Genomic DNA, 115,343 nt, shown 5'->3' with positions numbered 1-115,343 from the left:
GCGCCCACGATCAGGATCGCGTTGTCCAGGACCACGCCACAGGCGGCGATCATGGTGGCGAGCGTGATGAAGGCGAGGTAGGTGACGGAGAGCGTCGACTCCTCGTGCGTCGCCTCGGTCAGCTGCTCCCACAGCACCGCGTCCGCGCCCTCACCCGGTGCGTCGGCCTCCGCCTTGTCGGCCCGCTCGGACAGGGACAGGTCGATGGACTCGACGGCGATGGAACCGGTGGTGTCGATGCCCAGTTCCCGGAGCCCGTTGAGCAGTTCGTCGCCCGCCTCGCGGGCCACGTCGCACATCACCACGTCCCCGGCGGGGTCGCGGGAGACGCCCGGCATCACGACGAGGTGGGTGGTGCCGACCGTCTTCTCGATCAGGAGGACCACCTCGTCGGTCCGGTCGGCCGGTGTGATCAGACGCAGATGGAGCATGGCGCCCATCTAACCGGTCTTTCCGCCGGCGTCACAGCTTGCGCAGGCTCAGCCGCTGCACCTTGTGGTCCGGGCCCTTGCGCACGACCAGGGTGGCGCGGCCGCGGGTGGGCGCGATGTTCTCCACCAGGTTGGGCCGGTTGATCGTGCGCCACATCGTCCGGGCGTAGTCCAGGGCCTCCTCCTCGGAGACCTGGGTGTACTTGCGGAAGTACGAGGACGGGTCCTGGAAGGCGGTCGCGCGCAGTTTGCGGAAGCGCTTGAGGTACCAGGTCTCGATGTCCTCGACGCGGGCGTCGACGTACACGCTGAAGTCGAAGTAGTCGGCGAGGCCGACGCGGGTGCGGCCGTCCTTGCCGGGCAGGGCCGGCTGGAGGACGTTCAGGCCCTCGACGATGAGGATGTCGGGGCGGCGGACCGTGAGCCGCTTGTCGGGGACGATGTCGTAGATCAGGTGGGAGTAGACGGGCGCGGTGACCTCGTTCTTGCCCGCCTTGATGCCGGCGACGAAACGGGTCAGGGCCCGGCGGTCGTAGGACTCCGGGAAACCCTTGCGGGACATCAGGCCGCGGGCCTGGAGGTCCTTCGTGGGCAGCAGGAAGCCGTCGGTGGTGACCAGCTCGACGCGCGGGTGCTCGGGCCAGCGCGAGAGCAGGGCCTGCAGGAGGCGGGCGACCGTCGACTTTCCCACGGCGACCGAACCGGCGACCCCTATGACGAACGGGGTGCCCGACTGGGAGCCCTGCTCGCCCAGGAACGTGTTCAGCGCGCCTCTGAGGCCGTCGGTGGCACCGACGTAGAGGTTGAGAAGTCTGGACAGCGGGAGGTAGATGTCCCGCACCTCGTCGAGGTCGATCACGTCGCCGAGACCGCGCAGCTTCTCGACCTCCTCGGCCGTCAGCGGAAGCGGCGTCTTGTCACGCAGCGCGCTCCACTCGGCTCGGGTGAGGTCGACGTAGGGAGTCGCCTCCGGGCGGGGCCGGTGGGCGCTCCGGGGCATCGAGGAGACCGGAGAGATCACAGTCCATTGTTACGGGCTTACGAACGGATGGTGAGGTGGGATCCGTCACGCGACCCCTTCGCCCGTCTTCACCCTGCTTCGGGCTGAGAAAAGCTGATCCAGGAGGAATGTCAGTGGCGTGCGTCACAGTTGTGAAAAGGGTGGGCCCGGTCCGGGGCCCACGAACGCCTGGGGGTACCCATGACGTACGCGATAGAGGCGGAAGGCCTGGTCAAGCGGTTCAAGGAGACCGAGGCGCTGGCCGGCGTCGACCTGGCGGCCCGCAAGGGCACGGTGCTCGGGCTGCTGGGCCCCAACGGTGCGGGGAAGACGACCGCGGTGCGGATCTTCGCGACACTGCTGCGCCCGGACCGGGGGAGGGCCCGGGTGGCCGGTCACGACGTGGTCGGGGAGGCCGGGGTCGTACGCTCCCTCGTCGGGCTGACCGGACAGTACGCGGCGGTCGACGAGAACCTGACCGGAACGGAGAACCTGCTGCTCATCGGGCGGCTGCTGGGTCTGTCGAGGCGGGAGGCGAAGGCGCGGGCCGGTGAACTGCTGGAGCGGTTCCAGCTGACCCACGCGGCCGGGCGGGCCGCGAAGACCTTCTCGGGCGGCATGCGCAGACGCCTGGATCTCGCCGCCAGCCTCGTGGGACGGCCCAGCATCCTCTTCCTCGACGAGCCGACCACCGGCCTGGATCCGCACAGCCGCGGTGAGCTGTGGGACCTGCTGCGCGGCCTGGTCGCGGACGGTGCGACCGCGCTGCTGACCACGCAGTACCTGAACGAGGCCGATGTCCTCGCGGACGACATCGTGGTGATCGACAAGGGCCGTGTGATCGCCGAGGGCACGCCTGACCAGTTGAAGGCGCAGGTCGGCGGCCAGGTGCTGGAGCTCAGGCCGATCGTCGGGCGGGACCTGGCACGGGCGCACGCGCTGGTGGCCGGGGCCGCCGGGCCGGCGGCCCGGATCGAGGGGGAGACGGTCACCGCTCCGGTGAAGGACCCCGAACTGATGCCGGCCGTGGTGCGTGCGCTGGACCGGGAGGGCATCGCGGTCGGAGAGCTGGCCCTGCGCCGCTCCTCGCTCGACGAGGTCTTCCTCTCCCTGACCGGCCACCACGCCGAGCCGGGCGGGGCCGAGGGGAACGGTGGCGCGGCCGCCCACGACGGTGACGGCACCGATCGTGACGGCGCCGAGCGTGGCCACACCGGCCGTGACGACGCAGGCCGTGACGGCACTGATCGTGACGGCACCGTCCGGGACGACGACGGGCGCGAGAAGGCGGTGAGCCGGTCATGACCGCCACCGCCACCACCCTCACCGCACCGGTCACCGCGTCGGGCCGGGTGCCGCCCCTCGCCGGGCTGCGGCAGACCTTCACGATGGCCTGGCGGAGCCTGGTCGCCGTCAAGCACAACCCGCTCGAACTGGTCGACTACAGCATCACGCCGATCATGTTCGTCTTCCTGTTCACCTACGTGCTGGGCGGACAGATGGCCGGCTCGCCCGAGGCATACCTGAAGTACGCGCTGCCCGGGATCATCGTGCAGAACACCCTGTTCATGACGATGTACACGGCGATGGCGCTCAACACCGACCTCACCAAGGGCGTCTTCGACCGGCTGCGCAGCCTGCCCATCGCCCGCTCCGCCCCGCTCGTCGGCCGGATCACCGCCGACCTCGCGAAGCACCTGTGGGCGCTGCTGCTGATGATCGGCCTCGGCCTGGCCCTCGGCTTCCGCATCACCGGCGGGTTCGGCGGATTCCTCCTCGGCACCCTGCTGGTGGTCGTGTTCGCGGCGGCCGTGTCCTGGGGCGCGGTGCTGATCGGGATGCTGGCCGGCGACGCCGAGAAGGTCCAGGCGTTCGCCTTCACGCTCATCTTCCCGATCACCTTCACCAGCAGCGCGTTCGTCGTCGTCGACACCATGCCCGGCTGGCTCCAGGCGTGGAGCGACGTCAATCCGGTGACCCACCTGTCGGACGCGTTCCGGGGGCTGCTGCTGGGCGGGGCGGTGGCGGAGCCGGTGCTGTGGTCGCTGGTGTGGGCGGCGGGCATCGCGCTGGTGTTCTATCCGCTGGCCATGCGGGCCTACCGGGCGAAGGTCTGAGGCGCTCGGGCGCCCCCGCGCATGCTGGTCGCGCTGCCGGGCGACCCCGGTGAATGAGGTGGATCCGCCGAAGCGGACCACCGGCCGCGTCTTCGCGCTGCACCGCGGAGCACAAAGTCGCCGTTGCGGGGTCGCGAACGGCGGGATCATTTCCGATTCCGGGCACGCTGAAGGGGTTTTCGGAGAGCATCGGCCCGTAGGCTGCGCGTCATGTGTGGAATCGTGGGTTACGTGGGGCCGCAGTCCGCGCTCGAGGTCGTGATGGCCGGGCTGAAGCGGCTGGAGTACCGGGGGTACGACTCGGCGGGCGTCGCCGTCCTGGCCGACGGGGGGCTCGCGACGGCGAAGAAGGCCGGCAAGCTGCTCAACCTGGAGAAGGAACTGGACGGCAGACCGCTGCCGACCGGCGCGACGGGCATCGGGCACACCCGCTGGGCCACGCACGGCGGGCCGACGGACACCAACGCCCACCCGCACATCGACAACGCGGGCCGGGTCGCCGTGGTGCACAACGGCATCATCGAGAACTTCGCCCCGCTGCGCGCCGAGCTCGCGGAGCGCGGTCACGACCTGACCTCCGAGACGGACACCGAGGTCGTCGCCCATCTGCTCGCCGAGGAGTTCTCCTCCTGCGCGGATCTCGCCGAGGCGATGCGGCTGGTGTGCCGGCGGCTGGAGGGCGCGTTCACGCTGGTCGCCGTGCACGCCGACGAGCCGGACGTGGTCGTGGGCGCGCGGCGCAACTCGCCGCTGGTGGTCGGTGTCGGGGAGGGCGAGGCCTTCCTCGCGTCCGACGTCGCCGCGTTCATCGCCCACACGCGCTCGGCGATCGAGCTCGGCCAGGACCAGGTGGTGGAGCTGCGCCGGGACGGCGTGACGGTGACGGGCTTCGACGGCCGCCCGGCCGACGTGCGGTCGTACCACGTCGACTGGGACGCCTCGGCCGCCGAGAAGGGCGGCTACGACTACTTCATGCTCAAGGAGATCGCCGAGCAGCCCAAGGCGGTCGCCGACACGCTGCTGGGCCGCATCGACGGTTCCGGATCGCTGACGCTGGACGAGGTGCGGATCCCGCAGGGGGTGCTGCGGGAGGTCGGCAAGGTCGTCATCGTCGCCTGTGGCACGGCCTTCCACGCAGGGATGATCGCCAAGTACGCCATCGAGCACTGGACGCGGCTGCCCTGCGAGGTGGAGCTGGCGAGCGAGTTCCGCTACCGGGACCCGATCCTCGACGCGCAGACGCTGGTGATCGCCATCTCCCAGTCGGGCGAGACCATGGACACGCTGATGGCGCTGCGGCACGCCCGTGAGCAGGGGGCCAGGGTGCTGGCGATCTGCAACACCAACGGTTCGACGATCCCGCGCGAGTCGGACGCGGTGCTGTACACGCACGCCGGGCCGGAGGTGGCCGTCGCCTCGACCAAGGCGTTCCTGACGCAGCTCGTGGCGTGCTACCTGGTCGCCCTGTACCTGGGCCAGGTGCGCGGCACGAAGTGGGGCGACGAGATCCGGGCGGTGATCCGCGACCTGTCCTCGATCGCCGGTGCGGTGGATCAGGTGCTGGGCACGATGGAGCCGGTGCGGGAGCTGGCACGCACGCTGGCCACCAAGAAGACGGTGCTGTTCCTCGGGCGGCACGTGGGCTATCCGGTGGCGCTCGAAGGCGCGCTGAAGCTCAAGGAACTCGCCTACATGCACGCGGAGGGGTTCGCGGCCGGGGAGCTGAAGCACGGGCCGATCGCCCTGATCGAGGAGGACCTGCCGGTGGTCGTGGTGGTGCCCTCGCCGCGCGGCCGGTCGGTGCTGCACGACAAGATCGTGTCCAACATCCAGGAGATCCGGGCGCGCGGCGCGCGGACGATCGTGATCGCGGAGGAGGGCGACGAGGCGGTCGTGCCGTACGCGGACCACCTGGTCCGGATTCCCGCCACGCCGACCCTGCTGCAGCCGCTCGTCGCGACCGTGCCGCTGCAGGTGTTCGCCTGTGAGCTGGCGACGGCCCGCGGCAACGAGGTCGACCAGCCCCGGAACCTGGCGAAGTCGGTCACGGTGGAGTAGCGGGAAGCCGGAACGAGCGCCGAGGGGCGAAGGGCCGGATGCCCTTCGCCCCTCGGATCGGCCCGTCAGGTGCTCGGCCCGGGTGGGCAGCCGGTCGGGCCGTCAGGTGCTCGGCCGGACAGGCAGCGGGCCGGGCCGTCAGGTGTTCAGACGGACAGGCAGCGGGCCGGGCCGTCAGGTGCTCGGCCCGGGTGGGCAGCGGGCCGGGCCGTCAGGTGCTCAGATGGGCAGGCAGGTCGCCGGGACCCAGCCTTCCACGCTGGTGCTGTTGGGGCCGCCGAAGTACCACTTGTTGCTCGTCTTGCCGCAGGCCGTGTAGCTGCCGCCGGTGACGGGCTTGCTGCCGCCGAAGCAGATGCCGCCGTTCTGGCCCTTGTTCCAGGTGCCGAGAGCGGTCGAGCTCGTCTTGGGCTGGCTGCGGAGGTTGACGGTCGCCTTGGGCTTCACGTTGGTCAGCGCGCTGCTGCAGTCCGGCGTCGCCGCGGCGGCGGTGCCGGCGGTGGCGACGGTGCCGGTGAGGGCGGTGCCTATCAGGGCCACGGTGGTCAGTGCGGTGCCCAGCGACTTGAACTTCATCGAGTCGATGTCCTCCCGTTCGGTGCGATGCCGTTTGCTCATCGCGATCAGCGCGAACTCTACAACGGGAAAGGGAAGTTGAAGATCCAGGGGGGCGCGGGCGGTGCCTCGGGGGCCTTTCCCGCAGTATCCGGCCCGTCACCGTAGGGTGCTGCCCATGAGCATCATCGGGGTCGGTATCGACGTTGCCGAGATCGACCGGTTCGCGGCTTCACTGGAGCGTACGCCCGCGCTGGCCGGACGGCTTTTCGTGGAGCGGGAGTTGCTGCTGCCCAGCGGGGAGCGGCGGGGGGCCGCGTCGCTCGCCGCGCGGTTCGCGGCCAAGGAGGCGTTGGCCAAGGCGCTCGGTGCTCCGCCCGGGCTGCTGTGGACCGACGCAGAGGTGTGTGTCGAGAACACCGGGCGGCCCTGGCTGCGGGTGACCGGGACGGTGGCCGCCCGGGCCGCCGAGCTCGGCGTGCGGAGCTGGCACGTGTCGCTGAGTCACGATGCGGGCGTCGCCTCCGCGGTGGTCATCGCCGAGGGGTGAGTGCACCTCGGCGTGCGGAGCCGGGCGGCAGTGCGCCGAGGACGGCCGCGAGGCCGTGCGGGTCGCGGCGGGCGATGTTGTGGCCGACGGGAATCTCGTGCACCCGCCAGGCCGAGTCGTCGCGCAGTCGTTCGGTCAGGTCCACGAACGGGCTGCCCGTCCACGCCCCGCCGCTGATGAACGTCCGGCCGAGCGCACGGCCGCGTTTGTCTCCCAGTCTGATCGACTGGACGAAGCTCGCCATCGGGTGCGGTCGTGCGCGCGGGTCGAGCCCCTCGGGCACCGCGACCCATCGGCCGTCGGCGCGGGCGCCGTCGATGAACAACTCCCGGAAGCGGTCGCTGGTCAGGGACCAGCACGAATCCCCGTCGGCCGGGACGTAGGCGTCGATGAAGACGAGCTGGTCGAGGCGGTCGCCGAGCCGATCCGCGACTCCGGCGATCACCATCCCGCCGTAGCTGTGCCCGCACAGCGCGACGGGTGCTTCGTCGCCGCGGTCGATGATGCCGGCCACCTGGTCGATGTGGGTGTCGAGGTTGGGCGGGCGGTCCACGTCGACCGGACCGTCCGGCTCCAGCCCCGACAGGGTCACCGCCTCGACCCGGTGGCCGTTTCGGTGCAACTCGGCGGCCACCGAATCGAACGCCCAGCCACCCTGCCAACCGCCGGGCACCATCACGAATTTCACCGCGTCATGGTAGGTGAGGCGGCACCCGCGGCCCCTGCCGGCGATGACCTGTCGGCACAGGCTCGGGCCGGTGATGGTGACCCGTTGTCCGGCAGGAGGGTCCGGTCAGCAGATCGACTGGCTGCTGTTCACCCGGGTGATGTTGCGGAACGTCGTGTTCTCGCCGCACGGGCTCTCCCTGACGGCCGAGTCGGTGACCGTCAGGTTCTGGATGGTGATGTCCCTGTTGTTGGGGAACTCCGAGCGGGCGGCCAGGCGCAGTTCGCCGCCGCCCGTGATCGTGCCGCTTTGCGCCGCGAGGCTGACGTTGTAGCAGTTCTCGATCAGGACCGAGTTGTTGCCGGTCTGCGAGAGCGTCACCTTGTCGATGACGGCCCCGCCGCTTTCCGAGACGCAGAACACGCCGCGTCCACCGCCGCGCGCGACGACCTCGCCGACGCGGATGTTGGTGGGGTAGCCGCTGCCGATCCGGCCGTTGCGGTTGGCCATGCGGAAGGCAGCGTAGCCGGTGCCCGTGCCCGCGTTCTCGGCGTCCACCTTGGTGACACTGGCGTTGACGGTCTGGTTGAGCAGCAGGCCCGACTCGCCGACGTTGCGGGCCGTCACCGTGCCGATGGTGAGGCCGTCGACGCCGTAGGTCTCGACCGCGTGGCTGGACGCGCCGGAGACGTGGACGTTGTCGATGCGGACGTTGCGCGTCCACTGGCTGGTGTCGCCGCGGTTGTCGATGCGGACGCCCAGGCCGCGGGTCAGGCGCATGTCGATCTGGCCGAGCACCACGTTCTGGACGTTGCGCAGGAAGATGCCGTACAGCGGGGTGCCGGTGAGCTTGAGATTCTGGACCTCGACGTCACGGGTGCCGCGCGAGTAGACCGGCGCCTGGTCGCCCGAGCCGCTGCCGGTGACGTCGATCGTGCCGCAGACGTCGAGGACGGTGTAGCTCGGCAGGGAGATGCGGGAGCCCGCCGAGACCGAGCCCGAGCCGCGGACCACGACGCGTTCCTTCGACGTGCGCCCGGAGGTGAGGCTGTTGACCGCGGCTTGGACGGCCGCGCGCATGTCGGTGCCGGTGTAGACCGTGCTGCCGCCGCGCCGGGCGGTCCAGTTGCTGCCGCTCTTTACGGCCTCGGCCTGGTAGGCACCGTCTCCGCAGGCCAGTGCGCGCTGGGGGGCGGCCGTGGCGGGCTCGGTCAGGGTGCCGGCGGCGGTGAGGAGGGCGGTGGCGGCGACGGCGGCGAGTAATGCGGCGGCTCTGCGTCCCATGGGGGCCTCGGATTCTTCGGATGTGGGGGAGTGCGCAGGTTCTGCAAGCGCTTTCTGCGCGGCCGGGAGTCTGGCAAAGGGGCGGCAAAGCGTCAATGGCCGCGGCACGGATCGCAGAGGGCGGGGATGCGGGAGGTGCGTGTGAGGGGGAGTGGCCCGGCGGTCCTGCGGGAAACTCGACCGCATGCGTACTGCCTACAGCGTGGAGACGGTCCGGAACGCCGAACGGGAGCTGATGGCGCGGCTGCCGGAGGGGGCGCTGATGCAACGCGCCGCCGCGGGGCTCGCCGCGGCCTGCGCCGACCTGCTGGGGCGGGTGTACGGGAGCAGGGTCGTGCTGCTGGTCGGCAGCGGCGACAACGGGGGTGACGCCCTGTACGCCGGTGCCCGGCTGGCGCGTCGTGGGGCCGGGGTCACCGCGGTGCTGCTCGCGCCGGAGCGGGCGCACGCGGCGGGGCTCGCGGCGTTGCGGCGGGCCGGGGGGCGGGTCGCGGGGGCCGGTCGGGGTGAGGCGCTCGTCGAGGGCGCGGACCTCGTCCTCGACGGGATCGTCGGGATCGGGGGGAAGGGGGGGCTGCGGCCGGACGCGGTGCCGTTGGCCGTCGCCGCCGGACGGTCGCGGGGGGCCGTGGTCGCCGTCGACCTGCCCAGCGGTGTCGACGCCGACACCGGGGAGGTGCACGGGGAGGCCGTGCGGGCCGATCTGACCGTGACGTTCGGGACGCACAAGCCCGGGCTCCTGATCGATCCGGCCCGGGAGTACACGGGGTCGGTGCGGCTGGTCGACATCGGGCTGGAGCTGCCGGCCGAGCCGGAGCTGGAGGCGTTGCAGCACGACGACGTGGCCCGGCTGCTGCCTCTGCCGCGGGCGGAGAGCGACAAGTACCGACGGGGCGTGGTCGGCATCGCCGCCGGGTCGGCGCGGTACCCCGGGGCCGCCGTACTCGCCGTCTCCGGGGCGCTGCGGGGCGGGGCCGGGGCCGTGCGGTACGTCGGACCGGCCGGGGACGCGGTCATCGCGCGGTTTCCCGAGACGCTCGTGTCGGACCAGGGGCCCGAGCGTGCCGGGCGGGTACAGGCGTGGGTCGTCGGACCGGGGGCCGGGGACGACGCCGCCACGGTGGCGGAGGTGCTGGCGGCGGACGTGCCGGTGCTGATCGACGCGGACGGGCTGCGACTGGCGGATGCCGGGGTCGTGCGGGGGCGGCGGGCGCCGACGCTGATGACACCGCACGCGGGGGAGGCGGCGGCTCTGCTGGGGGTGGACCGGGCGGACGTCGAGGGCGGCCGGCTGGCGGCGGTCCGGGAGCTGGCCCGGCGCTACGGGGCGACCGTGCTGCTGAAGGGATCCACGACGCTGGTGGCCGACCCGGGAGGCAGGACGGTGCGGGTGAACCCGACGGGGACGGGGTGGCTGGCCACGGCCGGGAGCGGCGACGTGCTGTCGGGCCTCGGCGGATCGCTGCTGGCGGCCGGGCTGTCCGCGCTGGACGCGGGAAGCACCGGGGCGTACCTGCACGGGCTGGCCGGCCGGCTGGCGGCGGACGGGGCGCCGGTGGGGGCGCATGACGTGGCAGAGGCGGTGCCGGTGGCTTGGCGGAATGTGCTGGGGTGACGGCCTGGGCTGTCTGCGCGGGGTGGGCGCGCGTCTGGCGGTGGGTGGGGTTTGCGGTGGCTCGGGCGTCTGAGGGTGGGTGGGGGTGTGTGTCGTGGCCCGGGTGTCTGAGGGCGGGTGGGGTGTGTGGCGTGGCCGGGGCGGTGCCGGTGGCTTGGCGGAATGTGCTGGGGTGATGGCCTGGGCTGTCTGCGCGGGGTGGGCGGGCGTCTGGCGGTGGGTGGGGTGTGGTGTGGTGGCCCGGGCGTCTGAAGGCGGGTGTGGCGTGGCCCGGGCGTCTGAGGGCGGGTGGGGTGTGGCCGGGGCGGTGCCGGTGGCTGGGTGAATGTGCTGGGGTGACGGCCCGGGTGCGGGGGAAACCACTCCGATGGCGGCACGGGAACCGCGGGCCGGCGCCGGTCGAGCCGCCCGGGGCGTCGTCCCGGTACGGATCGCCGCACACCGCCGTCGGCTCGATGCCGTGTCGGCCTGCCCCTGGGCGACGCACAGGGGCATGTAGCCGACCCGCCGTCGGGGCCCTCTGAGACACTGGGCGCGATGAGCGAGAGAACAGCCCCGACCGCGCCCCTGCGGGCCCGCGCCGAGATCGACCTGGCGGCCCTGCGGGCCAATGTGCGGGCCCTGCGCGCCCACGCGCCGGGTGCGGCCCTGATGGCCGTGGTGAAGTCCGAGGCGTACGGACACGGGGCTGTGCCGTGTGCCCGCGCGGCGCTCGCCGCCGGGGCGAGCTGGCTGGGCACGGCCACGCCGGAGGAGGCCCTCGCCCTCCGGGCCGCCGGGCTGCCGGGCCGCATCATGTGCTGGCTGTGGACGCCCGGAGGGCCGTGGCGCGAGGCGATCGACGCCGAGCTGGACGTGTCGGTCAGCGGCATGTGGGCCCTGGAGGAGGTCGTCGAGGCGGCCGGGGGAGCCGGCCGGCCGGCCAGGGTGCAGCTGAAGGCCGACACGGGGCTCGGCCGCAACGGGTGCCAGCCCGGGGACGACTGGGCCGCGCTCGTCGACGCGGCGCTGCGGGCCGAGGCCGAGGGGCTGCTGCGCGTCACCGGGCTGTGGTCGCACTTCGCCTGCGCCGACGAGCCCGGGCACCCCTCCATCGCCGCCCAGCTCGAGGTGTTCCGCGACATGGTCGCGTACGCCGAGGGGCGGGGCGTGCGCCCCGAGGTCCGGCACATCGCCAACTCCCCGGCCACGCTCACGCTCCCCGAGAGCCACTTCGACCTGGTCCGCACCGGCATCGCCACCTACGGCATCTCGCCCAGCCCCGAGCTCGGCACCCCGGCCGACTTCGGGCTGCGGCCGGTGATGACGCTGTCCGCCTCGCTGGCCCTGGTCAAACACGTACCGGGCGGGCACGGCGTCAGTTACGGCCACCGGTACGTGACACCCGGCCCGACGACTCTCGGCCTGGTTCCCCTGGGATACGCGGACGGCATCCCCAGGCACGCCTCCTCGGCCGGGCCGGTGCTGGTCGAGGGCAAGTGGCGCACGATCGCCGGGCGGGTCGCCATGGACCAGTTCGTGCTGGATCTGGGCGGTGACGAACCCGCGGCCGGTGCCCGGGCTGTCCTCTTCGGGCCCGGCGACCGTGGTGAGCCCACCGCGGAGGACTGGGCCCAGGCGGCCGGAACCATCGCCTACGAGATCGTGACCCGGATCGGAACGCGTGTTCCTCGCGTCTATGTGAATGAGGAACAGGACGGGTAACTCGCACAGAGAACCGGTCACGCGAGAAACGACAGTCACAAGGGCAACATCAGCATCACCCGACCCGGCGAGTCACCCGATCGGACCCCGGCGAAGAGGAGCGGTACGTGAGCGAGAGCAGTGCGGAGGTCGTCGCGGACGTCGCCTCCGCGGCCGTCGCGGCCTCCGCCGCGGGGGCGGCGGGAGGCTGGCGCCGGGCGACCGGTATCGCCGGTGTGGCGATAGGCGTGGTGGCCGCGGGCGCGGCCGCCGGTGTCGCCCTGGAGCGGATGACGGTCGGCCGCGGCATGCGCCAGAAGGCCCGGCTCGCCCTGGACTCGGCGGGGCCGTACGGCTCGCTGCGGGGCATGCCCGGCAAGGCGTTCGCCGACGACGGCACGGAGCTGTACTACGAGGTCGACGACCTCGACGAGGAGGCCGCCCCGGCCGCCATCGGCCCGCGCCGCCGCCGGCTGTTCGGCCGCAAGTCACCCGCTCCCGTCACCGTCGTCTTCAGCCACGGCTACTGCCTCAACCAGGATTCCTGGCACTTCCAGCGGGCTGCCCTGCGGGGCGTCGTACGGACCGTGCACTGGGACCAGCGCAGCCACGGCCGGTCCGGGCGGGGCGTGGCCCAGACGCGCGACGACGAGCCGGTCACCATCGAGCAGCTGGGCCGTGACCTGAAAGCCGTCATCGACGCGGCGGCGCCCGAGGGGCCGCTGGTGCTCGTCGGGCACTCCATGGGCGGCATGACCGTGATGGCGCTGGCCGACCGGTACCCGGAGCTGATCCGCGAGCGGGTCGTCGGGGTCGCCTTCGTGGGTACGTCCTCGGGGCGGCTCGGCGAGGTCAACTACGGCCTGCCCGTCGCCGGGGTCAACGCGGTGCGGCGGGTGCTGCCCGGGGTGCTGAAGGCGCTGGGGCAGCGGGCCGAGCTGGTGGAGAAGGGGCGCCGGGCGACCGCGGACCTGTTCGCCGGGATCATCAAGCGGTACTCGTTCGCGTCCCGGGACGTCGACCCGGCCGTCGCCCGGTTCGCCGAGCGGATGATCGAGAGCACGCCGATCGACGTGGTCGCCGAGTACTACCCGGCGTTCAACGACCACGACAAGACCGAGGCGCTCACCCACTTCGCCGACCAGCCGGTCCTCGTCCTGGCCGGGACGCAGGACCTGGTCACGCCGAGTGAGCACAGCGAGGCCATCGCCGATCTGCTCCCCGACGCCGAGCTGGTGCTGGTGCCGGACGCGGGGCACCTGGTGATGCTGGAACACCCGGAGGTGGTCACCGACCGCCTCGCCGACCTGCTCACCCGCACGGGTGCCGTGCCCGCAGGGGCTACCGTGAAGGGCTATGGAAGCACCAGCACCGCACAGCCCGGCTGAGCCCGGTTCCGTCCAGATCGTCGTCACGTCCCCCGAGCAGATGCGGGAGCTGGGCCGCCGGCTCGCGAAACTGCTCCGCGCGGGTGACCTGGTGATGCTCAGCGGGGAGCTCGGCGCGGGCAAGACGACGCTGACCCGTGGGCTGGGCGAGGGGCTCGGCGTGCGCGGGGCCGTCACCTCGCCGACGTTCGTGATCGCCCGGGTGCACCCCTCGCTGGGCGAGGGACCGCCCCTGGTCCACGTCGACGCCTACCGGCTCTCCGGCGGGCTCGACGAGATGGAGGACCTCGACCTCGACGTCTCGCTGCCCGATTCCGTGGTCGTCGTGGAATGGGGCGAGGGCAAGGTCGAGGAGCTGACCGAGGACCGGCTCCAGGTCGTGATCCACCGGGCGGTCGGCGACACGACCGACGAGGTCCGGCAGATGACGGTCACCGGTGTGGGGGAACGCTGGGCCACGGCGGACCTGAGCGTGCTCGCCGCCTGAGTCCCGGTGTGCGGGCATTTGATGGACGTTCCGACAAGACGTCGGCAAGATGTTGCATCCGGCGTCTTGTGCGTGGTCACATGGTATCCAGTCAGTGGTTAGGTGTACCTAACCACGTTGCCCCGGCCCTTCGGGAGGCGTCCATGTCGGCTACAGAGAGCAAGGGGCAACCGCAGTGGTTCGCGGCCTCCGGGGTGTCCATGCGCGACCTGCTGGCGGCCGGCGAGGCGGCGGCGCTGCTCTCGACCCCACCGCGCGCACCCGACCCGGATCTCTCCCATCGCACCCCTGAGCGGCGCGAGGCGGCCTAGGCAGCGTCCGCGGCGCTCCGCCCGCCCGGCGTGACGGAGGGCTCTTCGGCCCGTCCCGCACCGAGGGCCTAGCGGACCACCACGACCGTGCGGCCGATCGTCGCGAACGTCCACATCGCGTCGCCGTCCAGGCGGGACTCGCGGATACCGCCCGTGCGGACGTTCGGGGCCGGAGTGACGGCGGGGGCCGGGGTGCCCGACTCGTCCACGGCCGCGCTGAAGCCGATCACCACGCCGTCCACGCCGGCGAAGCGCACCACGTGCTCGACCTGGATGCCGTCGGAGCCGGTCGCCGAGTTGGAGCGGGACGTCACCGCATAGGTGCCGGGGGCCGGGTCCACCGCGCTCGGGTCGACCTCGAACGTACGGCTGATCGCCTCGTCCCCGGCGACCAGCCACACCCGGTCGCCGCGCAGCGAATAGACGACCCGGGCGCCCTTGCCGGAATCGCCGGGCAGTGCCCTGGGATCCCTCTTGACCTGGGGCGCCTTCGACGTACCGGCCGCAGGGGTGACACCCGCCTTCGCCACCCTGCCCAGACCGGCCGGGACGGTCTCGGCGGCCTGGTGGGCTAGGTAGCCGACCGCCGTGAGGGCCGCGGCGGTGAGCCCGGCGACGATTCCCGAGCTGCTGGCTGACACCGGAGTCCACCTCACGTCGTATCGCTGTCGTGACGGTAGGTGACGGTAGCAGCAGGTGACGACCCGACAGGCGCGGCCGTGCCGGGCCCCGGGGAGCCGTAGGCTGTTTGCGTGCTCTTGCTCGCTCTGGATACCGCCACGCCCGCTGTCACCGTCGCGCTGCACGACGGACGCGATGTCATCGCCTCGTCGAGTCAGGTGGACGCGCGGCGGCACGGGGAACTGCTGCTGCCGGCGATCGACCGGGTGTTCGCCGAGGCCGGTCTGCGGCTCGACGCCGTCACCGGCATCGTCGCCGGGACCGGTCCGGGACCGTACACCGGGCTGCGCGTCGGCCTGATGACCGCCGACACCTTCGGGCTCGCGCTCGGCGTCCCGGTGCACGGTGTGTGCACGCTGGACGGCCTCGCCTACGCCGCCGACCTGCAGGGCCCGTTCGTCGTCGCCACCGACGCCCGCCGCAAGGAGGTGTACTGGGCCCGCTACACCGACTCCCGCACCCGGGTGACCGACCCGGCCGTGGACCGGCCCGCCGACATCGCCGAGCAGGTCGCGGGGCTGCCCGCGGTCGGCGCGGGCGCGCTGCTGTACCCGGACACCTTCCCCAAGGCGCACGAACCGGAGCACGTCTCCGCCGCCGCCCTCGCCCGGCTGGCCGCCGAGAAGCTGGCGGCCGGCGAGGAACTCCCCGCGCCCCGGCCGCTGTACCTGCGCCGCCCCGACGCCCAGGTCCCCAAGAACTACAAGGTGGTCACCCCCAAGTGACCGAACCCGTGACGTGCACGCTGCGCGAGATGCGCTGGTGGGACATCGACCCCGTGCTGGAGCTGGAACGCAACCTGTTCCCCGAGGACGCCTGGTCCCGGGGCATGTTCTGGTCCGAGCTCGCCCACGCGCGCGGGCCCGAGGCCAACCGGCGGTACGTGGTCGCCGAGTCCGGCTCCGGTATCGCCGGGTACGCCGGCCTCGTCGCCACCGGCGAGCAGGCCGACGTCCAGACCATCGCCGTGGCCCGCGACCTGTGGGGCACCGGCCTCGGCGGACGGCTGCTGGCCGAACTGCTGCGGGCGGCCACCACCTTCGAGTGCGCCGAGGTGATGCTGGAGTGCCGGGTCGACAACGTCCGCGCACAGAAGCTCTACGAGCGCTTCGGCTTCGAGCCCATCGGTTTCCGGCGCGGCTACTACCAGCCGGGGAACGTGGACGCCCTGGTGATGCGCCTGACCTCCCCCGAGAACTCCGTACAAGGAACCGAGATCAATGGCTGACGAACCCCTCGTACTGGGAATCGAGACGTCCTGCGACGAGACCGGCGTCGGCATCGTCCGGGGCACCACCCTGCTGGCCGACGCCGTCGCCTCCAGCGTCGACGAGCACGCCCGCTTCGGCGGTGTCGTCCCGGAGGTGGCGAGCCGCGCCCACCTGGAGGCGATGGTCCCCACCATCGACCGCGCCCTGAAGGAGGCGGGTGTCACCGCCCGCGACCTCGACGGCGTCGCCGTCACCGCAGGTCCCGGTCTCGCCGGTGCGCTCCTGGTCGGCGTCTCCGCGGCGAAGGCCTACGCCTACGCGCTCGGCAAGCCCCTCTACGGCGTGAACCACCTCGCCTCGCACATCTGCGTGGACCAGCTGGAGCACGGCGCGCTGCCCGAGCCGACCATGGCCCTGCTGGTCTCCGGCGGCCACTCCTCGCTGCTGCTGTCCTCGGACATCACCTCCGACGTCCGCCCGATGGGCGCCACCATCGACGACGCGGCGGGCGAGGCCTTCGACAAGATCGCCCGCGTGCTGAACCTGGGCTTCCCGGGCGGCCCGGTCATCGACCGGTACGCGAAGGAGGGCGACCCGACCGCCATCGCCTTCCCCCGCGGCCTGACCGGCCCGCGCGACGCGGCCTACGACTTCTCCTTCTCGGGGCTGAAGACCGCCGTGGCGCGCTGGATCGAGGCCAAGCGGGCGGCGGGGGAGGAGGTGCCGGTGCGGGACGTGGCGGCGTCCTTCCAGGAGGCGGTCGTCGACGTGCTGACCCGCAAGGCCGTCCGGGCCTGCAAGGACGAGGGCGTCGACCACCTGATGATCGGCGGCGGCGTGGCCGCCAACTCCCGGCTGCGGGTCCTCGCCCAGGAACGCTGCGAGGCCGCCGGGATCCGGCTGCGCGTGCCCCGTCCCAAGCTGTGCACGGACAACGGCGCGATGGTCGCCGCCCTCGGCGCGGAGATGGTCGCCCGGGGCCGGGCGGCGTCGAGCTGGGACCTGTCGGCCGACTCCTCGCTGCCGGTGACGGAGCCTCACGTCCCGGGCGGCCACGACCATGTCCACGAGGTCAGCAAGGAGAACCTGTACTCGTGACGGTCGCGTTGATGTGGGAGGCCCGGGCGTCCGAAGGGCGGGGCGAGGACCTGCTGGCCTGGGCGCGCGCCCAGGAGCTCCCCCGTGAGCCCCTGCGCCGGGAGACCTTCCGGGCCCCCCAGGACCGGGTCCTCGTCCTGACCTGGTGGGACGCGCCCTACGACGCCGAGCTGCCCGAACTGCCCGAGCCGGACGGTGAGCTGACCACCCGGGCGGTGCATCGCTGGCGGTTCGAGTCGGTGGCGGTCGGCTGACCGGGCCGGTCAGCCGAGGACCGGGGACACCTCCGTCTCGCACCGCAGCCGCCGCTCGGTGCCGAGCGCCCGCACCGGGCCCGTGAGGGTGAGGTGCGCGGTGTGCCGTACGTCCGCGCTGGAGGCGGCCAGCCGCAGTTCCAGAGCGCCCGGTTCGACCACCCGCCGGCCCGAGCGGTCGGTGAACGCCGACAGGTCCGCGTGGAAACGGAACGTGACCCGGGCCGCCTCGCCCGGGGCCAGTTCCACCCGCCGGTAGCCGATCAGCCGGACGTCGGGGCGGGTCACCGAGGCCACCGGGTCGTGCAGGTACAGCTGCACGACCTCGGCACCCTCGCGCCCGCCGGTGTTCCGGACGGTCACCCACACGTCGTGGGAGCCGTCCGTGCCGACCTCGGCCGGTGCCGTCGCCGAGCAGTCCTCCCAGGCGAACGCCGTGTACGAGCGGCCGTGGCCGAAGGCGTACAGCGGGGTCGGGTCGAGGTTGCTGACCTCGCCCGCCAGGCCCAGCGGCGGCTGGAGATAGGTCCAGGGCTGCCCTCCCGGGACCCGCGGGACGCTGACGGGCAGGCGGCCCGAGGGGTTCACCCGGCCCGACAGGACGCCCGCGACCGCCGGGCCGCCCTCCTCCCCCGGGAAGAACGCCTGGACGACCGCGCCGAGGCGGCCGTGCCAGCGGCCCAGGGCGTAGGGGCGGCCGGTCAGCAGCACCAGCACCACGGGCACGCCGGTGGCGACCAGCGCGTCCAGCAGTTCGCCCTGGGCGCCCGGCAGGCCGAGGTCCGTGGCGTCGCAGCCCTCGCCCGAGGTGCCGCGGCCGAACAGGCCGGCCCGGTCGCCGAGGACCGCCACGCACACGTCCGCCTCGGCGGTGCGGGCGACGGCCTCCTCGAAGCCCCCGGTGTCCGGGTCCGTCACGTCGCAGCCCTGCGCGAACGTCACCTTGGCGTCGGGGAGTTCGGAGCGCAGGGCGTCCAGGGCGGTCGGGATCTCGATGCCGATCGGCACGTCGGGGTGGTGGGGCAGGACGTGGGACGGGAACGAGTAGCAGCCCAGCATGGCCAGGGCGTCGGCCGCCCGGGGGCCGACCACCGCGATACGGGTGTCGGGGGCCAGCGGGAGCAGGCCGTCGGGATTGTCGAGCAGGACCACCGACTCCTCGGCCAGGCGGCGGGCGAGGATGCGGTTGCCCGTCGAGTCGAGGTTGATCGCCGTGGTGGGCTCCGGGGCCCAGTCCTCGTCCAGCAGGCCCAGTTCGCACTTCTGGAGCAGGACGCGACGGGCCGCCCGGTCCACGAGTTCCTCGGGGACCGCGCCCGAGCGGACCGCCTCCAGCAGCGGCCGGCCGTAGCACTTCACGGTCGGCAGTTCGACGTCGATGCCGGCGGTGAGGGCCGTGTGGGCCGCCCCGGCCGGGGTCGCGGCGACGCGGTGCAGGGTCTGGAGGAAGCCGATGCCGAAGTAGTCGGCGACGACCGTGCCGGTGAAGCCCCACTCCTCGCGCAGGAGACGGGTCAGCAGCCCGGGGTCCGCGGAGGCCGGGACCCCGTCGGTCTCGGTGTAGGCGGCCATCACCGAGCGGGCGCCGCCCTCGCGCAGGGCCATCTCGAAGGGCGGCAGGGTGACGTCGGCGAACTCGCGGACGCCGGCCCGTACCGGGGCGAGATTGCGGGCACCGGCCGAGGAGGCGTACCCGGCGAAGTGCTTGAGCGTGGCGACGACACCGGCCGACTCCAGGCCCCGCACGTAGGCCGCCCCGACCGTGCCCACCAGGTACGGGTCCTCGCCGATCGTCTCCTCCACACGGCCCCAGCGCGGATCGCGCACGACGTCCAGCACGGGCGCCAGGCCCTGGTGGACGCCGGCCGAGCGCAGGTCGTCGCCGATGCGCCGGGCCATCTCCTCGACCAGCGGCGGATCCCAGGTCGCGCCCCAGGCCAGCGGGACCGGGTAGGCCGTGGCCTGCCAGGCGGTGAAGCCGGCCAGGCACTCCTCGTGCGCGATCGCCGGGATACCGAAGCGCCCGGCCCCGGCGATCCGGCGCTGTGCGCGGGCCAGGGCCTGCGCGCCCAGCGCCGGGCCGACGGGGGCGGTGCCGAACGAGCGGGTGAGCTGGCCCAGGCCGTGGGTGATCAGCTCGGCCCATTCCTCGTCGGAGGAAGCGACGGTCATGTCGTGCTGATGCGGAGCGACCCCGTCGCCGTCCGTCGCGGCGCCCACCCACACGCCGTACAGCTGGGCGGTCTTCTCCTCCAGGGTCATCCGGGAGAGCAGGTCGTCGACGCGGGCGGCGGCGGGCAGCGCGGAATCACGCCAGGGCGCGGTGGTCATGAAGCTCCTGTCGGGGGGACGGACGGCCCTCTCACGAACGTTTCTACGAATGTTTCGTTATGAACTTCGAATGTTCCGGGAACCTATGGCGGTGCGAGGACTTCGTCAAGGGGGCCCGCAGGGTTACGATCGCCGCCATGACATCCCCGGAGCCCGTTGAAAGCCGGACGCAGAACCGGACGCAGGGGCGTACCGCGCAGACCGCGACGCTCGCCGAGATCGCCCGTGAGGCCGGTGTGTCGGCACCGACTGTTTCGAAGGTCCTGAACGGCCGGGCCGACGTGGCCCCGGCCACTCGGGCCCGCGTCGAGGACCTGCTGCGCGTCCACGGCTACCGGCGACGCCGTGCCGAGGCGACCCGGTCGCCCCTGATCGACCTGGTCTTCCACGAGCTGGAGAGCGCCTGGGCCATGGAGGTCATCCGGGGTGTGGAGAACGTGGCCCGGGACGCCGGCCTCAGCGTGGTGCTGTCCGAGAGCGCGGGGCGGCTCACCCCGGGGCGGACCTGGGCCGACCAGGTCGCCGCGCGCCGGCCGCACGGCGTGATCCTGGTCCTGTCCGGGCTCGACGAGTCGCAGCGGGCGCTGCTGACCAGCCGGTCCATCCCGTTCGTGGTGATGGACCCGGCCGGCGACCCCGGCGCCGACGTGCCGTCCATCGGCGCGACCAACTGGCAGGGCGGTCTCGCGGCCACCCGGCATCTGGTCGAGCTGGGGCACCGCAGGATCGGCGCGATCAGCGGACCCTCGCAGATGATGTGCAGCCGGGCCCGGATCGACGGCTACCGGGCCGCGCTGGAGACGGCCGGACTGCCGGTCGATCCTGCCCTGATCGCGACCGGCGACTTCCATCACGAGGCCGGCTACCGGCTGGGCCTGGAGCTGCTGCGCCGCCCGGACCGGCCGACCGCGGTCTTCGCCGGGAACGACCTGCAGGCGCTCGGGCTGTACGAGGCCGCGCGTGAGCTGGGGCTGCGCATCCCCGAGGACCTGAGTGTCGTCGGGTTCGACGACCTGCCCGTGGCGCCCTGGGTCGGGCCGCCGCTGACGACCGTGCGGCAGCCCCTGACCGAGATGGCCGAGGCGGCGGCGAAGCTGCTCCTCGATCTCGGGCGGGACGAGGAGGCGCCGGCGGCGACCCGCGTGGAGCTGGCGACGAGCCTGGTGGTGCGCAGCAGTACGGCGGGTCCGGCGCAGCCTTAGGGGCGGAAAGGGGGGACGTGTTTCGGACACTTCGCATCCGAGCCGAAGTCAGTCGGCTGCGCTGTCGAAACTTTCGACGGGTTCGCGTCCCGAATCTGAGAATTTCCGAAGAAAGGCTGCCCTGAGCTCCCTGCCCGTAACAATTCGGACTTACGTTCCTGCTCGTGACGGGACATCACGGGGACCAGGACACAGAAGCCGGCCGGCGGTCGAGAGCGTTGAGGATCGCCGCCCTCACCCTGGCGGGGACGCTGGTGCTGGGTGCCGGAGCGGCCGGCTGGGCCTACTGGCATCTCAGCGACAACATCACCGGCGTCGACATCGACAGTGCGCTGGGCGACAACCGGCCGCCGAAGCCGGTGACCACACCCTCGCCCTCGGCCCCGGCCGTACCGAGCGGGGCCCTCAACATCCTGGTCCTGGGCTCGGACTCGCGCAGCGGCAAGGAGAACCGCAGGCTCGGCGGCGGTGACAGCTCGGGCGCCCGTTCCGACACGGCGATGGTCGTCCATCTGGACGCCGGGCGGGCCGGCGCGACGGTGGTGAGCATCCCGCGCGACACGCTGGTCACCCGCCCGTCCTGCCCGCGCCCCTCCGGGGGCTCGACGCAGGTCGCCCACCGGTCCATGTTCAACAGCGCGTACGAAGTGGGCGGCCCGGTCTGCGCGGTGAAGACGGTCGAGGCGATGACGCACGTCCGCATGGACCACTACCTCGAAATCGACTTCTCCGGCTTCGCCCGGCTGGTCGACGCGCTCGGCGGCGTCACCGTCACCACGGACGAGGACATCGCCGACGAGGACAGCCACCTGCGGCTGAAGGCGGGCACCCATCACCTGGACGGCGTCCAGGCCCTCGCGCTCGCGCGCACCCGGCACGGCATAGGCGACGGCAGCGACCTGGGCCGCATCGGCCTTCAGCAGAAGCTGGTGAAGGCCCTGCTGGAGCAGATCTCCTCCCAGGACCTGCTCACCGACCCGGCCAAGCTGTACCGCGTCGCCGACACGGTCACCGCCGGTCTCACCACCGACACCGGCCTGGACTCCCTCGCCGAACTGACCCGCCTCGGGCAGAGCCTGCGGGGCCTCTCGGCGAGCGGGGTACGGACGGTGATGATGCCCGTGGTGCAGGCGCCGTCGGATCCCAACCGGGTGGTGGCCGAGGAACCCGAGGCCGGGAAGCTGTGGGAGTCGCTGCGCTGACCTGGGAAAAGGCGTCCCGGAAAAGTTCTTCGAAGAAATCCGGCGACCGTGTCGATCCGGTGGGCCCCCGATCGACGCAGGGGTGAGAGCGGGGAAGGCCCCCGCCCCGCACACCCCGAGGAGTCACCATGCCGCGCTTTCTCACCCTGATCCGCATCGACGAGAAGAACGCCCCCGCCGAGGGGCCGAGCCCCGAGCTCATGGAACGCATGGGCACGCTGCTGGAGGAGATCACCAAGGCCGGGGTCATGCTCGACACGGCCGGACTCACGCCGACCTCGGACGGCAGCCGGGTGACCTGGGAGGGCGGGCAGCTCTCCGTCACCGACGGGCCGTTCACCGAGTCCAAGGAGGTCATCGGCGGCTACTCGATCAGCCAGTGCAGGGACAAGGCCGAGGCGATCGAGTGGACCAAGCGGTTCCTGTCCGTGCACGAGGACTACTGGACGATCACCGCCGAGGTCCGGCAGATCGCCGAGGACTGACCGACACCGAGGAGACCGGCAGCACGTTCGGGCGGTGTGCGGTGCGGCGGCGCGAGGGCCGTGCCGGGCCCCGCACGACCCGCGCGCCGGTTCCGCTTGGCCGGGCGGCACCACGGGTGTCTGATGGTGGACTGTGACCCCGCAGCCCACCCCGGCCCCGGAACCGGCCGAGGCTTCGCAGCCCGCCCGAGTTTCGGAACCGGCCGAGGCTTCGCAGCCCGCCCCGGCCTTGGAACCGACCGAGGCTTCGCAGCCCGCCCCGGCCCCGGAACCGGCCGAGGCTTCGCAGCCCGCCCCGGTTTCGGAGCCGACCCCTGCATCGGTTTCGAAGCGGTCTTCGGCCTCGGAGCCGGGCCCGCCATCGGAGCCGGCCCCGGCTCCGCAGTCGGCCCGGCCCCCCGGGCCGCGGCCCGACCGTGCCGCCGAGGCGATCGAGACCGTCTTCCGTATGGAGTCGCCCCGGATCATCGCCGGTGTCACCCGGGTCGTCCGGGACGTCGGCATCGCCGAGGAGCTCGCGCAGGACGCGCTGGTCGCGGCGTTGGAGCAGTGGCCGCGGGAAGGGGTGCCCGACAACCCGGGCGCCTGGCTCATGACCACCGCCCGCCGCCGTGCCGTCGACCTGGTCCGGCGCCGGGAGAACTACGCCCGGAAGCTGGCGGAGATCGGCCGCGACCTGTCGGCCGTGTCGCCCCCGGAGGAGCCCGCCGATCCCGACGACATCGACGACGACCTGCTGCGCCTGGTCTTCACCGCCTGCCACCCCGTCCTGTCCACCGAGGCCCGCACCGCCCTCACCCTGCGTCTGCTCGGCGGCCTGACCACGGCCGAGATCGCCCGCGCCTTCCTGGTCCCGGAGCCGACGATCGCGCAGCGCGTCGTCCGCGCCAAACGCACCCTCGCGACGCGGAACATCGCCTTCGAGGTGCCTCAGGGCGCCGACCGCGAGGCCCGCCTCGGCTCGGTCCTCGACGTCATCTACCTGATCTTCAACGAGGGGTACGCCGCCACGGCCGGCGACGACTGGCTCCGCCCGTCCCTGTGCGAGGACGCCCTGCGCCTGGCCCGGGTGCTCTCGGCCCTGATGCCGAAGGAGCCCGAAGTGCACGGCCTCACCGCGCTCCTGGAGCTCCAGGCCTCCCGTACGGCGGCCCGCACGGGCCCGTCCGGCGAGCCGGTCCTCCTGAAGGACCAGAACCGCTCCCGCTGGAACCGCATGCTCATCGCCCGCGGCATCGCCGCGCTGGGCCGGGCCGAGGCCACCTCCTCCGGCGCCCCGGGCCCGTACACCCTGCAGGCGGCCATCGCCGCCTGCCATGCGCACGCGTACACCTACGAGGAGACCGACTGGGCCCGTATCGCCACCCTCTACGGCCTCCTGGCCGCCCGCTCCCCGTCCCCGGTCGTGGAGCTGAACCGCGCGGTGGCCGTCTCGATGTCCGACGGCCCGGCCCCGGCCCTCGCCCTCGTCGACGCCCTGGCCGGCGCACCGGCCCTGCGGGGCTACCACCTGCTGCCCAGCGTCCGCGGCGACCTCCTCGCCCGCCTCGGCCGTACGCGCGAGGCCCGGGCGGAGTTCGAGCGGGCGGCGTCCCTGACCCGGAACGAACGGGAGCGGGAACTGCTGCTGAGGCGGGCGACGGAGCAGCAGTGAGGAGTGCCGTTCGGACGGGGTGCCGGTCGGGGTGCTGAGCAGGTCCGAGGGCTGCGCCGGGCGGGATGCCCGACGGGGTGCCGGGCAGGTCTGAGGGCTGCGCCGGGCGGTGCGCCCGATGAGCGACGGGCCCCTGACGGTCCCGGCCGCACCGGGTGCCCGAGCAGCGACGGGCACCCCTGACGGTCACGCCCGCACCGGGTGCCCGATCAGCATCGCCGGTGCCCCCGCGACCCTGGTCAGGAAGACCGTCGCCGCGTGCGGGCCCTGCGGCTTGACCTTCCTGCGGAGCTCCTCCGGCTCGACCGCCGAGCCCCGCTTCTTCACGGTCAGCGTGCCGACCTGCCGTTCCCGCAGGAGGGCCTTCAGCTTCTTGACGTTGAAGGGCAGGTGGTCGGTGATCTCGTAGGCCGTGGCGTACGGGGTCGGACGCAGGGCGTCGGCCGTGACGTACGCGATGGTCGCGTCGAGCAGGCCGCCGTTGACCTGGTCGGCCACCTCGGCGACCAGGTGGGCGCGGATGACGGCGCCGTCGGGCTCGTAGAGGTAGCGGCCGGGCGGGCGGACGTCCGGGTCGGGCAGGCCGCGGGAGAGCAGGGTGCGGGGGCCCGGCAGGAGGGTCGCCCGGACGGCCCCCGGCTCGGTGCCGAACCACAGCACGGCCTCCTTGACGTCCCCGCCGTCGGAGATCCACTCGGCCTCGGCGTCCTCGGGGACCGCCTCGTGCGGAATGCCGGGGGCGATCTTCAGCGCGGCGGCGCGAGGGGCCCGGCGGGCCGCGGTGACCGCCCAGGACAGGGGCGGCGAGTAGGCCTCGGGGTCGAAGATCCGGCCGCGTCCGCCGCGCCGGGCGGGGTCCACGAAGACGGCGTCGAAACCGGCCGTGTCCACCTCCGTCACGTCCGCCTCCCGCACCTCGACGAGCCCGGCCAGGCCCAGCGCGTCGGCGTTGGCCCGGGCCGCGGCGGCGGTCTGCGGGTCCCGGTCCACGGCCAGGACCCGGATTCCGGCGCGGGCCAGCGCGATCGCGTCACCGCCGATGCCGCAGCACAGGTCGGCGACCGAGGTGATGCCCGCCTCGGCCATGCGCCGGGCCCGGTAGGCCGCCACGCTCGCCCGGGTCGACTGCTCGACGCCGTTGGGCGTGAAGAACATCCGGCCCGCGTCCTCGGCCCCGAACTTCGCCACCGCCCGCTGCCGCAGCCGTGCCTGGCCGAGCGCCGCCGACACCAGCTCGGCGGGGTGCTCGCGGCGCAGCCGGGTCGCGACGGCCAGCTCCTGCGCCGGATCGGTGTCCCGCACCTCGTCGAGGAGGGCGCGGCCTTCGGGGGTGAGGAGGAGGGCGAGGTCGTTCACCGGATCATTGTCGGACACGCGCAGCGGGGGGCGGTGGCCGGTCCGGCGGCGACCGGCCCGGTGCGGGCGCTGCCAGTGGCCGGCCGCTCGTGGGTCCCGTCGGTGTGCGGGCCGGTCGCCGGTTGGTGAGCCGCCCGGCGGTGGTGCTCGTGGGCGCGCAGTCGGGTGGGCCGGTCGTCGGATCGCCGCCCGTGCCCTGTGCTCCCGGGTCCCGCCTCGTGTGGGCCAGTCGGTGGATGACGAGGCGCCGGCCGAGGTGTCGGACCGGGGGCGACGGCAGGGGCTGCGAGGATCCGGCACCATGCGAGCAGTCGTACAAAATGACAAAAGTCGGGCGTCGGGACGGGCGTCCGCCGGTGTACGGATCGTCCTCGCCGTGCTCGTCCTCGCCGCCATCGCCTCCGGCTGCGCGCAGGACGGCGGCGACCGTGTCACCCCGGCCGGCGGCCAGCAGCCCCTCGACGCGGCTCCGGCCCGCGCGCTCGACTCCTACGCCACCAAGCTGCGCGCCGCGCACGCCGCCCGGGCCGCCGCCGCGCACCGCTGGGGTCTGCGCAGGACCCCGTCGGCCGCCCCGCCCGCCCCCGCGAAGAAGCCCAGGATGAGGACCCGCAAGGGCTTCGAGGTGGACGGCCACCGGGAACTGGACCTCCCGCCCGTCTTCACCAGGGTCCCCACCCAGGACAAGGTCGTCTTCCTCACCATCGACGACGGCGCCGAGAAGGACCCGGCGTTCCTGCGGATGATGAGCGATCTGGACGTCCCGTACAGCGCCTTCCTCAGCGGCTACCTGGTCAGGAACGACACCCCCTACTTCCGGAAGATGCAGTCCGGGGGCGTGGTCCTGCACAACCACACCCTCAACCACCCCAACCTGCGGGGCATGTCCTACCGGAAGCAGAAGCGCGAGATCTGCGGCATGCAGCGCTACATGGAGAGGCGGTTCGGCAAACGCCCCACCCTCTTCCGCCCGCCCTACGGCAGCTACGACCGCGCGACCCTGAGGGCCGCCAAGAAATGCGGCATCGCCTACGTGCCCCTGTGGAACGAGGAGGTCTTCGCCGACCACTGGGAGTACCGCGACGGGGGCCGGAAGCTGCACCCGGGCGACATCGTCCTGACGCACTTCCGGGGTCGTGACCAGTGGAAGGGCACCATGGCCGACATGATCCGCCGCTTCCTGAACAAGGTCACGGCCCAGGGATACGCGGTCGGGCGGCTGGAGGACTACCTGTGAGGCGCCAGGCCGCCGTATTGCTGTGCGCGGCCCTGCTGGCCGGCTGCTCCGGGGCGGCGCCTCAGCGGCCGGGCACCGGCGACGACCGGGCCCGGGACCCGGCGCGCGGGGCGCCCGACACGCGCCGGCTGCCGCCCGTCGTGGACCACGTCGCCACCCGCGAACCCGTCGTCTTCCTCACCTACGACGACGGCGCCGAACGCGACCCCCGCTTCGTCGGCCTCGTCCGGCAACGGCGGCTCCCGGTCAGCATGTTCCTCACGGACAGCGTCGTGGGACCCGGCTACGGCCACCTGGCCCGGCTGCGGGCGGTCGGCGCGTCCATCCAGAACCACACCCTCGACCACGCCGCCCTGCGCGGCCTGCCCTACGCCGGCCAGCGCGCCGAGATCTGCGGCCAGCAGCACAAACTCCGCTCCCGCTTCGGCATCGACCCCCGCCTCTTCCGCCCGCCCTACGGCACGTACGACCGGGTGACCCTGCGCGCCGCCGCCGGCTGCGGCATCACCGCGGTCGTCCTGTGGCGCGCGACCCTGAACGCCGACGGCGAACTGGCCTACACGCGCGGCGAGCCCGGCCTGCGGCCCGGCGACATCGTCTCGGTGCTCTCGGACGGGGCGGGGCCCCCGACCCTGGCCGAACGGACGGTGCGACTGCTGCGCGAGATCCGGGCGAGGGGGCTGCGGGTGGGGCGGCTCGAGGACCACCTGGAGAGAACGACGGCCCGACGCGCCGTCGGCAATTAGCAGTCCGCTTGACCGAGTGCTAATCACAGTCATAGTCTCGGCTCTGGCACTCCCCATTGGAGAGTGCCAACACAGCGACGGGCAGGTCCGGCACCCGCGACGACGGATCCACCTGGTCGCCACCTCAGACAGTTAACCCCGTGAGATCTCCGAAGGGGGAGGTCGGATCGTGACGACCACCAGCTCCAAGGTTGCCATCAAGCCGCTCGAGGACCGCATTGTGGTCCAGCCGCTCGACGCCGAGCAGACCACCGCCTCTGGCCTGGTCATCCCGGACACCGCCAAGGAGAAGCCCCAGGAGGGCGTCGTCCTGGCCGTGGGCCCGGGCCGCTTCGAGGACGGCAACCGTCTTCCGCTCGACGTCTCCGTCGGCGACGTCGTGCTCTACAGCAAGTACGGCGGCACCGAGGTGAAGTACAACGGCGAGGAGTACCTCGTCCTCTCGGCTCGCGACGTGCTCGCGATCGTCGAGAAGTAATTCACCCCGCTTTACCAGCTTTGCAGTGAACTGCGCCCCTGGCCCCCGCGACCGTATGAAGCCGGGCGTCGGGGGCGCGGTTCGTTTCACCCACATTTTCCGAGAGGGCTGAACCGCTCCCATGGCGAAGATCCTGAAGTTCGACGAGGACGCCCGTCGCGCCCTCGAGCGCGGCGTCAACAAGCTTGCCGACACGGTCAAGGTGACGATCGGCCCCAAGGGTCGCAACGTCGTCATCGACAAGAAGTTCGGCGCTCCCACCATCACCAACGACGGTGTGACCATCGCCCGCGAGGTCGAGGTCGAGGACCCGTACGAGAACCTCGGTGCCCAGCTGGTGAAGGAGGTGGCGACCAAGACCAACGACATCGCGGGTGACGGTACGACCACCGCCACCGTGCTCGCCCAGGCGCTCGTGCGCGAGGGCCTGAAGAACGTCGCCGCCGGTGCCTCCCCGGCCGCCCTGAAGAAGGGCATCGACGCCGCCGTCGCCGCCGTCTCCGAGGACCTGCTCGCCACGGCCCGCCCGATCGACGAGAAGTCCGACATCGCCGCCGTCGCCGCGCTGTCCGCCCAGGACCAGCAGGTCGGCGAGCTCATCGCCGAGGCGATGGACAAGGTCGGCAAGGACGGTGTCATCACCGTCGAGGAGTCCAACACCTTCGGCCTGGAGCTGGACTTCACCGAGGGCATGGCCTTCGACAAGGGCTACCTGTCGCCGTACTTCGTGACGGACCAGGAGCGCATGGAAGCCGTCCTGGACGACCCGTACATCCTCATCACGCAGGGCAAGATCTCCGCCATCGCGGACCTCCTGCCGCTGCTGGAGAAGGTCATCCAGTCCAACGCCTCCAAGCCGCTGCTGATCATCGCCGAGGACGTCGACGGCGAGGCGCTGTCCACCCTCGTCGTGAACAAGATCCGCGGCACCTTCAACGCCGTCGCCGTGAAGGCCCCCGGCTTCGGCGACCGCCGCAAGGCGATGCTGCAGGACCTGGCCGTCCTCACCGGCGCCACGGTCGTCTCCGAGGAGGTCGGCCTCAAGCTCGACCAGGTCGGTCTGGACGTCCTCGGCTCCGCCCGCCGCATCACCGTCACCAAGGACGACACCACGGTCGTCGACGGCGCCGGCAACAAGGACGACGTGCAGGGCCGCGTCGCCCAGATCAAGGCCGAGATCGAGTCCACCGACTCCGACTGGGACCGCGAGAAGCTCCAGGAGCGCCTCGCGAAGCTGGCCGGCGGCGTGTGCGTCATCCGCGTGGGTGCCGCCACCGAGGTCGAGCTCAAGGAGCGCAAGCACCGTCTGGAGGACGCCATCTCCGCGACCCGCGCCGCGGTCGAGGAGGGCATCGTCTCCGGTGGTGGCTCCGCGCTCGTCCACGCCGTGAAGGTCCTCGAGGACAACCTCGGCAAGACCGGCGACGAGGCCACGGGTGTCGCGGTCGTCCGCCGCGCCGCCGTCGAGCCGCTGCGCTGGATCGCCGAGAACGCCGGCCTGGAGGGTTACGTCATCACCTCCAAGGTCGCCGAGCTCGAGAAGGGCCAGGGCTTCAACGCCGCCACCGGCGAGTACGGCGACCTCGTCAAGGCCGGCGTCATCGACCCGGTCAAGGTCACCCGCTCCGCCCTGGAGAACGCCGCCTCCATCGCCTCCCTCCTCCTCACGACCGAGACCCTGGTCGTCGAGAAGAAGGAAGAGGAGGAGCCGGCCGCCGCCGGCCACGGCCACGGCCACGCCCACTGAGGCACCGGCCTCGTAGCAGAGGCCCCCGTTCCGCCCAGGCGGAACGGGGGCCTCTGCCGTAGGTCCCGCCGGTCACAGCTCCAGCGGATCGAGCACCCCGAGCTGCTGCATCAGCCCCAGCCGGTCGTACTGCCACCAGCCCTCGGCGATCTTCCCGTCCGCAGTGCAGCGGTGGACGGTCGTCCCGGTCATGGTGACGTCCTTCCCGGTCGGCGCAATCCCGAGGAAGTCGCCCTGGTGGTGCCCCTTCCAGGACCAACGGGTGCACACCCGGTCGCCCTGCGCCAGCTGGTCCTCGACGGTGAACGAGAAGTCGAACCCGCCCCGCCACACCTCCACCTCGCGCCGGAGCGCGTCCAGCCCGATGACGTCCTGCACGTTGGCGGGATCGTGGTCGTGGTAGTCCTCGACGAACACGTCGTTGAACGGCGGCGCGTCCCCCCGGCCCGGCGCGAGCTCGAAGAACCTGCGCGCGGTGGCCGCGTACAGCTGCTCGTCCCGCACCACGTCCAGGTCCGTGAAGGTCGGCGTCTCCTCGCAGAGCGCCACCATGTCCTGGAAGATCCGGTCGGTCTCCGGCAGCCCGGAGTTGCGCATCGCCTCCTCGTACGACGGGAACTCCACGATCTCCACGATGTGCGAGGCATCGGCCCGATCCGTCGCCACGACACTGTGCGACGCGGTCCGCTTCCCCTTGGTCTGCTCGACCCACCGGTCCATCAGCCGGTTCATCTCGTCGAGCCGGCTGGTCCTGCATTCGATGAGCTGTACGAAGGTCATGGCCTCGCCTCCGGCCCCCCTGGGTCCGGCTGAACAGCTTCATTGTCCCAACCGGAGCCGCCCGTCGCCTCTCGGTCCAAGGCTCCTACTGCGGCCCGTACTTCCGCCCCGTCCTGGAGGAGACGGCCCCGAGCATCCCCCGCGGCACCAGCTTCGCCGCGCCCATCAGCGCCTTGTAGCGCGGATCCGGGACGGACAGCGTCTTGCCGCGCGCCAGATCGTGCAGCGCCGCCGCCACCAGCTTGTCCGCGTCGAGCCACATCCAGCCCGGGATGTTGTCGGTGCCCATCCCGGCCCGGTCGTGGAACTCGGTGCGCACGAAACCCGGGCAGAGCGCCATCAGGCGTACGCCGCTGCCGGCCAGGTCGCGCGCCGCGCCCTGCGTGAACTGCACGACCCAGGCCTTGGAGGCGCCGTAGGTGCCCCGGGGGACGAAGGCGGCCACCGACGCCACGTTGACCACGCCGCCCCGGCCCCGCTCGCGCATCGCCCCGGTCGCCGCCGACGTCAGCCGCAGCACCGCCTCGCAGTGCACCTTCAGCATCCGCAGTTCGTCCGCCATGGAGACGTCGAGATAGCGGCCCTTGTTGCCGAACCCGGCGTTGTTGATCAGCAGGTCGACGGGGTTCCTGCGGTCGCCGAGCCGTGCGGCCACCGCCTCGATGCCCTTGTCCTCGGCCAGGTCGGCCGTCAGCACCTCGGCCTCGATGCCGTGCCGGTCGTGCAGCTCGGTCGCCTGTTCCCGAAGCCGCTTGGTGTCGCGGGCCACCAGCACCAGGTTGTGCCCGTCCGCCGCCAGTCGCCGCGCGAACGCGGCCCCGATGCCTGCCGTCGATCCCGTAATCAGAGCCGTTGTCATGGCAGAAGGTTAGTGACCCGGACTGAGTGCATCCGCTTCCCCCGGGGGCCGTCCGTGGTGAAGGGTCGGTGGAGACAGGCGTGGTGAGCTGCCGTCAGCTGCCGTACTTCTCCTGGTACTCGCGGGCCGTCCGCAGCACCTCCGGGTGCAGTGCCTCGCCCGCGGCCACCAGCCGCGGCAGCAGCTCCCGCTCGGTCGTCACCGCCCGGAACTGCAGGGCCACGGTCACGTCGTGGCCGGGCCGGTGCACGATCTCGACGGCATCGCCCGCGCGGATCTCCCCGGACTCGATCACCCGCAGATACGCCCCCGGCGCCCCCCGCTGCGTGAACCGCTTCACCCAGCCCTTCTCGTCCAGATGGCCCTGGAACGTACGGCACGGGATCCGTCCCGAGGTGATCTCCAGCACCACCTCGGGGCCGATGCGCCAGCGCTCGCCGATCAGGGCACCGGACACGTCCAGCCCGCGGGTCGTGAGGTTCTCGCCGAACGCGCCGTCGGGCAGCGTCCGGCCCAGCTCGCGCTCCCACGCGTCCATGTCCTCGCGGGCCATGGCGTACACCGCCTGGTCGTCGCCGCCGTGGTGCTCCAGCTTGCACACCGCGTCCCCGGCGAGACCGCTCCCGCCGACGCCCTTGGGCCCGGGCGCGGACACCCGCACCGGCCCGTCCACCGGCCGCTTGTCGATCCCGGTCACGCCCCCGGGGCCGTCCGCGTACGGCACGGCCTCGGCACGGCCCAGATTCACAGACAGAAGCTTCATGCACCGCACGGTAAGCGACCGCCCCCAAAGCGTCGACGCATTATTCGCAAAGTCATCAAAGGGTCGCTTATCCTCGAAGAGTGATCGAAGCTCGCCATCTCCGCGTCCTGCGCGCCGTCGCGACCACCGGCTCCTTCTCCGCCGCGGGCCGCGAGCTGGGCTGCACCCAGCCCGCCGTCAGCCAGCAGATGAAGGCCCTGGAAACGTCCGTCGGCACGCCGCTGCTGATCCGCACCGGACGCGAGATGCGCCTGACCCAGGCCGGCGAGGCCCTGGTGCGGCACGCCGCCGGGATCCTCGCCGGGCTCACGGCGGCGGAGGAGGAGGTTGCCGCCATCGCCGGGCTGCGCGCCGGACGGGTCCGGCTCGTCTCCTTCCCCAGCGGCAGCTCCACCCTCGTCCCCACGGCCCTGGCCGCACTGCGCGCCGCGCACCCCGGCACCCGTGTCTCCCTGGAGGAGGCCGAGCCGCCCGCCTCCGTGGGCCTGCTGCGCGAGGGCGACTGCGACGTGGCACTCGCCTTCCGCTACGAGGGGGCGGTAGGGGCTGAGGAGTGGGACGACCTCGTCGTACGACCGCTGCTGTCGGACCGGCTCGTCGCGCTCGTGCCGGAGCGCCACCGGCTCGCGGGCGCCCGGTCCGTCGCGATCGGCGAGCTCGCCGAGGAGCCGTGGATCGCGGGCTGCCCGCGCTGCCGCGGACAGCTGGTCGAGGTGTGCTCGGCGGCCGGCTTCGCCCCGCGCATCGACTTCGCGACCGACGACTACCCCGCGGTCGTCGGTCTCGTCGGGGCCGGCCTGGGCGTGGCCGTCCTTCCCCAGCTGGCCGTCGAGTCGGTCCGGCCCCGGGGCGTGCGCGCCGTGCGGCTGGAACCGGCGGTGCGGCGGGAGATCGTCGCGCTCACCCTGCCCGACCTCGCACAGGTCCCGGCCGTGGCGGCGACACTCGACCAGCTGGCCCGGGCCGCCCGTCGCCAGTAGCGGCCCACTCGCGTCAAAACCAACGGCACGCGTGCGCGTGCCTGCGTGCAGAAACGTTCCTTCAGGTGTTCGAGGCGGTGTGCCCGCCCGGTGCCGATGCCGACACCAGCCGGTTGCGCGCCCGCCCCATCAGCTCTTCGCGCTCGTCCTCGGTCAGCCCGCCCCACACGCCGTACGGCTCACGCACCGCCAGGGCGTGAGCGGCGCACTCCGCGCGTACCGGGCACCTCATGCAGACCTCCTTGGCCGAGTTCTCACGAGCGCTCCTCGCCGCACCGCGCTCACCCTCCGGATGGAAGAAGAGCGAGCTGTCCACCCCGCGACAGGCAGCCAGCAGCTGCCAGTCCCACAGGTCCGCGTTCGGTCCGGGAAGGCGGGAGAAATCTGCCATTACGTGACCCCTTGCAGCCGTTTTGTCCGGATCCGGTGTCTACGACCGTACAACTACGATCTAAGGAGATGAAAATATGACTCATTGCGAATCTAGCTCCAGACACTGGCAAAGCGGAAGAAATAGGTCTGAATGGGGCATAGCTTGTGATGAAAGTTCGAGGGTCTGCTGTGCATATCTCCAACGTGTCCGCCCCCTCACGTAGAGTGCCGAAGAGGGCAGCCGCCCCCGTAACTCTTTCGGGTGACCGTCGTTGAGAGTGCGAGGCGGTTGAAGGAACAAGTGCTCGGACCTGCGTCCGAGACGGTCGACCGCACAGGTGACGATTTCGTACCAGCCTGGAGGCTCAAGGTGACGTGCATCAGCTGCGGAGGGCGGTCATGACTTCCGTCCTCGTCTGCGACGACTCCCCGCTTGCCCGAGAGGCGCTCCGTCGTGCGGTGGCGACCGTGCCCGGCGTAGAGCGCGTGACGACGGCGGCCAACGGCGAGGAAGTCCTCCGCCGCTGGGGGGCCGACCGCTCGGACCTGATTCTGATGGACGTACGCATGCCCGGACTGGGCGGCGTCGAGACGGTCCGGCGGCTGCTGTCCGCCGACCCCGGTGCGCGCATCATCATGCTCACCGTCGCCGAGGACCTGGACGGCGTGGCCCTCGCGGTCGCCGCCGGTGCCCGCGGCTACCTGCACAAGGACGCCTCCCGCGCGGAACTGCGCGCGACGGTGACCCAGGCCCTGGCCGACCCGACCTGGCGGCTCGCCCCGCGCCGGCTGCGCTCGGCCGAGATGGGCGCGGCGCCCACGCTCACGGCGCGTGAGATCCAGGTCCTCGAAGGCATGAGCCATGGCCGCTCGAACGCCGAGATCGGCCGCGAGCTGTTCCTCTCCGAGGACACCGTCAAGACCCACGCCCGGCGCCTGTTCAAGAAGCTCGGCGCCTCGGACCGGGCCCACGCCGTGGCGCTCGGCTTCCGGTGGGGTCTGGTGCGCTAGGGCCTGTTGTTCGGATCACGCCCGTCCCTCGGATCGGGCCGGCTCCGAGGCGGGGGCTCCGGCCCCTGCCGGTGAGCGGGGGCATGCGGATGCCCCCGCGGGAGCCGCGACCGCGCATGCCGGAGTCGGCCGCCGACGACAGTTCCGTCGGGGGCCCGTCCCTGCCCGAGCGGGGTCGAGAGCCCGGGAGGGCACAGTCGGGGGCCCACGCCCCCGGGCTGATTCGAACGGCAGGTCCCAGCGGTGGTCGTGAGGGCACGGAAAGCCAGGTGGGCGCGGGTGGGCCGGGGGTCCGCCGGAGGCCCGCTGCTCGTTTCGCCGCGGATGCCGCATCCTTGAGGGTGTGGAGTTCCTCGGGGACGAGTCGGTCGAGCGGAAGGGGAGGGCGCAGGGGATGAGTGCCGGCGCACCTGCTCATAACGCTTCGGTGCACAACAACGGGCGCGGTGCCGCGGACCCTGCGGCCGCAAGGCACCATGGACCGATGCGCGACGACGAGGCGGCCCATGTCCAGGGCGCGATCGGTGCGCTCGTCCACCGCGCCGTCGACGGGGACGAGCAGGCCACGCACGACCTGCTCGCCCATGTCCACCCGCTGGCCCTGCGCTACTGCCGCACCCGTCTGTCCCGTCTGCCGGGCGACGCCCGGCACTTCGTGGAGGACCTCGCCCAGGAGGTCTGCGTGGCGGTGCTCCTCGCACTGCCCCGCTACCGGGACACCGGCCGCCCCTTCGAGGCGTTCGTCTTCGCCATCGCCGCCCACAAGGTCGCCGACCTGCAGCGCGCGGCTATGCGCCACCCCGGCTCCACGGCCGTCCCCTCCGACGAGATGCCCGAGCGTCCCGACGACTCCCTGGGTCCGGAGGAGCGCGCCCTGCTCAGCAGCGACGCGGAATGGGCCAAGAAACTGCTGGCCAACCTCCCCGAGAACCAGCGAGAGCTGCTGCTGCTGCGGATCGCGGTGGGACTCACGGCCGAGGAGACCGGCCAGATGTTGGGAATGTCACCCGGCGCGGTCCGGGTGGCTCAGCACAGGGCGCTGAGCCGACTGCGGGCGCTGGCCGAGCAGTAGGCCCTCAGCGGCCCTTCGTTGAACAGGCGGTGCGCCGCTTCCGTACGAACATACGAAGCCCGGTGCGGGCCGGATCCGTGGAATGAGACAGCCGCGCTTCCCGTTAGCATGGACATCCGCACCGATCAAGGCCATTTGGGGAAGGTGTCATGACTGCCAACGTCGACGGAGTGCCCGGAAAATTCGCGACACTCGGGCTGACCTACGACGACGTGCTGCTGCTGCCGGGCGCATCCGAGGTGCTCCCCAACGCGGTCGACACCTCGTCCCGCATCTCCCGCAACGTCCGGGTGAACATCCCGCTGCTGTCCGCGGCGATGGACAAGGTGACCGAGTCCCGCATGGCGATCGCGATGGCCCGCCAGGGCGGCGTCGGCGTGCTGCACCGCAACCTCTCCGTCGAGGACCAGGTCAACCAGGTCGACCTGGTCAAGCGCTCCGAGTCCGGCATGGTCACCGACCCGATCACGGTGCACCCCGACGCGACGCTGGCCGAGGCCGACGCCCTGTGCGCCAAGTTCCGCATCAGCGGCGTCCCCGTCACCGACGGCAACAAGAAGCTGCTCGGCATCGTCACCAACCGCGACATGGCCTTCGAGTCGGACCGTACGCGTCAGGTGCGCGAGGTCATGACCCCGATGCCGCTGGTCACCGGCAAGGTCGGCATCTCCGGCGCGGACGCCATGGAGCTGCTGCGCCGCCACAAGATCGAGAAGCTTCCCCTGGTCGACGACGCGGGTGTCCTCAAGGGCCTCATCACGGTCAAGGACTTCGTCAAGGCCGAGCAGTACCCCAACGCGGCGAAGGACTCCGAGGGCCGGCTGCTCGTCGGCGCGGCCGTGGGCGCCAGCCCCGAGGCCCTGGAGCGCGCCCAGGCGCTCGCCGCCGCCGGTGTGGACTTCCTGGTCGTCGACACCTCGCACGGCCACAACAGCAACGCGCTCAGCTGGATGGCGAAGATCAAGTCGAGCGTCGGCGTCGACGTGATCGGCGGCAACGTCGCCACCCGTGACGGCGCCCAGGCGCTGATCGACGCCGGTGTCGACGGCATCAAGGTCGGCGTCGGCCCCGGCTCCATCTGCACCACCCGCGTGGTCGCCGGCATCGGCGTCCCGCAGGTCACCGCCATCTACGAGGCGTCCCTCGCGGCCCGCCCGGCCGGCATCCCGCTGATCGGCGACGGCGGCCTGCAGTACTCCGGCGACATCGGCAAGGCCCTGGCCGCCGGCGCCGACACCGTGATGCTGGGCAGCCTCCTCGCCGGGTGTGAGGAGTCCCCGGGCGAGCTGCAGTTCATCAACGGCAAGCAGTTCAAGTCGTACCGCGGCATGGGCTCGCTCGGTGCGATGCAGTCCCGCGGCCAGGCCAGGTCGTACTCCAAGGACCGCTACTTCCAGGCCGAGGTCGGCTCCGACGACAAGCTCGTGCCCGAGGGCATCGAGGGCCAGGTGCCCTACCGCGGCCCGCTGGCCAACGTCCTGCACCAGCTCGTCGGCGGCCTGCGCCAGACCATGGGCTACGTGGGCGCCGCCTCCATCGAGGAGATGGAGACCAAGGGCCGCTTCGTCCGGATCACCTCCGCGGGCCTCAAGGAGAGCCACCCGCACGACATCCAGATGACGGTCGAGGCACCGAACTACAGCCGCAGCAAGTAGCGGCCCGGCCTTCCGAGGGCGGCCCCGGGGCATCCGGGGCCGCCCTCGTCGTGCCCGTCGGCGATACTGGAAGACGCTGCAACGCATCAGGGAAAGGCCACAGACGTGACTGAGATCGAGATCGGGCGCGGCAAGCGCGGCCGCCGGGCGTACGCATTCGACGACATCGCCGTCGTCCCCAGCCGCCGTACCCGGGACCCGAAGGAGGTCTCGATCGCCTGGCAGATCGACGCCTACCGCTTCGAGCTGCCCTTCCTGGCCGCCCCCATGGACTCGGTCGTCTCCCCGGCCACGGCCATCCGCATCGGCGAGCTCGGCGGCCTCGGCGTGCTGAACCTCGAGGGCCTGTGGACGCGCTACGAGGACCCGCAGCCGCTGCTCGACGAGATCACCGGCCTGGACGCGGAGACCGCGACCCGCCGTCTGCAGGAGATCTACGCGGCTCCCATCAAGGAGGAGCTGATCGGGCAGCGCATCAAGGAGGTGCGCGACTCCGGCGTCGTCACCGCCGCCGCGCTCTCCCCGCAGCGCACCGCCCAGTTCTCCAAGGCGGTCGTGGACGCGGGCGTGGACATCTTCGTCATCCGCGGTACGACGGTCTCCGCGGAGCACGTCTCCGGCGCGCACGAGCCGCTGAACCTGAAGCAGTTCATCTACGAGCTGGACGTCCCGGTGATCGTCGGCGGCTGCGCCACGTACACGGCGGCCCTGCACCTGATGCGCACCGGCGCGGCCGGTGTGCTGGTCGGCTTCGGCGGCGGCGCGGCGCACACCACGCGCAACGTCCTCGGCATCCAGGTCCCGATGGCCACGGCGGTAGCGGACGTGGCCGCCGCCCGCCGTGACTACATGGACGAGTCCGGCGGCCGGTACGTGCACGTGATCGCGGACGGCGGTGTCGGCTGGTCCGGCGACCTGCCCAAGGCGATCGCCTGCGGTGCGGACTCCGTGATGATGGGCTCCCCGCTGGCCCGCGCGACCGACGGCCCGGGTAAGGGGCACCACTGGGGCATGGAGGCGGTGAACGAGGAGCTGCCGCGTGGCAAGAAGGTCGCCCTCGGCACGGTCGGCACCCTGGAGGAGATCCTCACGGGCCCGTCCCACACCCCCGACGGCTCGATGAACCTCTTCGGCGCCCTGCGCCGCGCCATGTCCACGACCGGCTACAGCGAGCTCAAGGAGTTCCAGCGCGTCGAGGTGACGGTGGCGGACTCGCAGCACCGGCGGTAGTCCGCTCCGATTGAAAGGGCCTGGTCACTCGGGGGAGTGGCCGGGCCCTTTTGTGTGCCCAAGTGGGCGTGAAGGGGCGCGTGGATGGTGCAGTGCCGGAGGAGGTGGATCTTGCGAATTTTCGGATGGTGAGCGGCCGCCCCCACGAGAACTAGGGGCGGGCACTCCCTGATCCATCCAGGAGCCTGCCGCAGTGACCGCTGCGGTGGGCTCCACCTGTGTCCGTAAGGTACCCGCGCCGCGTGCCTCATGCCACCAGTTGCCTGGGCTCACGCACCCCGCGCACCCCCCTTCACAACCGATGCGCCGCCCCCATGGGCGCTGCCCCCCGCGTGTCCAGCAGGAGCTGGGCCTTCACCGACAGGCCCTGGAGGTCGTACGTGCGGTGCTGCTGGAGGAGGATGGTCAGGTCCGCGTCGGCCGCTGCCTCGTAGAGGGAGTCCACGCGGGGCACCGGGTGGTCGAGGACGCTCCAGGCCGGGACGTAGGGGTCGTGGTAGCTGACCGCCGCGCCCAGTTCCCGCAGCCGCAGGGCGATCTCGCGGGCCGGGGTGCCCTCGAGGTCGGCGAGGTCGGGCTTGTAGGTGACCCCGAGGAGGAGCACGCGTGCGCCCCGGGCGGACTTGCCGTGTTCGTTGAGGAGGGTCGCGGCGCGCTGGACGACGTAGCCCGGCATGCGGTCGTTGACCTGCCGGGCCAGTTCCACCATGCGCAGTCCGCGGCCTCCGGGGGCGGTCATGTCCTGGGGGGCGGAGTGGCCGCCGACGCCGGGGCCCGGGCGGAAGGCGTGGAAGCCGAACGGCTTGGTCTCCGCGCAGCGGACGACGTCCCAGAGGTCGACGCCCAGGTCGTTGCAGAGGACGGCCATCTCGTTCACGAGGGCGATGTTCACGTGCCGGTAGTTGGTCTCCAGCAGGTGCACCGTCTCCGCCTCGCGCAGCCCACGCGCGCGTACCACCTTGTCGGTCAGCCGCCCGTAGAAGGCGGCGGCCGACTCGGTGCAGGCCGGGGTGAGACCGCCGATGACCTTGGGAGTGGTGGCCGGCGTGACGTCGCGGTTGCCGGGGTCGACGCGGCTGGGGGAGTACGCGAGGTGGAAGTCGCGGCCCGCACGCAGCCCGGAGCCCTCTTCGAGGAGCGGACGCAGGATTTTCTCCGTCGTCCCCGGGTACACCGGTGACTCCAGGATCACCGTGGTGTGCGGGCGCAGGTGGCCGGCCAGGGTGCGGGCGGCCGCTTCCAGCTGGCTCAGGTCGAGCCCGCCGTCCGCTCCGGGCGGGGTCGGCGCGCAGACGACCGCGGTGCGTACCCTGCCGAGCTCGGCCGGGTCGGTGGCCGGCCGGAAGCCCCCCGAGAGCATCCGGCGCAGTTCGGCGGGGCTCAGCGAGCCCGTCTCCGGGCCGGTCCGGTAGCCGAGGGTGGGGATGCCGGCGGCGACGGCGGCCTGGGCCAGCGGCAGGCCGTACGGGCCGAGTCCGATGACGGCGAGATCTGCGGGCATGGCGGCCGTCCTTCCCGGTAGCCGAAGTGGGACAGGTGCGCAAGCCCTGTGGACAGGACGGGCGAGCGCAATGTCAGACTAGGAGTAAATATGACCGATATGCGGGATTGCGCGGCCGAGTTTCGGTGAGTGTTCCGTGTGCGTTGTCCACAGGCTGCGGGCCCGTGGTGGCTGAAGTCGGGCAACCCGGTCAGAATCTGGGCAGGGGGATACGGACGGGGCCGCGTCCGACGGGTGCGGCCGGTGCGACCGATGAGCGGGAGGCAGCGGTGAGGACAGCGACACTCGGACCGACGCAGCGCGTCGAGTCACTCGCATCCATGGCCGAGCGCGAGCTGGACGTGCTGGTCGTGGGTGCAGGCGTGGTGGGCGCGGGAACCGCGCTCGATGCAGCGACCCGGGGCCTGTCCACAGGTCTGGTCGAGGCGCGTGACTGGGCGTCCGGCACCTCCAGCCGGTCCAGCAAGCTCATCCACGGCGGCCTGCGCTATCTGGAGATGCTCGACTTCGCACTCGTCCGCGAGGCCCTGAAGGAGCGCGGCCTGCTGCTGGAGCGGCTCGCCCCGCATCTGGTGAAGCCCGTGCCGTTCCTGTACCCGTTGCAGCACAAGGGCTGGGAGCGGCTGTACGCGGGTTCGGGCGTCGCCATGTACGACGCCATGTCCATGGCCCGGGGGCACGGCCGGGGCCTGCCGATGCACCGCCACCTGACCCGTTCTCACGCCCTGCGCGTGGCTCCCTGCTTGAAGAAGGACGCGCTGGTCGGGGCGCTTCAGTACTACGACGCGCAGATGGACGACGCCCGCTACGTGACGAACCTCGTGCGTACGGCGGTGGCCTACGGCGCGAAGGCCGCGAACCGCGCCCGGGTGACGGGTTTCCTGCGCGAGGGCGAGCGGGTCGTCGGAGCGAGGGTGCAGGACGTCGAAGGCGGCGGCGAGTACGAGATCCGGGCCAAGCAGGTCGTCAACGCCACCGGCGTCTGGACTGACGACACCCAGGCGATGGTCGGGGAGCGGGGCCAGTTCCACGTCCGGGCGTCCAAGGGCATCCACCTGGTCGTGCCGCGCGACCGGATCCACTCCACGAGCGGGCTGATCCTGCGCACGGAGAAGTCCGTGCTGTTCGTCATCCCCTGGGGCCGGCACTGGATCGTCGGCACCACGGACACCGACTGGGACCTCGACAAGGCCCACCCGGCGGCGTCCAGCGCGGACATCGACTACCTGCTGGACCATGTGAACTCGGTGCTGGCGGTCCCGCTCACCAGGGACGACGTCCAGGGCGTGTACGCGGGCCTGCGACCGCTGCTCGCGGGGGAGTCGGACGCCACCAGCAAGCTGTCGCGCGAGCACACCGTGGCGCACCCGGTGCCCGGGCTGGTCGTCGTGGCGGGCGGCAAGTACACGACGTACCGGGTCATGGCCAAGGACGCGGTGGACGCGGCGGTGCACGGGCTCGACATGCGCGTCGCCGACTGCGTCACGGAGGACGTGCCGCTGCTGGGCGCCGAGGGCTACCGGGCACTGTGGAACGCGCGGGCCCGGATCGCCGCCCGGACCGGACTGCACGTGGTGCGGGTCGAGCACCTGCTGAACCGCTACGGGACGTTGACCGAGGAGCTGCTCCAGCTCATCGCCGAGGACCCGTCGCTGGGCGAGCCACTGGCCGCGGCCGACGACTATCTGCGCGCCGAGATCGTGTACGCGGCCTCCCATGAGGGGGCCCGGCATCTGGACGACGTGCTGACCCGGCGGACGCGCATCTCGATCGAGACCTTCGACCGGGGCGCCCGCAGCGCACGGGACGCCGCCGAGCTGATGGCACCCGTGCTGGGCTGGGACAAGGGCCAGATCGAGCGCGAGGTCGAGCACTACCAGAAGCGGGTGGAGGCCGAGCGGGAGTCGCAGCGGCAGCCGGACGACCTGACGGCGGACGCGGCACGGCTGGGGGCGCCGGACATCGTGCCGTTGTAGACCGGCCGTCGCAGATCGACGGCGGGGCTCCTGCGGATGTCACTCGAACGGGTGGCGGGAAGCGGGATCTTCGTTCGGGGACGGGTCGTTCTACGAGGTGCGGGGGCAGAACTCGGCCGCGAGTACCGCGGGTTCGAGACCGGGATCGGCTATCGCGTCCGTGTTCACGCGGAAGGTGAGGACACGTCGGCCGCCGACGGTGGCTGCGCTGCGCACGTAGCTGCCGGATATGTGCCCGTTGTGTCCCCACACCGTCGTGCCGCACGGAAGCTTCTCGGGGAAGAGCCCCATGCCGTACGCGCCGTGTGCGGCACGGGTGTCGAGCATCTCGCGCAGCCAGTGCGGGGGCAGCAGCCGACCGCCGAGCAGGGCCCCGTAGAAGCGGTCGAGGTCGGCGAGCGTGGTCACCAGCTCACCCGCGGCTCCGGCCACCCGAGGGTCGAGTTCGGTGACGTCGGTTCCGTCGGCGGCGTAGGCGTGGCCGTGCGGGGAGGGCAGCGAGGAGCGGGATCCGGGGAAGGAGGTGCCCGTCAGACGCAGGGGAGTGATGATGCCGCGCTCGGCCTCGGTGGCGTACGAGTGGCCGGTGACCTGCCCGATGACCAGGCCGAGCAGGACGTAGTTGGTGTTCGAGTACGAGAAGCGGCCGCGTTCGGCCGGAGGGTGGGTGAGAGCGAGGTTCAGGGCCTGACGGGGTGTGACGGGCGCGGTCCCGCCGGTGTCCTTGGTGTAGTCGCGCAGGCCGCTGGTGTGGGTGAGCAGGGAGCGCAGGGTCAGCGCGCGGCCGTCGTTGCCGGCTCCCCGCACCAGGCCGGGCAGGTGCTGCTCCACCGTGTCGGACAGTGACAGCCGGTGCTCGGCGGCCAGTTGCAGCACGACCGTCGCGATGAACGTCTTCGTGATGCTGCCGGCGCGGAAGTGGTCCGACCGGGCGATTCCCGAACCGGCGGCGGCATAGCGGGCGGTGGTGCCCTCATGCGCCAGCAGGGCCGCGGCCGGGGCCCTGCCCTGGGTCACCAGCAGGGGCAGCACCGCGTCCGTGGGCGGCATCGAGAGGGCCGACGAGTCGGCCGGGGGCAGACCGAACAGGGCGGCGGCCACCGGCAGGGCCAGCAATGTCCGAATCGGTGGCATACGGGCTCCTCCCAGGTCAGAGCCCATCATGCAAGGCGGCGTGGGGCCTGCCGCGCCCGGGTTCGCCGGGGGCGGGGCCGCCGGTGTCCACCAGGGGGCCCCTGGGCGCCGGGCACTTGCCGGGTGAGAGACAATGGAGGCTCTGTCAGGGCGGGTTGTATGAGGGGACGCATGTCGGAGGCGGAGCGGGCGGGCACATCTCGTCAGGACACTCGTCAGGACAACAGGGAGCGTCTCCTCGCGGGGCGCTACCGGCTGGGCAAGGTGCTCGGCCGCGGCGGCATGGGCACGGTGTGGCGGGCCCAGGACGAGACCCTCGGGCGGACGGTCGCCGTCAAGGAGCTGCGGTTCCCGTCGAACATCGACGAGGAGGAGAAGCGGCGGCTGATCACGCGGACGCTGCGCGAGGCCAAGGCGATCGCGCGGATCCGCAACAACAGCGCCGTGACGGTCTTCGACGTGGTCCAGGAGGACGACCGGCCCTGGATCGTCATGGAACTCGTCGAGGGCAAGTCGCTCGCCGAGGTCATCCGGGAGGACGGTCTCCTCGACCCGAAGCGTGCCGCGGAGGTCGGTCTCGCCGTCCTCGACGTGCTGCGGTCCGCCCACCGCGAGGGCATCCTGCACCGCGACGTGAAGCCGTCGAACGTGCTGATCGCCGAGGACGGCCGGGTCGTGCTCACCGACTTCGGCATCGCCCAGGTCGAGGGCGACCCGTCCATCACCTCGACCGGCATGCTCGTCGGCGCACCCTCCTACATCTCCCCGGAGCGGGCGCGTGGGCACAAGCCGGGCCCGGCGGCCGACCTGTGGTCGCTCGGCGGGCTGCTCTACGCGGCGGTGGAGGGCGCGCCGCCGTACGACAAGGGGTCGGCCATAGCGACTCTCACGGCCGTGATGACCGAGCCGCTGGAGGAGCCGAAGAACGCCGGTCCGCTGACGGACGTCATCCACGGGCTGCTCACCAAGGACGCCGCGCAGCGGCTCGACGACGCGGGCGCCCGGGCGATGCTGAACTCGGTGCTGCACGCGCCGGCAACTGCCGAGCCGGAGCCGATGGACGCGACGAAGGTCGTGCCGCTGCCCGCGCAGCCGGACCGGTCCTCGCGCAAGGGGAGTTCGGCGGGCGCGGGGAGCAAGCGCGGCGAGGAAGCCGGGGAGCGGCTGCGCGGGGCACTGCGTTCCGTGCGCAAGGCCGCGGCGGGATCCGCGGCCGTGGGATCGACGGCCGCTTCCGCCAAGTCGGCTTCCGCCAAGTCCGGCTCGGCGGGGTCCGGTGCCGACGAGGCCGCTTCCGGGGCGGCGGGTACGGCCTCCTCCGCGTCGGACAGCGGTGCCGGGCGGGCCGGCGCCGCGAGTGCGTCCGTGGCGCCCTCGGGCTCGGCCGCGTCCGCCGCCGCTGCGGGCGCCGGTGAGCAGGGTGCGCCGGAGTCGAAGACGGCTTCCGGAGGCCGGAGTTCAGGATGGCCCGTGGTGCCGCCGCCGGACCTGCCGCCGAGGCCGGTCCCCCGGGCGCCGCTCACCGACGTGGTGCCGCGGCGGACCCTGATGATCATCGTGGTGCTCGTGGTGCTCGCCGTGATCGGCGTCGTGCTCGCCATCGCGCTCAGCGGTGACGACAAGGGCTCGGAGGGGGCCTCCGGCAAGAGCGGCGGCAAGACCGTCGCCACGGCGTCGGACAGCGCGGACAGCAAGGGCGCGGACACCAAGGGCGACGCGAGCGACGGCACGCGCACGGACGGCACGGAGAGCCAGGCGGCGCCGTCCGGAGCCGCCTCGGACAGCAAGCCGGACGGCAAGGCGAGCGGTTCGCCGGACGAGGGCGGCACCGGCGGGAAGGGCACCGCCGCGGAGTCGACTCACCAGGGCAACCAGGGGTACTCGATCGGTCTGCCGAAGGGCTGGAAGTTCGGGTCCACGGGCGCGGCGGGCGACCGCTTCACCGGCCCCGGCGGGCAGAAGCTGCTCATCGCCTGGACGTCCACGCCCAAGGGCGACCCGGTGGCGGACTGGAAGAACCAGGAGCGCTACATGGTGCGCGCTCAGTACAGGAAGATCCGCATAGAGAAGGTGGACTACCGCGGCTGGAACGCGGCCGACTGGGAGTTCACCTACAGCGACGGCGGCACCAAGTACCGGACGATCGACCGGGGTTTCGTGGTCGACGACCGGCAGGGGTACGCGCTGATGTACACGGCGAAGGCGTCCGACTGGGACGGCGCGCTGCGCAAGGAGACGTGGCGGACCCTGACGAAGACGTTCGAACCCAAGTCCTGAGTATGAGGCCCCGGGGGTTTGGGGAGTGAGATCTGGTCATCCCGCCGTTGCGGGTTGCCTGCGGCACGTATCGTAAATATTTGCGGACCGTGCGCAGTCGGAGCGGGCCGTGGGGCGAACGGATGTGACCGACCGGGCTGCCGGGGGAGGCAACGTGGACGACTACGCGGGTCGGGTGCTGGCCGACCGCTACCGCCTGCCGCTGCCTCCGTCCGACGAGTACGAACTCACCGAGACCCGGGCCTTCGACACCTACAGCGGACAGGAAGTCCTGGTCCGGCAGATCCCGTTGCCCGAGGTGGTCGAGGCCGAGGTGCTCGACGCGGAGGGGCTGCCCGACGGTTTCACGGCCCGGGACGGCGGCGCGCGGCGGCCCGGCGGACGCGGTGGCACCCGGCGGCCCGCGGACCCGGTGGTGCGACGCGCGGTGGAGGCGGCGCAGGCAGCCGCGGCCATTCCCGACCACCCCCGCCTCGACCAGGTCTTCGACGTGTTCGCCGAAGGCGGCTCGCTGTGGATCGTCAGTGAGCTGGTGGCCGCGCGGCCGCTGGCGGCGCTGCTCGCCGAGAAACCGCTGACGCCGTACCGGGCGGCCGAGGTGGCCTCCGACGTGCTGATGGCCCTTCGGGTCCTGCATGCGCACGGCTGGGTGCACCGGAACATCACCGCGCGGACGGTGCTCGTCTGCGACGACGGCCGGGTGATGCTGACCGGGCTCGCGGTGGGTGCCGCCGAGGAGGCCCTGTGCGGATACGACCCGGTTCCGGACCCGGCCTTCGAGGAGTCCGGTCAGCCGTCGGGGCAGGAGGGCGGCGGGGCCGGGCCGGTCCGCGGCGCCGGCGCTCCCGGAGGTTCGGGGCCGGCCGGTGGCATCGGGGGCGCGGGTGATCCCGAGGCCGCGCGGCGCGCTGCCATAGAGGCCCGGGAAGCCAGGGGGCTGCCCTCGGCAGGAGGTGACTCCGCGAGCGGTGCACCGGTGGTGCCCGCGCGCGGACCGGTGGAGGGCGGCGGCGACCCACGAGCGGCGCGTGCCGGGGCGATCGCGGCCTACCGGGCGGGTGCCCGGGCCGCCGCACGGGTGCAGGAGGTTCAGCAGGGCGGGCGGGCAGCCCTGCCCGGTGCCCGGCCCGCCCCGGACGGCGACGCGGCTTCCTACGGCAGCGGATCGTCGCAGCCGCCGTACATCCCCGGGCAGGGCACGGCCCCTGGCGCCGTACCGCCGGGGCGGATCGCGGACCCCTACGGCGTGAGCGGCGGTCCACGGCCGGCCGCTTGGCATGGCGCCACGCCTCGCGGCACGACCGGTGGCGCTCCGGCGCCGCGCGGGGCGGAGCATGCGGCGCTCCCACCGGCCCCCGGGACCGCGGCCCAGGGCGAGTCCACCCGGTGGGACGACCTGGTAGCCGACACCCACGCCCCCCGGCGCGGTCCGGCCACGGCGCTGGCCGCCGAACGGGCGCGGCAGGCGCGGATGGCCGTGGTCGGGCCGGTGACCGAGCGCTGGGCGCCGGAGCAGGCCGGACCCGTGCACGAGAACTGGCAGTTGGCGGCGCCGATCGGCCCCGCGACCGACCTGTGGGCGCTCGGCGCGCTGCTCTTCAGGGCCGTACAGGGGCATGCGCCCTACCCGGAGGAGTCGACGGCCGAGCTGGTGCAGATGGTGTGCGCGGAACCGCCGGCTTACGCCGAGGAGTGCGGGCCGCTGCGGCCGGTCGTGGAGTCGCTGCTGCGCCAGGACCCCACCGAGCGCCTCGACTTCGAGGAAGTGCGGGGCTGGCTGCGCTCGCTGGTGCGCTCGGCGCCCGAGCCGGAGGCCGGGGTGCACGTCGTCCCGGCGCCGCCCGTGGACGCCCGCCGGCTGCCCGTCGTACGGCGCCGGGGGGAGCTGGTGCGCCGGCGCAAGGCAGGGCTGCCCGCGCATCACGGGCGGCACAAGCGGGCCAGGAAGGAGTCCGGTTCGCCGCGCCGCCTCGGCCGCACCCTGCTCCTGCTGGTCCTGCTCGCGATGGCCGCGGCGATCGCCTACGCCATGCTCTTCATGCCCAAGTCGGACAGTGAGGGCGCGGACGGCACGGACCGCACCGGTGCCGCCGGTGAGGTGAGTCAGGCGCCCGAGCCGGACGCCAGCAGCGAGCCGCGGCCCGAGCAGACCTCGCCCGAGCCGGGGAAGAGCCCCTCGTCGTCGGCCGGTACCACCGAGACGCAGACCACCGGGCCCGATGCCGGCGACGGTTTCACCCTGCGCAAGGACCCCGCGGGCTTCCAGGTCGCCGTCGCCAAGGGCTGGGGCCGCGCCGTGCGGGGCGGCAGCGGCCAGGTCGTCTACTCCAAGGGCGATTTCGAGCTCATCGTCGTACCGGGCCGGGACAGCGCGTCCGAGCACGGCCGGGATCCGATGGCCTACCAGAGGGAGAAGGAGCCGGAGTTGCAGCCGTACCGCGACTCCAGCTGGGCCACCTCCACCGGGCTGAAGACGATAGAGGTGGGCGGACGGACCATGGCCGAGGGGCAGTTCACCTGGACCGGCGGCGACGGCGGCGAGCTGTACGTCCGCAACCTCGCGATGCTGGTCGGGGGGCGCTACCACGTGGTCCAGGTGCGCGGCCCGGAGGCCGAACGGGACGAGGTGACCCGGCTCTACGAGCAGGCGGCGGCGACGTACAAGGCGACGAAGTGAGCGACCGGCGCGCCGCCTGTACGCCGCAGTTCACACTCTGGTTGCCTCCTGTCCCGGCAGGCGACAACCGTCACAGTGCGGTCACCGTGGTACCCCGCTTGTTCCCTGGGTGAGGGCGGGTCCTTACGCTGACCCTGTCAAGACCATTGCGGGGCAACGTGAATCAGATGCAGGGCCTGCTCGTCGCGGGCCGCTACCGGCTGGCCGAATCCATCGGCAGTGGCGGCATGGGCCGGGTCTGGCGTGCGCATGACGAGGTGCTGCACCGGGCGGTCGCCATCAAGGAGTTGACCGCCGCCCTCTACGTCTCCGAGAGCGAGCAGGCGATCCTGCTGGCGCGCACCCGGGCCGAGGCCAGGGCAGCCGCGCGGATCAACCACTCCGCGGTCGTCACGGTGCACGACGTGCTGGAACACGACGGCCGCCCCTGGATCGTGATGGAACTGGTCGAGGGCCGTTCCCTGGCCGACGCGGTCAAGGAGGAGGGGCGCGTCGAGCCGCGCGAGGCGGCGCGCATCGGCCTGTGGGTGCTGCGGGCCCTGCGCGCCGCGCACACCGCGGGCGTCCTGCACCGCGACATCAAGCCGGGCAACGTCCTGCTCGGCAGCGACCGGCGCGTGCTGCTCACGGACTTCGGCATCGCCCAGATCGAGGGCGACACGACCATCACCCGCACCGGAGAGGTCGTCGGCTCGGTCGACTACCTGGCGCCCGAGCGGGTGCGCGGCCACGACCCCGGCCCCTCCTCCGACCTGTGGGCACTCGGCGCGACGCTCTACACGGCCGTGGAGGGCCGCTCGCCCTTCCGCCGCACCACACCGCTCACCACCATGCAGGCCGTGGTCGAGGAGGAGGCCGCCGAGCTCCGGCACGCCGGTCCGCTCGCCCCCGTCATCACCGCCCTGCTGCGCAAGGATCCGGCCACCCGGCCCGACGTGCCCGAGGCCGAGCAGATGCTCGCCGAGGCGGCGGAGGGGCGGCGGCCGAACGGGGCGCAGGCGTACGTGCCGACGCAGTACGCGGGGACGACGCCGTACCGCGACCACCACAGCGGAACGGGCACGGCCACCGGCGGTACGGCCACCGGCACGACCGGCACGGGCTCGATCGGCACCGGCTCGGGGTCGCACACCGGGACGCCGCTCCCGCCCCTGGCCGGCAACCCGGCCGGGGGCACGTCCACGGCCGGAACTCCGCCCTACGGCCCCACCGTGGTCGGCCCCGCGGCGGGACAGCAGCCGACCGGTCCGGGCAGGCGCCGCCGGCTGCGCACCCTGGCCCTGGTGGTCGCGCTCGCGGCCATCATCGGCGGGGGCACGGCCGTGGTGCTCCAGCAGTGGAACGGACCGCAGCAGGGCGACGGATCCGGCTCGACGACGTCCACGAGCACGCAGGCGGCCGGCGGATCGGTTCCGGACAGCTGGATCCGCTACGAGGATCCCGTGGGGTTCAGCCTCTACCTGCCCAAGGGCTGGAAGCGCAAGCCCTTCGGCCCGCAGGGCGAGCTCAAGCAGATCGACTACTCGCCGGACGGCGGCCGGCACTTCGTCCGCATCGCCATCGACACCTCACCGGACTTCGCCGACGCCCGCTCCCACCAGGAGGACCTCGAGCAGCAGGTCCGGAGGCTGGTGAACTACAAGCGGGTGACCATGGAGGACAACACCTACCGGGACCGCAAGGGCTCGCTGTGGGAGTACACCTGGACGGCGCTGGCCAAGGATCCCCCCTACGTCGCCGGCCCGCGCCACGCCATCGAGGAGACGTACTTCTCGCGGGACGGCGTCGAGTACGCGATCTACATGTCCTCACCGCAAGAGGACTGGGCGAGGACGAGCAAGCAGTTCAAGTGGGTACTGCAGGGGTGGCAACAGCCCCGGTAGGCACACCGGCGTGCCGGGCGGCGACCGGATTTCGTGGGCGCCGTCGCCGTCTGCGGCATGATGGGGCGCATGGGGACCGAGGGAGCCGACTTCCGTGTGGTCGCGGGGCGTTATCGCCTGGAGGCAAGGCTCGGTCGCGGCGGCATGGCAGTGGTCTGGCGGGCGACCGACCAGCTCCTCGGCCGGAGCGTGGCCGTCAAGGAGCTCCCCTACGACGAGACGCTCTCCGCGGCGCAGGCGCGCCGGCAGCGGGACCGCACGTTGCGTGAGGCCCGGGCCGTGGCCCAGCTGAGCCACCCGCACATCATCGTCGTCCACGACGTCGTCGAGGACGGTGAACGTCCCTACATCGTCATGGAGCTGATCGAGGGCGGCTCCCTCGCCGACCGGCTCGCCCACCAGGGCCCGGTCGACGCCGCCGAAGCGGCCCGCATCGGCATCGCCCTGCTCGGCGCGCTGGGCGTCGCGCACGCGGCCGGGGTGCTGCACCGCGACCTCAAGCCGGACAACGTGCTGCTGGAGACCGGCACCGACCGCGTCGTCCTCACCGACTTCGGCATCGCCCAGGTCGCGGGCACCCCCACGCTCACCGAGAACGGAGCCTTCGTCGGCTCGCCCGAATACACCGCGCCGGAGCGGATGTCGGGGGTCAGGACCGGGCCCGAGTCCGACCTGTGGTCACTGGGCGCGCTGCTGTGTGCGGCCCTCAGCGGGGAGTCGCCGTTCCACCGCGACTCGCTGGGCGGCGTCCTGCACGCCGTCGTCGTGGGCGACATCCAGCCGCCCGCCCAGGCCGGACCGCTCCTGCCCGTCGTACGCGGTCTGCTGGAGCGCGATCCCGACCGGCGGCTGGACGCGGGCCGGGCCGAGCGGATGCTCCGGGCCTTCCGTGACACGGGCCGTATGCCGCCGATGCCGCCACCCGGATACGCGCCGACGGTGGGGGCCGCACCGCGCAGACGACCGCCGGATCTCCCCGTCCGGCAGCCCCCCGTGCCGCCGGTGGACCCGCGCGGTCCGCAGCAGCCGGAGGAACCCTTCCTCCGGCAGCCCGCGCGGCGCGCCCTCATCGCGGCGCTGCTGGTCGCGGCGATGGCGGGAGCCGGGGTGTCCGCGGCGGCGCTGCTCAGGGACGGGAGCGACGGGGACGTCGGCCCCGTCCCGACGAGCAGCGCACCGGCCACGCCGAAGACCCCGGCGACCCGGCAGGCCTCCCCGAGCACGTCCGCTCCCACCCCGTGACCGCCGGATCCGTACCGCACAGGCCCCCACGGTGCCGCAGCACACGTGCGGGGTGTGGGCCGGCGAGCGCGGCGATCAGCGGCCGGGGGACGCGGGCCGGTGAGCGCGGCGACGAGGACCCGGACATCGGCACGACCTGATTGCGCTGCTCCAACTCCCACGCAGACGCCCCGCGTCGACAAGAAAGCGTCCCGCGGGGTACTGATGGGGCATGAGCAACGACGGGGGCGGGACGGACGACGCCCGGGGCCGGACGGTCGGCGGGCGGTACCGGCTGATCGAGCGCATCGGCTCCGGCGGCACGGGCACCGTCTGGCGGGCCCTCGACGAACACGCGCAGCGTGAAGTCGCCGTCAGGCAACCCCGGTTGCCGGGCGGACCGGAGGACGAGAGCCACCGGCGGGCGGCCCACCGGCTCCACCGCGAGGCCCGGGCCGCCGCCCGCGTCGACCACCCCGCCGCCGTCACCATCCACGACGTGGTCGTCGAGCCGGAGCAGCGGGACGAACGCCCGGGCCCGGTCGGCCCCGACGAGCTCGACGCGGCCGAGGCGCTCGACGGGATGCCGTGGATCGTCATGGAGCTGGTCCACGGCGAGTCCCTGCGGGACAGGCTCCGGCGCGGTCCGGTCGACGTGCCCGAAGCCGCCCGGATCGGCCTCGCCGTCCTCGGTGCCCTGCGGGCGGCGCACTCCGTCGGCATCGTGCACCGGGACGTGAAGCCCGCCAACGTGCTGCTCGGTTCGGACCGGCGCGTGGTCGTCACCGACTTCGGCATCGGCCACGGGCAGGGTGAGGACCCCCGCACGGGGAGCGGGGAGTTCGCCGGCCCGCCGGAGTTCGTCGCGCCCGAGCGGATGTCGGACCGGATGGCCGGACCCGCGTCCGACCTGTGGTCCCTGGGCGCGCTGCTGTACGCGGCCGTGGAGGGCTCGTCCCCCTTCCTGCGGACCACGCCGGAGGCCACGCTCGCCGCGGTCCTCGCAGCCGAACCGCCCGAACCGACGCGGGCCGGTCCCCTCGGGCCGTTGATCGCCCGGCTGCTGGTGCCGGACCCGGAACGGCGACCGGACGCGGAGGAGGTGGCGAAGGAACTGGAGGCGGTGGCCGGACCGGCACGGACCGAGTCACCCCGGGCGGCCGAGCACACAGGGCACCACCCCGCCGACCGGACCGCACGACAGCCCGCGCCGGTGCGTGCCGCCCTGCTCGGTTCGACGCCTGCCGCGCCACTCGGTTCCACGCCGGCCGCGCGGCTCACTCCGGTGCCTGCCGCGGACTCCGACCCGCTCGCCCCGGTTTCTGCCGCGGACTCCGGCCTGCTCGCTTCGGTGTCTGACGCGGACTCCGGCCTGCTCGCCCCGGTTTCTGCCGCGGACTCCGGCCCGCCCGCTCCGGCGCCCGTCGCGGACTCCGGTCCCGTGCCCGCGGGGGTCGGGGTGGGCTCGGACGAGGCTGCGGGCGCCGGACCGGACGCCGCGCGACAGCACGACTCCATACCCCTCGCGCAGCAACACCCCCATCCCCCGGCACAGCAGGACCCACTGCCCCCGAAGCGCCAGAGCCTCCTTCGCCCCGGCCCCCTCGCCCTGCTCTCCGCGTTGCTCGCCGGTGGCATAGGGGCCGTCACCCAACTCACCGACACCAGCAGCGCGGAGAGTGCCGGACAGGCCGCCGACGTGAGTGACGCCTGGACCCCGCACGCCGAGCCGGACATGGCGGCGGTCCTCCATCTCCCCGGCCACTACCGGCCCCTGGGCCGGACCGGCGGCACGGCCGACCAGCCCCGCACCGCCCTCTACGGCGACGAGCCGACGGGCGCGATCCAGGTCCGCCTGCTCGTCTGGGACAAGGCCCCGGGCGCACCGATGGAGCAGGCCAGAACGCACGACGCCGGGGGACAAACCCGGTACACCCGCACCAGGGTCCAGGGCCACGAAGCCGCCCTCGCCGACACCGCCTACCGCCGGGGCGAGCTTTCCAGGCGGCTCATGCGGGCGGTCGTCCGGACCGACGACGACCGCATGTACGAGCTGCGCGTCGACATGCCCAGGGGCACACCGCAGGAGCAGGAAGGCACCTCGGTGTTCGAGGGGGCCCGGGAGCGGCTCGGGATCGTAAAAGGCTGAATCACACGCGTCCGCCACCGCACAACGTCCTGATCAGCACGTTTGTTGCCAGCAGTCACTGGCGTCGTGTGTGCAGTCGGTGAAGCCGTATTACCGACGGGTACCCAAAGCCTGCGTCGCGGCATACCCTGCGCCTCATGACGGACGCGCAGGCCGCCGAGAAGACGGCAGAGACCGGCACGGCTCAGGCCGGTACGAACCCCCTCGCCCCCGCCCCGGAGGGCGCCCGCACCGCCGCGGACGTGGTGACGCCCGAGCTGGTCGCCCAGCTCACCAAGGGCGTGATCGGCTCGGGCCGGACGGCCAACCACACGCCCTTCACCGGTGAGAAGCTGGCCGACCTCCCCGAGTCGACGCCCGAGGACGTCGCGCGGGCCTTCGAACTGGCCCGCACCGCCCAGAGCGTGTGGGCGCAGACCCCCGTACGGGAGCGTGCCGCCGTCCTGCTCCGCTTCCACGACCTGGTGCTGGAGCGCCAGGCCGAGGTGCTCGACCTGATCCAGCTGGAGACCGGCAAGGCCCGCCTGCACGCCCACGAGGAGGTCCAGGCCGTCGCGGTCGCCGCCCGGCACTACGGCCGCAAGGCCCCCGCCTACCTCCGCCCGAAGCGGCACGCAGGCGCCATGCCGACCCTCACCAAGGTCACCGAGCTGCGCCACGCACGTGGTGTCGTCGGCCAGATCGCCCCCTGGAACTACCCCCTGGAGCTGTCGGTCGGCGACGCGCTCCCGGCCTTCGCCGCGGGCAACGCCGTCGTCATGAAGCCGGACACGGAGACCTGCCTCACCGCCCTGTGGGCCCGTGACCTGCTCATCGAGGCCGGTCTGCCCGCCGACGTCTTCCAGGTCGTCCTGGGTGACGGCCCGGTCGTCGGCCCCGAGGTCGTCCGGCACGCCGACTACGTCTCCTTCACCGGCTCCACCCGCACCGGCCGCGAGGTCGCCCAGGGCGCCGCCGCCCGGCTGATCGGCGTCTCCCTCGAACTCGGCGGCAAGAACCCCATGCTGGTCCTGGAGGACGCCGACATCGAGAAGGCCGCGGCCGGCGCCGTCCGGGCCTGCTTCTCCTCGGCCGGCCAGCTCTGCATCTCCATCGAGCGGCTCTACGTCCACGAGTCGATCGCCGACGCCTTCCTGGAGCGCTTCGCCGCCCGCACGAAGGCGATGCGCCTCGGCACGTCCCTGGCGTACGGCGCCGACATGGGCTCCCTGGTCGGCGAGCGCCAGCTGGAGACGGTGACGCGGCACGTGGAGGAGGCGGTCGCCAAGGGCGCGAAGGTCGTCGCCGGCGGTGTGGCACGCCCGGACGTCGGCCCGTACTTCTTCGAGCCCACGATCCTCGACGGGGTCGTCACGGACATGTCCGTCTGCGGGGAGGAGACCTTCGGCCCCGTCGTCTCGGTCTACCGCTTCACCGACGAGGACGAGGTCGTCGAGCGCGCCAACGCCACGGCGTACGGCCTGAACGCCTCGGTGTGGACGAAGAGCGGCCGCCGCGGCCAGGAGGTCGCGGCCCGTCTGCGCACCGGCACGGTCAACATCAACGAGGGTTACGCACCCGCGTACGGCAGTGCCCAGTCGCCCATGGGCGGGATGAAGGACTCGGGCCTCGGCCGCCGCCACGGCTCCGAGGGCATCCTCAAGTACACCGAGGCCCAGACGGTCGCCCACCAGCGTGTCCTCCCCATGGCCCCGTCCCTGGGCATGGACGACGAGAAGTACGCCCAGTTCATGAGCCGCAGCCTCCGCCTCATGAAGGCATTCCGGTTCCGGTAGCCGACCTTCTTCCAGGGGCGCGGGGAACTGCGCGAACACCACTGACGGCCCGCACGGACACTCAAAGGGGAGACGGCACGTGCCTCAGGACGTTTACGACTACGACGTCATAGTCGTGGGCTCCGGCTTCGGCGGCTCGGTGACCGCCCTGCGCCTCACGGAGAAGGGCTACAAGGTCGGCGTCCTGGAGGCAGGCCGCCGCTTCACCCGCGAGTCCCTCCCGAAGAACTCCTGGGACCTCAGGAACTACCTCTGGGCCCCGAAACTCGGCATGTACGGCATCCAGCGCATCCATCTGCTGGGCAACGTCATGGTCCTGGCCGGCGCGGGCGTCGGCGGCGGCTCCCTCAACTACGCCAACACCCTGTACGTCCCGCCGAAGCCGTTCTTCGAGGATCCCCAGTGGCGTGACATCACCGACTGGCAGGACGAGCTGGCGCCGTACTACGACCAGGCCCGGCGCATGCTCGGGGTACGGCTCAACCCGACCATGACCCCCTCCGACGTCCATCTCAAGGCGGCGGCGGAGCGGATGGGGTGCGGCGACTCCTTCCACATGGCCCCGGTCGGCGTCTTCTTCGGCGACGGCGAGGACGCCGACGGCTCAGCGACGGCGAAACCGGGCCAGGAGGTGCCCGACCCGTACTTCGGCGGTGCGGGCCCGTCCCGCAAGGCCTGCTCGGAGTGCGGTGAGTGCATGACCGGCTGCCGGCACGGCGCGAAGAACACCCTCAACGAGAACTACCTGCACCTCGCCGAGAAGGCCGGTGCCGTCGTCCATCCCATGACGACGGTCGTCTCGGTCACCGACGACTCGCGCGGCGGCTACGCGGTGGCCACCCTGCCCACCGACGACCGCGGCAGGAAGAAGGGCCGCACCTTCACGGCCCGCCAAGTCGTCCTCGCCGCCGGCACCTACGGCACCCAGACCCTGCTGCACCGCATGAAGGCGGGCGGCCAGCTGCCGTACCTCTCGGACCGCCTGGGCGAGCTGACCCGCACCAACTCCGAGGCCCTGGTCGGCGCCCAGACCGACGACCGGCGCTACCGCAAGGCGCACGGCGCGCCGAAGGCCGACTTCACGCGGGGTGTGGCCATCACGTCCTCGATCCACCCCGACGCCGACACCCACATCGAGCCGGTCCGTTACGGCAAGGGCTCCAACTCGATGGGCGGCCTGTCCATCCTCCAGGTCCCCTACGCCGGGACGGACTCGGGCCCGTCACGGGTCCTGGGCTTCCTCGCCCACGCGGCGAAGCACCCCTTACTGGTGCTGCGCTCGCTGTCCATCCGCCGCTGGTCGGAGCGGACCATCATCGGCCTGGTGATGCAGTCGCTGGACAACTCCCTGACGACGTACCTGAAGCCGTCGGGAGCGGGCCGCGGCCTGCTCACCGCCCGGCAGGGCCATGGTGCCCCCAACCCCAAGCAGATCAGGGCCGCGACGGAGGGCGCGTCGGCACTGGCCGCCGAGATCAACGGCTTCGCGGGTTCCAACGTCGGGGAGCTGATGGGCACCCCGCTCACCGCCCACTTCCTGGGCGGCTGCCCCATCGCAGACTCCCGCGAGTCCGGCGTGATCGACCCGTACCACCGCCTCTTCGGCCACCCCGGGATCTCGGTCGTCGACGGCGCGGCGGTCTCCGCCAACCTGGGCGTCAACCCGTCCCTCACGATCACCGCCCAGGCCGAGCGGGCGATGTCGTACTGGCCCAACAAGGGCGAGTCCGACCCGCGCCCGAAGCAGGGCACGGCCTACGAGCGTCTCCAGCCCGTCGAGCCCAAGTCCCCGGCGGTCCCGGCCGAGGCGTTCGGCGCGCTGCGGCTGCCGTTCCTGGGGATGCCGGCGGTACCGCCGAGGAAATAACCCGACCCGGCACACAGAAGAGGGACCTGCACCCCCCTCCGAGCGCAGGTCCCTCTTCTGCTTGGTGCTTCGGCCTGGCGGCCGCTGTGGCTTACGCCTGGGCGCCGGCCTTGCGGCGACGGACCACGAAGATCGCGCCGGCACCGGCGACGACCGCGGCACCGCCGACGAGGCTGATCATCGGCAGGGCGGAGCTGGAGCCGGTCTCGGCGAGGCTGCCGGTGACCTCCGGCGTGTTGCCGCTCGGCTTCTCGTCGGTGACGGGCGCCTTGCCGCCTTCCTGCGGCTTGGTGCCGTCGGTGTCCGTACCGGCGGAGACGATCTGGAACTTGTACGACACGTCACCGAAGCCGGTGCACTCGTCGTCGTTGTCGCCGTAGATCGTCGCGCCGAGCGAGAAGCCGGAGCCGACCGGGGCGGACTTGCTGACGTTGAGGCGCAGCGGGATGCCGACCTCGTAGCCGGCCTTCAGCTCGTCGGTGTAGCCGACGTAACCGACCGCGTAGCCGCCCTCGTTGAGGTCGACCCAGGTCTTGTCCTGGGGGTCCCAGGCCTGGAGCCGGACCTGCTTGCTGGTGAACAGCTCCTCGCCGTTCTTGTCGGGGGAGGCCCCGGCGAAGAAGTCGAGGTCGTTCAGGGTGGAGTCGGAGTTGTTCAGCACGTTGAGCGAGAACTTGTGCCAGCCGCTGCCCGCCGCGATCTTGCCGGGCAGGCCGGTGATGCCGACGTCGACCTTGGTGTCCTCGCACACCGAGGGCTCGGGGTCCGGGGACTCCGACTCCTCCGGCTCGGAGGCGCTCGGCGACGGGGAGGACTCGCTCGCGGACGCGCTCGGCGAGCTCGACGTCTCGGGAGCGGACGCGCTCGCGGACGTGCTCGGAGCCGGCGTGGTGCTCGCGGCGGGCGTGGACTCGGAAGCGGAGGGCGAGGCCGACGTCTCGGGAGCGGACTCGCTCACGGACGTGCTCGGCGTAGGCGTGGTTTCGTCGGTCGCGTACGCGGCCGGTGCCGCGAGCAGTGCCACCGGGGCTATGACCGCCGTGGCGGCCGCTGCTGCCATGGCGCGGCGAAGCTTCATGAAGACCTCGGAGAGTCCGGCGTACCGCGGGATGCGGTACGAACGTTGGGGGAGGCCTCCGCGTGTGGGGCGCGGGAGTGGCCCGTGGTTCGGCAGGTTTGATCCGTGAAACCTGTGAATGGTTGTGCTGCCATTCACAGGATTTTTATGTGTGCTGAGTCACATCCAAGACCTTCTTGTGAAGGCGCTCGCCACCCGCTTAGATCTTGGGTTCGTGTCTGAGAAACCGTCCGGCGATTCGTCGTCGGCCTCCGGCCTCCCCGACGACGTCTGGGAGCAGTTCATCCGCGACACCGAGCGGGACATCCGTTCCTCCGCCCCGAAGGAGCCCTCCGCGCGGGCCCGCATGGTGACCGAGCGCCTGCGTGCACAGGACGCCCGGGGCGAGCAGCCTCCCGGGTGGCGTACCGGCCCGGCGTTGCAGGAGACGAACGGTCGCGCCACCCGCCGCCGCAAGCTGTGGGCCGTGCTCGGTGTGACCGTCGCGGCGGGCTTGGTGCTGGTCGCCCTGAAGCCGTCGGTGCTGCCCGGCGACCCCTTCGGCACCGGGGGGTCCGGGACCGCCGAGGCCTCACCCCTGCCCGCGGAGACGGCGGCGCCGACCGCCGCGCCCGGTGCGTCGGACCCGGAAACACCCACCCTGGACCGGCCGTTCGCCGGCTCCCCGGCCCTGCGCTGGGCCGACGGCGAGGCCGGCATCGTCCTGCCGGAGGCGAAGGCCGTGGGCGCGGTCCCCGCGGGCCGGGTGGAAGAGGCGCTGAAGCTGACCAAGAAGCTGCTCGTGGGCGCCAACCTCGACCCGAAGACCGTACGGGGCGCGCGCCCCGCTGCCGCGTTCTCCGTGCTCGACCCCAAGCAGCCCGAGCTCTTCGAGGACCTCGACACCGGGCTGCGCTCCCCGAGCAGGGAGCACGACCCGGTGACGCTGTTCAGCCGCTTCGACCCCGACGAGGTCCGGCCGGCCGGCGACGTGATCAAGGTCCGCGGGCGCATGACGTTCAAGAAGGGCACACAAGGGGGCGTGGCGGTGCGCGCCGACTACACCTTCGTCTACCCCGTCGTGCGGGCCGACGGCCCTCCCGAGGTCGCCCGCACCATCGTGCGCCGAGTTCTCGACGTCGAACTCGCCGACCCCGCCCGGTACCGGGTCACGCCGGGTCGGCTGCTGCTCGTGAAGTACGACCAGGAGATAGGCAACTCCTCCTGCGACGCCTACGACGGTTACCTGCACCCGGGGTTCCCGTCGAGCCGGTCCGCGGGCCCGGACCCGAGCGGCCCGGCGACGGACCCGTACGACCGGAGCAAGGACATCGACCACGGCGACGGTGGGCACTGCGGGAGGGTGACCCGCACCTGACCTCGCGCGACCCGGCCTGACCGGAGCCGGAGCTGACCGGACCCGGACCTGACCGGACCCGACCGGAGCCGGAGCTGACCGGACCCGGACCTGACCGGACCCGACTGGACCCGGACCTGACCTGACCCGGACCTGACCTGACCCGGACCTGGCCTGCCGGACGGTGACCGGCACCGGGGCAGAGCGAAGGGCCCCGCGGGGTGGAGCCGCGGGGCCCTTCTTCTCGTCAGCACCGACGTCAGGGCAGCGCCGGTGCCTGGAAGCGGCGCCGGGGGGTTGCGCCGCTGGTCCGTACCTCTGGCAGTGGGGCAATGCGGGTGTCCGCGGGGGGACTTGGGCTGTGTACGCATCGTGCTGGATGAACGCGGCGCCCGCAACCGTTTGACCCAGACTTGTGCATTTATGCAGGGTCCGCCGGTCGGCCCCGGGCGTCCCCGGGGCCGACCGTTCTCATGGGTGACCGGGCTGCTGTCCCCTGCCGTCCGGTCACTTCCCTGGAGCGAGGTCCCACGACGCACGGCACGATCCGTGCGTCTCATCGCCCCAGTGAGCCACGCGTGGTTCTTTCGGGCCCGCCCCTGGCTGGCACGGACAACGGGACAACGACGCGGTGCGGGGGGCGGTCACGCGCCGTACGGGTGAGAGAGGTGCGTACGTCTGTCCCTGGAACGGGGACCCGGTCCACTGGGGCTTCAGATCTTGCCGCGGCACAGCTCCAGCAGGGTCATCGCGAGCGCGGTGCCCGGCTTGCCCAGCGCGTCCCTGTAGTGACCGAGGACGTCCATCTCGCGGGAGAGATTCACACGCCGGCCGCCGGAGGCGATCCGTGCCTGCTGGATGACGGCCGAGACGGCCACCCGTTCCTGGATCAGGCCGATGATCCGGTCGTCGAGCGCGTCGATCCGCTCGCGCGCGCCGGTGATCACGTCGGCGGCCTCGGGGGTGCGGGCGCCGGTCACGTCGATGGCGGTCGTGGTGTCGGTGGCGGTCATAGGGGGCTCCTCGTCGTCGGGGGCCGCCCCGGGGCGACACGGCCCGGACGACGACAGGCGCCCCGGGCCTTGTCGGCCCGGGGCGCCTGGGAAGTCGCTCGTCAGTTGCTCAAGCAGCACGACCATGGCGTCCGGCGGGCCGGATGCCATAGGTAAAGACGAACGTCTGCTGCTGGAACATGCGGCCAAGTATGCACCCCGCCCCGGGGCCGTCCAAGCCGGTTCGCATCCTGAGACGGGGTGGTCGTCCGGTACACGGAAGGAGCCCGGCGGCCCCCCGGTAGAATCGGGTGGCACAAGACCCCCGCCCCACCGCCGGAAGGCACCCCGTGTCATCAGCGACTCCCGCTGCCAACGCCGCCGACACCGTCCTGGTCGTCGACTTCGGCGCGCAGTACGCCCAGCTCATCGCCCGTCGTGTCCGCGAGGCGCGGGTCTACAGCGAGATCGTGCCGAGCACCATGCCGGTCCGGGAGATGCTCGCCAAGAACCCCGCGGCGATCATCCTCTCCGGCGGTCCCTCGTCGGTCTACGCGGAGGGCGCGCCCAGCCTCGACCGCGAGATCTTCGAGGCCGGCGTCCCCGTCTTCGGCATGTGCTACGGCTTCCAGCTGATGGCCAGCGCCCTCGGCGGCACCGTCGACAACACCGGCGCCCGCGAGTACGGCCGCACCGACCTGCACGTCTCCAAGGTGTCCTCCACCCTCTTCGAGGGCACCCCCGCCGAGCAGCCCGTCTGGATGTCGCACGGCGACGCCTGCTCCGCCGCCCCCGAGGGCTTCTCCGTCACGGCCTCCACGGACGTCGTCCCGGTCGCCGCCTTCGAGAACGACGAGAAGAAGCTCTACGGCGTCCAGTACCACCCCGAGGTGATGCACTCCACCCACGGGCAGCAGGTTCTGGAGCACTTCCTGTACCGGGGCGCGGGCCTCACGCCGAACTGGACGACCGGCAGCGTCATCGAGGAGCAGGTCGCCGCGATCCGCGAGCAGGTCGGTGACCGGCGCGCCATCTGCGGCCTGTCCGGCGGCGTGGACTCCGCGGTCGCCGCGGCCCTCGTCCAGAAGGCCATCGGCTCCCAGCTGACCTGTGTGTACGTCGACCACGGCCTGATGCGCAAGGGTGAGACCGAGCAGGTCGAGAAGGACTTCGTGGCCGCGACCGGCGTGCAGCTGAAGGTCGTGGACGCCGAGGAGCGGTTCCTCAAGGCGCTGGCCGGGGTCTCCGACCCCGAGCAGAAGCGGAAGATCATCGGCCGCGAGTTCATCCGGGTCTTCGAGCAGGCGCAGCTGGAGATCCTCCAGGAGGAGGGCCCCGAGGTCGCCTTCCTCGTGCAGGGCACCCTCTACCCGGACATCGTCGAGTCCGGCGGCGGCACCGGCACGGCCAACATCAAGTCCCACCACAACGTGGGCGGCCTCCCCGACGACATCGAGTTCGAGCTCGTCGAGCCCCTGCGCCAGCTGTTCAAGGACGAGGTCCGCATGGTCGGCCAGGAGCTCGGCCTGCCGGACGAGATCGTCCAGCGCCAGCCGTTCCCCGGCCCCGGCCTCGGCATCCGCATCGTCGGCGAGGTCACCAAGGAGCGCCTGGACCTGCTGCGCGAGGCCGACGCCATCGCCCGCGAGGAGCTCACCGCGGCCGGCCTCGACCGGGACATCTGGCAGTGCCCGGTGGTCCTGCTCGCCGACGTCCGCAGTGTCGGCGTCCAGGGCGACGGCCGCACCTACGGCCACCCCATCGTGCTGCGCCCCGTCTCGTCCGAGGACGCCATGACGGCCGACTGGTCGCGCCTGCCGTACGAGGTCCTCGCCCGGATCTCCACGCGCATCACCAACGAGGTCAAGGACGTCAACCGGGTCGTCCTCGACGTGACCTCGAAGCCGCCGGGCACCATCGAGTGGGAGTGATCCCGGAGCCGGCTCCTACGTGCGCTTGATCGTGCGCAGGGCAGCGCCGGGCGTCCAGACCTGGACGACGAGGTACGTGTCGTCCTCGACGTAGGTCCTCACGACCTCCGTCAGCTCGGTGCGGAAGAGGTGGAACGGCTCCGGCGGTTCCACCTCTTCGACGTATCCGGCCTTGGTCTCCACGTCGTCGACCTCGACCGCCCGGCCGCTGATCCGGACGTCGCCGCCGCCCATGCCCGTGCCCTCCCCGGGGTTCGTCTGGAGCGCGAAGCGCGGGTCGCGGCGCAGGTCAAGGGCCTTGAGGGAGTCCGGCATCATGCCGAGCCACAGTTCGCCGTTCAGGAACCGCACCTCCAGCCCGCTGGTGCGGGGCGAGCCGTCCTTGCGGAGGGTGGCCAGGACGTGGTGCGTGCAGGCGCCGAATCGCTTCTCGACGGTGCCGGCCAGATCCGGTTCGGCCGCGGCGAAAGCCGCCCAGTTCGCTGTCATGGGAAGAGTGTCGCGCCGAATTCCGACATCTTTTGTCGGCTATTCGTGGGGTGTGGGAGCCAGGGGGCACACGCATGGGCACAGGGTGCTCACAGGGGCGCTCGTGGCATCTTCACGAACCGCTTCTGTTCTTCCCGGCCTCACGGACGGTAATTTCCGCCCGTACGCAGAACCACTGCTGGAGGACCTATGCACGGGCCCACGCCGCCCCTGCCCCTGCCCACCGACCGGCTGCGGTTCGCCATGCCGCCGATGCACGAGTCGGTCGAGGACGAGCGCAGGCACCGCAAGGAACGGCTCGCGGGCGCCCTGAGGATTTTCGGGCGGCTCGGCTTCGAGGACGGCGTCTCCGGGCACATCACCGCCCGCGACCCGGAGTTCACCGACTGCTTCTGGGTCAACCCGTTCGGGATGCCCTTCCGGCACGTCACCGTGAGCGACCTCGTGCTCGCCAACCAGGACGGTCAGGTCGTCGAGGGTGCCTACCACGTCAACCAGGCCGCCTTCACCGTGCACGCCCAGGTCCACGCCGCCCGGCCGGACGTGGTCGCCGTCGCGCACTGCCACTCGGTGCACGGCAGGGCGCTCGCGGCCCTCGGCGAACTCCTGGAGCCGATCACCCAGGAGAGCTGCGCCTTCTACGAGGACCACGCCCTCTACGACACGTACACCGGCGTCTCCGTCGACGCGGAGGAGGGGCGGCGCATCGCCGAGGTGCTCGGCTCCCGCAAGGCGCTCGTGCTGCGCAACCACGGGCTGCTGACCGTCGGTGACTCGGTGGACGCGGCGGCCTGGTGGTTCGTGTCGATGGAGCGCTCCTGCCAGGTGCAGCTGACGGCGCAGGCGGCCGGGCGGCCGGTCCGCATCGACCACCGGATGGCGGTCGCGACGCGGGAGCAGCTGGGCGGCGACCTGGTGGCGTGGATCAACTACCAGCCCATGTGGGAGGACGTCAGCCGCAGCGAACCGGGCCTGCTGGCCTAGAGGCCACTTCCTGTGGCGGGTCCGCGGTGGCGGATGAGGGCGCGGGCGGCGATGTCGGTCGCCCCCGCTCAGCCGGCCGACGTGTTCTGTGCCGCCTCGCGTGCTTCGGTGAGGGCTCGCTGCCTGACGCCGCCGAACAACTGGATCGTGGTGGCGGCCAGGACGTCGTCCCTGCCGATGGTCCGCACGTCCCCGCTGCGGACGGACAGGGCCAGAAGGGAATCATCGAGGGGCGGCGGCGAGGTCGGTTCGCCCGGTGTCTCCAGGATGACCGTACCGAATCGTTTGACCCCGCCCTCGCGGACGACCATGGCCGCGTCCCGGGCGAGGTCCGTCAGGAACGCGCTCGCGATTCCGTCCAGGTCGCGGACCGTCACCGGGACGGCCGCCGCCCCCTGGCTCCGCAGCAGCTTCCTGACCGCGGCCTCGAACCTGTGGGCGCCGGCCACGGCACTCGGTTTGCGTGACCTGCTGCGCCTGCCGTAGAACGTCGCGCTGTGGCCGTACCACTGGCTCCCCACCTCCAGCTCGACGTTCCGGCCGATCGCCGAGCGAAGGTCCCCGGGAACCAGCTTCCTCCGGGCCTCCTCCGCCGCCGCTCTCCTCGCCCCGTCGATGATCTCCGTCAGCACGGTCCGCGTCACCGCCGCGGCGGCCCACGCTGCCGACCGCGAGACGTGCAGCGGGCTCACGTCCCGGAACACCGCTTTCACGAGGGCAGGTTTGAACGGCGAGACATCCGTGACCGGGGCGGTCCCGGGGCCGGTGCGCTCAGGGTGTGCGGGCTGTGCCGTCATCGGAGAAGCGCTCCCTGCTGTCCGGGTTGTCAGAGGCCCACACTTCACCACGCAGGCCCGCTCCCTGGCAGCAGGTGCCGTCACACCGGATGATCCTCGGCTATAGGGGAACGCTCCCGGCGGCGTCAACAGGGCGCGCCGGACTTCACCCGTGTTGACCACGCCGAGCCGACGTGAACCGGTTGATGTAGGGCACAATTCGCTGTCGTCGCACGGGAGTTGCGCAGCGGCGTTTCCGGCATCCGGAAGGCCGGCGGTGGTTGGGTCGCGGGAAGGCGGGCGTCGGGCGTGGCGGTGCGAGAGGCGAGGCAGGGCGGCGCGGACGCGGGCGCCTGTGCCGCAAAGTACGCGGGTGGCCACGGCGGGGGCCGCCTCGCCGGCCACCCGGTCGGGTCCGGCGGCGCACACCAGGGCGGCTGTGCCTGCGGGGACTGCCCGCACGGGGCGCGAGAGGGGCACCGGCGGGCCGTGGCCGCGTTCCTGCGCCGACGGGACGAGTTCGCCGCCGGGCACGGACTGCCGGCCGCGGTGGCCCACTCCGCGTCGGCCTCACGCCAGTGGATCTCGGAGGAACTGGCCCAGTCCGCCGAGCAGGTCGCGGAGCGGGGGCGGGCCGAGGGGCAGGCCTGGCTGACCGGCCTGTGGCGGCGCACGGCGGGTGTGGTGGGCGCCGCCGTGGTGCTGTTGCTGCTCGGGCAGGCCCTCACCGCGGTCGGTGCGGGCTGGACGGCGGCGCGCACGGCCGGACTGGCCGCCGCGCTGGTGACGGCCCTGTCGCTGACCGCCGCGTCCTGGTTCCACCGGGCGAAGGGCGGGGTGCTGGCGCCCCTGATCGGTGAGGACAACCGGCTGTCCACCTCCCGTACGGTCGCCGCGGCGTGGGTGCTCTTCGTGGCCTACTCGGTGCTCGTCCTCGCGGGCCGGCTGGCCGCCGCCTCCCGGCAGGGGGAGCGGGACACGCTGCTGTCCGGGCTGGACATCGCCCGCGGCGCCGGGCTCGTGACCGTGCTCGCCGTGGTCTGCGGGATCGCCGTGCTCGTGCGGCGGGTGGTCGGGCTGCGGGTGCTGGGCCAGCGGCTGCAGAAGGTGCGCGCCGACCGGCCCCGGGCCGCCGACCTGCTGACCGACGACGCGGGGCGGGGCACCTTCGCCGACATCCAGTACGTCGCGATCAGCGCGGTCGCCCTGGTCTTCGCGGCGGTACGGCTGGCCAGGCACCCGGAGCAGCTGCCCGACCTGCCGTGGGGACTGGCGGTGGTGGTGCTGGTCTCGGGCGGGACCTACCTGGCGGGCAAGTACGCGGAGGGCGGTCGGCCGGTCATCCTCTCCGTGGTCCGGTCCCGGGAGGCCGGTGACCTGGACGGGCCGATCCGCACCGGGGACGACATCGAGATCCGCGGTGCGGGGTTCGTGCCGCCCGGGGCGCAGGGCGCCGACCGGCTGGCCCGGATGGTCGTGCGCGTGGGGGCGGTGCACGTCCACGTGCCGTTGGTGCCGGTGCCCGGCGGGTTTCGCAACCCCACGGACACGCTGCTGACCGTGCCGGTGCCGGCGGACGTGGAACCGGGGCGGGTGGAGGTGCAGGTGGTCACCGCGGCGGGGGTGGAGACGAACCGGTACGCGGTCGACGTGACGGAGTGAGAGCTGCTGCGGCCGGTGCGGCCGTGCGACCGTGCGGCCGGTGGGGCGGCGGGCGGCTCGGCCTGGCGGGGCAGCCGCGACCGCGCCCGCGTCCCTGAGGCACCCCGCCCCTGAGGCATCCCGCCCCTGAGGCATCCCGCCCCTGAGGCACCGCGCCCCTGAGGCATCCCGCCCCTGAGGCACCGCGCCCCCGAGGCACCCGGCCCCGGCAGGACGGCCTGAGCAGTTCGCCCATGATTGAGCGCGGCCCCGCCGCCGTACGTATCGTCTGTTGAGGGGGTCTCGGCACCGGCGGGCGAGAGGCGGCTAGCAGCGATGACGCACAGCATGCGAACGGACACGCACACCCCCCGTTTCGGCAACGGGGGAGGCTGGCGCGACAACGCCACCCGCTACGCCCTGCTGCCGCTGCGCATCTTCCTCGGCGTCACTTTCATCTACGCCGGCCTGGACAAACTCACCGACAGCGCCTTCATGAGGGACTCCGGTACCGGGTCGATCGGCGACATGATGCGGGCCGTACGCGACTCCTCCGCCATTCCCGCCCTGGTCGACCTCTCCCTGAAGAGCCCCGTCGGATTCGGCTACGCCATCGCCTTCGGGGAACTCGCCGTCGGTATCGGCACCCTGCTCGGCCTGCTCGCCCGTCTGGCCGCACTCGGCGGTGCGCTGATCTCCCTCAGCCTGTGGCTGACCGTGAGCTGGGCCTCCGACCCGTACTACTACGGCAACGACCTCGCCTACCTCATGGCCTGGACCCCGCTGATCCTGGCGGGTGCGCCCCTGCTGTCCCTCGACGCCGCGCTGCGGTCACGACGACGCAACCGCGGCGGCTACCAGTAGGGAGCCGCTCACCGTCAGGCCGGGTCCGCGCCCGTACGGCCTCCCCGACGGCGCCTGCGCACACGGCCCGTCAGGAGCGCCACGGCACCCGCCAGGCACAGCCCGCCCGTGACGAGGGGGAGCACCACGAACCACGGGGTCCGCCAGGCACCGCCCGCGTCACCGGCGTAGAGGACTCCCGCCACCACGAGGACGGTGCCGGCGACCAGCTTCCCGGGCTGGACCTCATGACGCAGCACGGGCCACCTCCGCCTGTCCCATGCCGACCTGGAGGTCCAGGTCGATGGTGCCGGACTTCTCGACGCCCCCGGCGGGGGAGAGGGTGATCCGCTTGTGCCGTCCCGGCTGCACGTCCACGTCCTTCGGGTCGTCGCCCGGCAGCTGGAGGTCACCGACGCCCACCTCCACGTCCAGCCGGACCGTCACGTCGTCGGGCACCACCACCCGGACCTTGCCCACGCCGACCTCCGCCCGCGTCGTGACCGTCTGCTTCCCGGACACGTCCAGCCTGCTGAGGTCCAGGGTGCCCACGCCGGTGCCCAGGTCGTAGCGCTGGCGTACGTCCGCCACGGCGGCGGGCTGCCAGGTGGTGCGCACCCAGTGCGTGTCGACGCTCTTGGGCAGGGCCGCCGCACCGGCCAGCAGACCGGCCGTGATGATCGCCAGGAAGACCGACCCCGCGCCGGTCCGGCCCAGGAAGGCACTGACGGCTATGCCCAGGCCGAGAACGGCGAGCGCGCAGGACAGCCCCGTCTGCAGACTGGTGCCGAGCGGACGGCCCTCCCAGGTGAGGCTCGTGCCCAGAGCTCCCGCGAGCAGGGCCAGCAGGAAGACCCAGCCGCCGATCCAGCGGGGGCCGCGCGGCCGGGGTGGCCGGGGGCGCTCGGCGGGTATCTCCTCGCGGGCGCGGGGCCGGACGCCGAGGCCGATGTTGACGGCTGCGGCGGCGTCCAGGTCGCGGGTGTCGCGCGGGCCCCACAGGTAGCCCGTGCCGCCGATGTGGGTGCCGTCCTTGACGATCGGGTCGCGCCACCAGGAAGGGGTGGTGAGGAACACCGGCGGCGCCTGGGGCTCCGGCGGGGCGTCCGCGACGGCCTGGGCGGCCAGGGGGTCGGGGCCGGGGGCGCCGCGCTGGCGCGACCAGTACCCGGCACCCGCGAGGACGAGGGACAGGACGACGGCGAAGGTCAGGACCCCGCCGTTGTTCAGCATCGTCAGGAACACCCCGCAGCCGACCAGTGCGAACAGCACGGCCGCCAGGGCCTGGCCGTCGACGCGGCCGGTGAGCAGCTTGCGGACCTCGTTCTCCTCCTCGTCGTACGGGACGAAGAGCCAGGCGAAGCCGTAGAAGATGAGACCCAGGCCGCCCGTGGCGGAGAGCACGGCGAGGGTGATGCGGAAGATCACCGGGTCCATGTCGCACTGCCGCCCGAGCCCGGCGCAGACACCGGCCAGGGTCTTGTGACGGCGGTCGCGGCGGAACGCGTGGGGAGGGCCGGCCGGGACGGCTTCGTCGGCGGGGGCGGCCGTACCGGGTGCTCCTTCCTGTCCCGCCGCGTCCGCGCGCCCGGGTGCGGAGCCCGCGGCGGGCGCGGCACCCTGCGGCCCTGCGCCCGGTGCGGGGCGCGGGCCGGAGCCGGGTCCCGGACCCGTCGCGGCGTGCTCGTGATCGGTCATGGGTCCATGGTGACGGGCGCGGCGCCCCGGCGGGAGTCGGAACGACCCTGGCCGGACCCTGATATCGGCCCTGAGAGGCGGCTCGGGAAGCGTTCGAGGGGCGGCCCGTGGAGATCAGGGGAGCCTCAGGGGCCGACCCTGATGCTCCCGCCTCCCGCACGTGTGACCATCAATGGCATGTCGGAAGCCGCAGCAGCGCCACTCGCCGAGCCGCGGCCGCCGCGCAAGCTCTACCGCAGCAGTGACGGACGCTGGCTCGGGGGCGTGGCGCGGGGCCTCGCCGGGCATCTCGGGCTGCCCGTGATCTGGGTGCGGCTCGTCTTCGTCGGCCTGTTCATGGCCGACGGCCTCGGCGCGCTGCTGTACGCCGCGTTCTGGTTCTTCGTCCCGCTCGGCGTCGGCGGGGTCGAGGCGCTCAAGCCTCCGTCGCCGGTGACCTCGGAGAGCTCGCCCGACGGCCGCCGCAGACGCGTCGCGCGCAGGCCCGACAAGGGCCAGATCGTGGCCCTGCTCCTCATGGTCGTGGTGGCCCTGGTCTTCGTGGGCAACGTGAACCTCAGCGGCGGGGCCCGGGCCTACCTCTGGCCGACCGTGCTCGTCGGCGCGGGCGTCGCCCTGGTCTGGCGGCAGGCGGACAACGCCCGCCGGGCGCGCTGGGCCGAGGTCGGCCGCCGCCGGCGCACGGTCACGCTGCTGCGCTCGGTGGGCGGGGTGCTGCTGGTGACGGCCGGCGTCTCCGGCATCTTCGTCCTCCAGGGCTCCGCGGCACACCTCGGTTCCGTCCTGCAGGCGGCCCTCGCGGTCCTCGTCGGGATAACGCTGCTCGCCGGGCCGTACCTGGTGCGCATGACCCAGGACCTCTCGGAAGAACGCCTGATGCGCATCCGTGCCCAGGAGCGCGCGGAGGTCGCCGCCCATGTGCACGACTCGGTGCTGCACACCCTGACCCTGATACAGCGCAACGCGGAGAACGCCGGCGAGGTCCGCCGCCTGGCCCGCGCCCAGGAACGCGACCTGCGCACCTGGCTCTACAAGCCCGAAGGCACCGGCAAGGACGAGGCCGACGAGCCCACCACCCTCGCCGACGCCGTCCGGCGCAACGCGGCCGAGGTGGAGGACAAGCACGGCGTGCCCATCGAGGTCGTGGTCGTGGGTGACTGCCCGCTCGACGAGCGGATCGCCGCGCAGATGCAGGCCGCGCGGGAAGCAATGGTGAACGCCGCCAAGTACGGTGGCGAGGGCGGCGCCGTGCAGGTCTTCGCCGAGGTCGAGGGGACGACGGTCTTCGTGTCCGTCCGGGACCGCGGCCCCGGCTTCGACCTCGATTCGATACCCGCCGACCGGATGGGTGTCAGAGAATCGATCATCGGCCGCATGGAGCGCAACGGCGGCACGGCGCGGCTGCGCGCGGTGCCGGACGGCGGCACGGAGGTCGAGCTGGAGATGGAGAGGGCGGAGAAGACGTCATGAGCGACCCGACCGAGGCGAACGGTACGGCGGGATCGGCGGAGGCGGCGGGGCCCGGGCAGGAGGGCGGCGGCCCCGGGCGTCATGTTCGCGTGGTCCTCGTCGACGACCACCGCATGTTCCGCACCGGCGTCCAGGCGGAGATCGGACAGACCGGGCAGACCGGTGTCGAGGTCGTCGGCGAGGCCGCGGACGTCGACCAGGCCGTCACGGTCATCACCGCGACCCGCCCCGAGGTGGTGCTCCTCGACGTGCACCTGCCGGGCGGGGGCGGCGTCGAAGTGCTGCGCCGCTGCGCCCCGTTGATGGGCGACGCCGAGCAGCCGGTCCGTTTCCTCGCGCTGTCCGTGTCGGACGCGGCGGAGGACGTGATCGGCGTGATCCGTGGCGGGGCCCGCGGCTACGTCACCAAGACGATCACCGGCACGGACCTGGTGAACTCCATCTTCCGTGTCCAGGAGGGCGACGCGGTCTTCTCCCCCCGGCTGGCCGGGTTCGTCCTGGACGCCTTCGCCTCCACGGACGCACCGCCCGTCGACGAGGACCTGGACCGCCTGACCCAGCGCGAGCGCGAGGTGCTGCGGCTCATTGCGCGGGGCTACGCGTACAAGGAGATCGCCAAGCAGCTGTACATCTCCGTCAAGACGGTCGAGTCGCATGTCTCGGCGGTCCTGCGCAAGCTCCAGCTGTCGAACCGGCACGAGCTGACGCGGTGGGCGACGGCTCGACGGCTGGTCTGACCTCGGCGCTCACACCACCCGCGTCGCCCCCGCGAACGGCATCTCGTCCAGCGGGGCGACACGCACCGGGGCGGAGGGGTTCGGCGCGTGGATCATGCGGCCGTTGCCCACGTAGATGCCGACATGGCTGATGCCGGCGTAGAAGAAGACCAGGTCGCCGGGGAGGAGTTCGGAGCGGGAGACGCGGCGGCCGGCGGCGATCTGGGAGTACGTCGTGCGGGGCAGGGAGACGCCGGCGGCGCGGTACGCGGCCTGGACGAGGCCCGAGCAGTCGAAGGCGTTCGGGCCGGTGGCGCCCCAGACGTAGGGGCTGCCGAGCTTCTGGTGGGCGTAGGAGACGGCGGCCGCCGCACGGGAGTCGGGCGCCGGGGACGAGGCGGAGCCGGGGGCTGCGAGAGCGTCCCGGGCGCCCGTCGCGCGCGAGGCGCGGTCCTGCGACAAGCCCAGCCGGGAACGTTCCTGCGCGTCCAGACGGGACAGCAGCTGCCGTGCCGAGCCCAGCTTGCCGGTGATCGTCTTCTTGTGCCGCTTCAGCTCCGCCTGCCGCGACTTCAGAGAGGTCAGCTCGATGCGGGCCGCCCCGCGCAGCTGCTCGATCTCCCGGAGCTGCCTGCGCACACCCGCGACGGCGGCGTTCTGCCGGGTGCCGGCCCGCTCGACGAACTCGGCGTTCTCCAGGTACCGGTCGGGATCGTCGGACAGGGCGAGCTGCACCGCCGGGTCGAGGCCGCCGGCGCGGTACTGCGCGGCGGCGACCGAGCCCAGGGCGTCTCGGGCGGAGTTGAGCCGCTCCTCCTTGCGGGCCGCCTCGTCCTGGAGGTCCTTCAGCCGCTGCCCGGCCGCGTCGGCCTTCTCCTTCGCGCCGTTGTACTTCTCGGTGGCGGCCTCCGCCTGCTGGTACAGCCGGTCCACCTTGGCCTTGACCTGGCCGGGTGTGAGCTGGGGCTCGGCGTGTCCGGTCCCGTCGAAGCCCGTCGCCGTCGCCGCGCCCGCGAGGGCGATCGTGGCGGCAGTACGGGCCTTGCCGCCACCCATTGCGCGCTGTCGGGGCTTGCGGTGCGCTGCCACCTGGAGGCCACGTCCTTTCCTCGACCGCCGGGGGATGTGTGCGGCCGCCGGGGGAGCGGACGGGCGGCCTGCGCGTCCGGCGACGGTCCGCACAGGGGGAGCGGGCACGCCGCCGGACTTTTTCGGCGGTGGTGTCCGACTGCCGCCCCTGGCCCGGGCGGCGGTGGGGAGCCGGGCACCTGGTGGAGGACGCTAAGCGTCGCCGTGGTGGGCCGGGGGTGGGTGTGCGGAAGTGTCGGGAGAGGACCGGCGGTGACCGTATGCGACCGTGGCCCGCCCTCGGCGCCGTCTGCTCAACTCAGCGTGATGACCGATGCGTCGAATCGTGAGCGAGTGACCGTGATCGGGTGCTATGAGGTGCATTTGTGCACCCCTGGGCCGGTGTCGGGTGGCCTCGGAGCCCCTGATTAGGCTCCGGCCTCATGGACGTACTCATCCACCTCTTCGTCGGCCTCCACATCATCGGCATCGCCTCGCTCCTGGGCGGCTTCCTCACCCAGATGAAGGCGATGGGCGCGGGTACCGCCCGCTTCACCCCCGCGATGCTGCACGGCGCGCTCACGATGCTGGTCACCGGTGTGATCCTGGTCGGCCTGAACCAGGCCGACGACCAGACGGTGAACAACATCAAGATCGGCGTGAAGCTGGCCCTGCTGATCGTGATCCTCGGCCTCGTCTATGTGAAGCGGGACGACGAGAAGGTGGACAAGGGTCTCTTCGGCCTGGTCGGGCTGCTGACCACGGCGAACATCTTCATCGCCGTGCTCTGGACCTGACCGGCAAGCGCCGGGTGCCGGCCCGGGCGGAGGCGAGAGCCCAGGTGGTGCACCCGAGCCAGACGGCCACCGCGATCCACAGCAGCACCTCCCCGGCCACCTCGAGCCAGGGGACGTCGAGAGCGGCGGCGACCGCGAGGGTGGCCGCCGCCGTCACGACCGCGGCGAACACGGTCGCCCAGCGCCGCACGTCGTAGTGGTGCCGGGGCCAGAACAGCTCGGCGAGGAACAGGGCCACACAGGCGATCAGCGCGAGCACGAGCAGTGTGACGGTGGTCGTGCGCAGGGTGTCGGCGTTCTCCTCGTTCCACAGGTACAGGCGCGCGCTGTCGGCGCCGAGGACTTTCGCCCCGGCCAGTGCGGAGACGGCGAGGGCGCCGGCCGCGAGCCAGTGGTCCCCGCGCCCCTCCTCCACCTGCCGCGGCTGGAAGCGGAACAGGGCGAAGCAGTAGAGCGCGAGCCCGAGCCAGAACAGCACCAGGGCCGCGTGGGCGAGCCAGGCCACCGCGTCGGCCGCGGCGAGCGTGGCGCCGAGCACGGCGAGCCCCTGGGTGGCCACGCAGCGCAGGAACACGGTTCCGCGCCGCCCCTCGGCCTCCGCGGTGAGGAGCACCGCCCAGAGCACCATGGCGAGCGCCAGCAGCGCCTCGGCCACGGGCTGCTGCCCGGCCGCGGAGAAGCCCGTGCCCAGGATGGCGGTCGCCGCGACGGTGGTGAGCGCGGCCGGGGTCTCCACCCGCCACTCGCCGTGCGTCCGCTGGACGAGGCCCGCGGCCGCCGCCAGCCAGGCCGCGCAGGCCAGGGCCAGGGCGATACGGGAGGGGATCGCGTACCCAGCGGAGTCGAGGCCGGCCGACACGATGCCGGTCGCCAGCGCATACGTCGCCCACCAGGCGGCGAACGGGGAGGGACCGGACATGGTGCCGATGCTAGAGAGCGGCGCACGCCTCACGAGAGGGGCACGCGCGCGTGCCCCTCAAAAACGTGACGCGACCGGCCCTGAGGCCTCACTCAGGCGGGGCGCACCACGCTGTGGATCGCCGACTCGCCGTCGTAGTAGATCGACTCCTCGCGCACGTACGTGCCGGGCTTCGGCGCGTGGATCATCATGCCGTTGCCGATGTAGATCCCGACGTGGGTGACGTCGTCGTAGAAGAAGACCAGGTCACCGGGTCGGGCCTGGGAGAGCGGGACCGTGGTGCCCGCGTCGACCTGGTCGTACGTCGTACGGGGCAGGGTGACGCCCGCGGCCTTCCAGGCGGCCTGGGTGAGGCCCGAGCAGTCGTATGAGCCGGGTCCGACGGCGCCCCACACGTACGGCTTGCCGATCTGGGCGCGGGCGAAGGCGAGCGCCTTGTCGGCCTTGGTGGCGTACGAGGAGTCGGCCGGGGCGGTCGAGGAGGGCGAGCCGGAACCCGAGGAGCCGGAGGAGCCGGACGAGGCCGAGCCGCCGTCCTGCTGCCGGGCGGCCTCCTCCTGCGCCTGCTGCTGCGCGGCCTGCTGCCGGGCCAGTTCGTCGGCCTTGCGGGCGGCCTCCGCCCGCTTCTCCTTCTCGATCGCCGCGAGCCGGGCCTTCTCCTCGGCGGTCAGTTTCGACATCAGCTCGCGGGCGTCGGCGAGCTTGCGCTGGACGGTGGCCTTGGCCGTCTTCAGGCCGTCCTGCGAGTCGGTGAGCGTCTCGAGGCTCTCGGTGGCCTCCTGGCGCTTCTTCATCGTCTCGGACTGCTGCGTGACGTAGTCGTCGACCGCGACCTTCTGACGGCCGGTCATCCGGTCCATCAGCTGGGTCTGGTCGAAGTAGTCCTGCGGGGTGTCCGCGAGCAGGAACGTCGCGGTGTCCGGGGCGGCGGCACCGGTGCGGTACTGGGCGGAGGCGAAGGAACCCAGTTCCTCGCGCGCCTCGTTGAGTTTCTGGGTGCGCTGGGCGACGTCGTCGAGGAGGGTGTCGACCTGCTTGCGCTGTTTGGCGGTCTTCTCCTTGGCCGCGTTGTACTTGTCGGTCGCCGACTCGGCCTGGCGGTACAGGTCGTCGACCTTCTTCTCGACTTCCTCCAGGCTGGGCTTGTCGTCGGCCTCGGGGGCGGCGTTGGCCGACTGGGACAGCAGGGCCACGGAGGTGAGGGCCGCCGTTGCGAGGGCGGGGGTCCGTATGCCTGCCATGCGCGTACCCGTAGGACGCGACTTGCGGTGCGACGCCAAGGGAGGCGACTCCTTCCATGTTCCGCCTACCGGGTTAGCTGTCGGGTTCGGGCGGGTGGTTCGGAAGGTTTGCCCTACGGCCTTCTCCGCACAGGGAGTCGGGCCGATTCACCCCAGGTTCACGGTTGGGTCCCCGGCTCCGGCTGCCGCTGCGGCACACCGGACTCGGCGGAGGCCGCGCGGCCCGGCGACGTTCGCCGGTGGGGGTCATGCGGCCTGGTCGCACCGTAGCCAACTCGTGTGGTCCGTGTGAAGGTTGATGGGTGATATGCCCGATACATTTTCGTGACCTTATTCCTGAGCGTTGCCGAGAGTGAACGATCAAGGGGGATTGGTCAGGGAAAATCCGTACATGCCGGCTGTGTAGCAGGGCGTGATCGCGCCGTCATGGAGGGCGACAACGCGCCGCCGGGCGGTCGGCGGGACCCGGGCGCGCGGCGATGTTCTCAGGGCGGCGGCGGGCTGTCAGTGGGGCGCCCTAGACTCGGAGAGCGATGAGCAGCCTCTTTGACGACAGCTTCCTGGCGAACCTCCAGGCCCAGCGGGGCCCCGCGGACGAGCCCCCGCCGCCGCCCGAGGACGATCACGTTCCGGAGCCGATCCCGGACGATCTGTTCGGCGGGAAGTTCGACGTGCCCCCGGACCGGGACGCCTACTACCGCGACGGCGCCCCCCGCCCGGTGATCGACTCCGCCGCGCTGCTGGAAGGGCTGAACGACAACCAGCGCGCCGCCGTCGTCCACTCCGGCTCCCCGCTGCTCATCGTGGCCGGTGCCGGCTCCGGCAAGACCCGTGTGCTCACGCACCGCATCGCCCACCTGCTCGCCGAGCGGGACGTGCACCCGGGCCAGATCCTCGCGATCACCTTCACCAACAAGGCCGCCGGCGAGATGAAGGAGCGCGTCGAGCAGCTCGTCGGCCCGCGCGCCAACGCCATGTGGGTCATGACCTTCCACAGCGCGTGCGTGCGCATCCTCAGGCGCGAGAGCAAGAAGCTCGGCTTCACCTCGTCCTTCTCGATCTACGACGCCGCCGACTCCAAGCGCCTGATGGCCCTGGTCTGCCGCGACCTGGACCTCGACCCCAAGCGCTTCCCGCCGAAGTCCTTCAGTGCCAAGATCAGCAACCTGAAGAACGAGCTGATCGACGAGGAGGACTTCGCCGCCCAGGCCACCGACGGTTTCGAGAAGACCCTCGCCCAGGCCTACGCGATGTACCAGTCGCGGCTGCGCGAGGCGAACGCCCTCGACTTCGACGACCTGATCATGACGACGGTCAACCTGCTGCGCGCCTTCCCGGACGTCGCCGAGCACTACCGCCGCCGCTTCCGGCACGTCCTGGTCGACGAGTACCAGGACACCAACCACGCCCAGTACGCTCTGGTCCGCGAGCTCGTCGGCACCTTCGAGCACCCCGTCGACGTCCCGCCCGAGGCGGAGGTCCCGCCTGCCGAGCTGTGCGTGGTGGGCGACGCCGACCAGTCGATCTACGCCTTCCGCGGCGCGACGATCCGCAACATCCTCCAGTTCGAGGAGGACTACCCGGACGCCACGACGATCCTGCTCGAGCAGAACTACCGCTCCACACAGACGATCCTCAGCGCCGCCAACGCCGTCATCGAGCGCAACGAGTCCCGCCGCCCCAAGAACCTGTGGACCAACGCGGGCACGGGCGCGCAGATCACCGGCTACGTCGCCGACACCGAGCACGACGAGGCGCAGTTCGTCGCCGACGAGATAGACCGCCTCACCGACGCGGGCAAGGCCAAGGCCGGCGACGTCGCCGTCTTCTACCGCACCAATGCCCAGTCCCGTGTCTTCGAAGAGATCTTCATCCGCGTCGGCCTGCCCTACAAGGTCGTCGGCGGCGTCCGCTTCTACGAGCGCAAGGAGGTCCGGGACGTCCTGGCCTACCTGCGCGTGCTGTCCAATCCCGAGGACTCGGTGCCGCTGCGCCGGATCCTCAACGTCCCGAAGCGGGGCATCGGCGACCGCGCCGAGGCGATGATCGACGCCCTGTCCCAGCGGGAGAAGATCAGCTTCCCGCAGGCCCTGAAGCGCGTCGACGAGGCGTACGGCATGGCCGCGCGCTCCACCAACGCCGTCAAGCGGTTCAACACGCTGATGGAGGACCTGCGCACCATCGTCGAGGCCGGCGCCGGGCCGGCCACGGTGCTGGAGGCCGTACTGGAACGCACCGGGTACCTCGCCGAGCTCCAGGCCTCCACCGACCCGCAGGACGAGACCCGGATCGAGAACCTCCAGGAACTCGCGGCCGTCGCCATGGAGTTCGAGCAGGAGCGCGGTGAGGACGAGCAGGCCTCGCTGTCCGACTTCCTCGAGCAGGTCGCGCTGGTCGCCGACTCCGACCAGATTCCCGACGAGGAGGACGGCGACGGCGTCATCACCCTGATGACCCTGCACACCGCCAAGGGCCTGGAGTTCCCGGTCGTCTTCCTGACCGGCATGGAGGACGGCGTCTTCCCGCACATGCGCGCCCTCGGCCAGACCAAGGAGCTGGAGGAGGAGCGGCGCCTGGCCTACGTCGGCATCACCCGCGCGCGGGAGCGGCTGTACCTGACCCGGTCCACGCTGCGCAGCGCCTGGGGCCAGCCGTCGTACAACCCGCCCTCCCGCTTCCTGGAGGAGATCCCGCCCACCCACGTGGAGTGGAAGCGGACGGGAGCGACCGCGCCCGCGTCCTCCGGGCCGGTCTCGGCTGTGGCGGCCTCGCTGTCGTCGTCCCGCTCGCGCTCGTCGGCGTCGGGTGCCTCCGGTTTCGCCACGCGCCGTACTTCCGAGAAGCCGGTGGTGTCGCTGGCGGTCGGGGACCGCGTCACGCACGACCAGTTCGGGCTCGGGACCGTCGTCGGGGTCAAGGGCACGGGCGGCAACGCCGAGGCGACGATCGACTTCGGCGACACCAAGCCGAAGCGGCTGCTGCTGCGGTACGCGCCGGTGGAGAAGCTGTAGTCCGCCGGTGAGGTGAGCCCGCGTGCCCCTGCTCGTTCGACGGGCGAGGGCTCGCGGGATTGCGTCGTTCGACGTAGGGGGCTGCAGCGGCGTATGTCAGGCGACGGGCGAAGGATGCCGGGGCGTTGGGCCGGACGACGGGCGGGGCTGCTGCCGGAGTGTTACGTCGGGTCGATGCCGTGGCTGCGCAGCCACGGGAGCGGGTCGATCGCCGAGCCGCCGCCCGGGCGCACCTCGAAGTGCAGGTGCGGACCGGTGGAGTTGCCGGAGTTGCCGGAGCGGGCGATCGGATCGCCGGCCTTCACGGTCGTACCCGAGGGCACCGTGTAGGTGGAGAGGTGGCAGTACCACGTCTCCGTGCCGTCCTTCGCGGTCAGGATCAGCATGTTGCCGTACGCGCTGTTCCACTGGGTGCGCACGGTGCCGTCGGTCGCGGCCATGACGGTCGTGCCGTACGAGACGGGGAAGTCGATGCCGGTGTGCAGGGACATCCAGTTGATGCCGGACTGGCCGTAGGTGGCGCTGAGTCCGTGCCGCGCCACCGGCAGGGCGAACTTGGGGCGCAGCCGCTCCTTGCGGGCCGCCTCCTCCGCCGCCCGCTTCTTCTCGGCGACCTGCTGGGCCTTGAGGTCGATGCGCTCCTGCGTGCGGCTGGCCCGGTCGGCGAAGTCGTCGGCGCCGGCGGACAGGCTCTGCAGCTGCGTGTCCAGCTTGTTGTTGGCCGCGGCCGGCTTGACCGGCTGCGCGTCCGCCGCGGTCGTCTGCGCCTCGGCGGCGCTGTCGTCGGTGAAGGTGCCGACGGAGGCGGCGGCGATCCCGGCGACACCCATCACGCACGCGGAGGGCACCGCGATGGTCATCAGCGCCGAGCGCTTGGGGGGCGTGCGGCGGCGGGAGCGGGAGCCGGCACGCGAGGCCGCCCGTGAGGACGGGGCCGGAGTGACGTCCTCCTGGCCGTCCAGCAGCGGGGCGACGACGGGCAGTTCGCCGGTGGCGGTCGGCTCACCGCCGTCCGCGGCGGGGTCGCGGTAGTCCGTCCCGGCGGATTCGTCGTACGTGACCTGGTCGAAGGTCGCGGTCTCGAGCTGGTCGAACGCCGCGGTCTCGTGCTGCTCGAAGGTTTCGGCAGGGTGCTCGTAGGCGTCGGGAACGGGGGCGGCGGTGCCGTCGGAGTTCCACTGCGTCGCGTCGTAGGCGCCCGTGTCGAAGGTCTGCGTGCCCCACTCCCACTGCTGGGTGTGGTCGGCCGGGTTGCCGGACTGGTCGGGCTGGAGCCAGGCGCCGGTCTCCCACTGCCCGGTGGCCTCCGGGGACGGGGCCTGGGACGGGACGGCCGGCATCAACTGCTGCTCGGCCGTCCAGGAGGTCGTGTCGTAGACACCGGTGTCGTAGGCGGCGTGGTGCTGGGCCGCGTACGCGTCGTAGTGCACGTTCTCGTGCGTGCCCGTGGGCCAGTGGCCGGTGTCGTACGTACCCGGGTCGTGGCCGCTGCCCGGCATGTCGCCGAAGAGGGGGTCGGTCGCGAAAGTCGCGGTGGTGTGCCCGGTGGCGTCGAACCCGCTGCCGTGGGTACCGGTCGCGGCGGCACCGGTGGCGTCGAATCCGGTGGCGGTGTAGTCGCCGTACGTGGTGAAGTCGCCGTACTGGGCTTCCTGGGTGTTGTACGACGCGTAGTGCGCGGAGGCGGCGTCGGAAGCCGGAGCCGGGGGCATGGTCCCCGACGGGTGACGGTCGTTCACCAACTTCTCTTTCGCCTCGACAACAGGGGCTGCCAGAGCAGTGCGGCGACTGTACCCGGCGGTACGCGGGCACGACAATCTTCGGCAGGTTTCGCGCGCGCAGGAAACGGGCATTCGGCCGTGTTTTGGCGGACGGCGGGCACGGGTTTGGCCCTGTGTTCGAAGTTTGTTCGAGGTTGATCGGTGTGGCGGCGTCGGCTGATCGCTGTATGACGAGTCTCAGGCGACTGTCAGATCGTCGGTGTGTTCGGCGGACGGTTCACCCGGGAGGGCCGTGTCGAGAACCTGCCGTACGCCGTTGGCGACGGCGGGGTGCACGGGCAGGGCGAGATGGCCGATGCCGGTCACGCGCACGTTCTGCGCCATCAGATCCGGATGGTCGATGCAGGCCGTCTCCAGCGGGTCCATCACATGGTCCAGGTCGCTCCAGAAGCTGACGAAGTGCGTACGGCAGTCAGGGGCGGGCGCGGTGAGCTCCTCGAGCAACGGTGAGCCGGGGCGCATCTGGCGCACGATGGGGTGCGCGTTCGCGAAGGGCACCACTCGGGTTCCCGAGTGCGGCGTGCCGAGCGTGACAAGGGTCCGCACATGCCTGTCGCCGCCGAGGCACTGCACGTAGTAACGCGCTATCAGGCCGCCCAGGCTGTGCCCGACGATGTCGATCTGCCCGGCACCCGTGCGCTCGCAGATCTCCTCGACGCGCCGGCCGAGCAGTTCGGCGGCGGCGCGTATGTCGCAGGTCAGTGGCGAGTAGTTGAGGGACTCGATCTGTCGCCTGCCGTGCTGGGCGAGGCTGCGGCGCAGCAGGACGAAGACCGAGCGGTTGTCGATGAAGCCGTGCAGCAGGAGGACCGGTGGCTTGGCCTGCGTGGGCAGTTGAGCGGCGCCGTCCGCGGGCGGCGCCGGGACGGGGGCGCGCCGCTCCTGGGTGATGCCGGACGGATAGAGGAGGAGATGCCCGGCCAGGATCGCGATCTCCAGTGCGGTGGCCTTCAGGAGAGCCAGGGAGACTCTCGCCGGCAGGACCGGCAGCAGGCGCTCGCAGAGCGGCAGAAAGGGCAGAGCAGCCCTGGTGACCTTCATGGCCGACCTCCTGTCGGCACGCGGCAGGACGGCTCCGCCCCCCGTGTGCCCTCGTGGAAAGCAGCTGCGAAGACGGTCGGCCGTGACCGCGAGAGCGGCGTGAGCCGCGTGAGCTGCGGGGGCAGAGCGCGGCGTGTGGCGTGTGTGACGCCGGTGGTGCGACGGGGGTCCCCGATCGGTGGGGTGACGAGGTTCCCCGCCGGTGCGCCGTGTCTGCCTTGCGTGCTGTGTGTGCGGTGCTTGCCCTGCGTGCCTTCGCCGAGGCGCCCTGCCGCCGCGGTGTCTGGTCGACGCGGCGGGACGGCAACCTCGATGCGACTCCCCTTGCGCTTGTCCCATCGTGTGATTTCCCCCTCGGTATCCACCGCGAAACTGCCGGTTACGGGATCCTGGAGATAACGTTCGTTCACTTGCCCGGACGGTTCGGGGTGGGGTGTCCGTGCGGTGCGGCGTGTACGGCTTGCCCGATGTGTGCGGTACTTGTCGGTACGGATGGATGTAGTCGCTTCATGGAGGCAGTGATGGGTGTGGCAGCCGGTCCGATCCGCGTGGTGGTGGCCAAGCCGGGGCTCGACGGCCACGATCGCGGGGCCAAGGTGATCGCGCGGGCCCTGCGCGACGCCGGTATGGAGGTCATCTACACCGGCCTCCACCAGACTCCGGAGCAGATCGTCGACACGGCGATCCAGGAGGACGCCGACGCGATCGGGCTGTCCATCCTCTCCGGAGCGCACAACACCCTCTTCGGGGCGGTGATCGATCTGCTCAGGGAGCGGGACGCGGAGGACATCCTGGTCTTCGGCGGCGGGATCATCCCCGAGGCGGACATCCCGCTGCTCAAGGAGAAGGGCGTCGCGGAGATCTTCACGCCCGGCGCGACGACCGCGTCCATCGTGGACTGGGTCCGTACGAACGCCCGCCAGCCCGCACAGGCGTAGGCCTCCGGCGGACCGGCTCGGACGTCCCCGTCCGGCCGGGGGCGGCCCGGGGGGCTGGTTCGGCGGTGGTGCGGCAGTGGCTGCCGCCGGTGACCGTCCCGGCCGCCGGCCTGCTCGGCGGTGACCGGCCGCGCGAGGGAACCCGTCGCCGGCTTCCTCAGGGCGCCCGGAGGCGGGGATGCGCCCGTAGCCGGTCGGGCGCCCGTGGGCGGGGGTGGCTTCGCGTGCTTCGCCGGATGCCGCGTGGGCTCCGTCGGCCGGAGGGATGTCGCGCCCGTCGCCACGTACGGGAGCGCGAGTCAGGCCGCTGCGAGCTCCTCGGTCATCGCCGCGCGCAGACGCAAGGTCGTGACCAGGCGCTGGAAGGCCTCCGCCCAGTAGCCGCCGGCTCCCGGAGAGGCGTTCTCCGGTTCGTCGGGCACGGCCAGCAGGGCGTCGAGCCGGGCGGCCTCGGACGGGTCCAGGCACCGCTCGGCCAGTCCCATCACTCCGCTGAAACTCCATGGATAACTCCCCGCGTCCCGAGCGATGTTGAGGGCGTCCACCACGGCCCGGCCGAGCGGCGGCCCCCAGGGCACCACGCACACCCCGAGCAACTGGAAGGCTTCGGACAGGCCGTGCGTGCCGATGAAGCCGGCCACCCATTCGGCCCGTTCGGTGGCGCCCAGCGTGCCCAGCAGCTTGGCTCGTTCGGCCAGGGACACGGCACCCGGACCGCCCGCTTCCGGCGCCGAAGGATCGCCGAGCAGCGCGCGTGACCACTCGGCGTCCCGCTGGCGTACCGCCGCCCGGCACCACGCCGCGTGCAGTTCGCCCTGCCAGTCGTCCGCCACCGGCAGCGCCACGATCTCCCGGGGCGTGCGGCCGCCGAGCCGCCGCGACCAGGTCCCGAGCGGTGCCGCCTCCACCAACTGGCCGAGCCACCAGGACCGTTCACCCCGTCCTGCCGGGGCCTTCGCCACGACGCCGTCGTGTTCCATGCCCGGATCGCACTCGTGCGGCGCCTCGACGGCGATCGTCGGAGTGGCCTCGGTGGCCCCCACGGTTCCGGTGGTTCCTACGGTTCCGGTGGTTCCGACGGTTCCGGTCGCTCCCACGGTTTCCATGGCTCCGGTGGGGCCCACAGCTCCGGGCTTCTTGGCTCCGGTAACTCCGTTGACTCCACCGGCCCCGTCGGCCGAAGGGGCCGGTGCGGTCCCTTCAGGCCCGCCGGGCCCCTGGTCCTCGCGGCCGATGCGCAGGGGCCGCGGCGGCTGCATGTGGTCGATGGCCACACATGCCTCCGCCCTGACCGCCATTCGCGCGGCCAGCGCCGAACCCGGCAGGGCCGACAGCAGTTCCGCCGCCGTCGCCCGGACGTTGCGGCTGCGGTCGGCCAGGGCCCGTTCCAGGAAGGGCTCGTCGTCCGGTCCCAGGCCCGCGCGCAGCGAATCGAGGAACATCAGCCGGTCCTCGGCCCGTTCCGTCGCCCATGTCGTCGCGAGCAGGTCGCGTGCGGCCGACGGTTCACGGGAGCGCAGGGCGGACAGCAGGGCGACGCGTTCGGCGAACAGCCCCTCCTGCCAGAGCTGCCGGACCTTGTCGTCGTCCTCGGGGTGCGGCATGGCCGTGCCGCCGCCCGGGGCCGCTCGCAGGGCGAACCGCCAGTCCGGGTTCAGCCGTGCCAGCCACAGGGCCCGGGGCCCCGCGAACTCCAGTGCCGCCGGACGCAGGTCGGTACGCCCCCGGGCCGCGTCCAGCAGCGCCGGAAGCAGCTGCGGAGGCGGTGCAAAACCACGGGCGTTCGCCACCGCGAGCCACTGGGGCAGCAGTTCCGTCAGGTCGGGCGCGGAGCCCCGCCGGCCGCCGCCGGACGGGCCGGGGCGGTCGGCCAGCAGCATCGCGAGCCTGCGGGCGGCTGCCGGCGGCAGTGCCGGGCGGGTGTCCGGCGGAGCCGGTTGCGGCCGCTCGGCCGCCCGTGCCGGGCGCAGACCGGCCCGTCGCCGTACGGTCTCCACCGCCGCCGCGTCGAGCAGGGCCGTGGGTGCGGCCGGGCCCGGTGCGGTGCCCGGCGGCGTGCGCCGGTCCGTGCCGAGCAGGGCGGTGGTGACGAGCCCCTCCCAGGCGTTCGCGCCGGGCGCGTCCACAGGAGCGGAGGTCCTGGCCATGAGCTTCCTTTCCGCGGGGCGCCCGGTAGTTGAAGGCTCGCCCTTACCGGTTGTCCCGTGATGCCTGAAAGATGCGTGAGTCTGTGGGACGAGTGAGTTTGTGAGTGGGGAGTCGGGCGGGGCGGCGGGCTGCGTCGGCAGCTGCGGCGCCTGCGGCCCGCCGCCGTGATGGCCACTCCGGCCACTCCGGCCGCCGCCGGCCTCGCGGTCCTCACTGCCGAGAGGGCGCTGGGCCGAAGTGCCGAGGGCCGAGCCTCGGCCGCGGGCTCAGCACAGCGCGACCGCTTCACCCGGGCCTTCCGGCCACGCCGTCAGCGGGGTGAAGCCCTGGTGGCCGCATTCACCGAAGACCGTGACCGGTGCGCCGCCCGACAGGGCGACCAGCCGCCACAGACCCGGGCGGGAACGCGCCGCCGCGGTGAGCGGCAACGCCGCGTCCTCGTCGGCGTCCACCAGCTGCCAGGAGTCGCCGTCCGGGGCCGGAACGACCCGGTCCAGCGTCACCGGGACCGACTCCAGCCACGGGTCGTCGCGCAGTGCGGCGCCGTACCGCGCCACCGCCTGGGACGTCGTCATCCCCGGCGGACGCATCGCCGAGGGCACGGCCGGGGCGAACTGCCCGCCCAGGGCCACCCGTGGCTGCCCGGCGCCCGGGTACGCGGACACCTCGGCGTCCAGAGCCAGTCCCACCGGCAGCGTCTGCTCCGGGGCGCGGCCCGCGGCGCCATAGGAGAGGAGCAGGACGGTGCGGTTCGAGCCGGTGCCGTGCAGCCAGATCCGGCGGGTCGTCAGGCGCGGGTCCGTCGTGTCGTACTGGGCGAGAACCAGCCAGTGGTCGCGCACCGGCGGGCCGTCCGCGGAGGCCGGCAGGCCCACGCGGGAGCGGACCGTGGCGGCGAGGCCGCCCGGGAGCCGCTCGCGGCGCAGCCAGCCCTGCCCGAGCAGATGCAGCAGCGCGCATTCCTCCAGCAGCCGCACCGGCCAGCCCGGACCCGTGGACGGGATCGCCCCCAACTCCCGCACCCGGCCTGCCAGGCCCTGGGCCTGGGCGTCGACCATGCGGGCCGCCGTCTCCTCCCACAGTCCGTACCCCGACTGCTCCGCGGTCGCCAGGCCGGCGCGCAGCAGGTCGGCCAGACGCTGCTCCAGCTCCGCCGCGCCCGCCGTGACCCGCTCGGCCCGGCGCTCCGCCCGCCGTCTCGCCGCCTCCGGATCAGCGGATCCGGACGGCGCCCCGGAGCCGTCCGTGGCCTTCTCCTGCGCGCGCCTGCGCCGCCCCGCCGTCCACTGTCCCGCCCACTCCGGCGGCTGCCCCGGTGGCACCACCGCGTCGTCGGCGGCCCAGAGCAAAAGGAGCCCGAGCGCGTGCTTGCACGGGAACTTGCGGCTCGGACACGTGCACTTGTACGCGGGCCCCGCGGCGTCCGCGATGTCGACGATCGTCTGATACGGCTTGCTTCCGCTGCCCTTGCACAGCCCCCACACCGTCCCCTCGCCGGCACACCCCGCCTCGGACCACGGCCCCGCCGCGCCGAGTTTGCTTCCCGCTTTGCGTGATGCCGCGTCAGGTGCCAGTGCCAGCACCTGGTCCGCGGTCCAGCGCACCCCCTGCTGAGTCATGCCGACGACGTTAGATCCCGCCACTGACAATCGGGTCCGCGAGCGACTCCGGCGGGGCGTTTTCGCAGGTCGGAACGCATTGTCAGTGGTGTGGTGCAACGTTGGTGCCAGATCCGAACCGGCCGAGCTGGAGGGGGACTTTGCCATGACTGTGTCCGTGGAGCCGACGTCCGTCGAAGCGGGGGAGACGGAATCGACCCAGGCGTTGCGACCGCACGCCGAGGACGCCTTCGCCGCGGAGCTCTCCGCGCTGGCCGCCCAGGACGACCGTCCGCGCCCGGCCCGCTGGAAGCTGTCGCCGTGGGCCGTCGCGACGTACCTGCTCGGCGGGACGCTGCCGGACGGCATCGTGATCAGCCCGAAGTACGTCGGCCCGCGCCGGATCGTCGAGGTCGCCGTCACCACGCTCGCCACCGACCGCGCCCTGCTCCTGCTCGGTGTGCCGGGCACCGCGAAGACCTGGGTGTCCGAGCACCTGGCCGCTGCGGTCAGCGGCGACTCCACGCTGCTGGTGCAGGGCACCGCCGGCACCCCCGAGGAGGCCATCCGCTACGGCTGGGACTACGCGCAGCTGCTCGCCCACGGCCCGAGCCGGAAGGCCCTCGTGCCCAGCCCCGTCATGCGGGCCATGGCGGAGGGCATGACGGCCCGTGTCGAGGAGCTGACGCGCATCCCGGCCGATGTGCAGGACACGCTCATCACGATCCTTTCGGAGAAGACGCTGCCGATACCGGAGCTGGGCCAGGAGGTGCAGGCGGTCCGCGGCTTCAACCTGATCGCCACCGCCAACGACCGCGACCGCGGGGTCAACGACCTGTCCAGCGCCCTGCGCCGCCGCTTCAACACGGTGGTGCTGCCGCTGCCGGAGAGCCCCGAGGCCGAGGTCGACATCGTCTCGCGGCGCGTCGACCAGCTCGGCCGCTCCCTCGACCTGCCGGCCGCGCCCGACGGGCTCGCCGAGATCCGCCGGGTCGTCACGGTCTTCCGCGAGCTGCGTGACGGGGTCACGGCCGACGGCCGGACGAAGCTGAAGTCGCCCAGCGGCACGCTGTCCACGGCCGAGGCGATCTCCGTCGTCACCAACGGCCTCGCGCTCGCCGCCCACTTCGGCGACGGCGTGCTGCGGCCGGGCGACGTCGCCGCGGGCATCCTCGGCGCGGTGGTCCGGGACCCGGCCGCGGACCGGGTCATCTGGCAGGAGTACCTGGAGACGGTGGTCCGCGAGCGCGACGGCTGGAAGGACTTCTACCGGGCCTGCCGCGAGGTGAGCGGGTGAACGACGCGGGACGGAGCGGGCCCGTCGGCAACCGGGCCGCCCGGTACGGCGGGGGCGGTCTCGGTCGCCGGCCAGGACGCGGGTGGGCGGGACGGCGGCCACCGGTCGGTCCGGGACAGGACGTGCGGGACGCGCGGCGCGGGACAGGACGTGCGCGACATGAGGGACGCGACAGGACGTGCGGGACGGGGGGTGGGGTGAAATGACCGGTGTGGAAAGGGCCGCGGGCCAGGGGGCCGGAGCGGGCCCGGCGCTGCTCGGGGTGCGGCACCACGGGCCGGGGTCCGCGCGGGCGGTGCGGGCGGCTCTGGAGCGGATCCGGCCGCGGGTCGTGCTGATCGAGGGCCCGCCCGAGGCCGACGCGCTGGTCCCGCTCGCCGCCGACGAGGAGATGCGGCCACCGGTCGCTCTGCTCGCCCACGCCGTGGACGAGCCCGGCCGCTCGGCGTTCTGGCCGCTGGCCGGGTTCTCCCCGGAGTGGGTCGCCATCCGCTGGGCCCTGGAACACGACGTCCCGGCCCGCTTCATCGACCTGCCGGCCACGCACACGCTGGCCTGGGGGAGGCAGGAGGACGACGCGGGTGCGGAGCGCTCTCCGGACGCCGAGACGGCCGCGGACGGCGACACCGGCCCCGGCCCGGCCGACCCGCGGATCGACCCGATCGCAGTGCTCGCCGAAACCGCCGGCTACGACGACCCGGAGCGCTGGTGGGAGGACGTGGTGGAACACCGCGGCGCAGGGGAGGGCGACGCCCTCGCGCCGTTCACCGCGCTCGAGGAGGCCATGAGCGCGCTGCGGGAGGCCTACGGCAGCGGAGGGCACGACCGCGACCCGGTGCGGGAGGCGTACATGCGGCTCCAGGTGCGGGCGGCGCAACGGGAGTTCGAGGACGGGGTCGCCGTGGTCTGCGGGGCCTGGCACGTGCCCGCACTGCGGCAGAAGACCACCGTCGCCGCCGACAGGGCACTGCTGAGGGGGCTGCCGAAGGTCAAGGCGGACATGACCTGGGTGCCGTGGACCCACCGCCGGCTGTCACGGGTGAGCGGGTACGGGGCCGGCATCGACTCCCCGGGTTGGTACGGGCACTTGTTCAGCGCCCCGGACCGGCCGGTGGAGCGGTGGCTGACCAAGGTGGCGGGGCTGCTGCGCGCCGAGGACCGGATCGTCTCCTCCGCGCACGTCATCGAGGCGGTGCGGCTGGCCGAGACGCTCGCCGCGATGCGCGGCCGTCCGCTGCCCGGCCTGAGCGAGACGACCGACGCGGTGCGGGCGGTGATGTGCGAGGGCTCGGACGTGCCGCTGGAGCTGGTGAGGGACCGGCTGGTCGTGGGGGACGTGCTGGGCGAGGTGCCCTCGTCGGCGCCGGCGGTGCCGTTGCAGCGGGACCTCACCCGGCTGCAACGCCGGCTGCGGCTGAAGCCGGAGGCGCTGGAGCGGGAGGTGGAGCTGGACCTGCGCAAGGAGAACGACGCCGCCCGCAGCAGACTGCTGCACCGGCTGCGGCTGCTCGGCATCGCATGGGGCGAACCGGCCGTCTCACGCGGCAGCACCGGCACCTTCCGGGAAACCTGGCGGCTGCGCTGGGAACCCGAGCTGTCGGTGCGGATCGCCGAGGCCGGAGTGTGGGGGACGACCGTTCTGTCCGCCGCGACCGCCAAGACCGCATCGGACGCCGTCACCGCGCAGGGCCTCGCCGACGTCACCGCGCTCGCCGAGCACTGCCTCCTGGCCGAACTGCCCGATGCGCTGCCGACCGTGATGCGGGTGCTCGCCGACCGGGCGGCCCTCGACACCGACGTCGGCCACCTCGCCCAGGCGCTCCCGGCCCTGGTCCGCTCCCTGCGCTACGGCGATGTCCGCGGCACCGACACCGCTGCTCTGGCGGAAGTCGCCGCGGGACTGGCCGAGCGGGTCTTCGTCGGCCTCCCCCCGGCCTGCGCCGCGCTCGACGCGGACGCCGCCGAGGAGATGAGGCGCCACGTGGACGCGGTGCACGGAGCCGTGGGCCTCCTGGGCGACGCCCCTGCCGCAGGACACGGCAGCCTGAGAAGCCGCTGGCAGTCGGTGCTGCGCGTGCTGTCCGGGCGGGACACCGTGCCCGGGATCGTCCGGGGGCGGGCCGTGCGGCTTCTGCTGGACGACGGGGAGCTGGCCCAGGACGAGGCGGCCCTGCTGATGGGACTCGCCCTGTCGCCGGGCACACCGCCGCCGGACGCGGCCGCGTGGATCGAGGGCTTCGTCGGAGGGGGATCGGGAGGCGGAATGCTCCTGGTCCACGACGAGCGGCTGCTCGGCCTGGTCGACGCGTGGCTGACGGGGGTGCCGGCCGAGGCGTTCACGGACGTACTGCCCCTGCTGCGGCGGACGTTCTCGGCGTACGAGCCCGGCGTGCGCCGGACCCTCGGAGAACTGGTCCGACGCGGACCGGGGGCCGGGGGCGGCGGGACAGCCGCCGGCGCGGTGACACCGGGCTTCGCGGCCGCTCTCGACCTGGCACGCGCGGACGCCGTGCTGCCGGTCGTGCGGCTGCTGCTCGGGCTGGACGAAGTGGACGAGAACACCGGCAACCATCTGGCGGGGGTGACGGGATGACGACCGAGGCACTGCGGGAGCGGACGAGTCCGCAGGCGAGCCGCACCGGGACGGGCGGGCTCCGGACGGAAGGGCGGCCCACGACGACCCCGGTGATCCCGCTGTGGGAACGGCCTCACCAGGGAGGACGGGGATGACGTCCGGATCGACGGACCCGGCGCAGGAGCGGCTGCGGCGATGGAGGCTCGTCCTCGGGGGCGACACGGCGGACGGTACGGGCTGCGCGCTGTCGGGGCGGGACGCCGCGATGGACGGGGCGCTCACCGCGCTCTACGGCAGGAAGGACGGCAGGTCGCAGGGAGGCCGGGACCGTTCGGCGGGGCTCGGGGCATCGGCGCCGTCCGTGGCGCGCTGGCTCGGGGACATCCGGACCTACTTCCCCTCCTCCGTCGTACAGGTCATGCAGCGCGACGCCATCGACCGGCTCGGCCTGGCCACGCTGCTGCTGGAGCCGGAGATGCTGGAGGCGGTGGAGGCCGACGTGCACCTCGTCGGCACGCTGCTGTCCCTCAACAAGGCGATGCCCGAGACGACGAAGGAGACGGCCCGGGCCGTCGTGCGCAAGGTCGTCGAGGACCTGGAGAAGCGGCTGGCCACCCGGACCCGGGCCACCCTCACGGGCGCCCTCGACCGCAGTGCCCGGATCAACCGGCCCCGGCACCACGACATCGACTGGAACCGCACCATCGCGGCCAACCTCAAGCACTACCTGCCCGAGCACCGGACGATCGTGCCGGAGCGGCTCATCGGATTCGGGCGGGCGACCCAATCCACGAAGAAGGAGGTCATCCTCTGTATCGACCAGTCGGGATCCATGGCGGCGTCCGTTGTGTACGCATCGGTGTTCGGGGCGGTGCTCGCCTCGATGCGGACGATCTCCACGCGACTCGTCGTCTTCGACACGGCGGTCGTCGACCTCACCGACCAGCTGGACGACCCGGTCGACGTGCTGTTCGGCACGCAGCTCGGCGGTGGCACGGACATCAACCGGGCGCTCGCGTACTGCCAGTCGCAGATCACGCGCCCCGCGGAGACGGTGGTCGTGCTGATCAGTGACCTCTACGAAGGCGGCATCCGCAACGAGATGCTCAAGCGGGTCTCCGCTATGAAGGCGTCGGGCGTGCAGTTCGTGACGCTGCTGGCGCTCTCGGACGAGGGGGCGCCCGCGTACGACCGGGAGCACGCGGCCGCACTCGCGGCGCTGGGGGCACCGGCCTTCGCGTGCACGCCCGATCTGTTTCCGGAAGTCATGGCGGCGGCTATCGAGAAACGGCCGCTCCCGGTACCGGATGCGGCATGAAGGGCCCGGCATGAAGGGGAAGATGACGACTTGTCGACCCAGCGTCGTCCGACGTGCGGCAGTAAAACGGACATGACGGTCCATCGGCAGTAAGGGCTTGCGCGACGTGCGCACTCCCGTGCGAGGATCGGCGCCTGCCTGACGGCGCGTGTGCCGGCGGGCGGTTCCGCTTCCGTCGCACGGGAGGAAGCTTCCCCTCTTGGCCTGGTCAGCAGCCCTGCCCGATGCCGCGTTGCGCCTGCCGCGCACTGCGGCCGGGTGGCGTGCGCTGCAACTGGCCCTGATGGTGGGCGGGTTGCTGGTCCTCGGGGTGCTGTGGGGGGAGCGGGCGTCCGCGGAGAACGGTGCGGGGGCGCTGCCGGAGGGCCGGGCAGGGCAGGTGGTCAGCGGTGTGCCCGTCCCGGGGGCCGGGGCGGGAGACCGGCTCGTTCGGTCCGGCGGTGGTGCGGCGGAGCCGGTGAGCAAGGGGCCGGCTCACGCCCGGGCGAAGGTGCCGCCATCGTCGTCCTCACGGCTGCGGTCACAGTCACGGCCGCCCGAGCGGCGGTCGCGCGTGAAGTGGCTGTCGCGGATGGAGCGGCTGTCGCACGTGAAGCGGCCGGAGCCTGCGAGAACGCCGGAGCTGTCAGAGCCGCCCAGGCATCTGTCGCACGCGGAGCCGTCCGCGCTGCCGGAGCCGGTCCACTGCCAGGCCCTGCCGGACCTGCCCGGCCGCGTACTGCTGCCGGACCTGCCCGGCTTCGCGCTGCCGCCGGACCAGCAGGCTCTGCCGGGTCAGCAGGCTCTGCCGGACCTGCCAGGTCCGGCCATCGCGCCCGGGGGCTTCGCGCTCCCCGGAACGCCCCTTCTCCCCGCTCTCCCTCTCCCCGCCTCCCTCCCCCTCCCCGAGCTCCCCGGCAACCAGACGCTCCCCGGCCGCCCCCTCCCCGCGCCGGTCACGGCCGATCCGCAGCCGGGCGGGACGACGTTGCCGGTGCCGTACACCCCGGTCCAGGGCCCGGAGCTGCAAGCCGCTCCCGCAGGCCCGCTGCTCTCCGTCACTCACCCGTACCGCGGCGGAAACGTGAGCCACACCGGCCGCCAGAGTCACACCGCCCGACATACGAGCCGCGTCGGCCACGCCCACCACGCCGACGACCTCAGCCACAGCGTCCACCGGGCCCACCAAGCCCACCCCAGCCACCCGAGACCGCCCTCGCACGCCGGGCCCGCCCGGGCCGGCCACTCGCCCGGCGGCCGACCCGACGGCGTGCTCGGCAACCGGTCCGTGGCCGACAGCGGCTCGTCCCGTCATGGCGACGCGCACGCCGTCACCCCCGGCCCCCGGGCGGTGCTCGGGCTCGTGCCCGGTGCCGTGGCCCGGACGGACCTGGCGGGCGCCCGGCGCACCCGCCGGGACATCCCCCTCTTCCCCGGTTAGCGGCCCTTCCCGGGTCGGCAGCGGACGGACCGCCGGGGCGTCGCTGCCGCAGCGGGAGGCCATGCCGGACCCGGCCGCAAGGGGAGAGGCCGCAGGCCGACCCACCCGGGTGCCCGGAGCACCCCCTGCGCTCTCCCCCTCCTCATGCTTCACGAGGCGTCACGCCCGGACGGCCGAAAGCCGTCGGCGGTCCGAGGCCGAAAACCTCGTGGATGGGTCGGGTGGTTCCCATAGGGGTGGGGACCACCCGGCCCGCGGCCCCGGAGAGCGGGCCCTGAACAGGGCCTTCGTGCTCCTTCGGGGGCGTCGGACGGGCCTCACCGGGTCAACCCCAGCCCGGTGAGGCCCCTCACCTCCGGCACGCCGTGCCAGAGAGCGCGGCATCATGTGACAGGTATCACCGCTCAGGTGTGACCCTCGATTTAGAGGCCTCCCGCAAGCAGAGATAACCTGCGAGACGGACATGCCGCGCGCTCGGACACCGTGTGCGCCTCCCTTGTGACAGACAGCGGACGTCACGTTGCCCTCGCGGCACGCCCACGCAGACAACGAACCGCGAGATCACTGATAGGGACGGAAGCGCGTGGACCTGTTCGAGTACCAGGCGAGGGACCTCTTCGCCAAGCACGATGTACCGGTGCTGGCCGGTGAAGTCATCGACACGCCTGAGGCGGCCCGCGCAGCCACCGAGCGCCTCGGTGGCAAGTCCGTCGTCAAGGCCCAGGTGAAGGTCGGCGGCCGTGGCAAGGCCGGCGGCGTGAAGCTCGCCGGCACCGCCGACGAGGCGGTCGAGCACGCCACCAACATCCTCGGCATGGACATCAAGGGCCACACGGTCCACAAGGTGATGATCGCCGAGACGGCTCCGGAGATCGTGGAGGAGTACTACGTCTCCTTCCTCCTGGACCGTGCCAACCGCACCTTCCTCTCCATCGCCTCCGTCGAGGGCGGCATGGAGATCGAGGAGGTGGCGGCCACGCGCCCCGAGGCCGTCGCCAAGACGCCGATCGACGCCAACGTGGGTGTGACCCCCGAGGTCGCCCGCCAGATCGTCCAGGCCGCGAACTTCCCGGCCGAGGTCGCCGACAAGGTCGAGAACGTCCTGGTCACCCTCTGGAAGACCTTCATCGAGGAGGACGCCCTCCTCGTCGAGGTCAACCCGCTGGCCAAGGTCGCCTCCGGTGACGTCATCGCCCTGGACGGCAAGGTCTCCCTGGACGAGAACGCCGAGTTCCGTCAGCCGGAGCACGAGGCCCTCCAGGACAAGGAGGCGGCCAACCCGCTCGAGGCCGCCGCCAAGGAGAAGAACCTCAACTACGTCAAGCTCGACGGTGAGGTCGGCATCATCGGCAACGGCGCGGGTCTCGTCATGAGCACCCTGGATGTCGTCGCGTACGCCGGTGAGAACCACGGTGGCGTGAAGCCGGCCAACTTCCTCGACATCGGCGGTGGCGCCTCCGCCGCCGTCATGGCGAACGGCCTGGAGATCATCCTCGGCGACCCGGACGTCAAGTCCGTCTTCGTCAACGTCTTCGGTGGCATCACCGCCTGTGACGAGGTCGCCAACGGCATCGTCCAGGCGCTGCAGCTGCTCGCCGACAAGGGCGAGGAAGTCACCAAGCCCCTCGTCGTCCGTCTGGACGGCAACAACGCCGAGCTGGGTCGCAAGATCCTCTCCGACGCCAACCACCCGCTGGTGCAGCGCGTGGACACCATGGACGGCGCGGCCGACAAGGCCGCCGAGCTCGCGGCTGCGAAGTAAGGGACGAGGGACTAAACAGCCATGGCTATCTTCCTCAACAAGGACAGCAAGGTCATCGTCCAGGGCATGACCGGTGCCACGGGCATGAAGCACACCAAGCTCATGCTGGCCGACGGCACGAACATCGTGGGTGGCGTGAACCCCCGCAAGGCCGGTACGTCCGTCGACATCGACGGCAACGACATCCCGGTCTTCGGCACGGTCGCCGAGGCGATCGAGAAGACGGGCGCCAACGTGTCCGTCCTCTTCGTGCCGCCGGCCTTCGCCAAGGCCGCCGTCGTCGAGGCCATCGACGCCGAGATCCCGCTCGCGGTCGTCATCACCGAGGGCATCGCCGTCCACGACTCGGCCGCGTTCTACGCCTACGCCGTGTCCAAGGGCAACAAGACCCGGATCATCGGCCCGAACTGCCCCGGTCTCATCACGCCGGGCCAGTCCAACGCCGGCATCATCCCGGGCGACATCACCAAGCCGGGCCGCATCGGTCTGGTCTCGAAGTCCGGCACGCTGACGTACCAGATGATGTACGAGCTGCGTGACATCGGCTTCTCGTCCGCCGTCGGCATCGGTGGCGACCCGGTCATCGGCACCACGCACATCGACGCGCTCGCCGCGTTCGAGGCCGACCCCGACACCGACCTGATCGTGATGATCGGTGAGATCGGCGGCGACGCCGAGGAGCGGGCCGCGGCCTTCATCAAGGAGAACGTGAAGAAGCCGGTCGTCGGCTACGTCGCGGGCTTCACCGCGCCCGAGGGCAAGACCATGGGCCACGCCGGCGCCATCGTCTCCGGCTCCTCCGGCACGGCCGCCGCCAAGAAGGAGGCCCTCGAGGCCGCCGGCGTCAAGGTCGGCAAGACGCCGACCGAGACGGCCAAGCTGGCGCGCGCCATTCTCGGCAGCTGAGAACAGCCCTACGGGCTGAACGAAGCCGTAGCGCACAGGTGGGCCCGCTCCCCGTAGGGAGCGGGCCCACCGCCGTGTCCGAGCCCTCACGCCCTCTCCGCGCACCCATCGCCGTGCGCCTCCCCCCGCGGCCCTCTCCGCGCACCCATCACCGTGTGCCCATCCCCCCCCCGGCCGCGCCATCCCTGCTTCCAGCGCCTCCAGCGCCTCCAGCGCCGTCACCGCCGTCACCGCGGCAGCGGAAGCAGCCTGTCCGGACCTCCCTGCTGCTCCTCGCGCAGCTTGGCGCGTAGCTTCCGCTCCTTCTCGGACAGTGGGCCGGGTGCGACGGGCGGTGGGACGCCCTGGACCGTCGCTCCCGGTGGCACCGGAGGCTCGTAGTGGGTGGGGGCCGTGCGGACGGTGAGGGCCGTGGTGCCGATCAGGGCGACCGTGAAGGCGATGGCGGCCCGGGTCCAGAAGCGGGCCCGGCGTTCCGCGCCCCTGCGCACGACCGGCGGTTTGGCGGCCCGCAGCCGCTCGACGGAGGCCAGTTCGACCAGCCGCCAGTGCAGCGTCTCCGGGTCCGCGAGCTCCGGCAGCCGTTCGGCCAGCGCCTCGCGCGCGTGCACCAGCCGGTTCACGGCAGCACGGGTGCTCGCCTCCGTCTCCGCCGCCGTCTCCGGCAGGCCGAGTCCGACCCCGTCGTAGAGGACCAGCGTGCGGCGGTAGGACGGCGGGAGCCTCAGCAGGGCGTCCCTCAGTGCCCGGTCGAACGCGTCGGGCGGGGGCCGTTCGGGAAGCCGGAAGCGGGGCCGGAGCCGGTGCCACGGGGAGAGCGCGCACTCGTACGCCATCGCGCGCACCCAGCCCGCCGGGTCGCGGTCGCGGGCCACCTCGGGCCAGCGCTGCCAGGCGATCTGAAAGGCCCGCTCCACCGACTCCCGGGCCGGTTCGCGGCGGCCGGTCAGCAGATAGGTCTGCCGGACGAGCGCGGGCGCGCAGAACGCGTACAGCGCGTCGAAGGCCTGAGCGGGCGTCAGCGCGGTGACGGCTTCGTCCGGCCGGCGCGGCGGCTTCGTCCGCGGGCGCTCGGCGAGGATGACGCGGTGTCCGTGCGGGACGGGGGTGCGGCTCCGGCCGGGGACGGTGACGGGGCCTCGGCCCCGGTCCTTCGCGGCGGGGCGTTTGCGGCCGGTGGCCGCGGCCTTGCGCCGGGCGCGCGCGGACCGTCGCGCGGACGCGGTCCCGGCGGACGCTTCCGGGTCGTCGGAGTCGGCGGCGCTCTCCTGGCAAGGCGTCACCTCCGTCTCCTCGCCCAGGGAGTGGAGCAGCCTCGCGTACTTCTCCCCTTTGCGGCCGCGCGGCATGGAGTGGCCGGTCTCCCATCCGCGCACCGTCTCAGTGGTCACGCCCACCCGGGAGGCCAGCTGAGCGCGCGTCAGCGAGGCGGCCTCGCGCAGGCGTCGGCGTTCCTTGGGCGGTGGGAGCGGTAGGGCAGGGCTCTGCGTCACAGGGCTCGCCTCCGTCCAGAAAAGTACATAAGCGTATTTTTAGCGACACAGCGAGGGTTAGCCTGTTACGCCGGTAAAGCGCGTGTCGTTGGGAGCATGTCGGTCGTGATCGAGATGACCGCTCGCCGACGTTCGCCGTCACCCCTGCTCACCCGGATGCGCGACCGTTCGCCCGGGCTGGGCGACGGCTTCATGGGGGGCGCGATCGCCGCGGGCCTCGGGCTCGCGTCGTTCGCCTTGCTCATGACGCTGCTCTGGATCAGCTCGCCGTACCCGGACAGCGGACCCGGTGGCGCGATGCATGTGGCGGCGGCGCTGTGGCTGCTGGCCCACGGTGCCGAGCTGGTCCGCACCGACACGCTCTCCGGCGTCCCCGCCCCCGTCGGCCTGCCGCCCCTGCTGCTGGTCGCACTGCCGGTGTGGCTGCTGCACCGGGCGGCACGGGACGTCACGGACGGCGGAGGCGGGGACGAGGACGACGAGGAGGACGCCGAGAGGATCGCGGGTCCGCCCCTGGTCTCCCCCCGCACCGCATGGGCGGGCGTGGTTCTCGGCTACCTGGCCGTCGCCGTGCCCGCCGCCCTCTATGCCGCGGGCGGTGTCCTGCGGCCGTCGTGGGTGGGCGCGGGGGTGTGCGTCCCGCTCGTCGCCGTCGTGGCGGCGGGGGCGGGCGTGTGGTCGGCGTACGGACGCCCCCGCCGGCCGCTGCGGCTGCTGCTGGGCGCGCCGCCGTCCGGGGCACGCCCGCCGGTGCCCGGCCCGGACGGACGCCCGGGCACCGCCGCCCGGGCCGCGGCGGCCGGGGTGGCCGCGCTCCTCGGGGGCGGTGCGCTGCTGGTGATGGTGTCGCTGGTGGGGCACGGTGCGACGACCTGGGCGGGGCTGCTCGGCCTGACCGAGGGGTGGTCGGGGCGGTTCGCCGTGGTGCTGCTGTGCGTGGCCCTCTTCCCGAACGCGGCGGTGTGGGGCGCCGCCTATGCCCTCGGGCCCGGCTTCGCCCTCGGCGCGGGCCATGCGGTCGGCCCGCTGTCCTCGGCGCCGGCCCCGCTCCTGCCGCCGTTTCCGCTGCTGGCGGCGGTGCCGGACGCCGGGGAGGGCACGCCGTTGCACTGGGCGACCGGGGTGGTGCCGTTGGCCGCCGGAGTGGTCGTGGGCTGGACGGTGGCGAAGGGGGCGGCGTCCGGGGAGCGCGGCGGGACGCGACCGGGAGGTACGCGGGCCGCGTCATGGCCGGCCGGCCGCACCGCCCGTGCCGCCGCCCTGGCGTCGGTCCTGTGCGCGGCCGTGCTCGCGGGACTGGCCGCCCTGTCGGGGGGCCCGCTCGGAACCGCCGTGCTGTCCCGCCTCGGCCCGCACTGGTGGCAGGTCGCCGCCGCGACGCTGGCCTGGCTGGGCGTGCTGTCGATCCCCACGGCGGTGGGAGCCCGGGCCTGGCTGTGCCGGACGCCCCGCTCGGAGGAGCCGAAGATCGGCGAACAGTGGAGAAAGACGAGCGACGTCGCGCGGGAGCGGCGGCAGACCCGGAAGGGCGACGGCCGCGACCTGTTCACACACCCCGGAGTGGCCGGCGTCGCGGGGGTGGCGGGTGGCCCGGAGGCCGCCGACGGCGCTCGGGGAGTCGATGCGTCGGGCGACGGCGGAAGGGGTGACGGCGGAAGGGGTGAGGGCGGCGGACGCACCGGGCGTGGCGCTTCGAGGGCCGACGGGACGCCGGTGCCGCACACCCCGAGCCCCACTCCGGACGTGCTCTACGCTCCCTACGCCCCTTACGCGTCCTACGAGTACGACGTCCTGCCGGACCGCGACAGGGGCTTCGAGCCCTACGACTTCCTGCCGCCGGACCCGGGCCCGCGCCGGTACGGCACCCCGGGTCCCGGCCGGCATGACACCCCGCGCCCGCCCGACCGGTCCGCCCCGCCCGAGTCCCCCTGACCCGTCAGCCGTCCGTCCCCAGGAACCCCCGGAGTTCCTCCGGCAGAAGCTTGGAGCAGGACTGCTTCGCCTCGTTCGTGAGGGCGTCGCTGGTGCACGTGTAGTAGTCGCGGTAGACCAGCTGCGCCGTGAAGGACGCGGCGACCAGGGCGATCGCGAGGGACGCCGTGACCAGGCCGCTCACCGCCGCCGTCGTCTGGGGGCGGCCGCCGCCCTGCTGCTGGGGTGCGGGGGAGTCCGGGTCGGCCTTGCGGGGCCCCGCGCGCAGCGAGCTGATGGCCCAGTACAGGGCGAGCGCGCCGAGCAGCAGCGCCACGTACGGCCAGCTGAAGAGGGCGAAGAAGAACGCCCACATGCCCGACAGCAGGGCGTAGCGCGCCCGGCGCTGCGCGGGGTCCGTCGGGTCCCAGCGCATGTTCGGGCCACCGCCCTGAGGGCCGCCGCCCTGGCCCTCGGACCCGCCGCGGGGACGGTCACCGAAACCGCCGGAGGAACGGCCGGGCTGCTGGTCGCTCCACTGGCTGCCCCAGGGCGAGCGGTCCCGCCCGCCGCCGTCCTGGGAGTCGGGGGAGTCCTCGCCCGACGGGCGTCGCGGCTGCCAGGGCCGGTCCGGCGTGCCCTCGGGCGGCGGGGCGAAGGGGTTGTCCTCCTGGGACCCGCGGTCCCGCCCCTGTCCGCCGTCGCCGCCCGACGGTGCGTCGGGCGGTGAGCTGGGGCGCTCCCGCAGCAGCACGGCGCCGCGCTCCCCTCCTTGCGGAGACAGCTGGGGGAACGTGAGGAGTCGCAGGCTGCGGTCCGGCATCAAGTGAGCGTCTTCCCGTTGGTGAGGAGGAATGAGTGGACAGAACGGAACGGCGTGGGACCCGGGTCCGTCACCTCCTGAACGCACCACGTCCGGACGTCGTTCCCGAACCGGCTCCGTCCAGACGCTACCTTCCGGCCCCGCCCCCGTCCCGTGGGGGCCGTCCGGAGTGCCGGTATCGTTGCTGACGGCCGGCCGGTTCGTAGGCTTCCCCGTATCCGGGGACGCAAAGCATTCGTATGAACGCACAAGGCGCCTGAAGGTACGAGGCGCCACCTGCCGGCCACCTGGACAGACGCTCCCCCGAGAAAGGCCTCCACCGTGGCCGCCAAGCCCGTGGCCCCGCGCGCCAAGCGCCTCGTCGTGCTGGTCTCCGGATCAGGCACCAACCTGCAGGCGCTGCTCGACGAGATCACCGCCGCCGGCGCACCGGAGTACGGGGCCGAGGTCGTGGCCGTCGGCGCGGACCGCGAGGGCATCGAGGGGCTGGCGCGTGCCGAGCGCGCGGGGCTGCCCACTTTCGTGTGCAAGGTCAAGGACCACCGAAGCCGCGAGGAGTGGGACGCCGCCCTCGCCGAGGCCGTCGCCGCGCACGAGCCCGACCTCGTCGTCTCCGCCGGGTTCATGAAGATCGTCGGCAAGGAGTTCCTCGCGCGGTTCGGCGGGCGGTTCGTCAACACCCACCCCGCCCTGCTGCCCAGTTTCCCGGGAGCCCACGGCGTACGGGACGCGCTCGCGTACGGCGCCAGGGTCACCGGCTGCACCGTCCACTTCGTCGACGACGGCGTCGACACCGGGCCGATCATCGCGCAGGGCGTGGTGGAGATCCGGGACGAGGACGACGAAGGCGCTCTGCACGAGCGCATCAAGGAAGTCGAGCGAAGGCTGCTCGTCGAGGTCGTGGGGCGCCTCGCCCGCAACGGCTATCGCATTGAGGGACGAAAGGTAGTTATCCAGTGACCGCCGAGAGCAACAAGCGGCCCCTTCGCCGGGCGCTCGTCAGCGTCTACGACAAGACCGGGCTCGAGGACCTCGCGCGCGGGCTCCACGAGGCCGGGGTCGAGCTCGTCTCCACCGGCTCCACCGCCGCGAAGATCGCCGCCGCCGGCGTCCCCGTCACCAAGGTCGAGGAGCTCACCGGCTTCCCCGAGTGCCTGGACGGCCGCGTCAAGACCCTGCACCCGAGGGTCCACGCCGGCATCCTCGCCGACCTGCGCCTGGAGGACCACCAGCAGCAGCTCGCCGAGCTGGGGGTCGAGCCGTTCGACCTGGTCGTCGTCAACCTCTACCCGTTCCGCGAGACCGTCGCCTCCGGCGCCTCGCCCGACGAGTGCGTGGAGCAGATCGACATCGGCGGCCCCTCGATGGTCCGCGCCGCCGCCAAGAACCACCCCTCGGTCGCCGTCGTCACCAGCCCGGCCCGCTACGCCGACGTGCTCAGGGCCGTCCAGAGCGGGGGCTTCGACCTCACCACCCGCAAGCGGCTCGCCGCCGAGGCCTTCCAGCACACGGCCGCCTACGACGTGGCCGTCGCCTCCTGGTTCGCCTCCTCCTACGCGCCCGTCGACGAGTCGCAGTTCCCCGACTTCCTCGGCGCCACCTGGGAGCGCGAGCACACCCTGCGCTACGGCGAGAACCCGCACCAGCCCGCGGCCCTCTACGTCTCCGGCACGGGCGGCCTCGCCCAGGCCGAGCAGCTGCACGGCAAGGAGATGTCGTACAACAACTACACGGACACGGACGCCGCGCGCCGTGCCGCGTACGACCACGCCGAGCCGGCCGTCGCGATCATCAAGCACGCCAACCCCTGCGGTATCGCGGTCGGCGCGGACGTCGCCGAGGCGCACCGCAAGGCGCACGCGTGCGACCCGCTGTCGGCGTTCGGCGGCGTGATCGCGGTCAACCGCCCGGTCAGCAAGGAGATGGCGGAGCAGGTCGCGGAGATCTTCACCGAGGTCATCGTCGCGCCCGGCTACGAGGACGGGGCCCTGGAGGCCCTCACCAAGAAGAAGAACATCCGCGTGCTGCGCTGCGCCGACGGCCCCGCCGCCCCGGTCGAGGTCAAGCCGATCGACGGCGGCGCGCTGCTGCAGGTCACCGACCGTCTCCAGGCCGACGGCGACGACCCGGCCAACTGGACGCTGGCGACCGGCGAGGCGCTGAACGCCGACGAGCTGGCCGAGCTGGCGTTCGCCTGGAAGGCCTGCCGCGCGGTGAAGTCCAACGCGATCCTGCTCGCCAGGGACGGCGCCTCGGTCGGCGTCGGCATGGGACAGGTCAACCGCGTCGACTCCGCGAAGCTCGCCGTCGAGCGGGCGGGCGCCGAGCGCGCGGCCGGCGCGTACGCCGCCTCCGACGCGTTCTTCCCGTTCCCGGACGGCCTGGAGATCCTCACCGCCGCCGGGGTGAAGGCCGTGGTCCAGCCCGGCGGTTCGGTCCGTGACGAGCTGGTGGTGGAGGCCGCGCAGAAGGCCGGCGTCACCATGTACTTCACGGGGACGCGGCACTTCTTCCACTGATCCCGGTGGTGACGGAGCGGGCCGCGGTGACCTCGCCGGCCCGCTCCGCACGCGTCGGCCGATGACCCGGTGGGGTCACTTCCGGCCCTCGGGTGCGTACTCCTTCAGGAAGTGGGCCACGCGGCCGGCGTAGGTGCGTACGTCCGGGGGCACGCCGCCCGTCGCGTTCACCGTCCGGTACGACGTGCGGTAGGCGGCGGCGATCAGGACCCGCCGGTCACCGGGCAGGCCCTCGTGCAGACGCGGGGCGATCCAGCACAGGTAGCGGCCCATCGCCGGGATGGATTCGGCGGGTGGGAAGGGCGGCTGGGGGACCGTCTCGCCGGGGGTGCCGTCCTCGTTCATCCACCAGCGCAGGACGCGCGGCGTCCAACGGGCGATGCCGTACTCGTTGTTGTCGGGGTCCGAGAGGTCCGGGTCGAAGTCGCTCTCCACCTTCAGCATGGCGGCGATCAGGACCGGCGTGACCTCCCTCTGGTCGCAGTCGTGCGCCGTCTCGACGATCAGCAGCCGGTAGGCGGGCGGAACACCCCGGTCGGTGCGGAGTTCGGACGCGCCGTACGCGGCCGCGGAGACGTGCGCGGTCGCGCCGGAGCCGCTGCCGGCGCTGCTCCCGGCCCCGGCCCAGACGCTGATGCCGTAGGTGAGGGCGGCCAGGGCCGTCAGCGCCCCGGCCAGGACGGCCGCGACGGACCTTCTCCGCAGGCGGCGGCCGGGGTGCAGACGGGGCAGACGGACAGCGCGACCGCCCGGGCCGGCGGCCGACGTCACCCGGCGCAGCAGCGCGGCGCCGCCGATGCGCTGCGCGTGCGTCCGGGTCAGGCAGGCGCGCACGATCTCCCGCCAGGTGTCGGGCAGTTCGGGCGACAGCCGCAGTTCGTCGGCACCGCGGGCGTACGCGGCGGCCGCGTCGCGGCGGGCGGCCGGGGTGGCTCCGGGCAGCGGGAAGGAGCCGGTGAGCACGAGATGGGCGAGGACACCGTAGGCCCAGATGTCGGCGGACGGGCGGATACGGCGGCCGCGCTCGCCGATCTCGGTCCACAGCAGTTCCGGCGGGGTGTAGTCGGGGGTCGAGAAGGCCGGCGTGTAGGCGTGGGTGCCCTCCAGTTCGGCGGCCATGTTGAAGTCGCCGAGGCGCACCGAACCGTCCGCCATCAGCAGCACGTTGGCCGGTTTCAGGTCGCCGTGCACCCACCCCGCGTCGTGCAGCTGGGCGAGGCCCTCGGCGATCTGCGCGAGCAGCGCGGGGCCGGCGGCGGGCCGGGGAGCGGCGGCGAGCAGGGCCGACAGGGAGCCCTCGGCCTTCTCCAGGACGAGGACGGTGGCGCCGTCCAGGTCGGGGTGGGCCGGATCGTCGACCGTCAGCGTCTGGTACATCCGCACCAGCCGCGGATGCCGCAGCCGCCGGTACAGCTCGACCTCCCGCTCGATCAGTTCGCGCAGGTGGGTCAGTCGGCGGGGCGTGGCCGTCCCGGTGGGCAGGAACTTCAGCGCGGCCGTGGTCGGCAGCCGGGCGCCGGTGCCGTCACCGACGCGCCGGGCCGCGTACACACTGCCGAAGGCGCCCGTCGCGATGGGCTCGCGCACCTCCCAGACGCCGACCCGGTAGCCCCTGGGCACGGGCACGGCGTACGCCTCGGTCACCGGATCGCTCCGGCCCGGCCGGGCCGGCCGAGGAACCCGGAGGCGCCGCGTGCGCATGCGCCCGGGGCGGGTCGTTCACCGGGTGTGGTGTGAAGGGGGGTGCGGTTTCGCTCGTCCTCCGTGGTCGGCGGAGGTACCACGATGATGCTGTACAAGGTGCTCTCCCCGTGCCTGAACAGCTACCACCGTCAGACTAGGGCGACGCACCAGGGCCGTGCCCCCCTCGTACGGGTGAGACACGGCCCTTGGAAGTGTTTGGCGTGAACCGGTCCTGTCGACCGGGCCCCCTCAGTAGCGGGGGCGGTTGAACCAGGCCTTGCCGTTGGCGTTGCCGACGAACACCGCGACCAGGATGGCCAGGACGGTGTGCACCAGGCCGACGAGGAGGAACGGGTAGATACCCAGGACCGCCGTGATGATGGCGAAGACCAGGATGGTGACCCGGGCGCCGTTGCCGCCGTTCTTGAACTTCGTCGCCAGGACGGCCGCGAACACCAGCCAGGCCAGGCCGAACACCACGTAGCCCCAGATCACACCGGTCGAGTTGCCGACCAGGTCCTGGAAAGCGGTGTCGTCCTTGAGGGACTCGTTGTCCTTGGCGGCGTTCAGGGCCGCGGCGGCGAAGGCGAAGACGGCGATGCCGACGACCTGGAGGCCGACGATGACCCACATCATCACGCGGGCCGCGCCCACCGAACCGGGCATCGTGGTCGGCGCGGCGGGGCCGCCGTAGGGGGAGACCGGAGGGGCCTGCGGGTAGCCGTAACCGGGAGCCTGCCCCTGGTCCTGCGGGTAACCGTAGCCCGGCTGCTGCGGCTGCTGCCCCTGGGGAGCGCCGTAGGGGTTGTTGGGGTCGCCGTAGCTCATGGGGGACTTTCCTCCGTTGGTCCGAGTGCGGGGACGACGCGTGACATCCGCACGGAGGAAAACCTTCAGTATTGCGACCGTCCCCCCGTTGAACTGCCCGCGGCACTTGTCGGCTCATCGTTCTTCACCACTGACCGGCTTGTCCAGCCGCATTCCCGATGTGTTGTGCAAGTGCAACATCGCCGATCATGGGCGGATACGGGACGGCGGACCCCGCGGTGCCCGTATTGCGGTCGGATTGGAACCGTGGCGGGGTCATCCGCGAGGATGGGGACATGACCGCCCAGATTCTCGATGGCAAGGCCACCGCAGCCGCGATCAAGTCCGATCTGACCGCCCGCGTGGCGGCGCTGAAGGAGAAGGGCGTCACGCCCGGCCTCGGCACGATCCTGGTCGGGGACGACCCCGGCAGCCAGAAGTACGTCGCCGGCAAGCACCGCGACTGCGCGCAGGTGGGCATCGCCTCCATCCAGCGCGAACTGCCCGCCACGGCGACCCAGGAGGAGATCGAGGCGGCCGTCCGCGAGCTGAACGAGGACCCGGCCTGCACCGGGTACATCGTGCAACTGCCGCTGCCGAAGGGCATCGACGAGAACCGCATCCTCGAACTGATGGATCCCGACAAGGACGCGGACGGGCTGCACCCGATGAACCTGGGGCGCCTCGTCCTCAACGAGCCCGCCCCGCTGCCCTGCACCCCCAACGGCGTGCTGACGCTGCTGCGCCGCTACGGCGTGGAGATCAAGGGCGCCGAGGTCGTGGTCGTCGGACGCGGCGTGACCATCGGCCGGCCGATGCCGCTGCTGCTCACCCGCCGCAGCGAGAACGCCACCGTGACGCAGTGCCACACCGGCACGCGTGACCTGTCGGCGCACCTCAAGCGCGCGGACGTCATCGTCGCCGCGGCCGGCTCCGCCCATCTGATCCGTGCCGAGGACGTGAAGCCCGGCGCGGCCGTCCTCGACGTCGGCGTCTCCCGCAGCGCCGAGGGCAAGATCGTGGGCGACGTCCACCCCGACGTCGCCGAGGTCGCCGGCTGGATCTCCCCGAACCCCGGCGGAGTCGGCCCGATGACCCGTGCCCAGCTGCTCGTCAACGTGGTCGAGGCGGCGGAGCGCAGTGCCGGCTGAGCACAAGGCCCCGAGCGGGCACGAGGCGTCGAGCGGGCACGAGGCGTCGAGCGGGCACGATGCCCCGGGCGGGGGCGAGACCTCGCGCGGGCACGAGCCGACGCGCGGGCACGAGCCGACGGGCGGGCAACAGGCCGGGAGTGAGCACACCGCCGCGGACAGGCACGAGGCCGGCGGGCGCACGGCCCCGGACCGTCAGGAGTCCGGCGGCGGGCGCACGGCACACGAAGCCGGTGGGCGCGCCACCCGGGACACGCATGAGGCGCGGAGCGGGCACGACACCCCGGACGACCTCACCGTCCGGGACCCCGTCAGTGCGCCCGACGCCGAAGGGCGACCGCGGCGGGTCACCCGGCGCTTCCCGCTGTTCACCAGGGACACCGCGCGGCCCGAGGGCGGTGGCCGGGCAGCGCCCGGGGGCGCCCCCGCACCGGCGCGGCAGTGGCCCGTGCTCGCCGTGCTGGGGCTGGCCGGGGCCGGGCTCCTGGTGACCGCGTTCGGCCAGTTCCGGCTCGGGACGCTGCTGATCGGCGTCGCCCTGCTGGGCGGGGGTGCGCTGCGCTGGCTGCTGCCGGACGTCGGCATGCTCGCCGTCCGCTCCCGCTTCACCGACATGGTCACCTACGGCCTGCTCGGCCTGGTGATCGTCATGCTGGCGCTGATGGCACAGCCGAAGCCGTGGCTGCAGATCCCGTTCCTGAAGGACACCCTGCACTTCACGGTCACCAACGAATGACGTGGACGGCGGTCCGTCCTCTCCCCCGAGGAAGGACGGGCCGCCGCCACGCCCCACCTTCCTGCACCGCGAACGGCCTGTTCAACGGCTGTCAGTGCGCTGTGGCACGGAAGTGACAGTTCCGGTACGTCTGGCTTCCAATACCACACAAAGTGGTGCGACAGCCGGGTCGGCATGGACAATCGGGACGGTCCAGGGTGTATCGCGCGCGGTCACCATGCTCCTGTGCGCCCCTCGTCGGGGAACTGAGATCCTGACTGGGCGCATCCCTGTGGGTATCCAGAACGGGGACTCGGCCGAGGCCGCCGCGCGGGGGGCGAGCAGCGCGAGAAATATCAGCACGTTTCGGGGGGAAGAGGGGGAGCAATGCCTCGTTGGAAGGCCTTGCCGGATGAGCTCGATCCACAGATCAGGGAGTTCACCAGCCAGCTGCGCAGGCTGGTGGACCGCGGTGGTCTGAGCATCGCGTCGGTCGCGGACCGCACGGGCTACAGCAAGACGTCGTGGGAGCGTTACCTGAACGGCCGGCTGCTCGCCCCGAAGGGCGCGATCGTGGCCCTGGCGGAGGTCACCGGCACCAACCCGGTGCACCTGACCACGATGTGGGAGCTCGCCGAGCGCGCCTGGAGCCGCTCGGAGATGCGGCACGACATGACGATGGAGGCCATCCGGATCTCCCAGGCGCGCGCGGCGCTCGGGGAGTTCGGCGGGCAGGATTTCGGCGACCCCTCGGCCGGTGGCAAGGCAGCCTCGGCGGGTGGCAAGTCGGCGTCGGCCGGTGGCAAGTCGGCCTCGGCGGGTGGCAAGTCGGCCTCGGCGGGCGACGGCAGAGCGGCCTCCGCGGGCGGCGGCAGTCCCGCCCGCAGGAGCGGCGGCACCACGGTCACGCCGGGCATCGCGGGACCGGCCGGCGTGGCCCCGACCGTGCCGCCCCAGCCGACGGCTCCGGAGGTCCAGGACTCCACCGGCTCGGATCTGCGGGAGAGCGGCCGCAGCGCCGAGCCCGAGGTCAACTCGTGGGGGCTGGCCGGGTACCAGGGCCCGTCGCCGACGAGCGGGCGCTCCGCCGGTACCGGCGCGGGCAGGGGATCCCGGCCCGGCTCGGGTCCCGGAACCTCCACCGGGTCGCCCGGCGGCCCCGGCCGGACCCCCGGTGCGGGGGCGGAGCCGTACGGCGAACCGCAGGACGCCGTCCCGTCCCGGTCGGGCGGGGCCGGCGGCGCAGGGGGGAATCGCCCCATGGCCTCCGCCTCCGCCGCCGCGGGCAAGAAGCGGACGGTGACCTTCGTCGCGGGTGTCGTGGGCGTGCTCGTGGTGATCGCCGGAGCGTTCTACCTCACCGGCGGTGGTGGCGACGACGAGGCCAAGGGCGGCGCGCCCTCGCCCTCGCCGACCGTCAGCAGGGACCCGAAGCTGCCGCCCGGGGTGAAGTGCAGCGGTGCCGGCTGCACCGGCAAGGACGCGGAGGCCATGGGGTGCAGCGGTGACCTGGTGGCCACCGCGCAGACGGCGACCGTCGGCCCGACCACGGTCGAGGTCCGCTACAGCAAGACCTGCAAGGCGGCCTGGGGGCGTATCACGCAGGCCGCCCAGGGTGACGAGGTCCGGATCAGCTCGGGCAAGGCGAAGCAGACCGGCAGCATCACCGAGACCGGGGACAGCATCGCCTACACCCCGATGGTGGCCGTGAAGAGCGCCGCCGACGCCAAGGCCTGCGCGACGCTGGCGGCCGGACAGAAGGGCTGCACCGGCTGAGGGGGCGGCGGGGCCGTGCCCGTTGAGCAGGACCGGGTGGAGAAATTCCGAAAGGGTGGAATGCCCGCCGGAATCCGGGGCACGTGAACCGTACCCCCACGGGAGTCCGGCACGGTCGGTATCCCCCCAGGCGGCCGCCTTCGTCCTCCTCTCCCGGACGGGCGGCCGCCTCTTGCATGGGGGCGCGCACATGCGTACGGGCCGGGACGGCGTTGTGGGCTGGGCCACACCGACCCGGACGTCCGGGATCCCGGATGCGCGATAGCCTGACGGCTGGATGGATCTCTTGACGCCAAGAGATCGATCAAACGTCCGGGGCAGGGACCCCGCCCCACCGCCAGCTGTCATACGGAGAACGCCATGACCCGCACTCCCGTGAACGTCACCGTCACCGGCGCGGCCGGCCAGATCGGTTACGCCCTGCTCTTCCGCATCGCCTCCGGTCAGCTGCTCGGCGCGGACGTGCCGGTGAAGCTGCGCCTGCTGGAGATCACGCCGGCCCTGAAGGCGGCCGAGGGCACGGCCATGGAGCTGGACGACTGCGCGTTCCCGCTCCTTCAGGGCATCGACATCACCGACGACCCGAACGTCGCCTTCGACGGCACCAACGTCGGTCTGCTCGTCGGCGCCCGGCCCCGCACCAAGGGCATGGAGCGCGGTGACCTCCTGGAGGCCAACGGCGGCATCTTCAAGCCGCAGGGCAAGGCCATCAACGACCACGCCGCGGACGACGTCAAGATCCTGGTCGTCGGCAACCCGGCGAACACCAACGCGCTGATCGCCCAGGCCGCCGCGCCGGACGTACCGGCCGAGCGCTTCACCGCGATGACCCGCCTCGACCACAACCGCGCGCTGACCCAGCTCGCGAAGAAGACGGGCACCACGGTCGCCGACATCAAGCGGCTGACCATCTGGGGCAACCACTCCGCCACCCAGTACCCCGACATCTTCCACGCCACGGTCGCCGGCAAGAACGCCGCCGAGACCGTGAACGACGAGAAGTGGCTGGCCGAGGACTTCATCCCGACCGTCGCCAAGCGCGGTGCGGCGATCATCGAGGCCCGTGGCGCGTCCTCCGCCGCGTCGGCCGCCAACGCCGCCATCGACCACGTCCACACCTGGGTCAACGGCACCGCCGAGGGCGACTGGACCTCCATGGGCATCCCGTCGGACGGCTCCTACGGCGTCCCGGAGGGCCTGATCTCCTCCTTCCCCGTCACCACCAAGGACGGCGTCTACGAGATCGTCCAGGGCCTGGACGTCAACGAGTTCTCCCGTACCCGCATCGACGCCTCCGTCAAGGAGCTCGAGGAGGAGCGCGAGGCGGTCCGCGGCCTCGGCCTCATCTGACCGGAGCCTCTCCGCGTTCGTACGCAGGCCCCGTACCGGTTGCTTCCGGTGCGGGGCCTGCGGGCTTTCCACGCCCGGACGTCTTCCGGCCTTGCACGGAGTGACGTCCAGGTACCTGATTCATGGATGGTTTGCAGCGATTTGCCCGCATCTCCCGTGACGCAGCGCACTTTCGGCCATGGGTGCGCATGCAATTGCGGGAGGAGGGCAGGCGAACCCGGTCTCTTAGTGACACGAATGTGACACAAGGGCGCTGATCAGGAACGGAAGGCGAAGAGCGATCATGGCGGAAAGTACCGAACTTCAGGCGCGTGAAACCATCCATGCGGGAGGAGAGTGGCGGGCGGCCACCTCCGGGGCCACCCGTGAGATCCTCGACCCCGCGGACGCCCTGCCCTTCGCCGTGGTCGCGGAGGGCGACGAGAAGGACACCGATCTGGCGATCGCCGCCGCCCGGCGCGCCTTCGACGAGGGCCCGTGGCCGCACACGCCCGTCACCGAGCGGGCCGCGCTGCTGCGCCGCGTCGCCGATCTCCTGGTCCGTGACCGCGAGAAGCTCGGCCGGCTGGAGGCCCAGGACGCGGGCAAGACCGTCGAGGAGGGCCGCGTCGACATCGACTGTGTCGCCGACGCCTTCCGCTACTTCGCCGACCTGGTCGCGGGCGAGGCCCCCGGCCGGGTCGTGGACGCGGGCTCGCCCGACATCCACAGCGTCGTCGTGCACGAGCCGATAGGCGTCTGCGCGATGATCACGCCCTGGAACTACCCGCTGCTCCAGGCCAGCTGGAAGGTGGCCCCCGCCCTCGCCGCCGGCAACACCTTCGTCATCAAGCCGAGCGAGATCACGCCGATGACGACGATCGCGCTCATCGACCTGCTCGTCGAGGCCGGTCTCCCCGAGGGTGTCGCCAACATCGTCACCGGCCCCGGCCACTCGGTGGGCGCGCGCCTGTCCGAGCACCCCGACGTCGACCTGGTCTCCTTCACCGGCGGCCTGATCAGCGGCACCAAGGTCGCCGAGGCCGCCGCCCCGAGCGTCAAGAAGGTCGCCCTCGAACTCGGCGGCAAGAACCCCAACGTCGTCTTCGCCGACGCCTGCGCCACCGAGGAGGGCTTCGACACCGCCGTCGACCAGGCCCTCAACGCCGCCTTCATCCACAGTGGCCAGGTCTGCTCGGCCGGCGCCCGCCTCATCGTCGAGGAGTCGGTCCGCGACCGCTTCGTCACCGAACTCGCCCGGCGTGCCGAGAAGATCCGCCTCGGCCGCGGCACCGAGGACGGCGTCGAGTGCGGCCCGCTCGTCTCCGAGCAGCAGCGCGCCAAGGTCGAGATGTACGTCGAGTCCGCCCTCAAGGAGGGCGCGGTGCTGCGCTCCGGGGGCAAGCGCCCCGAGCCGTCCCCGCAGCGCCCGGAGAACGGCTACTTCTACGAGCCGACCGTCCTCGACCACTGCCACCGCGAGATGCGCGTCGTGCGGGAGGAGGTCTTCGGGCCGGTCCTCACCGTCGAGACCTTCCGCACCGAGGACGAGGCCGTCGCCCTCGCCAACGACACCGAGTACGGACTGGCGGGCGGTGTCTGGACCGCCGACGCGGGCCGCGCCCGCCGCGTGGCCGGCCGGCTGCGCCACGGCACCATCTGGATCAACGACTTCCACCCCTACCTGCCGCAGGCGGAGTGGGGCGGTTTCGGCAAGAGCGGAGTGGGTCGCGAACTGGGCCCCGCCGGCCTCGCCGAATACCGGGAGACCAAGCACGTCTACCAGAACCTCGCTCCCAAGCCGGTGCGCTGGTTCGCGGGCTGACCCCCGCCCCCGCCGGGCCGCCGACCTCATCCCGGGCTGACCCCCACACCCCGGGCTGAACGTCCCCGTCCCCCGAGCTCGTTCACTTCATCCCCACTGGAGCAAGTACGCCATGTCCCACACCAGTCATGAGTACGACTATGTCGTGATAGGCGGCGGAACCGCTGGTTCCGTGATCGCCTCCCGCCTGACCGAGAACCCGGACGTCACCGTCGCCGTCATCGAGGGCGGCCCCAGCGACGTCGGACGCGATGACGTGCTGACCCTGCGCCGCTGGATGGGCCTGCTCGGCGGCGAGCTCGACTACGACTACCCGACCACCGAACAGCCACGCGGAAACTCGCATATCCGGCACAGCCGGGCCCGCGTCCTGGGCGGCTGCTCCTCGCACAACACCCTGATCGCCTTCAAGCCGCTGCCCGCCGACTGGGACGAGTGGGAGGCCGCCGGGGCCAAGGGCTGGGGCGCGGTGCAGATGGAGGCGTACTTCGCCCGGCTCAACAACAACATCGTCCCGGTCGACGAGAAGGACCGCAACGCCATCGCCCGCGACTTCGTCGACGCGGCCCAGGAGGCGCTCGGCGTGCCGCGCGTGGAGGGCTTCAACAAGAAGCCGTTCACCGAGGGCGTCGGCTTCTTCGACCTCGCCTACCACCCCGAGAACAACAAGCGGTCCTCCGCTTCGGTGGCCTACCTCCACCCGGTGATGGACGAGCGGCCCAACCTGACGATCCTGCTGGAGACCTGGGCGTACAAGCTGGAGCTCGACGGCAACCGCGCCGCGGGCGTGCACGTGCGCACCAAGGACGGCGAGGAGATCCTCGTCAAGGCGCGCGGCGAGGTGCTGCTGTGCGCCGGTGCCGTCGACTCGCCCCGGCTGCTGATGCACTCCGGCATCGGCCCCAAGGCGGACCTGGAGAAGCTCGGCATCCCCGTCACGCACGACCTGCCGGGCGTCGGCGAGAACCTGCTCGACCACCCCGAGTCGGTCATCGTCTGGGAGACCAACGGCCCCATCCCGGAGAACTCCGCGATGGACTCCGACGCGGGCCTGTTCGTGCGCCGCGACCCCGAACAGCCGCACCCGGACCTGATGTTCCACTTCTACCAGATCCCGTTCACGGACAACCCGGAGCGACTGGGCTACCAGCGGCCGGAGTTCGGCGTCTCCATGACCCCGAACATCCCCAAGCCGAAGAGCCGCGGCCGGCTCTACCTGACCAGCGCCGACCCCGAGGTCAAGCCCGCGCTGGACTTCCGCTACTTCACCGACGAGGACGACTACGACGGCAGGACCCTCGTCGACGGCATCAAGATCGCCCGTGAGATCGCCAGGACCGAGCCTCTGGCCGGCTGGCTCAAGCGCGAGGTGGCTCCCGGCCCGGACGTCACCGGTGACGAGGAGCTCAGCGAGTACGCCCGCAAGGTCGCGCACACCGTCTACCACCCCGCCGGCACCTGCAAGATGGGCGCCGCCGACGACGGGTCGGCCGTCGTCGACCCGGAGCTGCGCATCCGCGGCCTGGAGGGCATCCGCATCGCCGACGCCTCCGTGTTCCCCACGATGACCACCGTCAACCCGATGATCGGAGTCCTCATGGTCGGTGAGAAGGCCGCCGAGCTGATCGGTGGTGGTTCCAAGTGACCGCGACCCTCGAACCCCCGACGGAGCAGACCATGGACAGCGCCCCCGTCTTCTCCGTGGAGAACCTGTGGAAGGTGTTCGGCCCCAAGGCCGAGCGCGTTCCCGGCGACCCCGAGCTCACCGCGCTCGACCCCGCCGAGCTGCGCTCGCGCACCGGCTGCACGGCCGCCGTCCGGGACGTCAGCTTCGACGTGCGCAAGGGCGAGGTCTTCGTCGTCATGGGCCTGTCCGGCTCCGGCAAGTCCACGCTGGTGCGCTGTCTGACCCGGCTGATCGAGCCCACGGCCGGCACCATCGCCATCGACGGCGAGGACGTCCGCGCCATGGACCGCGCCCGGCTGCGCGAACTGCGCCGCCACCGCGCCGCGATGGTCTTCCAGCACTTCGGTCTGCTGCCGCACCGCTCGGTCCTCGACAACGTCGCCTACGGCCTGGAGATCCAGGGCATGGGCAAGGCCGAGCGGCGCGAGCGGGCCGCCGAGATCGTCACCAAGGTCGGCCTGGAGGGCATGGAGCACCGCCGCCCCGGCCAGCTCTCCGGCGGCCAGCAGCAGCGTGTCGGTCTGGCCCGCGCGCTCGCTGCAGACCCCGAAGTGCTGCTCTTCGACGAGCCGTTCAGCGCGCTCGACCCGCTGATCCGGCGGGACATGCAGGAGGAGGTCATCCGGCTGCACCACGAGGAGGGCCGCACGATGGTCTTCATCACGCACGACCTCCAGGAGGCCCTGAAGCTGGGCGACCGCATCGCCCTGATGCGCGACGGCCGGATCGTCCAGCTCGGCACCCCCGAGGAGATCGTGGGCGCGCCCGCGGACGACTACGTCCGCGAGTTCGTCCGGGACGTCCCGCGCGAGCAGGTCCTCACCGTCCGCACCGCCATGCGCCGCCCCGCGGCGGACCAGGACGGCAGCGGACCGGCCGTGCGCCCCGACGCGACGGTGTCCGAGGCGATCGAGGCGGTCGCCCGCGCCGGCGCTCCGGCCCGGGTCGTGGACCAGGGCCGCTGCGTGGGCGTGGTCGACTCCGACACGCTCCTCGGTGTCGTCGCCGGGACGGAGCAGCCCGCTCCGCCCGGGACGCGGCAGCCCAAGGAGGCGGTGTGATGGCGACCATCACCGCGTCCCCGCCGCGCGTCGGCGTGCCCGCCTTCCTCAAGCACCGGGCCGTCCACAAGCTGCTGCTGCTCGCCGTCGCCGCCGCGATCCTCGTCCCCCTGGCCAACGCCCGCTGGGCGAGCGGCAGCTGGCCCGGCGCCCTGACCGTCGACTTCTCCCAGCCGCTCGCCAAGGCCAGCGACTGGATCATCGACAACCGCGACAGCCACCCGCTGTTCCTCTACTTCTTCGGCCACGTCAGCAACGTCGTCGTCATCGCCGTAAGGGCCGTCTACCTCACCCTTCTGGCCGTCGGCTGGGCCGGCGTCACGGCCCTGGGCGCGCTGGTCGCCTGGCGCGTGGCGGGCGTGAAGCTGGCGCTCGGCACGGCCGCCGCGTTCCTCGCCTGCGGGCTGCTCGGCATGTGGGTGCCGACCATGCAGACCCTCGCCCTGATGGTCGTCGCGGTCCTCGCGTCGGTCCTCGTCGGCGTGGTGCTCGGGCTCGCCGCAGGGCTGTCCGACCGGATGGACCGCGTCCTGCGACCGGTCCTGGACACCATGCAGGTGCTGCCCGCCTTCGCCTATCTGCTGCCGGTCGTGCTGATCTTCGGCATCGGCGTGCCGGCGGCCGTCCTGGCCACCGTCATCTACGCCGCCCCGCCCATGGCCCGTCTGACCTCGCTCGGTCTGCGCGGCGCCGACCAGGGCGTGCTGGAGGCCGTCGAGTCGCTCGGCTCCACCGCGCGCCAGCGCCTGCTGACCGCCCGCATCCCGCTGGCCCGCAAGGAACTCCTCCTCGGCGTCAACCAGACGATCATGATGGCGCTGTCCATGGCCGTCATCGCGGCCGTCATCGGCGCGGGCGGTCTCGGTGACCGCGTCTACCAGGCCCTGGCCTCGGTCGACGTCGGTGCCGCGCTCGCCGCCGGCATCCCGATCGTGCTGCTGGCCGTGGTCCTGGACCGCGTCACCGGCGCGGCGGGGGAGAAGCTCGGTGCCGAACCCGAGCCGAACAGCGGCCGCGGCTGGCTCTACGCCCTCGCCGGCGTCGTCGTCGTGGCGGTCGCCGGGCGCCTCGCGGGCCGCCTCGACTGGCCCGAGTCGTGGGTCGTCGGCATCGCCGAGCCCGTCAACCGCGCCGTCGACTGGATGACCGCGCACCTGTACTCGGGCGTCCCCGTCGTCGGTGGCACCGCCGACTGGGCGGGCCACTTCACCACCTGGGTCCTCGACCCGATGCGCAGCGGCCTGCAGGCGCTGCCCTGGTGGGGCGTCCTGCTGATCGTCGCCGCCCTGGCCTGGGTCATCGGCACCTGGCGCACCGCGCTCACCGCCGTCCTCGCCATGGCCGCGATCGGCGTCCTCGGCGTCTGGAAGCCGTCCCTGGACACCCTCTCCCAGGTCCTGGCGGCCGTCGCCGTCACCCTGGTCGTCGGCTTCGCCGTCGGTATCGCCGCGGCCCGCAGCGACCGGCTGGAGCGGGCGCTGCGCCCGGTCCTCGACGTGTTCCAGACGATGCCGCAGTTCGTGTACCTGATCCCGGTCGTCGCCCTGTTCGGCGTCGGCCGCGCCCCGGCCGTCGCCGCGGCGATCGTCTACGCCCTGCCGGCCGTCGTCCGGATCACCACCCAGGGCCTGCGCCAGGTCGACCCGGCCGCGCTGGAGTCCTCCAGCTCGCTCGGCGCGACCAGCTGGCAGCAGCTGCGTCAGGTCCAGCTCCCGCTGGCCCGCCCGGCGCTGCTGCTCGCCGTCAACCAGGGCCTCGTCCTGGTCCTCGCCGTCGTCG

92 protein-coding genes and 1 riboswitch (2 of these 93 cut by a window edge) are annotated in these 115,343 nt (G+C 72.6%); of the genes, 61 read left to right on the top strand and 31 right to left on the bottom strand.

The window, feature by feature from the left end:
- Both ACFCXS_RS02280 and coaA read right to left on the bottom strand, forming a co-directional pair.
- Positions 1-431, bottom strand: partial view of a DUF389 domain-containing protein gene (locus ACFCXS_RS02280; protein WP_376641086.1) — the beginning only. The gene continues 508 nt to the left of window position 1, outside the view; the window shows 431 of its 939 coding nt (coding positions 1-431); the start codon lies at positions 429-431; its stop codon lies beyond the left edge, outside the window.
- A gap of 31 nt (positions 432-462) precedes the next feature.
- Positions 463-1,431: a type I pantothenate kinase gene (gene coaA / locus ACFCXS_RS02275; protein WP_376641505.1), complete on the bottom strand. Its 969-nt coding sequence runs from the start codon at positions 1,429-1,431 to the stop codon at positions 463-465.
- A gap of 201 nt (positions 1,432-1,632) precedes the next feature.
- Between coaA and ACFCXS_RS02270 the strand changes: the two genes are divergently transcribed.
- From ACFCXS_RS02270 to glmS, 3 genes are all read left to right on the top strand, one after another.
- A complete protein-coding gene (locus ACFCXS_RS02270) occupies positions 1,633-2,736 on the top strand; it encodes an ATP-binding cassette domain-containing protein (RefSeq protein ID WP_376641084.1) in 1,104 nt (367 codons plus the stop codon).
- The gene (locus ACFCXS_RS02265) at positions 2,733-3,548 is read left to right on the top strand and encodes an ABC transporter permease (protein WP_376641082.1); all 816 of its coding nucleotides are present in this window, start codon (positions 2,733-2,735) and stop codon (positions 3,546-3,548) included. Before ACFCXS_RS02270 ends, ACFCXS_RS02265 begins: the two co-directional genes overlap by 4 nt.
- 210 nt (positions 3,549-3,758) lie before the next feature.
- On the top strand, positions 3,759-5,606 hold the full coding sequence (gene glmS, locus ACFCXS_RS02260) for a glutamine--fructose-6-phosphate transaminase (isomerizing) (RefSeq protein ID WP_376641080.1): 1,848 nt from the start codon (positions 3,759-3,761) through the stop codon (positions 5,604-5,606).
- A 219-nt stretch (positions 5,607-5,825) separates the two neighbouring features.
- On the opposite strand, the gene ACFCXS_RS02255 is transcribed toward glmS, so the two are convergent.
- Positions 5,826-6,224: a hypothetical protein gene (locus tag ACFCXS_RS02255; protein ID WP_376641078.1), complete on the bottom strand. Its 399-nt coding sequence runs from the start codon at positions 6,222-6,224 to the stop codon at positions 5,826-5,828.
- Positions 6,225-6,339: 115 nt separating this feature from the next.
- Between ACFCXS_RS02255 and ACFCXS_RS02250 the strand changes: the two genes are divergently transcribed.
- The gene (locus ACFCXS_RS02250; RefSeq protein ID WP_376641076.1) at positions 6,340-6,711 is read left to right on the top strand and encodes a holo-ACP synthase; all 372 of its coding nucleotides are present in this window, start codon (positions 6,340-6,342) and stop codon (positions 6,709-6,711) included.
- On the opposite strand, the gene ACFCXS_RS02245 is transcribed toward ACFCXS_RS02250, so the two are convergent.
- Together ACFCXS_RS02245 and ACFCXS_RS02240 are read right to left on the bottom strand one after the other, a co-directional pair.
- Entirely contained in the window at positions 6,695-7,399 is a 705-nt protein-coding gene (locus ACFCXS_RS02245; RefSeq protein WP_376641074.1) for an alpha/beta fold hydrolase, read from the bottom strand. The two genes, ACFCXS_RS02250 and ACFCXS_RS02245, sit on opposite strands and share 17 nt — an antisense overlap.
- Before the next feature lie 105 nt (positions 7,400-7,504).
- Positions 7,505-8,662 (bottom strand): hypothetical protein, encoded by a 1,158-nt coding sequence (locus ACFCXS_RS02240; RefSeq protein ID WP_376641072.1) that lies wholly within the window; start codon positions 8,660-8,662, stop codon positions 7,505-7,507.
- A gap of 184 nt (positions 8,663-8,846) precedes the next feature.
- Here ACFCXS_RS02240 and ACFCXS_RS02235 point away from each other — a divergent pair, with 184 nt between their 5' ends.
- From ACFCXS_RS02235 to ACFCXS_RS02215, 5 genes are all read left to right on the top strand, one after another.
- Positions 8,847-10,277: an NAD(P)H-hydrate dehydratase gene (locus ACFCXS_RS02235; RefSeq protein WP_376641070.1), complete on the top strand. Its 1,431-nt coding sequence runs from the start codon at positions 8,847-8,849 to the stop codon at positions 10,275-10,277.
- A 537-nt stretch (positions 10,278-10,814) separates the two neighbouring features.
- Complete coding sequence (alr, locus tag ACFCXS_RS02230) at positions 10,815-11,981, top strand: alanine racemase (RefSeq protein WP_376641068.1); 1,167 nt, start codon at positions 10,815-10,817, stop codon at positions 11,979-11,981.
- Positions 11,982-12,088: 107 nt separating this feature from the next.
- Complete coding sequence (locus tag ACFCXS_RS02225; protein ID WP_376641066.1) at positions 12,089-13,348, top strand: alpha/beta fold hydrolase; 1,260 nt, start codon at positions 12,089-12,091, stop codon at positions 13,346-13,348.
- Positions 13,317-13,835, top strand: a complete 519-nt coding sequence (gene tsaE / locus ACFCXS_RS02220) for a tRNA (adenosine(37)-N6)-threonylcarbamoyltransferase complex ATPase subunit type 1 TsaE (protein ID WP_361950617.1) — start codon at positions 13,317-13,319, stop codon at positions 13,833-13,835. The genes ACFCXS_RS02225 and tsaE overlap by 32 nt, the downstream gene beginning before the upstream one ends.
- Before the next feature lie 143 nt (positions 13,836-13,978).
- Complete coding sequence (locus ACFCXS_RS02215; protein WP_376641064.1) at positions 13,979-14,146, top strand: hypothetical protein; 168 nt, start codon at positions 13,979-13,981, stop codon at positions 14,144-14,146.
- 68 nt (positions 14,147-14,214) lie between these two features.
- Here the strand turns inward: ACFCXS_RS02215 and ACFCXS_RS02210 are convergent, their stop codons facing one another.
- The gene (locus ACFCXS_RS02210; protein WP_376641062.1) at positions 14,215-14,787 is read right to left on the bottom strand and encodes a hypothetical protein; all 573 of its coding nucleotides are present in this window, start codon (positions 14,785-14,787) and stop codon (positions 14,215-14,217) included.
- Between the two features lie 111 nt (positions 14,788-14,898).
- Between ACFCXS_RS02210 and tsaB the strand changes: the two genes are divergently transcribed.
- The 4 genes from tsaB to ACFCXS_RS02190 are packed head-to-tail and all read left to right on the top strand — an operon-like array spanning position 14,899 to position 17,390.
- A complete protein-coding gene (gene tsaB / locus ACFCXS_RS02205; protein WP_376641061.1) occupies positions 14,899-15,552 on the top strand; it encodes a tRNA (adenosine(37)-N6)-threonylcarbamoyltransferase complex dimerization subunit type 1 TsaB in 654 nt (217 codons plus the stop codon).
- Positions 15,549-16,055 (top strand): ribosomal protein S18-alanine N-acetyltransferase, encoded by a 507-nt coding sequence (rimI, locus tag ACFCXS_RS02200; protein ID WP_376641059.1) that lies wholly within the window; start codon positions 15,549-15,551, stop codon positions 16,053-16,055. The genes tsaB and rimI overlap by 4 nt, the downstream gene beginning before the upstream one ends.
- Positions 16,048-17,136 (top strand): tRNA (adenosine(37)-N6)-threonylcarbamoyltransferase complex transferase subunit TsaD, encoded by a 1,089-nt coding sequence (tsaD, locus tag ACFCXS_RS02195; protein ID WP_376641057.1) that lies wholly within the window; start codon positions 16,048-16,050, stop codon positions 17,134-17,136. The genes rimI and tsaD overlap by 8 nt, the downstream gene beginning before the upstream one ends.
- Positions 17,133-17,390: a hypothetical protein gene (locus ACFCXS_RS02190; protein WP_376641056.1), complete on the top strand. Its 258-nt coding sequence runs from the start codon at positions 17,133-17,135 to the stop codon at positions 17,388-17,390. The genes tsaD and ACFCXS_RS02190 overlap by 4 nt, the downstream gene beginning before the upstream one ends.
- Positions 17,391-17,399: 9 nt before the next feature.
- Here the strand turns inward: ACFCXS_RS02190 and ACFCXS_RS02185 are convergent, their stop codons facing one another.
- A complete protein-coding gene (locus ACFCXS_RS02185; protein ID WP_376641054.1) occupies positions 17,400-19,721 on the bottom strand; it encodes a glycoside hydrolase family 3 N-terminal domain-containing protein in 2,322 nt (773 codons plus the stop codon).
- A gap of 137 nt (positions 19,722-19,858) precedes the next feature.
- Between ACFCXS_RS02185 and ACFCXS_RS02180 the strand changes: the two genes are divergently transcribed.
- The 4 genes from ACFCXS_RS02180 to ACFCXS_RS02165 all read left to right on the top strand — a co-directional run bounded on the left by ACFCXS_RS02180 (position 19,859) and on the right by ACFCXS_RS02165 (position 24,264).
- Positions 19,859-20,923, top strand: coding sequence for a LacI family DNA-binding transcriptional regulator (locus ACFCXS_RS02180; RefSeq protein ID WP_376641052.1), 1,065 nt, complete (start codon positions 19,859-19,861; stop codon positions 20,921-20,923).
- A gap of 158 nt (positions 20,924-21,081) precedes the next feature.
- Positions 21,082-22,125, top strand: coding sequence for an LCP family protein (locus ACFCXS_RS02175; RefSeq protein ID WP_376641504.1), 1,044 nt, complete (start codon positions 21,082-21,084; stop codon positions 22,123-22,125).
- A 128-nt stretch (positions 22,126-22,253) separates the two neighbouring features.
- Positions 22,254-22,610, top strand: coding sequence for a YciI family protein (locus ACFCXS_RS02170; protein WP_376641051.1), 357 nt, complete (start codon positions 22,254-22,256; stop codon positions 22,608-22,610).
- A gap of 430 nt (positions 22,611-23,040) precedes the next feature.
- Positions 23,041-24,264 carry an RNA polymerase sigma factor gene (locus ACFCXS_RS02165; protein WP_376641503.1) on the top strand — a complete coding sequence of 408 codons (1,224 nt, stop codon included), beginning with the start codon at positions 23,041-23,043 and terminating at the stop codon, positions 24,262-24,264.
- A 186-nt stretch (positions 24,265-24,450) separates the two neighbouring features.
- Here ACFCXS_RS02165 and ACFCXS_RS02160 read toward each other — a convergent pair whose 3' ends face one another.
- Entirely contained in the window at positions 24,451-25,620 is a 1,170-nt protein-coding gene (locus tag ACFCXS_RS02160) for a methyltransferase domain-containing protein (RefSeq protein WP_376641049.1), read from the bottom strand.
- A 301-nt stretch (positions 25,621-25,921) separates the two neighbouring features.
- On the opposite strand from ACFCXS_RS02160, the gene ACFCXS_RS02155 reads away from it, so the two are divergent.
- The 4 genes from ACFCXS_RS02155 (at position 25,922) to groL (ending at position 29,828) form a co-directional block, all read left to right on the top strand.
- The gene (locus ACFCXS_RS02155) at positions 25,922-26,857 is read left to right on the top strand and encodes a polysaccharide deacetylase family protein (protein WP_376641048.1); all 936 of its coding nucleotides are present in this window, start codon (positions 25,922-25,924) and stop codon (positions 26,855-26,857) included.
- The gene (locus ACFCXS_RS02150) at positions 26,824-27,603 is read left to right on the top strand and encodes a polysaccharide deacetylase family protein (RefSeq protein WP_376641502.1); all 780 of its coding nucleotides are present in this window, start codon (positions 26,824-26,826) and stop codon (positions 27,601-27,603) included. The genes ACFCXS_RS02155 and ACFCXS_RS02150 overlap by 34 nt, the downstream gene beginning before the upstream one ends.
- A gap of 169 nt (positions 27,604-27,772) precedes the next feature.
- A complete protein-coding gene (gene groES / locus ACFCXS_RS02145; protein ID WP_003974211.1) occupies positions 27,773-28,081 on the top strand; it encodes a co-chaperone GroES in 309 nt (102 codons plus the stop codon).
- A 121-nt stretch (positions 28,082-28,202) separates the two neighbouring features.
- Complete coding sequence (gene groL, locus ACFCXS_RS02140; RefSeq protein WP_376641046.1) at positions 28,203-29,828, top strand: chaperonin GroEL; 1,626 nt, start codon at positions 28,203-28,205, stop codon at positions 29,826-29,828.
- A gap of 72 nt (positions 29,829-29,900) precedes the next feature.
- Here the strand turns inward: groL and ACFCXS_RS02135 are convergent, their stop codons facing one another.
- From ACFCXS_RS02135 to ACFCXS_RS02125, 3 genes are all read right to left on the bottom strand, one after another.
- Positions 29,901-30,608 carry an ester cyclase gene (locus ACFCXS_RS02135; protein WP_376641044.1) on the bottom strand — a complete coding sequence of 236 codons (708 nt, stop codon included), beginning with the start codon at positions 30,606-30,608 and terminating at the stop codon, positions 29,901-29,903.
- 85 nt (positions 30,609-30,693) lie between these two features.
- Complete coding sequence (locus ACFCXS_RS02130; protein WP_376641042.1) at positions 30,694-31,467, bottom strand: SDR family NAD(P)-dependent oxidoreductase; 774 nt, start codon at positions 31,465-31,467, stop codon at positions 30,694-30,696.
- Positions 31,468-31,561: 94 nt separating this feature from the next.
- Positions 31,562-32,230 carry an MOSC domain-containing protein gene (locus ACFCXS_RS02125; RefSeq protein ID WP_376641041.1) on the bottom strand — a complete coding sequence of 223 codons (669 nt, stop codon included), beginning with the start codon at positions 32,228-32,230 and terminating at the stop codon, positions 31,562-31,564.
- Positions 32,231-32,310: 80 nt separating this feature from the next.
- Between ACFCXS_RS02125 and ACFCXS_RS02120 the strand changes: the two genes are divergently transcribed.
- Positions 32,311-33,210 carry a LysR family transcriptional regulator gene (locus tag ACFCXS_RS02120; protein WP_376641039.1) on the top strand — a complete coding sequence of 300 codons (900 nt, stop codon included), beginning with the start codon at positions 32,311-32,313 and terminating at the stop codon, positions 33,208-33,210.
- A gap of 61 nt (positions 33,211-33,271) precedes the next feature.
- Here ACFCXS_RS02120 and ACFCXS_RS02115 read toward each other — a convergent pair whose 3' ends face one another.
- Positions 33,272-33,601, bottom strand: a complete 330-nt coding sequence (locus tag ACFCXS_RS02115; RefSeq protein WP_344459293.1) for a WhiB family transcriptional regulator — start codon at positions 33,599-33,601, stop codon at positions 33,272-33,274.
- Between the two features lie 380 nt (positions 33,602-33,981).
- Between ACFCXS_RS02115 and ACFCXS_RS02110 the strand changes: the two genes are divergently transcribed.
- From ACFCXS_RS02110 to ACFCXS_RS02095, 4 genes are all read left to right on the top strand, one after another.
- Positions 33,982-34,593 carry a response regulator transcription factor gene (locus ACFCXS_RS02110; protein ID WP_003948568.1) on the top strand — a complete coding sequence of 204 codons (612 nt, stop codon included), beginning with the start codon at positions 33,982-33,984 and terminating at the stop codon, positions 34,591-34,593.
- A 484-nt stretch (positions 34,594-35,077) separates the two neighbouring features.
- Positions 35,078-35,665 carry a sigma-70 family RNA polymerase sigma factor gene (locus tag ACFCXS_RS02105; protein ID WP_376641036.1) on the top strand — a complete coding sequence of 196 codons (588 nt, stop codon included), beginning with the start codon at positions 35,078-35,080 and terminating at the stop codon, positions 35,663-35,665.
- 149 nt (positions 35,666-35,814) lie between these two features.
- Complete coding sequence (gene guaB / locus ACFCXS_RS02100; RefSeq protein WP_376641034.1) at positions 35,815-37,320, top strand: IMP dehydrogenase; 1,506 nt, start codon at positions 35,815-35,817, stop codon at positions 37,318-37,320.
- Between the two features lie 105 nt (positions 37,321-37,425).
- A complete protein-coding gene (locus tag ACFCXS_RS02095; RefSeq protein ID WP_033311552.1) occupies positions 37,426-38,550 on the top strand; it encodes a GuaB3 family IMP dehydrogenase-related protein in 1,125 nt (374 codons plus the stop codon).
- Between the two features lie 292 nt (positions 38,551-38,842).
- Here ACFCXS_RS02095 and ACFCXS_RS02090 read toward each other — a convergent pair whose 3' ends face one another.
- Positions 38,843-40,051 (bottom strand): nucleotide sugar dehydrogenase, encoded by a 1,209-nt coding sequence (locus ACFCXS_RS02090; protein WP_376641032.1) that lies wholly within the window; start codon positions 40,049-40,051, stop codon positions 38,843-38,845.
- A 269-nt stretch (positions 40,052-40,320) separates the two neighbouring features.
- Here ACFCXS_RS02090 and ACFCXS_RS02085 point away from each other — a divergent pair, with 269 nt between their 5' ends.
- Positions 40,321-42,027: a glycerol-3-phosphate dehydrogenase/oxidase gene (locus ACFCXS_RS02085; RefSeq protein WP_376641030.1), complete on the top strand. Its 1,707-nt coding sequence runs from the start codon at positions 40,321-40,323 to the stop codon at positions 42,025-42,027.
- 90 nt (positions 42,028-42,117) lie between these two features.
- Here ACFCXS_RS02085 and ACFCXS_RS02080 read toward each other — a convergent pair whose 3' ends face one another.
- Positions 42,118-43,161, bottom strand: coding sequence for a serine hydrolase domain-containing protein (locus ACFCXS_RS02080; RefSeq protein ID WP_376641028.1), 1,044 nt, complete (start codon positions 43,159-43,161; stop codon positions 42,118-42,120).
- 171 nt (positions 43,162-43,332) lie between these two features.
- Here ACFCXS_RS02080 and ACFCXS_RS02075 point away from each other — a divergent pair, with 171 nt between their 5' ends.
- From ACFCXS_RS02075 to ACFCXS_RS02045, 7 genes are all read left to right on the top strand, one after another.
- Positions 43,333-45,438: a serine/threonine-protein kinase gene (locus ACFCXS_RS02075; protein ID WP_376641026.1), complete on the top strand. Its 2,106-nt coding sequence runs from the start codon at positions 43,333-43,335 to the stop codon at positions 45,436-45,438.
- 154 nt (positions 45,439-45,592) lie between these two features.
- On the top strand, positions 45,593-48,115 hold the full coding sequence (locus tag ACFCXS_RS02070; RefSeq protein WP_376641024.1) for a protein kinase: 2,523 nt from the start codon (positions 45,593-45,595) through the stop codon (positions 48,113-48,115).
- 167 nt (positions 48,116-48,282) lie between these two features.
- Positions 48,283-49,998 (top strand): serine/threonine-protein kinase, encoded by a 1,716-nt coding sequence (locus ACFCXS_RS02065; protein WP_376641022.1) that lies wholly within the window; start codon positions 48,283-48,285, stop codon positions 49,996-49,998.
- Between the two features lie 69 nt (positions 49,999-50,067).
- Positions 50,068-51,240 (top strand): serine/threonine-protein kinase, encoded by a 1,173-nt coding sequence (locus tag ACFCXS_RS02060; protein WP_376641020.1) that lies wholly within the window; start codon positions 50,068-50,070, stop codon positions 51,238-51,240.
- A 211-nt stretch (positions 51,241-51,451) separates the two neighbouring features.
- Entirely contained in the window at positions 51,452-53,368 is a 1,917-nt protein-coding gene (locus ACFCXS_RS02055; RefSeq protein ID WP_376641018.1) for a protein kinase, read from the top strand.
- A 137-nt stretch (positions 53,369-53,505) separates the two neighbouring features.
- Entirely contained in the window at positions 53,506-55,143 is a 1,638-nt protein-coding gene (locus ACFCXS_RS02050; RefSeq protein WP_376641017.1) for a succinic semialdehyde dehydrogenase, read from the top strand.
- A gap of 79 nt (positions 55,144-55,222) precedes the next feature.
- Positions 55,223-57,010 carry a GMC family oxidoreductase N-terminal domain-containing protein gene (locus ACFCXS_RS02045; protein ID WP_376641015.1) on the top strand — a complete coding sequence of 596 codons (1,788 nt, stop codon included), beginning with the start codon at positions 55,223-55,225 and terminating at the stop codon, positions 57,008-57,010.
- Positions 57,011-57,101: 91 nt separating this feature from the next.
- On the opposite strand, the gene ACFCXS_RS02040 is transcribed toward ACFCXS_RS02045, so the two are convergent.
- A complete protein-coding gene (locus ACFCXS_RS02040) occupies positions 57,102-58,088 on the bottom strand; it encodes an LAETG motif-containing sortase-dependent surface protein (RefSeq protein WP_376641013.1) in 987 nt (328 codons plus the stop codon).
- Between the two features lie 214 nt (positions 58,089-58,302).
- Between ACFCXS_RS02040 and ACFCXS_RS02035 the strand changes: the two genes are divergently transcribed.
- Positions 58,303-59,445, top strand: a complete 1,143-nt coding sequence (locus ACFCXS_RS02035; protein ID WP_376641011.1) for a hypothetical protein — start codon at positions 58,303-58,305, stop codon at positions 59,443-59,445.
- Between the two features lie 692 nt (positions 59,446-60,137).
- Here ACFCXS_RS02035 and ACFCXS_RS02030 read toward each other — a convergent pair.
- Complete coding sequence (locus ACFCXS_RS02030) at positions 60,138-60,437, bottom strand: chorismate mutase (RefSeq protein WP_376641009.1); 300 nt, start codon at positions 60,435-60,437, stop codon at positions 60,138-60,140.
- 329 nt (positions 60,438-60,766) lie between these two features.
- On the opposite strand from ACFCXS_RS02030, the gene guaA reads away from it, so the two are divergent.
- A complete protein-coding gene (gene guaA, locus ACFCXS_RS02025) occupies positions 60,767-62,347 on the top strand; it encodes a glutamine-hydrolyzing GMP synthase (RefSeq protein ID WP_376641007.1) in 1,581 nt (526 codons plus the stop codon).
- A gap of 15 nt (positions 62,348-62,362) precedes the next feature.
- Here guaA and ACFCXS_RS02020 read toward each other — a convergent pair whose 3' ends face one another.
- Positions 62,363-62,836, bottom strand: coding sequence for a pyridoxamine 5'-phosphate oxidase family protein (locus tag ACFCXS_RS02020; protein WP_376641005.1), 474 nt, complete (start codon positions 62,834-62,836; stop codon positions 62,363-62,365).
- Positions 62,837-63,025: 189 nt separating this feature from the next.
- On the opposite strand from ACFCXS_RS02020, the gene ACFCXS_RS02015 reads away from it, so the two are divergent.
- Entirely contained in the window at positions 63,026-63,820 is a 795-nt protein-coding gene (locus ACFCXS_RS02015) for a class II aldolase/adducin family protein (RefSeq protein ID WP_361868029.1), read from the top strand.
- A 68-nt stretch (positions 63,821-63,888) separates the two neighbouring features.
- Here the strand turns inward: ACFCXS_RS02015 and ACFCXS_RS02010 are convergent, their stop codons facing one another.
- Positions 63,889-64,617 carry a hypothetical protein gene (locus tag ACFCXS_RS02010; RefSeq protein WP_376641003.1) on the bottom strand — a complete coding sequence of 243 codons (729 nt, stop codon included), beginning with the start codon at positions 64,615-64,617 and terminating at the stop codon, positions 63,889-63,891.
- A 288-nt stretch (positions 64,618-64,905) separates the two neighbouring features.
- Between ACFCXS_RS02010 and ACFCXS_RS02005 the strand changes: the two genes are divergently transcribed.
- Entirely contained in the window at positions 64,906-66,258 is a 1,353-nt protein-coding gene (locus ACFCXS_RS02005; protein WP_376641001.1) for a hypothetical protein, read from the top strand.
- A gap of 315 nt (positions 66,259-66,573) precedes the next feature.
- Positions 66,574-67,101 (top strand): DoxX family membrane protein, encoded by a 528-nt coding sequence (locus ACFCXS_RS02000; protein ID WP_376640999.1) that lies wholly within the window; start codon positions 66,574-66,576, stop codon positions 67,099-67,101.
- A 14-nt stretch (positions 67,102-67,115) separates the two neighbouring features.
- On the opposite strand, the gene ACFCXS_RS01995 is transcribed toward ACFCXS_RS02000, so the two are convergent.
- The gene (locus tag ACFCXS_RS01995) at positions 67,116-67,340 is read right to left on the bottom strand and encodes a hypothetical protein (protein ID WP_376640997.1); all 225 of its coding nucleotides are present in this window, start codon (positions 67,338-67,340) and stop codon (positions 67,116-67,118) included.
- Positions 67,327-68,778, bottom strand: coding sequence for a PspC domain-containing protein (locus ACFCXS_RS01990; protein WP_376640995.1), 1,452 nt, complete (start codon positions 68,776-68,778; stop codon positions 67,327-67,329). Before ACFCXS_RS01990 ends, ACFCXS_RS01995 begins: the two co-directional genes overlap by 14 nt.
- 177 nt (positions 68,779-68,955) lie before the next feature.
- Here ACFCXS_RS01990 and ACFCXS_RS01985 point away from each other — a divergent pair, with 177 nt between their 5' ends.
- Positions 68,956-70,248, top strand: a complete 1,293-nt coding sequence (locus ACFCXS_RS01985; RefSeq protein ID WP_376640993.1) for a PspC domain-containing protein — start codon at positions 68,956-68,958, stop codon at positions 70,246-70,248.
- The gene (locus ACFCXS_RS01980; RefSeq protein ID WP_344458047.1) at positions 70,245-70,985 is read left to right on the top strand and encodes a response regulator transcription factor; all 741 of its coding nucleotides are present in this window, start codon (positions 70,245-70,247) and stop codon (positions 70,983-70,985) included. The genes ACFCXS_RS01985 and ACFCXS_RS01980 overlap by 4 nt, the downstream gene beginning before the upstream one ends.
- 9 nt (positions 70,986-70,994) lie before the next feature.
- On the opposite strand, the gene ACFCXS_RS01975 is transcribed toward ACFCXS_RS01980, so the two are convergent.
- A complete protein-coding gene (locus tag ACFCXS_RS01975; RefSeq protein WP_376640990.1) occupies positions 70,995-72,053 on the bottom strand; it encodes an NlpC/P60 family protein in 1,059 nt (352 codons plus the stop codon).
- 422 nt (positions 72,054-72,475) lie between these two features.
- Between ACFCXS_RS01975 and ACFCXS_RS01970 the strand changes: the two genes are divergently transcribed.
- Positions 72,476-72,829 (top strand): hypothetical protein, encoded by a 354-nt coding sequence (locus tag ACFCXS_RS01970; RefSeq protein ID WP_361868048.1) that lies wholly within the window; start codon positions 72,476-72,478, stop codon positions 72,827-72,829.
- Here the strand turns inward: ACFCXS_RS01970 and ACFCXS_RS01965 are convergent.
- On the bottom strand, positions 72,807-73,748 hold the full coding sequence (locus tag ACFCXS_RS01965) for a hypothetical protein (RefSeq protein WP_376640987.1): 942 nt from the start codon (positions 73,746-73,748) through the stop codon (positions 72,807-72,809). The two genes, ACFCXS_RS01970 and ACFCXS_RS01965, sit on opposite strands and share 23 nt — an antisense overlap.
- A gap of 92 nt (positions 73,749-73,840) precedes the next feature.
- Positions 73,841-75,028, bottom strand: coding sequence for an NlpC/P60 family protein (locus ACFCXS_RS01960; RefSeq protein WP_376640985.1), 1,188 nt, complete (start codon positions 75,026-75,028; stop codon positions 73,841-73,843).
- An 8-nt stretch (positions 75,029-75,036) separates the two neighbouring features.
- A riboswitch (cyclic di-AMP (ydaO/yuaA leader) is annotated at positions 75,037-75,209 on the bottom strand.
- Between the two features lie 313 nt (positions 75,210-75,522).
- Between ACFCXS_RS01960 and pcrA the strand changes: the two genes are divergently transcribed.
- Entirely contained in the window at positions 75,523-78,000 is a 2,478-nt protein-coding gene (pcrA, locus tag ACFCXS_RS01955) for a DNA helicase PcrA (protein ID WP_376640983.1), read from the top strand.
- A 161-nt stretch (positions 78,001-78,161) separates the two neighbouring features.
- Here pcrA and ACFCXS_RS01950 read toward each other — a convergent pair whose 3' ends face one another.
- Positions 78,162-79,739: a M23 family metallopeptidase gene (locus tag ACFCXS_RS01950; RefSeq protein WP_376640980.1), complete on the bottom strand. Its 1,578-nt coding sequence runs from the start codon at positions 79,737-79,739 to the stop codon at positions 78,162-78,164.
- A 219-nt stretch (positions 79,740-79,958) separates the two neighbouring features.
- Positions 79,959-80,822, bottom strand: coding sequence for a lipase family alpha/beta hydrolase (locus ACFCXS_RS01945; RefSeq protein ID WP_376640978.1), 864 nt, complete (start codon positions 80,820-80,822; stop codon positions 79,959-79,961).
- A gap of 521 nt (positions 80,823-81,343) precedes the next feature.
- On the opposite strand from ACFCXS_RS01945, the gene ACFCXS_RS01940 reads away from it, so the two are divergent.
- Positions 81,344-81,760 (top strand): cobalamin B12-binding domain-containing protein, encoded by a 417-nt coding sequence (locus tag ACFCXS_RS01940; RefSeq protein ID WP_376641501.1) that lies wholly within the window; start codon positions 81,344-81,346, stop codon positions 81,758-81,760.
- A gap of 299 nt (positions 81,761-82,059) precedes the next feature.
- Here ACFCXS_RS01940 and ACFCXS_RS01935 read toward each other — a convergent pair whose 3' ends face one another.
- Positions 82,060-83,907, bottom strand: a complete 1,848-nt coding sequence (locus ACFCXS_RS01935; protein WP_376640976.1) for a DUF5691 domain-containing protein — start codon at positions 83,905-83,907, stop codon at positions 82,060-82,062.
- Between the two features lie 267 nt (positions 83,908-84,174).
- On the bottom strand, positions 84,175-85,527 hold the full coding sequence (locus ACFCXS_RS01930; protein ID WP_376640973.1) for an SWIM zinc finger family protein: 1,353 nt from the start codon (positions 85,525-85,527) through the stop codon (positions 84,175-84,177).
- Between the two features lie 145 nt (positions 85,528-85,672).
- Here ACFCXS_RS01930 and ACFCXS_RS01925 point away from each other — a divergent pair, with 145 nt between their 5' ends.
- The 6 genes from ACFCXS_RS01925 (at position 85,673) to sucD (ending at position 94,784) form a co-directional block, all read left to right on the top strand.
- The gene (locus ACFCXS_RS01925) at positions 85,673-86,803 is read left to right on the top strand and encodes an AAA family ATPase (protein WP_376640971.1); all 1,131 of its coding nucleotides are present in this window, start codon (positions 85,673-85,675) and stop codon (positions 86,801-86,803) included.
- A gap of 202 nt (positions 86,804-87,005) precedes the next feature.
- Positions 87,006-89,396 (top strand): DUF5682 family protein, encoded by a 2,391-nt coding sequence (locus ACFCXS_RS01920; protein WP_376640970.1) that lies wholly within the window; start codon positions 87,006-87,008, stop codon positions 89,394-89,396.
- Positions 89,397-89,529: 133 nt separating this feature from the next.
- The gene (locus ACFCXS_RS01915; protein WP_376640968.1) at positions 89,530-90,696 is read left to right on the top strand and encodes a VWA domain-containing protein; all 1,167 of its coding nucleotides are present in this window, start codon (positions 89,530-89,532) and stop codon (positions 90,694-90,696) included.
- Positions 90,697-90,895: 199 nt separating this feature from the next.
- Positions 90,896-92,116 carry a hypothetical protein gene (locus ACFCXS_RS01910; protein WP_376640966.1) on the top strand — a complete coding sequence of 407 codons (1,221 nt, stop codon included), beginning with the start codon at positions 90,896-90,898 and terminating at the stop codon, positions 92,114-92,116.
- A gap of 583 nt (positions 92,117-92,699) precedes the next feature.
- Positions 92,700-93,878: an ADP-forming succinate--CoA ligase subunit beta gene (gene sucC / locus ACFCXS_RS01905; protein WP_376640964.1), complete on the top strand. Its 1,179-nt coding sequence runs from the start codon at positions 92,700-92,702 to the stop codon at positions 93,876-93,878.
- A 21-nt stretch (positions 93,879-93,899) separates the two neighbouring features.
- The gene (gene sucD, locus ACFCXS_RS01900; protein WP_031132986.1) at positions 93,900-94,784 is read left to right on the top strand and encodes a succinate--CoA ligase subunit alpha; all 885 of its coding nucleotides are present in this window, start codon (positions 93,900-93,902) and stop codon (positions 94,782-94,784) included.
- Between the two features lie 227 nt (positions 94,785-95,011).
- On the opposite strand, the gene ACFCXS_RS01895 is transcribed toward sucD, so the two are convergent.
- Positions 95,012-96,277 carry a helix-turn-helix domain-containing protein gene (locus tag ACFCXS_RS01895; protein ID WP_376640961.1) on the bottom strand — a complete coding sequence of 422 codons (1,266 nt, stop codon included), beginning with the start codon at positions 96,275-96,277 and terminating at the stop codon, positions 95,012-95,014.
- A 96-nt stretch (positions 96,278-96,373) separates the two neighbouring features.
- On the opposite strand from ACFCXS_RS01895, the gene ACFCXS_RS01890 reads away from it, so the two are divergent.
- The gene (locus ACFCXS_RS01890) at positions 96,374-98,209 is read left to right on the top strand and encodes a DUF6350 family protein (protein ID WP_376640959.1); all 1,836 of its coding nucleotides are present in this window, start codon (positions 96,374-96,376) and stop codon (positions 98,207-98,209) included.
- A 4-nt stretch (positions 98,210-98,213) separates the two neighbouring features.
- Here the strand turns inward: ACFCXS_RS01890 and ACFCXS_RS01885 are convergent, their stop codons facing one another.
- Entirely contained in the window at positions 98,214-99,011 is a 798-nt protein-coding gene (locus ACFCXS_RS01885) for a hypothetical protein (protein ID WP_376640957.1), read from the bottom strand.
- A 321-nt stretch (positions 99,012-99,332) separates the two neighbouring features.
- Here ACFCXS_RS01885 and purN point away from each other — a divergent pair, with 321 nt between their 5' ends.
- Together purN and purH are read left to right on the top strand one after the other, a co-directional pair.
- On the top strand, positions 99,333-99,971 hold the full coding sequence (gene purN, locus ACFCXS_RS01880; protein WP_376640955.1) for a phosphoribosylglycinamide formyltransferase: 639 nt from the start codon (positions 99,333-99,335) through the stop codon (positions 99,969-99,971).
- Positions 99,968-101,530 (top strand): bifunctional phosphoribosylaminoimidazolecarboxamide formyltransferase/IMP cyclohydrolase, encoded by a 1,563-nt coding sequence (gene purH, locus ACFCXS_RS01875; protein ID WP_376640953.1) that lies wholly within the window; start codon positions 99,968-99,970, stop codon positions 101,528-101,530. The genes purN and purH overlap by 4 nt, the downstream gene beginning before the upstream one ends.
- A gap of 75 nt (positions 101,531-101,605) precedes the next feature.
- Here the strand turns inward: purH and ACFCXS_RS01870 are convergent, their stop codons facing one another.
- The gene (locus ACFCXS_RS01870; RefSeq protein WP_376640951.1) at positions 101,606-103,174 is read right to left on the bottom strand and encodes a protein kinase; all 1,569 of its coding nucleotides are present in this window, start codon (positions 103,172-103,174) and stop codon (positions 101,606-101,608) included.
- Between the two features lie 288 nt (positions 103,175-103,462).
- Positions 103,463-104,041 (bottom strand): hypothetical protein, encoded by a 579-nt coding sequence (locus tag ACFCXS_RS01865; protein ID WP_376640949.1) that lies wholly within the window; start codon positions 104,039-104,041, stop codon positions 103,463-103,465.
- Between the two features lie 275 nt (positions 104,042-104,316).
- Here ACFCXS_RS01865 and ACFCXS_RS01860 point away from each other — a divergent pair, with 275 nt between their 5' ends.
- From ACFCXS_RS01860 to ACFCXS_RS01825, 8 genes are all read left to right on the top strand, one after another.
- On the top strand, positions 104,317-105,171 hold the full coding sequence (locus ACFCXS_RS01860; RefSeq protein WP_376640947.1) for a bifunctional methylenetetrahydrofolate dehydrogenase/methenyltetrahydrofolate cyclohydrolase: 855 nt from the start codon (positions 104,317-104,319) through the stop codon (positions 105,169-105,171).
- A complete protein-coding gene (locus ACFCXS_RS01855) occupies positions 105,161-105,907 on the top strand; it encodes a DUF3017 domain-containing protein (RefSeq protein WP_376640945.1) in 747 nt (248 codons plus the stop codon). The genes ACFCXS_RS01860 and ACFCXS_RS01855 overlap by 11 nt, the downstream gene beginning before the upstream one ends.
- Positions 105,908-106,273: 366 nt before the next feature.
- Entirely contained in the window at positions 106,274-107,662 is a 1,389-nt protein-coding gene (locus tag ACFCXS_RS01850) for a DUF2690 domain-containing protein (RefSeq protein ID WP_376640943.1), read from the top strand.
- 360 nt (positions 107,663-108,022) lie between these two features.
- A complete protein-coding gene (locus ACFCXS_RS01845) occupies positions 108,023-109,012 on the top strand; it encodes a malate dehydrogenase (protein ID WP_376640941.1) in 990 nt (329 codons plus the stop codon).
- 283 nt (positions 109,013-109,295) lie between these two features.
- Positions 109,296-110,816 carry an aldehyde dehydrogenase family protein gene (locus ACFCXS_RS01840; RefSeq protein ID WP_376640939.1) on the top strand — a complete coding sequence of 507 codons (1,521 nt, stop codon included), beginning with the start codon at positions 109,296-109,298 and terminating at the stop codon, positions 110,814-110,816.
- Positions 110,817-110,928: 112 nt separating this feature from the next.
- Entirely contained in the window at positions 110,929-112,461 is a 1,533-nt protein-coding gene (locus ACFCXS_RS01835) for a GMC family oxidoreductase (protein WP_376640938.1), read from the top strand.
- Positions 112,458-113,564 (top strand): glycine betaine/L-proline ABC transporter ATP-binding protein, encoded by a 1,107-nt coding sequence (locus ACFCXS_RS01830; protein ID WP_376640936.1) that lies wholly within the window; start codon positions 112,458-112,460, stop codon positions 113,562-113,564. Before ACFCXS_RS01835 ends, ACFCXS_RS01830 begins: the two co-directional genes overlap by 4 nt.
- Positions 113,564-115,343 carry the 5' portion of an ABC transporter permease gene (locus ACFCXS_RS01825; protein WP_376640934.1) on the top strand. 170 nt of this gene lie beyond the right edge of the window, so 1,780 of the gene's 1,950 nt are visible here — the first part of the coding sequence; it begins with the start codon at positions 113,564-113,566; its stop codon lies off the right edge, out of view. Before ACFCXS_RS01830 ends, ACFCXS_RS01825 begins: the two co-directional genes overlap by 1 nt.

The sequence above is a fragment of the Streptomyces sp. NPDC056373 genome, assembly GCF_042262425.1.
Classification (GTDB): Bacteria; Actinomycetota; Actinomycetes; order Streptomycetales; family Streptomycetaceae; genus Streptomyces.
This window is presented reverse-complemented; position numbering and strand designations above follow the sequence as displayed.

What these genes read in the sequence shown, in the direction of transcription:
- coaA (WP_376641505.1), bottom strand. Translation starts at nt 1,431, where the DNA reads ATGCCCCGGAGCGCCCACCGGCCCCGCCCGGAGGCGACTCCCTACGTC.
- ACFCXS_RS02270 (WP_376641084.1), top strand. Translation starts at nt 1,633, where the DNA reads ATGACGTACGCGATAGAGGCGGAAGGCCTGGTCAAGCGGTTCAAGGAG.
- ACFCXS_RS02265 (WP_376641082.1), top strand. Translation starts at nt 2,733, where the DNA reads ATGACCGCCACCGCCACCACCCTCACCGCACCGGTCACCGCGTCGGGC.
- glmS (WP_376641080.1), top strand. Translation starts at nt 3,759, where the DNA reads ATGTGTGGAATCGTGGGTTACGTGGGGCCGCAGTCCGCGCTCGAGGTC.
- ACFCXS_RS02255 (WP_376641078.1), bottom strand. Translation starts at nt 6,224, where the DNA reads ATGAGCAAACGGCATCGCACCGAACGGGAGGACATCGACTCGATGAAG.
- ACFCXS_RS02250 (WP_376641076.1), top strand. Translation starts at nt 6,340, where the DNA reads ATGAGCATCATCGGGGTCGGTATCGACGTTGCCGAGATCGACCGGTTC.
- ACFCXS_RS02240 (WP_376641072.1), bottom strand. Translation starts at nt 8,662, where the DNA reads ATGGGACGCAGAGCCGCCGCATTACTCGCCGCCGTCGCCGCCACCGCC.
- ACFCXS_RS02235 (WP_376641070.1), top strand. Translation starts at nt 8,847, where the DNA reads ATGCGTACTGCCTACAGCGTGGAGACGGTCCGGAACGCCGAACGGGAG.
- alr (WP_376641068.1), top strand. Translation starts at nt 10,815, where the DNA reads ATGAGCGAGAGAACAGCCCCGACCGCGCCCCTGCGGGCCCGCGCCGAG.
- tsaE (WP_361950617.1), top strand. Translation starts at nt 13,317, where the DNA reads ATGGAAGCACCAGCACCGCACAGCCCGGCTGAGCCCGGTTCCGTCCAG.
- ACFCXS_RS02215 (WP_376641064.1), top strand. Translation starts at nt 13,979, where the DNA reads ATGTCGGCTACAGAGAGCAAGGGGCAACCGCAGTGGTTCGCGGCCTCC.
- tsaD (WP_376641057.1), top strand. Translation starts at nt 16,048, where the DNA reads ATGGCTGACGAACCCCTCGTACTGGGAATCGAGACGTCCTGCGACGAG.
- ACFCXS_RS02185 (WP_376641054.1), bottom strand. Translation starts at nt 19,721, where the DNA reads ATGACCACCGCGCCCTGGCGTGATTCCGCGCTGCCCGCCGCCGCCCGC.
- ACFCXS_RS02180 (WP_376641052.1), top strand. Translation starts at nt 19,859, where the DNA reads ATGACATCCCCGGAGCCCGTTGAAAGCCGGACGCAGAACCGGACGCAG.
- ACFCXS_RS02170 (WP_376641051.1), top strand. Translation starts at nt 22,254, where the DNA reads ATGCCGCGCTTTCTCACCCTGATCCGCATCGACGAGAAGAACGCCCCC.
- ACFCXS_RS02155 (WP_376641048.1), top strand. Translation starts at nt 25,922, where the DNA reads ATGCGAGCAGTCGTACAAAATGACAAAAGTCGGGCGTCGGGACGGGCG.
- groL (WP_376641046.1), top strand. Translation starts at nt 28,203, where the DNA reads ATGGCGAAGATCCTGAAGTTCGACGAGGACGCCCGTCGCGCCCTCGAG.
- ACFCXS_RS02135 (WP_376641044.1), bottom strand. Translation starts at nt 30,608, where the DNA reads ATGACCTTCGTACAGCTCATCGAATGCAGGACCAGCCGGCTCGACGAG.
- ACFCXS_RS02130 (WP_376641042.1), bottom strand. Translation starts at nt 31,467, where the DNA reads ATGACAACGGCTCTGATTACGGGATCGACGGCAGGCATCGGGGCCGCG.
- ACFCXS_RS02125 (WP_376641041.1), bottom strand. Translation starts at nt 32,230, where the DNA reads ATGAAGCTTCTGTCTGTGAATCTGGGCCGTGCCGAGGCCGTGCCGTAC.
- ACFCXS_RS02115 (WP_344459293.1), bottom strand. Translation starts at nt 33,601, where the DNA reads ATGGCAGATTTCTCCCGCCTTCCCGGACCGAACGCGGACCTGTGGGAC.
- ACFCXS_RS02110 (WP_003948568.1), top strand. Translation starts at nt 33,982, where the DNA reads ATGACTTCCGTCCTCGTCTGCGACGACTCCCCGCTTGCCCGAGAGGCG.
- ACFCXS_RS02105 (WP_376641036.1), top strand. Translation starts at nt 35,078, where the DNA reads ATGCGCGACGACGAGGCGGCCCATGTCCAGGGCGCGATCGGTGCGCTC.
- guaB (WP_376641034.1), top strand. Translation starts at nt 35,815, where the DNA reads ATGACTGCCAACGTCGACGGAGTGCCCGGAAAATTCGCGACACTCGGG.
- ACFCXS_RS02090 (WP_376641032.1), bottom strand. Translation starts at nt 40,051, where the DNA reads ATGCCCGCAGATCTCGCCGTCATCGGACTCGGCCCGTACGGCCTGCCG.
- ACFCXS_RS02080 (WP_376641028.1), bottom strand. Translation starts at nt 43,161, where the DNA reads ATGCCACCGATTCGGACATTGCTGGCCCTGCCGGTGGCCGCCGCCCTG.
- ACFCXS_RS02075 (WP_376641026.1), top strand. Translation starts at nt 43,333, where the DNA reads ATGTCGGAGGCGGAGCGGGCGGGCACATCTCGTCAGGACACTCGTCAG.
- ACFCXS_RS02065 (WP_376641022.1), top strand. Translation starts at nt 48,283, where the DNA reads ATGCAGGGCCTGCTCGTCGCGGGCCGCTACCGGCTGGCCGAATCCATC.
- ACFCXS_RS02060 (WP_376641020.1), top strand. Translation starts at nt 50,068, where the DNA reads ATGGGGACCGAGGGAGCCGACTTCCGTGTGGTCGCGGGGCGTTATCGC.
- ACFCXS_RS02055 (WP_376641018.1), top strand. Translation starts at nt 51,452, where the DNA reads ATGAGCAACGACGGGGGCGGGACGGACGACGCCCGGGGCCGGACGGTC.
- ACFCXS_RS02050 (WP_376641017.1), top strand. Translation starts at nt 53,506, where the DNA reads ATGACGGACGCGCAGGCCGCCGAGAAGACGGCAGAGACCGGCACGGCT.
- ACFCXS_RS02040 (WP_376641013.1), bottom strand. Translation starts at nt 58,088, where the DNA reads ATGAAGCTTCGCCGCGCCATGGCAGCAGCGGCCGCCACGGCGGTCATA.
- ACFCXS_RS02030 (WP_376641009.1), bottom strand. Translation starts at nt 60,437, where the DNA reads ATGACCGCCACCGACACCACGACCGCCATCGACGTGACCGGCGCCCGC.
- ACFCXS_RS02020 (WP_376641005.1), bottom strand. Translation starts at nt 62,836, where the DNA reads ATGACAGCGAACTGGGCGGCTTTCGCCGCGGCCGAACCGGATCTGGCC.
- ACFCXS_RS02015 (WP_361868029.1), top strand. Translation starts at nt 63,026, where the DNA reads ATGCACGGGCCCACGCCGCCCCTGCCCCTGCCCACCGACCGGCTGCGG.
- ACFCXS_RS02010 (WP_376641003.1), bottom strand. Translation starts at nt 64,617, where the DNA reads ATGACGGCACAGCCCGCACACCCTGAGCGCACCGGCCCCGGGACCGCC.
- ACFCXS_RS02000 (WP_376640999.1), top strand. Translation starts at nt 66,574, where the DNA reads ATGACGCACAGCATGCGAACGGACACGCACACCCCCCGTTTCGGCAAC.
- ACFCXS_RS01990 (WP_376640995.1), bottom strand. Translation starts at nt 68,778, where the DNA reads ATGACCGATCACGAGCACGCCGCGACGGGTCCGGGACCCGGCTCCGGC.
- ACFCXS_RS01985 (WP_376640993.1), top strand. Translation starts at nt 68,956, where the DNA reads ATGTCGGAAGCCGCAGCAGCGCCACTCGCCGAGCCGCGGCCGCCGCGC.
- ACFCXS_RS01980 (WP_344458047.1), top strand. Translation starts at nt 70,245, where the DNA reads ATGAGCGACCCGACCGAGGCGAACGGTACGGCGGGATCGGCGGAGGCG.
- ACFCXS_RS01970 (WP_361868048.1), top strand. Translation starts at nt 72,476, where the DNA reads ATGGACGTACTCATCCACCTCTTCGTCGGCCTCCACATCATCGGCATC.
- ACFCXS_RS01965 (WP_376640987.1), bottom strand. Translation starts at nt 73,748, where the DNA reads ATGTCCGGTCCCTCCCCGTTCGCCGCCTGGTGGGCGACGTATGCGCTG.
- pcrA (WP_376640983.1), top strand. Translation starts at nt 75,523, where the DNA reads ATGAGCAGCCTCTTTGACGACAGCTTCCTGGCGAACCTCCAGGCCCAG.
- ACFCXS_RS01945 (WP_376640978.1), bottom strand. Translation starts at nt 80,822, where the DNA reads ATGAAGGTCACCAGGGCTGCTCTGCCCTTTCTGCCGCTCTGCGAGCGC.
- ACFCXS_RS01940 (WP_376641501.1), top strand. Translation starts at nt 81,344, where the DNA reads ATGGGTGTGGCAGCCGGTCCGATCCGCGTGGTGGTGGCCAAGCCGGGG.
- ACFCXS_RS01935 (WP_376640976.1), bottom strand. Translation starts at nt 83,907, where the DNA reads ATGGCCAGGACCTCCGCTCCTGTGGACGCGCCCGGCGCGAACGCCTGG.
- ACFCXS_RS01930 (WP_376640973.1), bottom strand. Translation starts at nt 85,527, where the DNA reads ATGACTCAGCAGGGGGTGCGCTGGACCGCGGACCAGGTGCTGGCACTG.
- ACFCXS_RS01925 (WP_376640971.1), top strand. Translation starts at nt 85,673, where the DNA reads ATGACTGTGTCCGTGGAGCCGACGTCCGTCGAAGCGGGGGAGACGGAA.
- ACFCXS_RS01920 (WP_376640970.1), top strand. Translation starts at nt 87,006, where the DNA reads ATGACCGGTGTGGAAAGGGCCGCGGGCCAGGGGGCCGGAGCGGGCCCG.
- ACFCXS_RS01915 (WP_376640968.1), top strand. Translation starts at nt 89,530, where the DNA reads ATGACGTCCGGATCGACGGACCCGGCGCAGGAGCGGCTGCGGCGATGG.
- sucD (WP_031132986.1), top strand. Translation starts at nt 93,900, where the DNA reads ATGGCTATCTTCCTCAACAAGGACAGCAAGGTCATCGTCCAGGGCATG.
- ACFCXS_RS01890 (WP_376640959.1), top strand. Translation starts at nt 96,374, where the DNA reads ATGTCGGTCGTGATCGAGATGACCGCTCGCCGACGTTCGCCGTCACCC.
- ACFCXS_RS01885 (WP_376640957.1), bottom strand. Translation starts at nt 99,011, where the DNA reads ATGCCGGACCGCAGCCTGCGACTCCTCACGTTCCCCCAGCTGTCTCCG.
- ACFCXS_RS01865 (WP_376640949.1), bottom strand. Translation starts at nt 104,041, where the DNA reads ATGAGCTACGGCGACCCCAACAACCCCTACGGCGCTCCCCAGGGGCAG.
- ACFCXS_RS01860 (WP_376640947.1), top strand. Translation starts at nt 104,317, where the DNA reads ATGACCGCCCAGATTCTCGATGGCAAGGCCACCGCAGCCGCGATCAAG.
- ACFCXS_RS01850 (WP_376640943.1), top strand. Translation starts at nt 106,274, where the DNA reads ATGCCTCGTTGGAAGGCCTTGCCGGATGAGCTCGATCCACAGATCAGG.
- ACFCXS_RS01845 (WP_376640941.1), top strand. Translation starts at nt 108,023, where the DNA reads ATGACCCGCACTCCCGTGAACGTCACCGTCACCGGCGCGGCCGGCCAG.
- ACFCXS_RS01840 (WP_376640939.1), top strand. Translation starts at nt 109,296, where the DNA reads ATGGCGGAAAGTACCGAACTTCAGGCGCGTGAAACCATCCATGCGGGA.
- ACFCXS_RS01835 (WP_376640938.1), top strand. Translation starts at nt 110,929, where the DNA reads ATGTCCCACACCAGTCATGAGTACGACTATGTCGTGATAGGCGGCGGA.